This is a genomic window from Kocuria coralli (assembly GCF_008831305.1).
In the GTDB taxonomy this organism is placed as follows: Bacteria; Actinomycetota; Actinomycetes; order Actinomycetales; family Micrococcaceae; genus Kocuria; species Kocuria coralli.
Genome location: NZ_ML708618.1, coordinates 1 through 115343 on the forward strand (window position 1 = coordinate 1; position 115343 = coordinate 115343).

Annotated in this window: 99 protein-coding genes, 5 tRNA genes, 3 pseudogenes and 1 riboswitch (1 of these 108 running past the window's edge); of the genes and pseudogenes, 57 read left to right on the forward strand and 50 right to left on the reverse strand. The window is 68.6% G+C overall.

All coding sequences use genetic code 11. The annotated features are described in order from the left end of the window. The 3 genes from FCK90_RS08645 to focA all read left to right on the forward strand — a co-directional run. Positions 1–1439, forward strand: a 1439-nt coding sequence (locus tag FCK90_RS08645; RefSeq protein WP_246180104.1) for a molybdopterin-dependent oxidoreductase, incomplete at its 5' end; no start/stop codon positions are given. 11 nt (positions 1440–1450) lie between these two features. Further along, positions 1451–1669: a hypothetical protein gene (locus FCK90_RS08650; protein WP_158033920.1), complete on the forward strand. Its 219-nt coding sequence runs from the start codon at positions 1451–1453 to the stop codon at positions 1667–1669. A gap of 33 nt (positions 1670–1702) precedes the next feature. Then, positions 1703–2611, forward strand: a complete 909-nt coding sequence (gene focA / locus FCK90_RS08655) for a formate transporter FocA (RefSeq protein ID WP_181954250.1) — start codon at positions 1703–1705, stop codon at positions 2609–2611. 86 nt (positions 2612–2697) lie between these two features. On the opposite strand, the gene FCK90_RS08660 is transcribed toward focA, so the two are convergent. Continuing rightward, positions 2698–3384 carry a Crp/Fnr family transcriptional regulator gene (locus FCK90_RS08660; protein WP_158033921.1) on the reverse strand — a complete coding sequence of 229 codons (687 nt, stop codon included), beginning with the start codon at positions 3382–3384 and terminating at the stop codon, positions 2698–2700. 166 nt (positions 3385–3550) lie between these two features. Here FCK90_RS08660 and FCK90_RS08665 point away from each other — a divergent pair, with 166 nt between their 5' ends. From FCK90_RS08665 to FCK90_RS16025, 24 genes and pseudogenes are all read left to right on the forward strand, one after another. Next, positions 3551–3784: a heavy-metal-associated domain-containing protein gene (locus FCK90_RS08665; RefSeq protein ID WP_158033922.1), complete on the forward strand. Its 234-nt coding sequence runs from the start codon at positions 3551–3553 to the stop codon at positions 3782–3784. Between the two features lie 88 nt (positions 3785–3872). Further along, entirely contained in the window at positions 3873–5873 is a 2001-nt protein-coding gene (locus tag FCK90_RS08670) for a heavy metal translocating P-type ATPase (protein WP_158033923.1), read from the forward strand. Between the two features lie 118 nt (positions 5874–5991). Then, positions 5992–6417: a cupin domain-containing protein gene (locus FCK90_RS08675; protein WP_158033924.1), complete on the forward strand. Its 426-nt coding sequence runs from the start codon at positions 5992–5994 to the stop codon at positions 6415–6417. A gap of 66 nt (positions 6418–6483) precedes the next feature. Then, on the forward strand, positions 6484–7389 hold the full coding sequence (locus FCK90_RS08680; protein ID WP_158033925.1) for an NADP-dependent oxidoreductase: 906 nt from the start codon (positions 6484–6486) through the stop codon (positions 7387–7389). Between the two features lie 409 nt (positions 7390–7798). Then, positions 7799–8707, forward strand: a complete 909-nt coding sequence (locus FCK90_RS08685; protein ID WP_158033926.1) for a helix-turn-helix transcriptional regulator — start codon at positions 7799–7801, stop codon at positions 8705–8707. Between the two features lie 232 nt (positions 8708–8939). Beyond that, the gene (locus FCK90_RS08690; RefSeq protein ID WP_158033927.1) at positions 8940–10052 is read left to right on the forward strand and encodes an ArdC-like ssDNA-binding domain-containing protein; all 1113 of its coding nucleotides are present in this window, start codon (positions 8940–8942) and stop codon (positions 10050–10052) included. A 62-nt stretch (positions 10053–10114) separates the two neighbouring features. Further along, a pseudogene (locus FCK90_RS08695) lies at positions 10115–10858 on the forward strand (bifunctional DNA primase/polymerase); the annotation flags it as partial. A 130-nt stretch (positions 10859–10988) separates the two neighbouring features. Next, entirely contained in the window at positions 10989–11822 is an 834-nt protein-coding gene (locus FCK90_RS08700; protein WP_181954251.1) for a DUF2637 domain-containing protein, read from the forward strand. Continuing rightward, positions 11819–12235 carry a hypothetical protein gene (locus FCK90_RS08705; RefSeq protein WP_158033928.1) on the forward strand — a complete coding sequence of 139 codons (417 nt, stop codon included), beginning with the start codon at positions 11819–11821 and terminating at the stop codon, positions 12233–12235. The genes FCK90_RS08700 and FCK90_RS08705 overlap by 4 nt, the downstream gene beginning before the upstream one ends. Positions 12236–12321: 86 nt before the next feature. Further along, positions 12322–13230 carry a hypothetical protein gene (locus tag FCK90_RS08710; RefSeq protein ID WP_158033929.1) on the forward strand — a complete coding sequence of 303 codons (909 nt, stop codon included), beginning with the start codon at positions 12322–12324 and terminating at the stop codon, positions 13228–13230. Further along, positions 13227–14105: a ParB N-terminal domain-containing protein gene (locus tag FCK90_RS08715; RefSeq protein ID WP_246180105.1), complete on the forward strand. Its 879-nt coding sequence runs from the start codon at positions 13227–13229 to the stop codon at positions 14103–14105. Before FCK90_RS08710 ends, FCK90_RS08715 begins: the two co-directional genes overlap by 4 nt. Positions 14106–14219: 114 nt before the next feature. Continuing rightward, positions 14220–15650, forward strand: a complete 1431-nt coding sequence (gene merA, locus FCK90_RS08720; RefSeq protein ID WP_158033930.1) for a mercury(II) reductase — start codon at positions 14220–14222, stop codon at positions 15648–15650. 427 nt (positions 15651–16077) lie between these two features. Beyond that, a complete protein-coding gene (locus FCK90_RS08725) occupies positions 16078–16344 on the forward strand; it encodes a DUF6112 family protein (protein WP_158033931.1) in 267 nt (88 codons plus the stop codon). 121 nt (positions 16345–16465) lie between these two features. Then, complete coding sequence (locus FCK90_RS08730) at positions 16466–16777, forward strand: DUF6112 family protein (RefSeq protein WP_158033932.1); 312 nt, start codon at positions 16466–16468, stop codon at positions 16775–16777. 39 nt (positions 16778–16816) lie between these two features. After that, on the forward strand, positions 16817–18313 hold the full coding sequence (locus tag FCK90_RS08735) for a conjugal transfer protein TrbL (protein ID WP_158033933.1): 1497 nt from the start codon (positions 16817–16819) through the stop codon (positions 18311–18313). 7 nt (positions 18314–18320) lie between these two features. Next, the gene (locus FCK90_RS08740) at positions 18321–19784 is read left to right on the forward strand and encodes an SCO6880 family protein (protein WP_158033934.1); all 1464 of its coding nucleotides are present in this window, start codon (positions 18321–18323) and stop codon (positions 19782–19784) included. Positions 19785–19886: 102 nt separating this feature from the next. Beyond that, positions 19887–20753, forward strand: coding sequence for a hypothetical protein (locus tag FCK90_RS08745; protein ID WP_158033935.1), 867 nt, complete (start codon positions 19887–19889; stop codon positions 20751–20753). After that, a complete protein-coding gene (locus FCK90_RS08750) occupies positions 20750–22237 on the forward strand; it encodes an ATP-binding protein (RefSeq protein WP_158033936.1) in 1488 nt (495 codons plus the stop codon). The genes FCK90_RS08745 and FCK90_RS08750 overlap by 4 nt, the downstream gene beginning before the upstream one ends. Then, positions 22237–22815 carry a hypothetical protein gene (locus FCK90_RS08755; RefSeq protein WP_181954252.1) on the forward strand — a complete coding sequence of 193 codons (579 nt, stop codon included), beginning with the start codon at positions 22237–22239 and terminating at the stop codon, positions 22813–22815. Before FCK90_RS08750 ends, FCK90_RS08755 begins: the two co-directional genes overlap by 1 nt. Beyond that, a pseudogene (locus tag FCK90_RS08760) lies at positions 22812–24604 on the forward strand (type IV secretory system conjugative DNA transfer family protein). Before FCK90_RS08755 ends, FCK90_RS08760 begins: the two are co-directional and overlap by 4 nt. A gap of 83 nt (positions 24605–24687) precedes the next feature. Further along, positions 24688–25164: a single-stranded DNA-binding protein gene (locus tag FCK90_RS08765; protein WP_158033937.1), complete on the forward strand. Its 477-nt coding sequence runs from the start codon at positions 24688–24690 to the stop codon at positions 25162–25164. 15 nt (positions 25165–25179) lie between these two features. Next, positions 25180–25812: a hypothetical protein gene (locus FCK90_RS08770; RefSeq protein ID WP_158033938.1), complete on the forward strand. Its 633-nt coding sequence runs from the start codon at positions 25180–25182 to the stop codon at positions 25810–25812. Between the two features lie 6 nt (positions 25813–25818). After that, positions 25819–26019, forward strand: a complete 201-nt coding sequence (locus FCK90_RS08775; protein ID WP_158033939.1) for a hypothetical protein — start codon at positions 25819–25821, stop codon at positions 26017–26019. Between the two features lie 180 nt (positions 26020–26199). Then, positions 26200–27267: pseudogene (locus FCK90_RS16025) on the forward strand (recombinase family protein); the annotation flags it as partial. A gap of 601 nt (positions 27268–27868) precedes the next feature. Here FCK90_RS16025 and FCK90_RS08795 read toward each other — a convergent pair. The 14 genes from FCK90_RS08795 to FCK90_RS08860 all read right to left on the reverse strand — a co-directional run bounded on the left by FCK90_RS08795 (position 27869) and on the right by FCK90_RS08860 (position 42872). Then, positions 27869–27941: transfer RNA gene (locus FCK90_RS08795), tRNA-Ala, on the reverse strand. 142 nt (positions 27942–28083) lie between these two features. Continuing rightward, positions 28084–28485, reverse strand: a complete 402-nt coding sequence (rsfS, locus tag FCK90_RS08800) for a ribosome silencing factor (RefSeq protein ID WP_158033941.1) — start codon at positions 28483–28485, stop codon at positions 28084–28086. Between the two features lie 59 nt (positions 28486–28544). Continuing rightward, positions 28545–29381: a prolipoprotein diacylglyceryl transferase gene (locus tag FCK90_RS08805; protein WP_158033942.1), complete on the reverse strand. Its 837-nt coding sequence runs from the start codon at positions 29379–29381 to the stop codon at positions 28545–28547. Next, entirely contained in the window at positions 29378–30058 is a 681-nt protein-coding gene (gene nadD / locus FCK90_RS08810; protein WP_343029893.1) for a nicotinate-nucleotide adenylyltransferase, read from the reverse strand. Before nadD ends, FCK90_RS08805 begins: the two co-directional genes overlap by 4 nt. A gap of 38 nt (positions 30059–30096) precedes the next feature. Continuing rightward, positions 30097–30348, reverse strand: coding sequence for a hypothetical protein (locus FCK90_RS08815; protein WP_158033943.1), 252 nt, complete (start codon positions 30346–30348; stop codon positions 30097–30099). Positions 30349–30493: 145 nt separating this feature from the next. After that, complete coding sequence (locus FCK90_RS08820; RefSeq protein ID WP_158033944.1) at positions 30494–31810, reverse strand: glutamate-5-semialdehyde dehydrogenase; 1317 nt, start codon at positions 31808–31810, stop codon at positions 30494–30496. A gap of 66 nt (positions 31811–31876) precedes the next feature. Then, positions 31877–33211, reverse strand: coding sequence for a glutamate 5-kinase (proB, locus tag FCK90_RS08825; protein ID WP_158033945.1), 1335 nt, complete (start codon positions 33209–33211; stop codon positions 31877–31879). Between the two features lie 118 nt (positions 33212–33329). After that, positions 33330–34904 carry a GTPase ObgE gene (gene obgE / locus FCK90_RS08830; RefSeq protein WP_158033946.1) on the reverse strand — a complete coding sequence of 525 codons (1575 nt, stop codon included), beginning with the start codon at positions 34902–34904 and terminating at the stop codon, positions 33330–33332. Between the two features lie 210 nt (positions 34905–35114). Next, positions 35115–35378 carry a 50S ribosomal protein L27 gene (gene rpmA, locus FCK90_RS08835; RefSeq protein WP_158033947.1) on the reverse strand — a complete coding sequence of 88 codons (264 nt, stop codon included), beginning with the start codon at positions 35376–35378 and terminating at the stop codon, positions 35115–35117. Positions 35379–35476: 98 nt separating this feature from the next. After that, entirely contained in the window at positions 35477–35788 is a 312-nt protein-coding gene (rplU, locus tag FCK90_RS08840; protein ID WP_158033948.1) for a 50S ribosomal protein L21, read from the reverse strand. 294 nt (positions 35789–36082) lie between these two features. Then, positions 36083–37717, reverse strand: coding sequence for a bifunctional hydroxymethylpyrimidine kinase/phosphomethylpyrimidine kinase (locus tag FCK90_RS08845; RefSeq protein WP_246180107.1), 1635 nt, complete (start codon positions 37715–37717; stop codon positions 36083–36085). After that, positions 37714–38415, reverse strand: coding sequence for a thiamine phosphate synthase (gene thiE / locus FCK90_RS08850; protein WP_246180108.1), 702 nt, complete (start codon positions 38413–38415; stop codon positions 37714–37716). Before thiE ends, FCK90_RS08845 begins: the two co-directional genes overlap by 4 nt. Before the next feature lie 14 nt (positions 38416–38429). Further along, positions 38430–39269, reverse strand: coding sequence for a hydroxyethylthiazole kinase (gene thiM / locus FCK90_RS08855; protein ID WP_158033949.1), 840 nt, complete (start codon positions 39267–39269; stop codon positions 38430–38432). Next, positions 39260–39357: riboswitch (TPP riboswitch) on the reverse strand. It overlaps the preceding gene by 10 nt. Positions 39358–39446: 89 nt before the next feature. Continuing rightward, entirely contained in the window at positions 39447–42872 is a 3426-nt protein-coding gene (locus tag FCK90_RS08860) for an Rne/Rng family ribonuclease (protein WP_158033950.1), read from the reverse strand. 385 nt (positions 42873–43257) lie between these two features. On the opposite strand from FCK90_RS08860, the gene FCK90_RS08865 reads away from it, so the two are divergent. Further along, on the forward strand, positions 43258–43899 hold the full coding sequence (locus tag FCK90_RS08865; protein WP_158034030.1) for a vitamin K epoxide reductase family protein: 642 nt from the start codon (positions 43258–43260) through the stop codon (positions 43897–43899). A 95-nt stretch (positions 43900–43994) separates the two neighbouring features. Here the strand turns inward: FCK90_RS08865 and ndk are convergent, their stop codons facing one another. The 5 genes from ndk to ileS all read right to left on the reverse strand — a co-directional run bounded on the left by ndk (position 43995) and on the right by ileS (position 51591). After that, positions 43995–44408: a nucleoside-diphosphate kinase gene (gene ndk, locus FCK90_RS08870; RefSeq protein ID WP_158033951.1), complete on the reverse strand. Its 414-nt coding sequence runs from the start codon at positions 44406–44408 to the stop codon at positions 43995–43997. A gap of 87 nt (positions 44409–44495) precedes the next feature. Continuing rightward, positions 44496–46223 carry a choline/carnitine O-acyltransferase gene (locus FCK90_RS08875; protein WP_181954253.1) on the reverse strand — a complete coding sequence of 576 codons (1728 nt, stop codon included), beginning with the start codon at positions 46221–46223 and terminating at the stop codon, positions 44496–44498. Between the two features lie 119 nt (positions 46224–46342). Beyond that, positions 46343–46777, reverse strand: a complete 435-nt coding sequence (locus FCK90_RS08880; protein WP_158033953.1) for a DUF4233 domain-containing protein — start codon at positions 46775–46777, stop codon at positions 46343–46345. Between the two features lie 4 nt (positions 46778–46781). Next, the gene (locus tag FCK90_RS08885) at positions 46782–48161 is read right to left on the reverse strand and encodes a bifunctional folylpolyglutamate synthase/dihydrofolate synthase (protein WP_158033954.1); all 1380 of its coding nucleotides are present in this window, start codon (positions 48159–48161) and stop codon (positions 46782–46784) included. 1 nt (position 48162) lies between these two features. Further along, entirely contained in the window at positions 48163–51591 is a 3429-nt protein-coding gene (gene ileS, locus FCK90_RS08890; protein WP_158033955.1) for an isoleucine--tRNA ligase, read from the reverse strand. A gap of 368 nt (positions 51592–51959) precedes the next feature. Between ileS and purU the strand changes: the two genes are divergently transcribed. Further along, positions 51960–52865 (forward strand): formyltetrahydrofolate deformylase, encoded by a 906-nt coding sequence (purU, locus tag FCK90_RS08895; protein ID WP_181954254.1) that lies wholly within the window; start codon positions 51960–51962, stop codon positions 52863–52865. A gap of 115 nt (positions 52866–52980) precedes the next feature. Here purU and FCK90_RS08900 read toward each other — a convergent pair whose 3' ends face one another. Further along, complete coding sequence (locus FCK90_RS08900; protein WP_158033957.1) at positions 52981–53772, reverse strand: SDR family oxidoreductase; 792 nt, start codon at positions 53770–53772, stop codon at positions 52981–52983. Between the two features lie 44 nt (positions 53773–53816). Then, the gene (locus FCK90_RS08905) at positions 53817–55472 is read right to left on the reverse strand and encodes an SLC13 family permease (protein WP_158033958.1); all 1656 of its coding nucleotides are present in this window, start codon (positions 55470–55472) and stop codon (positions 53817–53819) included. Positions 55473–55588: 116 nt separating this feature from the next. Here FCK90_RS08905 and FCK90_RS08910 point away from each other — a divergent pair, with 116 nt between their 5' ends. From FCK90_RS08910 to FCK90_RS08925, 4 genes are all read left to right on the forward strand, one after another. Next, positions 55589–56482 (forward strand): LysR family transcriptional regulator, encoded by an 894-nt coding sequence (locus FCK90_RS08910; RefSeq protein ID WP_158033959.1) that lies wholly within the window; start codon positions 55589–55591, stop codon positions 56480–56482. Between the two features lie 109 nt (positions 56483–56591). Next, a complete protein-coding gene (locus FCK90_RS08915) occupies positions 56592–57698 on the forward strand; it encodes a tartrate dehydrogenase (protein ID WP_158033960.1) in 1107 nt (368 codons plus the stop codon). A 32-nt stretch (positions 57699–57730) separates the two neighbouring features. Further along, complete coding sequence (locus FCK90_RS08920) at positions 57731–58924, forward strand: glycerate kinase (RefSeq protein ID WP_246180110.1); 1194 nt, start codon at positions 57731–57733, stop codon at positions 58922–58924. 44 nt (positions 58925–58968) lie between these two features. Further along, on the forward strand, positions 58969–59772 hold the full coding sequence (locus tag FCK90_RS08925; protein ID WP_158033961.1) for a transglutaminase-like domain-containing protein: 804 nt from the start codon (positions 58969–58971) through the stop codon (positions 59770–59772). Between the two features lie 49 nt (positions 59773–59821). Here the strand turns inward: FCK90_RS08925 and FCK90_RS08930 are convergent, their stop codons facing one another. Beyond that, entirely contained in the window at positions 59822–60175 is a 354-nt protein-coding gene (locus tag FCK90_RS08930; protein WP_158033962.1) for a DUF488 domain-containing protein, read from the reverse strand. Between the two features lie 69 nt (positions 60176–60244). On the opposite strand from FCK90_RS08930, the gene FCK90_RS08935 reads away from it, so the two are divergent. Beyond that, positions 60245–61156 carry a DUF1648 domain-containing protein gene (locus tag FCK90_RS08935; RefSeq protein ID WP_158033963.1) on the forward strand — a complete coding sequence of 304 codons (912 nt, stop codon included), beginning with the start codon at positions 60245–60247 and terminating at the stop codon, positions 61154–61156. A gap of 138 nt (positions 61157–61294) precedes the next feature. Next, the gene (gene valS, locus FCK90_RS08940; RefSeq protein ID WP_158033964.1) at positions 61295–63925 is read left to right on the forward strand and encodes a valine--tRNA ligase; all 2631 of its coding nucleotides are present in this window, start codon (positions 61295–61297) and stop codon (positions 63923–63925) included. A gap of 344 nt (positions 63926–64269) precedes the next feature. Here valS and FCK90_RS08945 read toward each other — a convergent pair whose 3' ends face one another. From FCK90_RS08945 to FCK90_RS08980, 8 genes are all read right to left on the reverse strand, one after another. Continuing rightward, complete coding sequence (locus tag FCK90_RS08945) at positions 64270–64686, reverse strand: hypothetical protein (RefSeq protein ID WP_158033965.1); 417 nt, start codon at positions 64684–64686, stop codon at positions 64270–64272. 166 nt (positions 64687–64852) lie between these two features. Further along, the gene (locus FCK90_RS08950; RefSeq protein WP_158033966.1) at positions 64853–65458 is read right to left on the reverse strand and encodes a mycothiol-dependent nitroreductase Rv2466c family protein; all 606 of its coding nucleotides are present in this window, start codon (positions 65456–65458) and stop codon (positions 64853–64855) included. 119 nt (positions 65459–65577) lie between these two features. After that, positions 65578–66123, reverse strand: a complete 546-nt coding sequence (locus tag FCK90_RS08955) for a DUF1697 domain-containing protein (protein WP_158033967.1) — start codon at positions 66121–66123, stop codon at positions 65578–65580. A gap of 28 nt (positions 66124–66151) precedes the next feature. Further along, positions 66152–67441, reverse strand: coding sequence for an ATP-dependent Clp protease ATP-binding subunit ClpX (gene clpX / locus FCK90_RS08960; protein ID WP_158033968.1), 1290 nt, complete (start codon positions 67439–67441; stop codon positions 66152–66154). A gap of 243 nt (positions 67442–67684) precedes the next feature. Next, complete coding sequence (locus FCK90_RS08965) at positions 67685–68368, reverse strand: ATP-dependent Clp protease proteolytic subunit (RefSeq protein ID WP_281347449.1); 684 nt, start codon at positions 68366–68368, stop codon at positions 67685–67687. 64 nt (positions 68369–68432) lie between these two features. Continuing rightward, entirely contained in the window at positions 68433–69080 is a 648-nt protein-coding gene (locus FCK90_RS08970) for a ClpP family protease (protein ID WP_425481695.1), read from the reverse strand. A gap of 318 nt (positions 69081–69398) precedes the next feature. Then, positions 69399–70739, reverse strand: coding sequence for a trigger factor (tig, locus tag FCK90_RS08975; RefSeq protein WP_158033969.1), 1341 nt, complete (start codon positions 70737–70739; stop codon positions 69399–69401). Between the two features lie 139 nt (positions 70740–70878). After that, positions 70879–70951 (reverse strand) — tRNA-Pro (locus FCK90_RS08980). Between the two features lie 361 nt (positions 70952–71312). Between FCK90_RS08980 and FCK90_RS08985 the strand changes: the two genes are divergently transcribed. Beyond that, positions 71313–71383 (forward strand) — tRNA-Gly (locus FCK90_RS08985). Between the two features lie 201 nt (positions 71384–71584). Here the strand turns inward: FCK90_RS08985 and FCK90_RS08990 are convergent. Both FCK90_RS08990 and FCK90_RS08995 read right to left on the reverse strand, forming a co-directional pair. Next, positions 71585–72517, reverse strand: coding sequence for an Fpg/Nei family DNA glycosylase (locus tag FCK90_RS08990; RefSeq protein WP_158033970.1), 933 nt, complete (start codon positions 72515–72517; stop codon positions 71585–71587). 3 nt (positions 72518–72520) lie between these two features. Next, positions 72521–73036, reverse strand: coding sequence for a ribose-5-phosphate isomerase (locus FCK90_RS08995; protein ID WP_158033971.1), 516 nt, complete (start codon positions 73034–73036; stop codon positions 72521–72523). 239 nt (positions 73037–73275) lie between these two features. Here FCK90_RS08995 and pepN point away from each other — a divergent pair, with 239 nt between their 5' ends. Next, a complete protein-coding gene (gene pepN, locus FCK90_RS09000; RefSeq protein ID WP_158033972.1) occupies positions 73276–75834 on the forward strand; it encodes an aminopeptidase N in 2559 nt (852 codons plus the stop codon). Positions 75835–75998: 164 nt separating this feature from the next. Beyond that, the gene (locus FCK90_RS09005; RefSeq protein ID WP_158034034.1) at positions 75999–76451 is read left to right on the forward strand and encodes a globin; all 453 of its coding nucleotides are present in this window, start codon (positions 75999–76001) and stop codon (positions 76449–76451) included. A gap of 35 nt (positions 76452–76486) precedes the next feature. Here the strand turns inward: FCK90_RS09005 and FCK90_RS09010 are convergent, their stop codons facing one another. Then, positions 76487–77167 carry a DUF8185 domain-containing protein gene (locus FCK90_RS09010; protein WP_158033973.1) on the reverse strand — a complete coding sequence of 227 codons (681 nt, stop codon included), beginning with the start codon at positions 77165–77167 and terminating at the stop codon, positions 76487–76489. Position 77168: 1 nt separating this feature from the next. Continuing rightward, positions 77169–77657 (reverse strand): acyl-CoA thioesterase, encoded by a 489-nt coding sequence (locus tag FCK90_RS09015; RefSeq protein ID WP_158033974.1) that lies wholly within the window; start codon positions 77655–77657, stop codon positions 77169–77171. A gap of 96 nt (positions 77658–77753) precedes the next feature. On the opposite strand from FCK90_RS09015, the gene FCK90_RS09020 reads away from it, so the two are divergent. Beyond that, on the forward strand, positions 77754–78677 hold the full coding sequence (locus tag FCK90_RS09020; RefSeq protein ID WP_181954255.1) for an acyl-CoA thioesterase: 924 nt from the start codon (positions 77754–77756) through the stop codon (positions 78675–78677). 13 nt (positions 78678–78690) lie between these two features. Here FCK90_RS09020 and FCK90_RS09025 read toward each other — a convergent pair whose 3' ends face one another. Beyond that, positions 78691–79968: an MFS transporter gene (locus FCK90_RS09025; RefSeq protein ID WP_158033975.1), complete on the reverse strand. Its 1278-nt coding sequence runs from the start codon at positions 79966–79968 to the stop codon at positions 78691–78693. Between the two features lie 266 nt (positions 79969–80234). Here FCK90_RS09025 and FCK90_RS09030 point away from each other — a divergent pair, with 266 nt between their 5' ends. The 4 genes from FCK90_RS09030 (at position 80235) to FCK90_RS09045 (ending at position 88355) form a co-directional block, all read left to right on the forward strand. Next, on the forward strand, positions 80235–81776 hold the full coding sequence (locus tag FCK90_RS09030) for a pyridoxal phosphate-dependent decarboxylase family protein (RefSeq protein ID WP_158033976.1): 1542 nt from the start codon (positions 80235–80237) through the stop codon (positions 81774–81776). Further along, entirely contained in the window at positions 81773–83749 is a 1977-nt protein-coding gene (locus tag FCK90_RS09035; protein WP_158033977.1) for a GNAT family N-acetyltransferase, read from the forward strand. The genes FCK90_RS09030 and FCK90_RS09035 overlap by 4 nt, the downstream gene beginning before the upstream one ends. After that, positions 83746–85578: an IucA/IucC family protein gene (locus FCK90_RS09040; protein ID WP_158033978.1), complete on the forward strand. Its 1833-nt coding sequence runs from the start codon at positions 83746–83748 to the stop codon at positions 85576–85578. The genes FCK90_RS09035 and FCK90_RS09040 overlap by 4 nt, the downstream gene beginning before the upstream one ends. Before the next feature lie 95 nt (positions 85579–85673). Continuing rightward, positions 85674–88355, forward strand: a complete 2682-nt coding sequence (locus FCK90_RS09045; RefSeq protein WP_158034036.1) for a GNAT family N-acetyltransferase — start codon at positions 85674–85676, stop codon at positions 88353–88355. 84 nt (positions 88356–88439) lie between these two features. Here FCK90_RS09045 and ettA read toward each other — a convergent pair whose 3' ends face one another. Continuing rightward, on the reverse strand, positions 88440–90122 hold the full coding sequence (gene ettA, locus FCK90_RS09050; protein WP_158033979.1) for an energy-dependent translational throttle protein EttA: 1683 nt from the start codon (positions 90120–90122) through the stop codon (positions 88440–88442). Positions 90123–90205: 83 nt separating this feature from the next. Further along, on the reverse strand, positions 90206–90826 hold the full coding sequence (locus tag FCK90_RS09055) for a single-stranded DNA-binding protein (RefSeq protein ID WP_181954257.1): 621 nt from the start codon (positions 90824–90826) through the stop codon (positions 90206–90208). A 217-nt stretch (positions 90827–91043) separates the two neighbouring features. Here FCK90_RS09055 and FCK90_RS09060 point away from each other — a divergent pair. From FCK90_RS09060 to FCK90_RS09090, 7 genes are all read left to right on the forward strand, one after another. Next, positions 91044–91119, forward strand: a tRNA-Arg gene (locus FCK90_RS09060). A gap of 128 nt (positions 91120–91247) precedes the next feature. Next, positions 91248–91541 (forward strand): (2Fe-2S)-binding protein, encoded by a 294-nt coding sequence (locus FCK90_RS09065; protein WP_181954258.1) that lies wholly within the window; start codon positions 91248–91250, stop codon positions 91539–91541. After that, positions 91538–91837 carry a (2Fe-2S)-binding protein gene (locus FCK90_RS09070; RefSeq protein ID WP_158033982.1) on the forward strand — a complete coding sequence of 100 codons (300 nt, stop codon included), beginning with the start codon at positions 91538–91540 and terminating at the stop codon, positions 91835–91837. The genes FCK90_RS09065 and FCK90_RS09070 overlap by 4 nt, the downstream gene beginning before the upstream one ends. Then, a complete protein-coding gene (locus tag FCK90_RS09075) occupies positions 91837–93072 on the forward strand; it encodes an NAD(P)/FAD-dependent oxidoreductase (RefSeq protein WP_181954259.1) in 1236 nt (411 codons plus the stop codon). The genes FCK90_RS09070 and FCK90_RS09075 overlap by 1 nt, the downstream gene beginning before the upstream one ends. Continuing rightward, positions 93062–94264, forward strand: a complete 1203-nt coding sequence (locus tag FCK90_RS09080; protein WP_158033984.1) for an NAD(P)/FAD-dependent oxidoreductase — start codon at positions 93062–93064, stop codon at positions 94262–94264. Before FCK90_RS09075 ends, FCK90_RS09080 begins: the two co-directional genes overlap by 11 nt. Beyond that, positions 94252–95631 (forward strand): TRAP transporter large permease subunit, encoded by a 1380-nt coding sequence (locus FCK90_RS09085; RefSeq protein ID WP_158033985.1) that lies wholly within the window; start codon positions 94252–94254, stop codon positions 95629–95631. The genes FCK90_RS09080 and FCK90_RS09085 overlap by 13 nt, the downstream gene beginning before the upstream one ends. A 73-nt stretch (positions 95632–95704) precedes the next feature. Beyond that, positions 95705–96358: an aspartate/glutamate racemase family protein gene (locus tag FCK90_RS09090; RefSeq protein ID WP_158033986.1), complete on the forward strand. Its 654-nt coding sequence runs from the start codon at positions 95705–95707 to the stop codon at positions 96356–96358. A gap of 21 nt (positions 96359–96379) precedes the next feature. On the opposite strand, the gene FCK90_RS09095 is transcribed toward FCK90_RS09090, so the two are convergent. Together FCK90_RS09095 and FCK90_RS09100 are read right to left on the reverse strand one after the other, a co-directional pair. Next, positions 96380–97729, reverse strand: a complete 1350-nt coding sequence (locus tag FCK90_RS09095; RefSeq protein WP_158033987.1) for an RNA polymerase sigma factor — start codon at positions 97727–97729, stop codon at positions 96380–96382. A 4-nt stretch (positions 97730–97733) separates the two neighbouring features. Next, entirely contained in the window at positions 97734–98081 is a 348-nt protein-coding gene (locus FCK90_RS09100; RefSeq protein ID WP_158033988.1) for a YciI family protein, read from the reverse strand. 246 nt (positions 98082–98327) lie between these two features. On the opposite strand from FCK90_RS09100, the gene FCK90_RS09105 reads away from it, so the two are divergent. From FCK90_RS09105 to FCK90_RS09120, 4 genes are all read left to right on the forward strand, one after another. Next, on the forward strand, positions 98328–99659 hold the full coding sequence (locus FCK90_RS09105) for a hemolysin family protein (RefSeq protein ID WP_158033989.1): 1332 nt from the start codon (positions 98328–98330) through the stop codon (positions 99657–99659). A gap of 83 nt (positions 99660–99742) precedes the next feature. Next, on the forward strand, positions 99743–100030 hold the full coding sequence (locus FCK90_RS09110) for a DUF2277 domain-containing protein (protein ID WP_158033990.1): 288 nt from the start codon (positions 99743–99745) through the stop codon (positions 100028–100030). A 240-nt stretch (positions 100031–100270) separates the two neighbouring features. Further along, complete coding sequence (locus FCK90_RS09115) at positions 100271–100534, forward strand: DUF6504 family protein (RefSeq protein ID WP_158033991.1); 264 nt, start codon at positions 100271–100273, stop codon at positions 100532–100534. A 53-nt stretch (positions 100535–100587) separates the two neighbouring features. Continuing rightward, on the forward strand, positions 100588–103911 hold the full coding sequence (locus tag FCK90_RS09120; RefSeq protein ID WP_158033992.1) for a DNA polymerase III subunit alpha: 3324 nt from the start codon (positions 100588–100590) through the stop codon (positions 103909–103911). Here the strand turns inward: FCK90_RS09120 and mptB are convergent, their stop codons facing one another. Further along, a complete protein-coding gene (gene mptB, locus FCK90_RS09125) occupies positions 103912–105474 on the reverse strand; it encodes a polyprenol phosphomannose-dependent alpha 1,6 mannosyltransferase MptB (protein WP_246180112.1) in 1563 nt (520 codons plus the stop codon). A 184-nt stretch (positions 105475–105658) separates the two neighbouring features. Here mptB and orn point away from each other — a divergent pair, with 184 nt between their 5' ends. Both orn and FCK90_RS09135 read left to right on the forward strand, forming a co-directional pair. Continuing rightward, the gene (gene orn / locus FCK90_RS09130; protein WP_181954260.1) at positions 105659–106333 is read left to right on the forward strand and encodes an oligoribonuclease; all 675 of its coding nucleotides are present in this window, start codon (positions 105659–105661) and stop codon (positions 106331–106333) included. A gap of 99 nt (positions 106334–106432) precedes the next feature. After that, a tRNA-His gene (locus FCK90_RS09135) sits at positions 106433–106508 on the forward strand. Here FCK90_RS09135 and FCK90_RS09140 read toward each other — a convergent pair. From FCK90_RS09140 to FCK90_RS09175, 8 genes are all read right to left on the reverse strand, one after another. After that, entirely contained in the window at positions 106501–108180 is a 1680-nt protein-coding gene (locus tag FCK90_RS09140; protein ID WP_158033994.1) for a recombinase family protein, read from the reverse strand. The two genes, FCK90_RS09135 and FCK90_RS09140, sit on opposite strands and share 8 nt — an antisense overlap. 173 nt (positions 108181–108353) lie before the next feature. Next, positions 108354–108560, reverse strand: a complete 207-nt coding sequence (locus FCK90_RS09145) for a hypothetical protein (protein WP_158033995.1) — start codon at positions 108558–108560, stop codon at positions 108354–108356. A 3-nt stretch (positions 108561–108563) separates the two neighbouring features. Continuing rightward, a complete protein-coding gene (locus FCK90_RS09150) occupies positions 108564–109127 on the reverse strand; it encodes a hypothetical protein (protein WP_425481696.1) in 564 nt (187 codons plus the stop codon). 11 nt (positions 109128–109138) lie between these two features. Further along, positions 109139–109576: a single-stranded DNA-binding protein gene (locus FCK90_RS09155; protein ID WP_055345276.1), complete on the reverse strand. Its 438-nt coding sequence runs from the start codon at positions 109574–109576 to the stop codon at positions 109139–109141. An 82-nt stretch (positions 109577–109658) separates the two neighbouring features. After that, on the reverse strand, positions 109659–111437 hold the full coding sequence (locus tag FCK90_RS09160; RefSeq protein WP_158033996.1) for a type IV secretory system conjugative DNA transfer family protein: 1779 nt from the start codon (positions 111435–111437) through the stop codon (positions 109659–109661). Continuing rightward, entirely contained in the window at positions 111434–111982 is a 549-nt protein-coding gene (locus tag FCK90_RS09165; RefSeq protein ID WP_158033997.1) for a hypothetical protein, read from the reverse strand. Before FCK90_RS09165 ends, FCK90_RS09160 begins: the two co-directional genes overlap by 4 nt. Next, entirely contained in the window at positions 111979–113463 is a 1485-nt protein-coding gene (locus FCK90_RS09170; protein WP_158033998.1) for an ATP-binding protein, read from the reverse strand. The genes FCK90_RS09165 and FCK90_RS09170 overlap by 4 nt, the downstream gene beginning before the upstream one ends. Beyond that, a complete protein-coding gene (locus FCK90_RS09175) occupies positions 113460–114290 on the reverse strand; it encodes a hypothetical protein (RefSeq protein ID WP_158033999.1) in 831 nt (276 codons plus the stop codon). Before FCK90_RS09175 ends, FCK90_RS09170 begins: the two co-directional genes overlap by 4 nt. A gap of 88 nt (positions 114291–114378) precedes the next feature. Between FCK90_RS09175 and FCK90_RS09180 the strand changes: the two genes are divergently transcribed. Next, a complete protein-coding gene (locus tag FCK90_RS09180) occupies positions 114379–115158 on the forward strand; it encodes a hypothetical protein (protein ID WP_158034000.1) in 780 nt (259 codons plus the stop codon). A 23-nt stretch (positions 115159–115181) separates the two neighbouring features. On the opposite strand, the gene FCK90_RS09185 is transcribed toward FCK90_RS09180, so the two are convergent. Next, on the reverse strand, positions 115182–115343 hold the final stretch of the coding sequence (locus FCK90_RS09185) for a PrgI family protein (protein WP_158034001.1). 1308 nt of this gene lie beyond the right edge of the window; only the last 162 of its 1470 coding nucleotides appear in the window; its start codon lies off the right edge, out of view; it ends in the stop codon at positions 115182–115184.

A 115343-nucleotide genomic window follows, 5' to 3' on the forward strand; every position in this document is an offset into this window, starting at 1 on the left:
TTCAGGAACTAACGACACGCGACACTAGGTTGTGGTGGCGCAACGACAGCAAACCGGGCACTGAATGGCTGAAGTTTACGCGCCAGGAGCTCCCCCAGGAGGAGGGCGTCTACACCTCGCTCATGGACGAGCGGAGCGCGAGCCCGATCTTCACGTTGCCCGGCCGGAAGAACATCGGTCTCGGTCGTCACTTCCACGGGTTCGGCGTCACGCTCTGGCTGATCAACGGACTGGCCTACGTCGTCCTGCTGTTCGGCACCGGTCTGTGGCGGCGCATCGTCCCGACCTCGTGGGACATCTTCCCGGAGGCGTGGGAATCGATGAAGATCTACGCGGGTTTCGGGGTCCCCGACATCGAGTACTTCACCCTGTACGACGCCCTTCAGATGCTCACGTACACGGGTGTCATCTTCATCCTCGCGCCGTTCCTCATCCTCACGGGCCTGGCGATGTCGCCGGCCATCCGTTCGCGCTTCCCGCGCTACGTGAGGTTCTGGGGCGGTCACCAGGGCGCGCAGTCGCTGCACTTCATCGGCATGGTGCTGATGACGCTGTTCATTATCGGGCATGTCGGGCTGGTCTTTCTCGTGCACCCCGAGTACAACCTTCCGCACATGGTCTTCGGGGTCACCGACACCGCCCGGTACGCGCAGGCATTCACGATCGTCCTCATCACGATCGTCCTCGTGTTCGCGTTCTGGATCGGGCTCAGCTACGCCTCGCTGATTAACCGGCCACTCACCCAGAAGATCCTCGTCACCCTGACCGAGCCGGTCCGCAAGATCGGGCTCAACTGGATGAAGCCGCGGATGCACAAGCAGAACGCCTACACGGAGAAGGAGCTGTCCGAGTTCCACTGGACGAACGGCCTGCCACCGACCGAGGACGAGTCCACCGAGTGGCTCCACCACCGTGACACCGGATGGAAGGACTGGCGCCTCAAGGTGGGGAACGCACTTGACGACAGCTCGATCGAGCTCAGCCTCGACGAGCTCAAGGCGATGCCGAAGACCGAGTACATCGCCGTCCACACGTGCATGCAGGGCTGGTCGGCCACCTCGAAGTGGGCGGGCGTCAAGCTCACCGACGTCCTCGACCTGCTCGGCCCCCGGCCCGAGGGTGCCAACTATGTGATGATCACGTCCCACGGTCTGGCCCAGGAGATGTGGGACCACCGTCCCCGCGAGCCCTTCTATACGGTGCTCGACCTGAAGATGCTCGACGAGGACAACACGATCCTCGCCTACGAGCGCAACGACCGGCCCCTCGACATCCACCTCGGGGCGCCGCTCCGGCTGCGCGTGGAGTCCAACCACGGCTACAAGATGGTCAAGTGGATCAGGTCCATCGAGTGGATCCGGGACTACGCCGAGTACGGTGACGGCCGCGGGGGGACCCGCGAGGACGGCGCCATGCAGGCGTTCAACGGAGTGATCTGAGAGGGGACCAGTTGATCAGCACGACCTTCATCGTCAAGGGCATGCGGACCAGCGGCGATGCACGCACCGTGCAGGCCGCGATGTACCACGTGACCGGCGTCGGTGGCGCCGCGACCGAGATCGAAGACCAGGAGTCGCGCATCATCCTCAAGCACAAGGATGACATCGTGCTCGACCCCGTCGTCATCGACCAGGCCCTGCGACAGGCGGGCAACTACTCGATCGCCTGACACCGCCCGATCCCAGTCAGCGAAGGAGCCGAAATGGCCGACGACCACGAGTCCGCAGCCATGCCGACCCCGGCGCAGATGGCACAGACCGCGGAGGACGCCGCCTACGCGAAGGCGACCGGGTGGCCACTCAAGTCCTTCCTGCTCGGCCTGACCGCCGGCGGCTACATCGCGCTTGGGTTCGTCTTCTTCACGACGAGCCAGGTCGGCGCGGAGGGTCTCCCCCTCGGCGTGGCGAAGGTGCTCGGTGGCCTGGTCTTCTCCAGCGGCCTCGCCCTCGTGGTGCTCACCGGGGCCGAGCTGTTCACCTCGTCGACGTTGACCCTCACCGCTCGCGCGAGCGGCCGGATCACGTGGTTCCAGCTGCTGCGGAACTGGGGGATCGTCTACGTCGCCAACTTCTTCGGCGCCTTGACGATCGTCGTGCTCATCTACGCTGGCGGGACGTGGCGCACCGCCGAGGGCGGATGGGGCGCCGTCGTCCTCGACACCGCCTCGAGCAAGGTCTCGCACACGTTCCTCGAGGCCTTCGTGCTCGGCATCCTGTGCAACCTCTTGGTCTGCCTCGCGATCTGGGCCGCCTACTCGGGCCGCACCACGACGGACAAAATCCTCGCCGTGACGATGCCCATCGCCCTGTTCGTCGCCACAGGCTTCGAGCACTCTGTCGCCAACATGTTCATGATCCCCTTGGCGATCCTCATCAAGGACACCGCGGGGGCCGACTTCTTCGCCGGTGCGGGGATCGACGCGGCCGCGTACGGCGATCTAACGTGGAACGCGTTCTACGTGGACAACCTACTGCCCGTCACGCTCGGCAACATCGTCGGCGGTGGAGTGATGATCGGTGTCCTCTACTGGACGATCTTCCACTACGCCGAGCGACGGAAACAGGAGCCCGAGCGCGGCGGCAAGGGCATCGCCTCCGGTGCGGGGTCCTGACTTAAGACTCCGGCCAAACGGACGACGGCGCTCGGCTCATCACCAGCGCCGGAGACCCCGGCGTCAATCCGACACGGTACCCGGCTCTAACGAGGTGTGGCCACGCGTTCAAGTTCATCGGCGTCGAGGATCGAGACGTCACGGCGTCCGTGGAGGTCGATGACGCCGGAGGCGGAGAAAGCGGCGAGGCGTCGGCTCAGGGTTTCGGGCGTGGTGCCCAGGTAGGCGGCGATTTCCTGCTTCGCCATCGGCAGCCGCACCGTAGCGATTCCGTCTCGCATGCTGCTGCCGGGCAGATCCAGCAGGTAGGCGGCGACACGGGCGTTGACGTCGCTGGAGGTGATCGCGGCGAGCAGTCGCTCGACTGAGGAGAGTCGGTCGGAGAGTGTCCGCAGCATCCGCTGACTGATGTCGGGGTAGTCGCGTAGCAGGCCCGAGAGGTCAGCGTGGTCGAAGACGCACATCCGACTGTCTTCGAGCGCGACGACGAGGTCCACCGGGCGATGGCCCGTCAGGAAGGTCCGTTCCCCCACGACATCACCGTCGGTCACTGTTCGCAGGATCTGTTCCTGGCCATTGGGCGCCGTGGCGCTGACCTTGAGCTGTCCTTTGTGCATCACCAGCAGGCGCGACACGGACTGCCCTGGAGAACAAACAATCGTCCCCTTGTCGACGGACACCGGGCGGACGAAGTCGGCGACGTGCAGCTGCTCCTGGCGCGTCAGCCCTTGGAAGATCGGGACGCGCCCTACGCACAGCTCATCCTCAGGCATGCCTCAAGCCTACCGGAATCGGCGCTGGCGCTACGACGCCGGATGCCGTCAGGAGCGCCTGGTGCGGTGCCGCCCGAACTTGATCTGGATCAAGGAGTTCCCCGTGGCCCGAACCTATCGTGAAGGTGTCAATAAAAGGAACACCACCGTGAAAGGGATTCTCACAATGACTACCTCCACCGCCACCCACACCCTTCTGAGGGCTGAAGGGTTCTCCTGCCCGTCCTGTGTGGCCAAGATCGAGAAGCAGGTCGGCCGACTCAAGGGTGTCGAGAATGTGAAGGTCCATTTCGCCTCCTCCCGCATCGAGATCGACCACGACGCCGAGCGCGTCTCCGTAGACGACCTCGTGGCTGCCGTGGCCAAGGCCGGCTATAAGGCCACTCCCTCCGCATTCTAAGGCCGCGGCCCCTGCTAGCGGGCACATCCTTCCCACATTCCTATCCGCCGGGCCGCCGGCACTTATCGTAGAAAGGGCGTACCTGAAAGTGAACAGGTTCCAGAAATGGGTCTATGGGAACTGGTCGGTCCCCGTGGTCTCTGGCGTGCTCATCATCATCTCCTTCGCCGTTCAGCGGCTAGCCGGGGGTGCGGCCAACCTGACCATCAGTCCCCAGTGGTGGCTCGATGCCGGCACCCACGCCACCCATGCCAGCGCGGTCTTCACCCTCGCGGACGTGTTCATGGTCGCTGCCGCGGTGGTCGCCGGCTCCGGGATCGTGATCAAGGCGGTTCGCGCACTGATCGCCAGGGTCATCGGGATTGACCTGCTGGTGTCGGTTGCGGCGCTCGGCGCGGTCATCATCGGCAACTTCTGGGAGGCCGCGGCGGTCACGTTCCTGTTCGCGATCGGGCACGCTCTGGAAGCTGCGACCCTGAACAAGACGCGTTCGGCACTGGCCGAGCTTGTCGCCGTCGCCCCGGATTCCGCCGTCGTCGTGCGCGATGGTGAACAACAGGAGATCCCTGCCGGACAGGTGAGGATGGGCGAGATCGTCCTGGTCAAGAACGGCGCGAAGGTCCCCGTGGACGGTCAGGTCGTCTCCGGCACCGGCGCCATCGAAGAGGCCTCCATCACCGGCGAATCGATGCCGGTGGAGAAATCTAAAGGCGACCAGGTGTTCGCCGGTACCGTCTCGCGAGGCGGCTTCCTGCAAGTGTTGGCTACCGGCATCGGCGCGGACACCACCCTGGCCCGCATCATTCATCGGGTGGAGGAGGCCCAGGACGCCAAGGCCCGCACCCAGGCCTTCATGGACCGCTTCTCCCAGTGGTACACCCCCGCAGTGATGGTGCTGGCACTGGTGGCCGGACTGATCGCTGGCGACGTGGTCCTCGCGTTGACCCTGCTGGTCATCGGCTGCCCCGGCGCCCTGGTCATCTCCATTCCGGTCGCGATCGTGGCCGGCATCGGCAGGGCCGCCCGTAATGGCATCCTGATCAAGGGGGGCGAGTTCCTGGAGACCTCGGCGAAAATCTCAGCGGTCGCCGTGGACAAGACCGGCACCCTCACCGAGGGACAGCCTCGGCTGACCGACGTCGTGGTCCTGGATCCGACACGGGACCGTGCCGAGGTGCTGCGTTGGGCCGCTGCGGCCGAAGCCGGGTCGGAGCACCCGCTGGCCCGCCCCATCCTTGAGACAGCGCGCGAGGACGGGGTGGCCCCGGAAGGGATTCCCGGCACCGTCACCCCGGTTCCCGGTAAGGGCATCGTGTCCGATGTCGCCGGCCAACGGGTGCTCATCGGCAACCCGCCGCTACTGGACCAGTACGGCGTCCCCGACGACGGCAGCGCCGCCCAGGCGGCGGAAGCGCTAGCCTCTGACGGCAAAACGCCGATGATCGTGGCCGTCGACGACACGGTGATCGGCGTCGTCGCGGTGGCCGACCAGATCCGCCGGGATGCCCCCGAAATGGTCGCCCGGCTCCACCAAGCCGGCGTCGAGAAGGTCGTCATGCTCACCGGTGACACCCGGCTGGTAGCCGAGGCCGTCGGGAAGGCCACCGGGATCGACGAGATCCACGCCTCCCTCCTCCCCGAAGACAAGCTGGACGTGGTCGCGCAGATACAGCGCCAGGGCCACACCATCGCCATGGTCGGCGACGGCGTCAATGACGCCCCGGCCCTTGCCACCGCCAACATCGGCGTGGCAATGGGTGCGGCAGGCTCGGCCGTGGCCGTGGAGACCGCGGACATCGCTCTGATGGGTGACAACCTGCTCAAACTGCCGGAGGCTATTGGCCTGGCCAAGCGGACCGTGTCAGTGATGAGGCAGAACATCGCGATTGCCCTGATAACCGTGGTGCTGCTGCTGGCCGGTGTTTTCGCCGGTGGGGTGACCATGTCCGTCGGCATGCTCGTCCACGAAGCCTCCGTACTGGTGGTCATCATCAATGCGATGCGACTGCTGCGAAAGACCCGCGCTTCGACCGCGCCGCCAAAGAGCGAGAAGACCACCGAGAAAGGGGCGAAGCAGGTAACCGTCTGACATCGAATTCGCGTGGCGGTCCGGAGCACCTCGTCCCCGGCCGTCCGGACAGACACGAAAACTCAGACAGCGACACCACCCACACAGACAGCTGCACAGGAAGCAGAGGAGATCAGCCATGACCGAAAAGAACTTCACCCTTGGAGACAACGTCGAGCACTTCACTATCGCGGATGTCGCCCGGGACAATCCGGACTTTCGGAAGGTGCTGTGGACCGGCGAACACGCCCAGATCGTTGTCATGACGATTCCGCCCGGTGGTGAGATCGGCGACGAGGTCCACGGACACACCGACCAGATCCTGACCTTTGTCTCCGGGGCCGGCGAGGCCGACCTCAACGGCCACACCCACCCCATCGAGGCAGGCGACCAGTGCGCGATTCCTGCCGGCGCCCAGCACAACTTCCGCAACACCGGCGAGGAGTCGTTGGTGCTCTACACCGTCTACAGCCCGCCGGAACACGCTGTCGGTGCCGCCTTCGCTACCAAGGGCGAAGCCGACGCTGCCGAAGAGGCCGGCCGGGACGAACCGCCGCGGCGCTGAACATCGCCATCCTGGCGAACCAACTGCGACGCCGAGACCGAACTATTGAGAAGGAGATCCCATCCCATGTCCAAGGTCTACGTGTTCAACGACTACGGCGGGCCCGAGACCCAGCAGCTGGTCGACCGGCCTGTTCCAGGGCCCGGACCCGGCGAACTCGCCATCGTGGTGCGGGCCGCCGGAGTGAACCCGGCGGACTGGAAGATCCGCGAGGGCCAGCTGGGTCGCCATTGGAGCCTGCCGGCGCCGATGGGCCGTGAGGCGGCCGGTGTAATCACCCAGGTCGGCTACGGGATCGAGGACTTCACCGTGGGCGACGAGGTGCTCGGGCTGGTGGCACCCGGGCAAGGCGGGCTGGCCGAGCACACACTGTTGCGCGCCTCCACGACCGTGGCCAAGCCCGAGGAGGTCTCCTTTGCCGACGCTGCCACCATCCCGGTGGCCGGGGCCACCGCCTACGACGTCACCCATCAGCTCGAACTTGAACCTGGCCAGACCCTCCTGCTGCTCGGCGCGGGCGGCGGGGTGGGCCTGATGGCCGCCCAGATCGGACGGGTGCACGAGTTCACGGTCATCGGTGTGGCCAGCGCAGTCAAGCGGGGCTTGGTCGAGTCCACCGGTGCCATCTTCGTTGAATCCGGTTCGAACCTGCCCGAACGGGTGCGGGAGATCAGTCCCGACGGGCCAGATCTGATTGTCGACCTCGTCGGCGGGGATGCGCTGCGCGCCGTCGCGGACTTGGTGCCCGACAGGGCCCGGATCATCTCCGCGGCTGATCTGGACACTGCCGCCGAGCTGGGTGGTCTGGCCCTGGCACGCACGAGTGAGGCAATGGGGAAGATCACCGAGGTGATCCAATACGGACTGGTCGATCCCCACGTGGGCACCCAGTTCAGCCTTGATGAAGCAGGGCAGGCGATTGCCACAGTCGAGACCCGGCATGCCGCCGGCAAGATCGTCGTGGTGCCCTGAGGCGAGACCCCCGGTGCCGGGAGGGACATGATGAGCACGCGCTCTACTTTCGGCGACGGGACGCTCTGCTGCGGTTGCTCCTGGCATCGGCCTCAGCTCGACACGCTCAGGACGAGCCGAGAGGTGGGGAGGACCTCGATGTCGGTCGAATCGTCATATGCGATGGTGACACGCGCTGCGCAGTCGGGTACGGGGAACGTTTCCTGCACCCGTGCGGTGATCGGAGGCGGTACTGCTTCCATCACCCTTGCCGCGAATGTACTCGGTGCTGTAGCGCCATCCGGAGGCAGCCATCGAGACGCTCGTTTGCTGGTCCTGCATGGACCGGGCGACACCTCGGCCCCATGTCATCCACAAAGCGGCGTAACGAGGCGCGACGCTGACCCGGACGGTGCGGGCGCGTGATGGCATGGGGATCGGATGTTTCTCCCCGGTGCTTGCCCGCACACGCTCCATCCACGCTCCCATCTCTCCGGTCGCCTATGACTGCGTCAAGTTGATCTTTGTGCGCTCGGGCTCTGCGATCCTGCTCAGCGAGTTCGGTGAGAAGCCGGTCACCGTCGGCAATGCTGTGGTGTTGGGGGCAAACACTCTGTGCGGCAGTGAGCCCGAGGGCTGGGTCACGGTCACCACGCTGTACCTCGACCGTGACTACATCATCGACCAGGTGTTCTGGCAGCACGCCGCATTGCTGGCCGATCGGTTGGATGCCCAGGGCTTCGCCGACGAGCTGTACTCCGAGCCTGCACAGATACTGCTCCTGGGTGAGGACCGCGCCGGGATGCTGATGCCTTGGCTGGACGAGATGGTGGCGCTCTGCATCGATGGACCCTCACCGGAGAGCTTCTACCGGCTCCAGGCGCTGCTGTTCGCGGTGCTGGATGTGATCGCCCCCTTCGTCAAGACGACTCCGGTCCGGGGGACACCGTCCCAACGGCTGGCGACGTGGCCCGGCTTGCCCCACCACCGCCGGTTCGCGCCCTTGCGAGCCGAAGCACGCGAGGCCGCCGGACTCCTGCGCACCGCGACAGCACGGCGGTGGACAATCCACGAGCTTGCCGAGGCGGTACACCTTTCGCCGTCCCAGCTGGGCCGGGTCTTCGTCGACGCCTACGGGAAAACACCGATGACGTACCTGGCGACACTGCGCGCCCAAGAGTTGGCGCGTCTGCTGCGCGATACCAATCTGCCCATCAAGGTCGCGATGCGTGAAGTCGGCTGGCACAGCCGCGGGCATGCCGCGCGACTCTTCCGCCAGTGTGTCGGAGCAAGCCCGACCCGCTACCGCCAGCTCGTTTGGCAGAAGGCCGTCAGCTGACGACTCGGTACACATCGGAGCACCTGCGATACGGGATTTCGCATCATCACTCGATCCCGTGCTCTTGTCGCCTGACGGGCTGGTAGTCCGGTGAGTTACGTCGGGTTCACTGCCGCACCTGACGGTCACTTCGTTCTCCGTGGTCCGTCTTCGTGTTGGTGCTCCCGGCGCACCTGATGGTCACCGAGCCGATCGACTCGGTGCTCAGGGTATCCGGAGGGAGGCAGCGGCGATGGCGACGACACGGGAAGCATCCCAGGCCGCGCGGGAGGCGAAGCTCGACGAACTGCACGAGCGGCTGACCGGCGCGGTCGAACAGCTCGTCTCGGGCGAGGACTGGGCGCGGGCGCTCGCGTTCGCGGCACGGTTAAGGGCCAGATCGTTCTCGAACACGCTGCTGATCTGGGCCCAGCACCAGGGCGCCTATGAGGCGGGCCGGGTGCCGGAGCCGATGCCGACGTATGTGGCCGGGTACCGGCAGTGGCAGGCCCTGGGCAGGCAGGTCGAGAAGGGGCAGTCTGGATACCAGATTCTCGCCCCAGTCACCGGCCGGTTCGCGTCATCGAATCCAGCGGATGCGGAGACGTGGCGGCGCCTGGGCAAGAGTGAGAAGCCCCGGTCGGGCGAGGTGGTCCGGTCGAAGATGATCACCGTCAAGCCTGCCTACGTGTGGGACGCCTCCCAGACTTCCGGGCAGCCGATCCCGGAGCCGCCGGCGCCGACGCTCTTGGAAGGCGAATCCCCCACCGGTCTGTGGGATGGGCTGGCCGACCACGTGCGCGCTCAGGGGTTTGCGGTGCTGCGGGTGCCGCATGAGGGCATGATCCACGGCGCCAACGGCGTCACCGATTACACCGCGAAGACGGTGGCGGTCCGGGAGAACATGGACCCTGCCGCGCAGGTGAAGACGCTAGCCCACGAACTCGGCCACGTCCTGCTCCACGGCCCCGACAGCGACGAGGCGCGTCAACATCGTGGCATCGGAGAGGTGGAGGCGGAATCGGTCGCGCTGATGATCGGCGCCGCCCATGGCATGGACACTTCCGGCTACACGATCCCCTACGTCTCCACGTGGGCCGTCCGGGTGGACGGGAAAGAGCCCGGCGAGATCGTCAAGGCCACCGGAGAGCGGGTCCGCAAGACCGCATTGCTGATCCTGGACCGGCTCGACACCGCACAGGTGACCGACGGCGCCCCGCCCGGCCTGAACCGCGACGCACCACATCGCGAGGAGACTTCCCGCAAGCAGCCGAGCCACGAAGCCCCTGAGCGCCGGGTCACACCGCTGCCCGAGCCCGAAACCCGAACGGTCACTGCATCCGCGACACAGGCCAGGGCATTGTGACGCCCGCGGTGGACGCTGTCGCCAACGTGCTGAGACGCGCCAGCCCGCAGCCGGTCTCGGTAGTGGCGCGGGAACTGGCCGCCGCCGGGGTGCCGGTCTTCCCGTGCCTGCCCGGCGGCAAGCGTCCCCTGACGACGCATGGCTTCCACGACGCCACCCTCGACTTCGAACGGATCACGGCGTGGTGGCACGAGCATCCGGAAGCGAACCTCGCCGTCCCCACCGGCGCGGCGTCCGGGCTGGTGGTCGTCGATATCGACGTTCACGGGCCCGTCGACGGATACCGGGAGTTCGAGCGCGCCCACCGTGCCGGGTTGGTGTCAGGGTGGCAGCTTCTCGTGACGACGCCATCGGGTGGGATGCACGCCTACTATCCGGCCACACCAGGCCGGGAACAGCGCTCGTGGCAGACCGCGCGCGCCGGAATCGACTTCCGCGGGGACGGCGGGTACATCGTCGTCCCACCCTCGACGGTGCCCACGAACGGCAGCACCGGTCAATACCGCGTGCGTCGGGTGAACACCGGTGAGTCGTCGGTGCTCGACTCCGACCGGCTACGAGAGTTCCTCGATCCCCGTCCCACGCCGCACCGCAGGGCGGGCCAGGAGGTGGAACGGTCAGCGGATGTCTCGCGCCTGACAGCGTGGGTCGCCGCCCGCAGCGAAGGGGAACGGAACCGAGGCCTGTTCTGGGCCGCCTGCCGCCTCGCCGAGAACAGCATCCCGGCGCCGGAGGCACTGGATGTGCTCTCAGCCGCGGCCTCGGAGGCGGGCCTGGGTGAGCGAGAGATCACCGCGACCGTCCGCTCGGCCTACCGCACCGCCCAACCCCGACTCCAGATCTCCTCGCGGGTCCGGGACGGTTCGTCGCCGGCAACGGACGGGTGGTTCAGTCCGGAGGCGACGGTGCGGCCGTCGCCTCCGGTGCGGGGCTGTCATGACCCTCCATGCCAGCAGCACCGGGCAGAGGAGCCGGCGATGGGCGGTGGTCACCGCGGTGGCCGGGACCGTGTTCATCGCCGCCGGCGCGTTCTGGCTGTCGTTCACCGCGCTGGCCGATCTCGCCGCTCGGTCCGGCGTCGGCGGCTCGCAGGCGTGGGCATGGCCGCTGATCGTCGACGGCATCATCGTTGTCGCCACCGTCGCCGTTGTCGCACGGGCCGGACAGCGATCAGCGTGGTACCCGTGGGCACTGCTGATCGGCGGCGCTGCCGTCTCGGTGACCGCCAACGCCCTCCACGCCGTCGTCGCCGCGGATGCCGATGTCCCCGGGGTGCTGGCCGCATCCGTTGCCGCGGTGCCCCCGGTGGTGCTTCTGGCGATCACCCACCTGACCGTCATCCTCACCCGACCACAACCAGCTCCCGAAGATCCGACGTCCGGCGACGACGCCGTGTCCAGTGACATGTCCGTGTCCATCGAGGAATCCGACGTGGACGGGATGCCGGCGCCAACGCCGGGGTCGGGAGCTGGGCAATCAGAGGAGACCCAGGCGGTCGGCACGGTGCGGGCGCCGAGGCGGGACGAGATCGAACCGGCGTTGGCAACTGGCGCTACATCGGCACCGGCGGATGAGAGCGCTGAACCGACGGTCGACCCCCGGGCGGCGGCCTCCACCGCTCGGCGTGCTCGCGCGGCGGAACTGCGCGGACAGGGGTGGTCGAACAAGAAGATCGCCCGGGAACTAGGCGTGCATCCCTCCACCGTGGGCCGCTGGTTCACCAGCGCGCACCTTCTCGACAGCACCGATGTCGAGGAGGCGGCCCCATGAGTTCCGAACACGACCACGATCCGCGGCCGCCCGACGCCGCCGAGCAGACACCCGAGCCGGAGTCCGCGCGCATGGCGCCGGAGTCCGTCGAGAAGACCGAGGCACTGGACGTGGTCCGGGCCGCACGGGCCTCCCACCGGCGCGGAGCCGGATGGCAGAGCCCGGCAGCGGCGGAGGCGAGGCGCGCGCGGGGGGTGGAGTGGGTTCGGCCCACGGACCTGATCGCCCGCCACGGGGCGGCCCTCGCTGGCCGCGGTATCGACTTCGAGATCGAGCTGGCCCGCCGCACCCGCACCCCGATCACCACCAGTACCCGGCACCTGGGTGACCGGGCCCACCGACTGCCGCCACTGTCGGCATTCGGCCGCAGCACCGCCCAGGCTGCTCCGTCACGCCGGGTCGGGATGAGTTGAGCGGGTGGTGACGAGCGATGCGAATGCCAGCAGAAACGGCGCGTGGGGGCGGCGGGTGCACCTGCTTGTCAGGAGGTGCCCTGACCATGACCGCACACACCCAGCCCGTTCACGACACACTGCTCACCGGCATCGAGGATGTCACCACCGGTGAAGGCCTGCGCGCCCTGCTGCACCGGCTCCACCACGGCGGGCGTCACGCCTGGCAGCACGATCCGCAAGCAGCAGAGCTGATGCAGTTCGTCGCGGAGAAGTACGCGCCGCTGGCGCGCAAGCACGGGCTGGACCCGTGGGAGGCCGCCTCTGCGGCGTTCGACGTGATGCGCACCCGGGCAGCCCGCGAGGCGCACGATCCGTGGGCGGTGATCACGCACGCGGTACGGATCACCTGCATCTTCGAAGAACGCGCCCAAGGACTGCTCTGCTCGGTCCACCAAGCCCGCCGCCCCCACGTATCCGCCTTCCACGACCCGGAACGGTTCTCCGACCGCGAGAACCCTCTGACCGACTACCACCCCGCCTTCCACATCCCCGCCGCCGACGCACCGGACGCCACCGACGAGATACCGGCATCGGAGCGGGCCAGCACCTCAGCAGGCTCGGCAGTCGAAAACGCGATCGCGCTGTTCACACTCCTGGACTGGCCTGCCGACACGGCCCGGGCTGCGATCGAGCACGTCTGCGGAGCACTCACCCGGGCCGGCACCCGACAGACCGCCTACGAGTCGCTGCGACGCGACAAGCATGCCCGCGCCCTGCTCGACCTCCCCAGTCACTCCTGGACGGCGCTGTTGAAGGCCCTGCTGGGCCACCCGCACCCGGCCTACACCGCTACCGGCCTCGGCCGTGGGGTGCTGCTGCGCCTGCTGATCGGCGAAAGCCTGCCCGTGCTGCTGCGCGACGACGACCTCGTGCTCTCGGTCTCCCTCGCCGCCCCTGGCCGCCGTCGGAACCGCGGCGATGCCGATGAGCCCCGTGGGGGCGGGTCACGATGAGCGCGCCGGCGGGGTTTATCGAGCTGGAACGCACGGTCGCCTCGATCCAGGCCGGGCGCCGGCACCGCACCGAGCTGGGCGACATCGACGCACTCGCCGCCTCCATCGCCCGCGACGGCCTCCTCCAACCCATCACCATCACCCCCGACGGGGTCCTGGTCTGCGGAGCCCGACGGCTGGCCGCGATCCAGCAGCTCGGTTGGAAGACCGTCAACGTCTGGGTCCGCTCCGGCATCTCCGACCGCCTCGGCCACCTCCTGGCCGAACAGGACGACAACGTCCTGCACAAGCCCCTCACCCAGCTCGAAGGCGCCGCCCTGTACCGGGAGTTGAAACAGGTGATGGCCGAGGATGCCGCCCGCCGGCAGGCCGCGACCCAGTTCAGTGCACAGAGGCAGCCCGGTGACGACGGTGCGGGAAGATTTCCCGCACCGTCCGACCAGGGCCGGGCCAGCGAGCAGGCCGCCCGAATGATCCCCGGCAGCGCGTCCTACAAGACGCTGGACAAGATCAGCCACCTCCAGCACATCGCCGCCGACCCCGCCCAACCAGACGAACTACGCCAGCAGGCGACGACCGCCCTGGAACGCATCGACGCCGGCAACCCCGTCGACCCCCTCTACCGGCAGATCCGGGAACAGGCCGACACCGCACGAGGCGACCGCGACGCGGACCTGCACCAGCTCGCCGCCGACGCCCTGGCCCGGATCAAGACCACGACACCAAAGAGACACGCCCCACGGCTCACGCCCGCAGCGGGTCAGGGCGATGGTGAGCCGGTGCCGGTGCGGTATCCGGTGCGGGCGTTCGTGCTCACCTGGAGCGAACTGACCGACTGGTGGACCCACTACGACCTCGACCAGCTCGCCGCATGAGCCAGCTCCCCGATCCGCATGATGCCCTCCTCCGCCCACACTTGACCTTCCAGTGTAGTGGAAGGTTGAAACTGAAGGTCTGAGGCGAGTACCGACGTTAGGGAGGAACACATCATGGGCACGAAGGTCGATTTGGCGGTCATCGGATCAGGCGGTGCGGCATTCGCCGCAGCGATCCGGGCCACCGGCCTGGGCAAATCAGTGGTGATGATCGAGCGGTCAACGTTCGGGGGCACGTGCGTGAACACCGGTTGCATTCCCTCAAAGAGCCTGCTCGCGGCCGCCGAGGCGCGGCACACGGCAGCCGATGCCGCCCGGTTTCCCGGGATCGGGGCGACGAGCGACCCCGTGGACATGCCGGCCCTGGCCGGTGCCACACAGTCACTGGTGAAGTCCTTGCGCGGTGAGAAGTACGAGGACGTGGCCGCCGCCTATGGTTGGCGGGTCCTGCACGCCGACGCGTCCTTCGCTGGCACCCCGGACGCCCCGGTACTGCACACCGTCACCGGCGACGGCAAGGGCGAGACGATCGAGGCGGATCACTACCTGATCGCGACGGGATCAGCCCCCTGGGCGGCACCGATCCCGGGCCTGGCCACCGTGGACTATCTGACCTCGACCACCGCGATGGAACTCAGCCAGGTACCCAAGTCCCTGCTCGTGCTCGGTGGCGGCTACGTGGCGATGGAGCAAGCACAATTGTTCGCCCGACTCGGCGCCCGAGTCACCATGCTGGTCCGCTCCCGGCTGGCCTCGAAAGAAGAACCCGAAGCCTCCTGGGTCCTGGAGGACGTGTTCGCCGACGAAGGCATCCAGGTGATTCGACGCGCCGAGGTCACCTCCGTGGTCCACGACACGGCCAGCGGCCGGGTCGTCGCGACGACGAACGTCTCCGGCACCGAACAAGAGTTCCGAGCCGACCAGGTCCTGGTGGCCACCGGCCGTCGCCCGGTCACCGGGGGACTCAATCTCGACGCCGTCGGGGTCAAGACGGGCCAGACCGGAGAAGTCATGGTCACCGACCAGCTCCGGTCGACGAACCCCCGGGTCTGGGCGGCCGGGGACGTGACCGAGCACCACGAGTTCGTCTATGTCGCCGCACAACACGGGGCGATGATCGTCGACAACGCGTTCACCAGCGCCGACCGCACCGTGGACTACGCCCACCTGCCACGAGTGACGTTCACCAGTCCTGCACTGGCCGCCGTCGGCATGACCGAGGAACACGTCCTCACTGCCGGTATCCGTTGCGACTGCCGCGTCCTGCCCCTGAAATACGTGCCCCGCGCGCTGGTCAACCGGGACACCCGCGGCATGATCAAGATCGTCGCCGACGCCGACACCGGCCGCATCCTCGGACTCACCGCGGTCGCCAAAGACGCCGGCGAACTCGCCGCCGCCGGTGTCTACATCCTCGAAGCCAGGATGACACTCGAACAGGTCACCCGAAGCTGGGCGCCGTATCTGACCATGGCCGAAGGCATCAAGATCGCGGCCCAATCATTCACCACCGACGTCACCAAACTCTCCTGCTGCGCGGTATGACGCTCCGGGACAGACCCGATGTGATGAACAAGCGGCACCACGAGAACACCGACCGTGCCGGCCTCTCTGGAGAGAGTCGAAACCGCAATCATGGTGACCGCCTGCTGACGCCGCGCCCGCCTTCTCTGCTACTGGAGTCCTGACCGGTTCCGCTGGCGTCATACGCAACCCGTGGGTCTTCACCGCCGGCGTCACCGCTGTCTTCGGGTCGCCGTGACCAGCACTGACGCGCCGACACCCGACCGATGACACCCGCGCACCAAGGCCCTCACCCAGGACACCTTCCCATCGAGACCGCGACGATTAACCCTCGATAGCGGTTCACCGGGGCGACCCCGACGCACCTGAGTGACATGCACCTGCCACGTACTCACCCCGTACTCGGGCACTTCGATCATCCGACCCTGCCGGTGGGGAGTTGAGCGGCATGGACGTCTTCCCCGACTTCGACGGGATCGGTGGGATCGGCGATCTGCGCGCGGTGGTCGGCGCGCTGCTGACATTCGTGCTCATCACCGCCGTCCTGATGCTGATCGTCTCGGCGATCATCTGGGCCGTCGCCGCCGCGAACGGCAACTACAGCGCAGCCGGGAAGGGTCGCACCGGCGTTCTCGTCGCTCTCGGCACCGCGATCCTGGCCGGTGCCGGTGTGGCGTGGATGAACTGGCTCATCGACCTCGGCCAGCAAATCTGACCCCTCTACGCGGTCGGAACTGCTGCCTCGGACGGCCCGTGGGGATGGTGGCGCACCTGATCTGCGAACCCATCCGTGTTCCCCGCCCCTCAGTGCGGGTTCCGTTCGTCAGGAGACTCACGTGTTGGATCTCATCACCGCTCTGCCGGCTCTGCTGCCGATGGATGTCGACATCACTCCCAACGATGACGGCCTGCCCGGCATCGCGCAGCTGCGCACCATCGTCGGCGCAGTCATGACCATCGGCCTGATCCTGTCCGTTCTCGCGCTGATCATCTCCGCCATCGTTTGGGGATTCGGTGCCAACTCCTCCAACCCCCACCTTGCCGGCCGCGGCAAGGTCGGCGTCCTCGTCTCCTGCGGTGCCGCGGTGATCTGCGGCGCCAGCGTGACGTTGATCAACTTCTTCTGGGACGTCGGCCAGCAGGTCTGACACCAACCGCCGTCTCGACCCCCTGAAGGAGTGATTGCGGTGGGTGTATGCGATATTCCCGTCATCTCAACCGTGTGCGACACCGCCGGCGAAGCCGCCGCGAGCTTGGTGGCCGCACCGTTCGACTGGCTCGCCCAAGCCATGGGCGCCGCCGCCGGCTGGCTGTTCGAGGCCGTGTGGTCCGTGTTCGACACCACCACCCTCGTCGATGTCACCCGGCCCGAGTACGTGGCGGTCTACAACCTGCTGTTCGGCATCGCCGTGTTCGTGATGCTGATCTTCTTCTGCCTCCAACTCATCACCGGCCTGATCCGCCGTGACCCCACCGCCCTGTCTCGGGCCGCCCTGGGGTTGGCGAAGTCCGTGCTCGGCTCGTTCGTGGTGATCACGCTGACGGCGTTGCTGCTGGAGATCGTCGACCAACTCTGTGTCGGGATCATCCAGGCCGCTGGGGAGACGACGGAGTCCATGGGTGACAAGATCACCCTCCTCGCCGCGGGCCTGGTCGGGATCAACATCGCCGCCCCCGGGGTGGGCGCGATCATCACGATCTTCCTCGCCGGCCTGGCGATCGCCGCAGCAGCGATCGTGTGGCTGTCCCTGCTCGTGCGCAAGGCGCTGTTGTTGGTGGCGATCGTGTTCGCACCCCTGGCGTTCTCCGGCGCCTCTTGGGACGCGAGTAGGGGGTGGATCGGGAAGTGGGCGATGTTCGTCATCGCGCTGATCTGCTCCACGCTCGTCCTGGTCGTGATGTTCCTCGTCGCCATCACCCAGGTGTCGGCACCGATCGATGCGGACCTGTCCTCGATCAGCGACCCGCTGGCGGGGATCGTGCTGATGGCGATGGCCGCGTTCGCCCCCTACCTGACGTACAAGTTCATCAGCTTCATCGGCTTCGACATGTACCACGCGATCGGCTCCGAGCAAGACGCCAAACAGGCCCTCAACCGACCCGTCCCCACACCTACGCAGTCAGCCGGTGATGCCCCGAAGAAGGTCCTCAACGGCGGCAGCAGCGGCAGCGAGAGCGGTGGCGGGGGTGGCAGTAGTGGAAGCGGTGGAAGCGGTGGGAAGACGTCGCCTCAGGCCAAGACCTCCGCACCTCAGGCATCCGGAAGCGGTGCCGCGGGAGGCGCGACAACCGCGGGTGGGTCCGCCGGAGCCGGCGCCGGCGCCAGCGGCGGCGCAGGAGCTGGTGCGGCCGGTGCAGGTGCTGCGGCGGCGGGGCCGGCCGCGGCAGCGGTGATCGCAGGGAAGGTCGCCAAGGATGCGGCGACCGCCGGGCCGAAGGCCGGCACGGCCCTTGGCAACCAGGGCGAGACCGCCGCCGACAACGCCGGGCAGACCGGCGCGACACCGCCTCCTGGGGCGGCCTCGACATCGTCCGCCCCGACCCCGAAGGCTCCGCCGTCGGCCGAGCCGAAGACACCGTCGGCGGGTCCCTCGCAACCGACGTCGCCTGCGCCGAAGCCGACCCCGCCGCCGACACCGAAGTCGCCCGGCCCGCCCGCACCGAAGCCGACCGGGAAGGAGTGACCTCGTCATGACCTCGAAGCATAAGGAGTCCTCGACGGAGCTGGTGCCGGTCAAGTTCTCCCGGCTCACCCGCCGCGGCATCCTCCTCGGACTGTCGCTTTCCCAGCTCCCTACGCTTGCCACCGGCGTCCTCGCGGTCGTCGGCGCGCTCTATGCCGGCGGTGGCATCCTGCTGGCCTACACCGCCCCCGTCTGGGTGCTCGCCGCCACGCTGACCTGGATACCCGTCGCTGGGCGTCCTGCCGTGGAGTGGCTGCCGGTGGCGTGCTGGTGGCTGTGGCGCAGCACCGCAGGTCAACTCCTCTACCGCCGCCGCATCGTGGCACCCCGCCCGGCCGGCACACTGGCGCTGCCCGGTGACATGGCGCGCCTGCGCGAATACACCGACCCCGAGACCGGGGCCGGGATGATCCACGACCCCCACGCTGCCACCCTCACCGTGGTCTGCGAGGTGACCCATCCGGCGTTCGTGCTGCTGGACCCCGGCGAGCAGGAACGCCGCGTCACCTCATGGGGGCGCGTGCTGGCCACCGTGTGCCGCTCCGGGCGGATCGCCACCCTCCAAGTGCTGGAACGGACGCTGCCGGACTCCGGCACCGGGCTCGCCGAATGGTGGGCCTCCCACGGCACCGCCGACGACACCTGGGCAGCGACCACCTACGCCGAACTCATCGAGCGCGCCGGACCGGCCGGGGAACGACACGCCACCACCCTGTCCCTCTCGCTGGACATGAAAACCGCCGCCCGGCAGATCAGGACCGCCGGTGGCGGCATCCGCGGCGCCGCTGCCGTCCTGCGTCAGGAGATGTCCACCCTGGTCGCGGCGCTGCGCTCAGCCGACCTGAAACCCTCGGGATGGCTGAGCCCGGGACAGATCGCGGTGATCCTGCGCAGCGCGTATGACCCAGCGATCGCCGCGACCCTGGAACGCCACGGCGAACTCGGCCAGCACCTCGCCACCGCCGGTCCCGTCGCCGTCAACGAGTCCTGGACCCGGTTGCGCACCGACTCCGCCCACCACGCGGTGCTGTGGATCAGCGAGTGGCCGCGCTCGATGGTCTACCCGGGCTTCTTGTCGCCGGTACTGCTGTCCACCGGCATCCAACGCTCGTTCTCGCTGCTGTGCACCCCGATGCGCTCGGACCAAGCCGCCCGCGACATCCGCAAGAAGAAGGTCGAGCACCTCTCCGACCAAGCCCAGCGGGCGAAGATCGGGCAGATCGAAGACGCCACCCAAACTGCCGAGTACCACGACGTCCTCCAGCAGGAGGCCGACCTGACCGCCGGCCACGGGGTGCTGCGGTTCACCGGCCTCATCAGCGTCTCCGCACCCACCGTCGAAGAACTAGACGCCGGTGTCGCCGCGATCGAGCAGGCCGCGATCCAAGCCTCCTGCGAGACGCGGCTACTTGTGGGGCAGCAGGCCGCCGCATTCACCGCCGCCGCGCTACCGCTGTGCCGCCGCATCTGACGCCCGGCACACACTGCGGTCGTCGCGCCGTGGGGGCGCGCGTGCACCTGGCAGTCAACCCCGGATGACCGGGGCTTTCGTGCTCGTCACAGGAGGCCGCTCATGCCCACGTATCACGACCCACTCCAGGATGCTGCCGAAGCATCCGACGCGCTGCGCGGGCTCGCGCACGCCAGCCGCGTCTTCGACAACCCCGCCGACACCTACAGCGTGCTCGGCGACCTCCTCTCCGGCGTCCGATCGCTGCGCCAGGTGCTCGACCAGGTCGGCTCCGCACATCTCGGCCATCGCGGCCGCGCGCACGACGATGACGGTGACCAAGCGATCGGTGCCTCCGAAGCCCTCGCCGCCGCCGACGACCTGCACCACGCCGGAACGCTCCTCGATAGTGTCGAGGAGCGAGTCAATGCCGCGATGACCCACTCTGGACGCATCGCCTGGCACGCCCCAGCCCAAGAACTCGACCGGGAAGCAGTGTCCACGGAAGCACCGCACCGGTGGCTCAGCGTCGTCTTCCTCCAAGGCTCAGAAGCCGATGACGTGCTCGACCTCATCGACCGCGACGTCCCCGACGCGGCCATCGCGCACCTGAGGAACTGGGACTACGGGGACGAGACCACCGACGCGGCACTGGAGAACGGGTACGTCTACGACGAACCACCCACCGGCCAGCTGGACAGGGTGGCCATCGACGGTGACTACACCCTCACCTACAACCCGTTCATGGGGCACATCAATCTCCTGCGGGCACACCCCGCCGCCATGCCGGACCCGGACCTGGTCGAGACCGACGTGGTGCCCGGGCGTGAGGCCATCAGCGGCGTCGGACCGCTCGATTCGAACACGCCGCGGTCAGCGGGGACGCCAGCGTCCGCGCGGATGCAGCAGGCTTCGGCGGTTGCGGACCGGGATTGGTTCGCCGGTCCGGCCCGCTCCTCTGGGTCGGTTGAGCGGGGGTTGTCGCTGTGAGCGCGCGGGAGAGCGAGCGGCTGCACGCGTCGGTCCTGGTGGCTCCGGCCGCTGATCGTCGCCGACTGCGCATACAACGCCAGCGGGCCGCCGCAGCACTTCGGGCCGAGCAGCACCGCGCCGATCAAGCTGCGGCGCGAGCGAAGGCCGACGCGGAACGCGCCGAACGCAAAGCCACCAGATACCTGCCTGCTGCCGGTGAGCCCGGGCCTGCCGCGCTGCGCACCCCGGGCAGGTTCCGCCTCCCACGCCATCAGGACACGTCGGCGACGTTGGCGGGGGCGTACCCGTTCGTCGCCGAAGGCGGCCTCGGCGCTGACGGCGTCTTCGTCGGCCAAGACCTCTACTCCGGCGGCTCCTTCGTCTACGACCCCTGGGTGCTCTACGCCCGCGGGATCATCACCGCCCCCAACCTCGTCCTCGCCGGGATCGTGGGCTCGGGCAAATCCTCCCTGGCGAACTCGCTCTACACCCGCTCGCTGCCATTCGGACGCCGCGTCTACGTGCCCGGCGATCCGAAGGGCGAGCACACCGCCGTCGCCAACGCAGTTGGCGGGAAGGCAATCGTTCTCGGCCACGGCCTGAACACACGCCTCAACCCCCTCGACGAAGGCCACCGCCCCACCGGACTGTCGGACCGGGAGTGGGCCATCACGGTCGCCTCCCGCCGCCGCGACCTCATCGGCGCTCTCGCCGAGACCGTCCTGGCCCGCGGGTTGACGCCGCTGGAGCACACGGCAATCGACCTCGCCCTCACCGCAGTCGTCGCAGAAAACACCGTGCCGATCCTGCCGATGGTCGTCGACCGCATCCTCAACCCAGACGAGACCGCCGACGGCAGGCTCGCCGAGGACGGGCGGCTCGTCGGCCATGCCCTGCGGCGCCTGGTCGCCGGTGACCTCGCCGGCCTGTTCGACGGCCCCAGCACCGTCCGGTTCGACCCAAGCCTGCCGATGATCAGCCTCGACCTGTCCCGCGTCACCGAGAACAGCACATTGATCTCAGTGTTGATGACGTGCTCGTCGGCGTGGATGGAGTCCGCCCTGCTGGACCCCAACGGTGGGCAACGGTGGGTGATCTACGACGAAGCCTGGCGGCTGATGTCCCACCCCGCCCTGTTGAAGCGGATGGACGCCCACTGGCGCCTCGCCCGGCATTACGGGATCGCGAACATGCTGATCTTCCACAAACTCTCCGACCTGGACAACGTCGGCGACGCTGGCTCCGCCATGCGCTCCCTCGCCAACTCGCTGCTGGCGAACGCCGAGACCCGAATCGTCTACCGGCAGGAATCCGACCAGCTCGGCCCCACCGCCCAGGCACTCGGCCTCACCGGCACCGAGCAGAAACTGCTGCCGAGCCTGGGCGTCGGGCAGGGGCTGTGGCGCATCAAGGACCGGGCCTTCGTCACCCAGCACCAGCTCCATCCCGCCGAGCTGGCACTGTTCGACACCAGCTCGCGGCTCACCTCGGGGGTGAAGTGATGACCCGCGAACCCCGCCGTGCCACCGGGCCGGAACCAGAGGAGACGCCGGTCGTGCTGCCGCACGCGGTCATCACCGTCACCGAGACCGGCGCCCTGAACGTCACCCTCGACGGCACCGACGTCCCACCACCAGAGGGCGAAGCGTGGACGCGCGGCACCTTCGGGCCACTGCTGGACGCCCTCACCCGGGACCGGACCATCACGGTGCGCATCGAGGTGCACGAGAGCGACGGGAGCGTGTTCACCGACGTCATCCGCGCCCGCCGCCGCACCAGACCCGAACCACCAGACACCCAGGCCGAGACCGAGAACAAGACTGAGGACGACCGGGAAACACGGGTCAAGAGCAGGAGCAAGCGGCGTCCGGACCTGGTCGAAGTGACCGGCGAGGGGTTCGTGCCCGGTGAGGACGTCGCCGCCGCGGTCATCGTCTCGCACACCGATGCCACCAGCACCGGTCATGCCCGCGCGCTCCTGGACCGACGTCGGCTCCGGTCACTGCTGTCCGACGGCGGCGGTGAGGTGATTCTGTTCGGCCGCATCTCGGGCACGATCCACGTCCGGCGACTGTCGTGAGCACCCCATCCGGACGGCAGGCCGGCTCGTTCGGTGACGAGCTGACCAACGCCGCCCTGATCGCCCTGGTGGGGATGTTCGGGATCGCGCTCATCCTCCGCGCCTCCGGGTCCGTGGCCGCGTTCCTCACCGGCACACCGCAACCCGAGGCCGGCCCCGCCGCCGGTCTCGGACTGCTGTTCAACCCCAGCGACCCCGCGGCTGCGCTCGACGCCGACGGGCTCAACCCGACCATGTACTGGATCATCACTGCGGCGTTGCTAGCCGGGCTCGTCACGGCCGGGGCGTGGGTGTGGGTGCGGCTGCGCCGCCATTCCCGCCGGGTCGAGACCGACCCACGCCGGCTCGCCGGCGCCGCTACAGCCCATGAGGTCACCCAGAGCGCCTCGGCGAAGGCACTGCTCCGCCGAGCCGAGACACTGCGCCCCTCGCTCGATAAACCCGCACCCGGCGATGTCGGTTATCGGATCGGCGCGTCCAAGGGGCGCGACGTGTGGGCGAGCGTGGAGGACTCGATCCTGCTCATCGGCCCGCCCCGCTCAGGCAAGGGCCTCCACATCGTGATCCCGGCGATCCTCGACGCGCCCGGCGCCGTCGTCACCACCTCGACGCGGCCGGACAACCTCACCGCCACCCTCCGCGCCCTGGCAAAGTGGCGGCCGGCCGGTGGCGGTGTTCGACCCTCAGCACCTCGCCGAAGGCATCCCGGCCGGGATGCGCTGGTCACCGATCCGCGGATGCGAGGACCCGCTCACGGCGATGATCCGCGCGACCGGCCTGTCGGCCGCGACCGGTCTGTCTGCTGGCAGGGTCGAATCCGGCGGCTTCTGGGAAGGCAAGACCCGCACCGCCCTCCAAGCCCTCCTACACGCCGCGGCGCTCGACCACCGGCCCCCAGCAGAGCTGTTCCGCTGGGCCCTCGACCCCTCCGCCGCCGCCGAAGCCGTCGCGATCCTCACCAACAACACCCAGGCAGCCACCGGGTGGGCGGACTCCCTCGGGGCAATGATCGACGCCGATCCCAAAACCAGGGATTCGATCTGGCAGGGCGTCGCCCTGGCCCTCGGCGCACTGGCCGACCCGCGCGTCCTCGATGCCGTCTCACCGGGCCCGGGTGAGGACTTCGACCCCGAAACGTTCATCCGCGACCGCGGCACGCTCTATCTCCTCGCTACCGGCGCGGGCGCCGGCGCATCCGCTGCCCTGGTCGCCGCATTCGTCGAAGACCTGATCGAGACCGCCCGCCGTATCGCCGCGCGCTCACCCGGCGCCCGCCTCGACCCGCCCCTGTTGCTCGCACTGGATGAGATCGGCAACCTCGCCCCCCCTGCCCAGCCTCCCCACTCTGATGGCTGAGGGCGGGGGTACCGGTATCACCACCCTGCCCGTGCTCCAGTCCCTCGCCCAAGCGCGCGACAAATGGAACGACAACGCCGCCGGAGCGATCTGGGACGCCTCCATCGTCAAGGTCATCCTCGGCGGCGCCTCGAACTCTCGCGACCTCCAAGACCTGAGCACCTTGATCGGCGAACGCGATGAGTACACCGACTCCGTGACCCTCGGAGACCACGGCACCCGCTCGAACCAACGCTCCATCCGCCGCGTCGCGATCCTGCCGCCCGACCGGATCAGGATCCTCCCCTTCGGCACCGGCGTCACGCTCCTGCGCGCCGCTCCGCCGATCATCACCGACCTCCACCCGTGGCCCAAGCGGCCCGACGCTGACCGGCTGAAAAAGGAGCGTCGCGAGCTGGAGGCACTGCTGCACCGACCCACTAGCGACGAGTAGTCCCGGCCGTGGATGCGGGCGTGCACCTGCCTGACACCAGCAACCCCGGCCTGGGGTTGCGTGTCTGGAAAGGGATCAGTCCGATGGCTATCCGTACCCAGGAATCCCTCTCGGGGTTCATCGCCACCGACCCGCAGCTGACCTACACAGAGCGCGGGGAAGCACGCTTTTACGCCAGGTTCGGGCAGGAGAACTACCGCCGTGAGGAGACCGGGGAGTTCACCAAGCTCGACCCGTCGTTCGGCAACCTCGTCCTCTATCGGGCGACAGCAGACCGCGCCCACGAGCGGTTCACCAAGGGCGACCAGTTCGTCGCCGAGGGCTACAGCCACGACTACTCCTACGAGCGCGACGGACAGCAGATTGAGGGCACTGAATTCGTGGCGAAGAAGATTGGCCACGACACCGCCCGCACCCGCTACGACGTCGACCGCACACCCCGCCGCACCCTCGATCGCTACGCCGCGGACCGCAAAGCCCCGGCCCGAGAGCAAGGCCGCGCGTTCGACCAACCCGAGCGCGGCCAGCAGGCCACCAACGCGCCGGTGCTCGGGCACTGACCGGGAGGCGACACGATGAGCGAGCACACCCCTGGCCATGGTGACGAGGTCGATCCCGACGAGATCGACCTCGACGACCTGGACTCCTTCCACGACGATCCCATAGGCGGCAGCGATGTATCGGCCGGGCCGCCGCACCCGGTGAACTGGAACCTGCTCTCGGCCCACGACCTGGAACAGGAATGGTTGGAGCTGAACCGGTGGGTCGACTGGCTCCGCCACACCTACGGTCTCCCCGCATCGGTGGTCCCGCCGTTCTGGCACCACCACCCCGAACTCGTCTGGGAACTCTCCGCCCTGCACCTGCACTGGCTGTGCGCCTACGACCCCGACCAGAACGGCTCCGCACCCATCGGTTGGCACCGCGACTTTGCCGACGTCCGCCAGCGACTGCGGGACTGGGTCGCCGCCTCCGGTACCCGATTGGACCGCGATCGACCAACGCGGCAGACCACTTGGCCCGGCGAAGATCCGGCCCCCGCGGTCGAAGACAGGATCATTACCGACCGAGACGGCGAGTTCGTGCAGTTCGTCCAAGACCAAGTGCGTGAACGTCAGGAGGAAGAGGACGCGTTCTACGCCACCTTCGATGAGGCCACCGGCGAACTCCACCACCCCGACGACCAGCACCACAATCAAGGTCGGTGAGCGGATGTGGTTCGGAAGTATCAGCGGAAGACGGACCGGCCGGCAGCGACCCGGCCGGTCCGCGTGCGCTACCAACGACGAGAAGAGATCGATGCAGAGAAGGTCGCCGAAGTCCTCATCCGCATCGCGCTGCGCCACGCCGACGACGACAGCGACACCGGTCGCACCGGCGACTATCTCCGCGACCTGCTCACCACCAGCCGGTAGAATCGATCTTGCACTACGACGATTCGGCGTCGCTGGCACCCGACTCCTAAGCCCCGCATCTGGGGTGTTCTTTCCGCACTCTCACGTGACCGCCATTCGGCGCCCCTAGCCGCCTATCCCTGCGGCGTTGGGCTTCTGAAAGGCGGTCACACCATGACACTGCTCGACCTCTCCAACGGGATGGACCTTCAAGCCCTGCGTACGCTTGCCGCCGGCACCAGCCGCGCGGCGAAGCAGACCATCGACCGCGGCGCGGCGGAGGGGCTGGTGCCGGCGATCTCCTATCTGCGGGTCACCACCAAGGACCAAGCCACCCGCTACGGGCAAGAAGAGGGCCTGTCGATCCCGGCGCAGCGTGAAGCCGCGCAGCGCAAAGCCGAACAACTCGGCGCGGTCATCGTCAAGGAGTTCATCGAGCCTGGCGAGTCCGCGAAGTCCGCGCGCCGGCGCGCGTTGCAGGAAATGCTCGACTACATCGCCGCGAATCCGGTCCGATACTGCATCATCAACAAGGTCGATCGAATCGCCCGCAACCGCCTCGACGACGCGACCATCCACGCTGCCCTGCGCGGTGCGAACACCACCCTCGTGTCGGTGACCGAGAACATCGACGAGACTCCCTCGGGGATGCTCATGCACGGCATCCTCGCCTCGATGGCCGAGTTCTACTCCCTCAACCTCGCCCAAGAAGTCATCAAAGGCATGACGCAGAAGGCCACCATCGGCGGCACCCCCACCAAAGCGCCCCTCGGGTACCTGAACGTGCGCACCACCGACGCCAAGGGCCGCGAGATCCGCGACGTCGAGGTCGACCCCGACCGGGCCGATCTGATCCGGTTCGCGTTCACCGCCTACGCCACCGGCGACTGGTCCCTGTCCTTACTGGCCCGCGAGCTGAACGTCCGCGGTCTGACCACCCGACCTACGCCGTCGCAGCCCGCCCGACCCATCGCGACCACGGCACTACACAAGGTCCTGACCAACCCTTACTACCAGGGCACCGTCACCTTCCGCGGCATCACCTACGACGGCGCCCACTCGCCGCTCGTCGACTCCGAGACCTGGCTGCGTGTCCAGACCCAGCTCGATGCGAAGAACGCCCGTGGGGAACGCCCACAGAAGTACGACCACTATCTTAAGGGCTCGCTGTACTGCTCCTGCGGCGCCAAGCTCATGATCGAACGACCCCGCGACAGGGCCGGGGATCGGTATGAGTACTTCACCTGCTCCGGCCGGCGCCGCAAGCGCACCACCTGCACCCGCTCCGCGATCCTCGCCGAGCGGATCGAGGAGCGCATCGAAGCGACCTACGACACCAACAGTCTCATTCCGGCCGAAGCTGATCGGGTGCGAGAGGTGCTGCACCGGGTGTTCGATCAGCTCGAAGCCTCCAGCGACGACGAACGCAAACTCCTTGAGGCCCAGAAGGAGAAGCTCGAAGCTGAACGGCTCAAGCTCGTCCAGGCCCACTATGCCGACGCGATCCCGCTCGACCTGCTCAAGAGCGAGCAGGAACGCATCCGTGCCAGCCTCGACAAGATCACTGCACGGCTCGACACGATGGCCACCACCTACGCCAGCGCCCGAGAGGGTCTCGACGCGATCGTCGACCTGCTCACCGGCCTTGGTGACCTCTACGACCGCTGCGAACCTGCTGAACGGCGGATGCTCAATCGCGCCCTGTTCGACCGCATCATCATCGACGAAGGCGAGAACGTGACGCCGGTGCCGGCCGAACCCGCAGCCAGCGTCCTTGCCCACGTCACCAGCGACGTCCCGGCTCAGGTGACCGCGGAAACGAACCTGCCCCGCCATCAGGCGGGGCAGGTTTCGATTTTCTCAACTTACGTGGAGCTGAGGGGACTCGAACCCCTGACCCTTTGCATGCCATGCAAATGCGCTACCAGCTGCGCCACAGCCCCTTGTCGTTGACCCAAGAACCCTACCACGTCGGATCACTCCACCGCAGTCGGCCGGACACTTCCCGTTTCCGTTCCGTGTTCGCGTCCCGTTCGGACAACGCTGTAAATCTTAGGCCGGAAGCCGGCCCGCCGCAAATCGTGGTCACTCCCCCGAGGCGGCAGGGTTCTCCTCCGGCGACTTCGGCTGCAGGCCCAGATCCACCACGGGAGACTCGTTCCACAGGCGTTCCAGGGCGTAGTAGGCACGGTCCTCGTCATGCTGGACGTGCACGATCACATCGCCGTAGTCGAGCAGCACCCAGCGGCCCTCGCCCTTGCCTTCACGGCGGACGGGACGCAGGTCGTACTCCTCGATCAGCGCCTCCTCGATGGCATCAACGATCGCGCCGACCAGCCGCTCGTTGGATGCGGAAGCCACCAGGAACGAGTCCACGATGCCCAGCGCCTCGCTGACGTCCAGGGCCACGATGTTCTCGGCCTGTTTCTCGTCTGCAGCCTTGGCCGCGGTGCGCAGGTAGGCCAGTGATGTTTCGGGGAGGGTCATGACGTAGGTGATGTCCTTTCTCGGAGCCAGATTTCTCGGAGCCAGTTTCAAAACAAGATTCAGAGCAAGATGATGAGTGCGACCACGAGCGCCACGACGACCAGAGACACCAGCAACAAGATGATGTTCCTGGTGCCGGAGGACTCGCGGTACTGCTTGTCGTCCAGCAGTTCGAGGCCTTCGGCGTCCAGCGCCCTGACGGGTTTGCCGGGCTCCTCGTGCTGTTCGACCTCCACCGCCGGTTCCTCAGCGTCCTCCGGGCCGTCGGCGGCGGTCTCTTCGACGGCGGTCGCCGGATTCTCCAGAGCCGGTTCGGCGTCGTCATCCTGGCTGGCGTCAGGTGCCTCGGGGCCGGCGTCGGGGACCTCGGGCTCCGGTTCGTGAGCACCGGGCTCAGGCTCCTGAGCGGCGTCGGGTGAGGGTGCTGCTGCCTCGGCGTCCTCGTCCTCCGTGGCAGCCCGCTGAGCGCGCAAGGCCCGGCGCCGCACCTGATCCGCCGGGATGGAGGTGGTCTCGACCGGGGAGTCGTCGTCCGCGCGCTCCTGGTCGATGGCCATGGCACGCTCGGCCGTCTGGCGGTCCTCGTCGGAGGAGCGCGCCGCCCGGGAGGACAGTTCGGCCATGCGGCGCTGCTTCTGCGCCAGGTCCTCGTCCACATGCTCGGGATCGTCGCTCTGCTTCTCCGCGAGCTCCCTGGCGTGCTGCTCCATCTGCTCGCGCAGCAGGGCGAGTCGACGGGGGCCCAGCGGCTTGTCCGAGGTCTCCACCTCTCCCCCGCCCAGATCGATCTCCGGTGCGGGCAGATCCAGTCCCCTGGTGTCCAGGTCGTTGAGGTCAGGGACCTGGATGTCGTCCGGCGAGGGCTCGCCGCTTTCCAGGAACCGGTCCTGGCTCATACTCTTGCCTCTTTCGCATCCGGCACCGGGGAGGTCACGACCTGGCCGGCGTGCTGCTGCCGCAGCTGCTCGTCCCTGGCGTCCCGGTAGAGCCCGTATTTGCCGATGTACTGCACCACGCCGTCGGGGACGAGGTACCACACGGGCTTCCCGTCGACCACGCGGTCGCGGCAGTCGGTCGAGGAGATCGCCATGGCCGGGACCTCCATGAGGGTCACGCCGCGAACGCCGTCGGGCGCTGCGAGCTCATGACCCGGCCGGGTGACCCCCACGAAATGCGCCAGGTCCCACAGCTCGTCCGCGCCGTGCCAGCCCAGGATCTCGTTCATGGCATCCGCGCCGGTGATGAAGAACAGGTCCGAGTCCGGACGCTGCTCATGGAGATCGCGCAGGGTGTCGATGGTATAGGTCGGTCCACCGCGGTCGATGTCCACGCGGGAGACGCTGAAACGCGGGTTGGACGCCGTGGCGATCACCGTCATCAGATACCGGTGCTCGGGGTGGGAAACCGTCTTCCCGGCCTTCTGCCAGGGCTGGCCGGTGGGGACGAAGACCACTTCGTCCAGGTCGAAGACCGCCGCGACCTCGGAGGCCGCGACCAGGTGACCGTGGTGGATGGGGTCGAACGTGCCGCCCATCACGCCCACGCGGGCGCGACCGGCAACCCGCGGGGGCACCTCAAGATCGTGAGCCGGATTCACGTGCGTGGGTGACCTCAGTGACCACGCTTGGCTTCGTAGGCGGCGACGGCGTGGGCCTCGTCCGCCGGCAGAGCGGCCGGGTCGGCGTGGTGGTGGTCGGTGGCCTCGGGCATGGTGCTGCGCGGGCTGAACGCCCAGGTCGCCAGGAACATCGCGATGAACAGCAGGAACGCGCCGATACCGAACCAGGCCGGGTGGACCGGGAGTTCGTTGACGATGTGCGCGCCCTCTTCGGCCGCCTGGATGAGCGGGGTCGACTGCAGCATGTGGGTCCCTTCGCGAGCCGTGTGGTGCCCTGTTCCCGTCTACCCGGGTCTGGGCGAGTTGATGTGGTGCTATCCAACTAGACACCCATGGTAACCGCACGCGCGCCCCGGCCGGGGCGCGCGCAGCCGGTCACTCATGATGTCGTCACTTCCGGATGTGGCCGTCTCCCTGCACGATCCACTTGGTCGTGGTCAGCTCCTCCAGGCCCATGGGACCGCGGGCGTGCATCTTCTGGGTGGAGATCCCGATCTCGGCGCCCAGCCCGAGCTGCCCGCCGTCGGTGAACCGCGTCGAGGCGTTGACCATGACGGCGGCGGCGTCGATGGAGGCGATGAACTCCTCCGCATTGGCCAGGTCGTTGGTCACGATCGCCTCGGTGTGACGCGTGGTCCAGCGCTCGATGTGCTCGAGCGCCTCATTCATATTGTCGACCACCTTCACGGCCATGTGCAGATCGAGGTACTCGGTCGCCCAGTCCTCATCCGTGGCGGCGGGCTCATCGGCACCGGCGGGCAGCATCGCCGCTGCCCTGTCGTCGACATGCAGGGTCACGCCGGCCTTGATCAGCCCCGCGAGCACGGCGGGGCCTGCGGCCGCGTCCTTGTGCAGGATCAGCGTCTCGGCCGTGTTGCAGGTCGACAGACGCTGGGTCTTCGCATTGACGACGACGTCGACCGCCATCCGCTCGGGGGCCGAGGCGTCCACGAAGACGTGCACGTTGCCCTCACCCGTCTCGATGACGGGCACCGAGGCGTTCTGCACGACGGATTGGATGAGCCCGTGCCCGCCGCGCGGGATCAGCACGTCGACCTGGCCGCGGGCGCCCATCAGCGCGGTGGCGCCGTCGCGGCCGTAGTCGTCGATGGACTGGACGATGTCGACCGGCAGCTTCTGGTCGGCCAGGGCATCGCGGATGATGCCGACCAGCGCCCTGTTCGATTCCAGGGCCGCCGAGCCGCCGCGCAGCAGGACGGCGTTGCCGGACTTCAGCGCGATCCCGGCGATGTCGACGGTGACGTTCGGGCGCGCCTCGTAGATCGCGCCGACGACGCCCATGGGCACGCGGACCTGGCGCATGCGCAGGCCGTTGGCCAGGGTCTGCCCGCGGACCATGCTGCCGACGGGGTCCGGCAGGGCGGCGAGTTCGCGCAGGGCGTCGGCCAGGCCGGTGATCCGCGCGCGGTCGAGCTTCAGTCGGTCCAGGAGGGAAGCGGCCGTGCCGTTCTCCTCACCACGGGCCAGATCCTTGCGATTGGCCTCGATCACGGTGCCCGCCTGGGCTTCGATCTGCTCGGCGATGTGCAAGAGGGCCGCATCCTTGCGGGCGCGGGTGGCCTTGGCCAGTTTCCGTGCGGCCACCCGGGCGTCGTCGGCCATCAGCCCGACGCCGGTGACGGCGTCCTCACCGAAGGTGGCTTTGATGGATGCTCCCGTGGTAGCTGCGGTAGTGGTCTCAGACATGAATCCTGCTCCTGATTCTTCAGGTCGTTCGGATGGTCAGTGTGCCGTCGGCACCGAGTCAGAGGTTCAGCCGGCCGGCTGCGGGTCGTCCTTGGGCTGGGGTACCTGGGGGATCGCCCGGGTCGCGAAGTCCCGCTGAGCGGCCTTGCCCTTGCGGACCCTGGTCTTGGCCGACTTGGCCCGCATGGTGACCAGGTTGTCCACGTGCACGAGCTCGCGCTCGAAGCGCGGCCCCAGTTCCTCGCCGAGTTCGTTCGTGCTCTTGCCGAGCATCTCGGGGATCTCGTCGGCGGCGTAGTTGCAGATGCCGTGGGCGACCTCGCGGCCGTCCGAATCCAGTAGGGAAACCGGATCGCCCGCGTCGAAGTCGCCCTTGACGGCCGTGACGCCGGCGGCCAGGAGGGAGTTGCGCTGGCCGACGGCGCGTACGGCGCCCTCGTCGAGGACCAGCGAGCCCTTGATATCAGCCAGGTGAGCGAGCCAGAGGAGACGGGCGTTGCGGCGCCCGCCGGTGGTGGCGAACCAGGTGCCCACGTCCTCGCCGGCCAGTGCCGGCTCGATGCTCTGCGCGGAGGTCACCATCGCCGGGATACCGGACGATGCGGCGATCCGGGCCGCCTGGACCTTGGTGACCATGCCGCCGGAGCCGACGCCAGCGCGCCCCACGGTGCCGATCTGGACGCCGTCGAGGTCCTTGAGGGGATCCTTGACCACGCTGATCCGCTCGCCGCCGTGCTGGGGCGGCTTGGTGTAGAGCGCGTCCACGTCCGAGAGCAGCAGCAGCACGTCGGCCTTGACCAGGTGCGCGGTCAGCGCCGCGATGCGGTCGTTGTCGCCGAACTTGATCTCCTGGGTGGCCACGGCGTCGTTCTCGTTGACGATCGGCATGACGCCCAGGTCCAGCAGGCGCTCGATCTGCCGGTGGGTGTTCTTGTAGTGGTGGCGTTGCATCAGGTCCTCGGCGGTGACCAGCACCTGACCGACCGTGACCCCGTACCGGGCCAGGGAATCGATGTAACGGCCCATCAGCAGCCCCTGCCCGACCGAGGCCGCGGCCTGCTGCGAGGCCAGGTCCTTGGGTCGCTTGGCGAAGCCCAGGGGGGCCAGGCCCGCGGAGATCGCGCCGGAGGACACGAAGACGACCTCCTTGCCCGCGTTCTTGAGCTTCCCCAGTGCGGCGACGATGCGCTGCACGGCAGCCTCGTCGATCGAGTTCTCGATGCTCGTCAGGGACGATGAACCCACCTTGACCACGATGCGCTTGGCCAGCGGGATCTGGCCCGGCTCCTCGATCGGTGAGCGGCGGTTCTTGCCCCGGTTCTCCGAACTGAGCTGGGAGGTGGATTTGGCAGCGATGCCTTCCAGGGTTTCGACGTCGATGTTCTGCAGCCGTGCGGGCATGCTCCTCAGATGTCCTTCCTCATGGATTCGTCGTGCAGGTCGATCAAAACAGTGCGATGAAAACAGTGCAGTCAAAAAGTTCGGTCACAAGGGATGAGATGTATCTAACACGAAACTACTACTGGCCGTCGTCCGCCGTGTCCTCCGCGGCCCGGCGCGCCTTGCGCTCGCTCACGGATTCGGTCCAGACGCCGGCGACGCGTTCGGCCTCGAGTTCGTCGCGGGCGGCGGCCTTGGCGTCCATGCGTTCGTAGTACTCACGACGGCGTTGCTCACGGGTGGGCCGGTGGTCCTCGGACAGGCGCGGATCCGTGCCGCGGGGCGAGGCCAGCAGCTCGGCACCGCCGAGCATGGTGGGCTCCCAGTCGAAGACCACGCCGTTCTCCTCGGGACCGATCAGGACGGCGTCGCCGGGACGGGCGTTCATCTTGAACAGCTCCTCCTCGATCCCGAGCTTCGCGAAACGGTCGGCCAGGTAGCCGATCGCCTCCTCGTTCTTGAAGTCGGTCTGCAGCACCCACTTCTCGGGCTTCTCCCCGCGGACGTGCCAGATGGGCTCCAGTGAGCGTTCCTCGCGGGTGATGGTGAACTCCTTGGCACCACCGCGCACGGCCTTGGGCCGCAGCACCACTCGGGCCGGTTCCGCGGCGGGCTCCTGCTCGCGGCCCTCATGCACGATCTGGCCCATGGCGTAGGTCAGCTGCTTGAGGCCCTCGTGGGAGGCGGTGGAGACCTCGAAGACCCGGTAGCCCTTCTCCTCCAGCATGGGGCGGACGAACTCGGCCAGCTCGCGCGCCTCGGGCACGTCGATCTTGTTGAGCACCACCAGGCGCGGCCGCTCCAGCAGGGGAACGGACCGGCCGCCGTCGAGCCTGCCGTCGACCGCGTAGGCCGCCAGCTCGGACTCGATGATCTCGAGGTCGGAAAGGGGATCGCGGTTGGGTTCCAACGTGGCGCAGTCCAGGACGTGCACGAGCGCCGCGCAGCGCTCGACGTGCCGGAGGAACTCGAGCCCGAGTCCCCTGCCCTCGGAGGCGCCTTCGATCAGCCCCGGCACATCGGCGACCGTGTAGCGGTACTCCCCCGCCTCCACCACGCCCAGGTTCGGCACCAGGGTGGTGAAGGGGTAGTCGGCGATCTTGGGCCGCGCCTTGGAGATCGCCGCGATCAGCGAGGACTTGCCCGCCGAGGGATAGCCCACCAGGGCGATGTCCGCCAGGGACTTGAGTTCCAGGACGACGTCGTTGCTCTTGCCGGGCAGGCCGAGCAGCGCGAAACCGGGGGCCTTGCGCTTGGGCGAGGCCAGGGACGAGTTGCCCAGGCCTCCCTGGCCGCCGGAGGCCGCCACGTACTCGGCGCCGATGCCCACCAGGTCGGCCAGGACGTTGCCCTCGCGGTCCTTGACCACCGTGCCGTCGGGGACGGAGAGGATCAGGTCCTCTCCCTTGAAGCCTTCACGGTGGTCGCCCATGCCCGGGCCCCCATTGGGCGCGGCGCGATGCGGCGAGCGGTGGTAGTTCAGCAGCGTGGTGGTCTGCCCGTCCACGCGCAGGATCACAGAACCCCCGTCACCGCCGCTGGCACCGTCGGGGCCGCCCAAGGGCTTGAACTTCTCGCGCTTGACGGAGACGCAGCCGTGGCCGCCGCTACCGCCGGAGGCGTGCAGCACTACTCGGTCCACGAACTCTGCCATGGTCACTCCTGGGGACTGGTGGGCTGAATCCGCCCGTCGGGCCGGGCGTTGAAGGGCTTTAAAGGCCGGAAAGGCTTGAAAACAAGAGTAGAGGGCGGGCGCACTGGGCACCCACCCTCTACTACACACGGTGAGCGTGACGCGCGGGATTAGCGCGCGTCCCGGGACCGGACGAGCCTCACCGGAGCAAGGCTCGCGACCGGTCGGAGATCATTCGGCGGCCACGGCCTCGACGACGTTGACGACCTTGCGGCCGCGCTTCGTGCCGAACGCGACCTCGCCGGTGGCCAGGGCGTACAGGGTGTCGTCCTTGCCACGGCCGACGTTGGCACCCGGGTGGAACTTGGTGCCGCGCTGGCGGATGATGATGGAACCGGCGTTGACGAACTCGCCACCGAAGCGCTTGACGCCCAGGTACTGCGGGTTGGAGTCACGGCCGTTGCGGGTGGAGCTGGCGCCCTTCTTATGTGCCATGTCTGATGCCTGCTTTCGCTAGGTGACCCGTTGGATCCGGATCCCGCATCTGCGGGTCACGGCGGGCCGAGCTGGTTGGGATGAGAACCGGATGCCTGTCAGGCGTTGATGCCAGTGACCTTCACGGTGGTCAGCTCGGCGCGGAAGCCCTGACGCTTCTTGTACCCGGTCTTGTTCTTGTACTTCTGAATGCGGATCTTGGGACCACGCAGATCCTCGACGACCTCGGCGGTGACCTTCACACCGGACAGCGCCTTGGCATCGGAGGTGACCTTGTCACCGTCAACCAGCAAGACCGCCGGAAGCTCGATGGTGCTGCCTTCATCACCAGCGACACGGTCGATGGTTACGAGGTCTCCAACTGCAACCTTCTCCTGGCGGCCGCCAGCGCGGACAATCGCGTACACCACTTGGAACTCACTTCTCTCGACTGAAACAAATATTGTCTTCGGCGAGCGCGTTCCCATACGGACCAAGGAGTCGTGCACAAGAACTCGGGACCGGCCAGTGGGATGGAGACGCTGGTCACGACCGCTCGTACAAAAGGTCAGGAACTACACCCGGAGGCGCTGCCGGGCTCCGCGCTCGAACTATGGACGGTAGTCGAGGGGCTCACCGGCTGACGCACCAAGAGTCGAGAATACGTCATGGCTGCAAGCCCCGGCAAGCATCGGCCGCCCCGCGAGTCGCCCATGCGAGCAGTCTCACGTTTCCCGCCCGTCCCCGGAGCCGTTCCGGGCCCGGCCGCGCAGGCACGGATCCTCGAAGAAGCGGAACTCGAGCTCGCAGGCGCGGTGGAAGGCCCGGCGCATGTGGTCCACGGTCGCGGGATCCGCCGTCCGGGCCAGGTCGTCCACCACGGCGCGGACCCGCTCGCCGGCCTCCGCGAAAGCCGGGTCGGAGTACGAGTCCAGCCAGGCGGCGTAGGGGTGCGCCCCGCCGGATCCGTCATGCCCGTCCTGGACTTGGGCGGCACGACGCTGCCGGTCCAGCTCGGTCCCGATCCAGGCGTAGAGCCAGTAGCACGGCAGCACCGCGGCCACGCCGACGGCCCAGTCCCGCGATTGGGTGGTGGCCAGCAGGAAGTCGGTGTATTCGTCGGTCACCTCGGTGCTCTGCACCGGGGCGTCCGCCTCCACCAGCGTCTTGTGAAGGGTCGCCGTCTCCTCCGCGCAGCCCGCCGAGCCCGCGGCGAACAGGGCCCGCCAGGATTCCCTGGGGGCTCGTACCGCCAGCTGGGCCAGGGCCCTCGAGTAGTCCTGGAGGTAGATCAGGTCCTGAGCCAGGTAGTCCAGGAAGACCTCCCGGGGCAGCGATCCGTCGGCAAGGCCGGGAACGAAACTGCCACCGCGGATCCGCTCCCGGAGGTCCCCGGACTCGTTCCACAGTTGCCGGGTGAAGGAGGTGCCCGTGTCCTCCGCCTCATCCTCCGTCTCTGGACGGGACCATTCTGCGACGGCCTGTTCGAGGAGATCGTCCAGGTGATGGCCGTGGTGCACCGGACCGTTGCCGTGGCCGACCTCCAGCCGGTCGGCTGCCAGCAGGGCACCCCGCAGCCACTGGCGTCCCGCCCGCACTGCGGCCGGCCATTCACCGGTCCTGGCGGCCAGTACCGCGACCGCCGAGGACAGCGAGCACCCCGTGCCGTGGGTATTCCTGGTCTCCACCCGCGGGGCGTGCACCTCGACGGCCGGTTCCGGTCTTCCGGGTTCGATCAGGGCGTCCGGGGTGTCCTCCCCCGGCAGGTGCCCGCCCTTCACGAGCACCCGGACCCGATGGGCCTCTGCCAGCCGATGGCCCTGGTCCAGCGCCGTCGCCCAGTCCGCGGCGACCTCCTCTCCGAGCAGCACGGCGAGCTCCGGGAGGTTCGGGGTCACCAGGTCCGCCAGCTCCAAGAGCTTGCGGATGGCGTCCTCCGCGTCGTCGTCGAGCAGCCGACCGCCCGCCGTGGCGACCATCACCGGGTCCAGGACCACCACCGGGGGCCGGTGATCGCCGAGCCACTGGGAAACGGCCTCGATCACGGGGACGGAGCCGAGCATCCCGATCTTGACCGCGTCCACGGTCACGTCCCGGGAGACGGCTTCCAGCTGCTCGGACAGGACCGACACGGGCACCGGATGCACCGCCTCGACCCCTTGGGTGTTCTGGACGACGATCGCCGTGATCGCGCTCATGCCGTATCCGCCCAGCACGGCGACGGTCTTGAGGTCGGCGTGCTGGCCGGCTCCACCGGTGGGGTCGGTGCCGGCGATGGAGAGCACCCGGGGTGTGCGCCGCGGCTCGATGGCACGGCCCTGGTCTTCGCCCGCCCGGTCTGCTTCAACGGTGTGTTTCACTGGCCCATCGCCTCCCGGTAGTTCGCTGCGGCGCGTTGCGGGTCCTCCGCAGCGCAGATTCCCGAGACGACGGCCAGGCCCCGGGCACCGGCCTTCATGAGAGAGCGCGCGTCGGTCACCTCGACTCCCCCGATGGCCACGGCCGGCACGGGACACCGTTCGAGCGCCTCCCTGAAGCCCTCCACGCCCAGCGGCTGGGCGTGGTCGGGTTTGGTCCCGGTCGCATGCACGGGGCCGATGCCCGCGTAGTCGACGGTCCCGGCGGGCAAGGCCGCTATCGCCGCGGACTCCTCGGCGGAGGCCGACGACAGGCCCACGATGGCCCCCGGGCCGCACAGAGCGCGTACGTCGGCGACCGGGATATCGGACTGGCCGACGTGCACGCCGGCCACCTGCGCCCCGCGTTCCCGTGCGGCCAGATAGACATCGACGCGGTCGTTGACCAGGATCGGAACGCGGTCGCCCACCCGGCGCGCCACCTCGCACACCAGCTCCAGGACCTGCCTGCCGGTCATCGTCTTGCCGCGCACCTGGATCATGGTCGTCCCGCCCGCCACCGCGGCCTCGACGACCTCGGGGACGGTGCGCGGAAGGCTCAGCTGAGAGTCCGTGACGTGATAGAGCAACAGGTCCCGCGGGTCGAAGGAGGGACCTCCCGCCCGGCTCATCACCGCGTTGCTCATGGCTGCGTTGCTCATGGCTGCTCCCTTCATCACGAGGCCACCGACTCGCAGGTCACGGCGCTGCGCTGCCGCAGGCTCTCCGGGTCCATCGCGTAGACGGCATCGATGAGCGCGACGGCGAAGCTGCCCGGTCCGGCCGCCTCCGCGGCGGCGATCTCGGCGGCGACCTCCCACACCACGCTGCCGGCCACGGCAGCCTCGACGGGGTCGTCCGTCACGGCGCAGAAAGCCGCGATCACCGCCCCGAGGGCGCAGCCGCCACCCGTCACGCGGGTGAGGGACACGTCGCCGTGCGGGACCCGCCAGGTGCCCTCGGCACCCGTCACCAGGTCGACCTCGCCGCTGATCGCCACCGCCTTCACACCGTGGTCCGCGATCAGGCTCTGCGCGGCGTCCCGGGCATCGGCCGGCTGGACCGTGGAGTCGGTTCCGCGGCCGCCGGTGCCACCGCACAGCGCCAGGACCTCCGAGGGGTTGCCACGCACCACGGTGGGCTCGAACTCCAGCAGCTGCCGGGCGAGTTCGGACCGGACCGGCAGGGCCCCCACGGCGACGGGATCGAGCACCCAAGGAGTCCCCATGTCCGCGCAGCTCCGGGCGGCCTCCAGCATGGCCTCGCGCTGCTCCGGGTGAGGTGTGCCCAGATTGATCAGGACGCCGTCGGCGATCCCGGCGAACAGCCCGGACTCCCCCACGATGTCCGTCATCGCCGGCGAGGCCCCCAGAGCGAGGAGCGAGTTAGCGGTGAAGTTGGTGACCACCGCGTTGGTCAGGCATTGGACCAGGGGGCGCCGAGCGCGGACGTCGTCGAACAGCGCCGTCAGACGGTCGGATGGAAAAGGTGAGGCGGGCGCATAGCCGAGCGGCATGGCGACAATCCCTTCGCTAGTACGAGCTAGATCAGGTTCGACGGGTCTTCTCTCAGCCGGATATCGTCCGGCACCCCGTGTCACTGCCCCCAGTGTATCGCCCGGCACTAGCGTGCAATGCCGACACGGTGAGGGCGGATCCCTCACCGGGATCCGCCCTCACCGTGTCGGACTCGCCTATTCCCCGGCCTCGGCGCGGCCTGCGGGGGTCTCCGCCGTGCCGGGAGCCGCTGTCGGGGCGGAGGCCCGGCGCGACCGGCGCTTACGCCGGGGCGCGGATTCCCCCGGGGTGCGTTCTCCCAGCGAGTCGGCCAGGGAGTCCAACGACGGGACGCCCTCCCCGGCGCCATGCGCTCCCGCGGCGGCCTTGCGATGCGGCAGCTCGATGACCTCGCCGTTGATGGTGACCCGCGAACCGTCCTCGGCGGTCCCGGCACCCCCCGCCACCACGGAGGCGGTACCGGCCGTCACCTTGACGGGCTGGCCCTGTGCGGGCTGAGCCGGGACATCCGGCGTGCCCACGGGCGCTGCTGCGCGCCGCGCCCCGCGGGTGCGGCGTTTCGCGCCCTGACCCGCCGGTTCGCCCTGCTGCTGGGCGCCCTGCTCAGGAACGCCCTCTCCGACGGCGCGGCTCTCCCGGCCGGACGGCTCCCGGGTTTCGCGCTGCGCTCCCGTATCGGGCCCTTGCCCCTTGCCCGGTGACTTCTTGCGCTTCCGCTCGGGTGCGGCAGCACCCTCGCCGGCACCGCTCCGGGCGCCGTCGCCGGCACCACGGTCCGAGTCCTCGCTGGGGCCCTCACCCGTGCTCTTCCCGCCGTCGCCCTCCGCAGTCTCACCGAGCTGCTCGCCCTGGCCCCGGTTGCGCGAGCGCTTGCCCCGGCGCTTACGACGACGCTTGCCTCCGTCGCGGGAGTCTCCCTGATCACCGGAGTCGTCCGGTCCCTGGGCCTTCTCTCCCCCGGTCGAGGACGTACCGTCCGGGGCCCCGCCCTGCTCGCTGCCCGAGTCCGATGCGGACTGCCCGCTCCCGGCCTTGCCGTTCCTGGCGGCTCCGGACGGCTTGTCGCCGTCGTGCTGGTCACCGGGCCGGTCGTCGTGGCCGTGGTGCTCCTGCTCGTCGTGCTGCGACGCCGAGGCGATGGCCGCGAACGCGTTGCGGGTGGCTTCGGCCCGCTTGGCCTGCTCCGGATCCTCCGAGGTCTGCCCGCTGCCGTTCCCGCCGCCGTTGCCCTGGCCGGACGAGGAGTTGCCCGACCCGCCGGACCGACGACTGCGCTTGCGCTCGTTGCGGTGCTGACGGTTGGACTCGCTGGGCGCCCCGCCCTTGCTCTTGAGGGGGTGGTCGTGGATGACGACACCGCGGGCGTCGCAGGCCTCGCAGGGCTCGGAGAAGATCTCCAGCAGCCCGGTGCCCATGCGCTTGCGGGTCATCTGGACCAGTCCGAGGGAGGTCACCTCGGCGACCTGGTGCTTGGTGCGGTCGCGGCCCAGGCACTCGACCAGCCGGCGCAGCACGAGCTCACGGTTGGCCTCGAGGACCATGTCGATGAAGTCGATCACGATGATGCCGCCGATATCGCGCAGCCGCAGCTGACGCACGATCTCCTCGGCGGCCTCGAGGTTGTTCTTGGTGACGGTCTCCTCGAGATTGCCGCCGGAGCCGGTGAACTTGCCCGTGTTCACGTCCACCACGGTCATCGCCTCGGTGCGGTCGATCACCAGGGAGCCGCCGGAGGGCAGCATGACCTTGCGGTCCAGTGCCTTGTAGATCTGCTCGTCCACCTTGTAGTGCTCGAACAGGTCCTCGTCCTCGGTCCACTGCGAGATACGGTCCAGCAGGTCCGGGGCCACGTAGGTCACGTAGGCCTCGATGTTGTCCCAGGCCTGCTGGCCCTGGACCGTCATGGAGACGAAGTCCTCGTTGAAGACGTCGCGCACGGTCTTGATGGTCAGGTCCGGTTCGGCGTAGAGCATCTCCGGGGCCAGGGTCTTGCCCTGCCCAGCCTTCTCCTGGATCTGCTCCCACTGCGAGCGCAGCCGGTTGATGTCATTGGCCAGCTCCTGCTCGGAGGCGCCCTCGGCGGCGGTGCGCACGATCACGCCTGCGCCGTCGGGCAACCGGTCCTTGAGGATCTTCTTGAGCCGCTGCCGCTCGACGTCCGGCAGTTTGCGGGAGATGCCCGTCATCGAGCCGCCCGGCACGTAGACCAGGTAACGGCCGGGAAGGGAGATCTGGCTGGTCAGGCGCGCACCCTTGTGCCCCACCGGGTCCTTGGTGACCTGGACGAGCACGGCGTCGCCGGGCTTGAGCGCGTTCTCGATCCGCTTGGCGCTCCCGCCCAGCTCGGCGTCGTCCCAGTTGACCTCGCCCGCATAGAGCACGGCGTTGCGGCCGCGGCCGATGTCCACGAAGGCCGCCTCCATGGACGGCAGCACGTTCTGCACCTTGCCCAGGTAGACGTTGCCGATCAGGGAGTCCTGCTGGGTGTGGGAGACGAAGTGCTCGGCGAGCACGCCGTCCTCGAGGACGCCGATCTGGATCCGGTCGTCCTTCTCCCGCACCACCATCTTGCGCTCGACAGACTCGCGGCGGGCCAGGAACTCGGCCTCCGTGATCACCTGGCGCCGGCGTCCCGACTGACGCGACTCCCTCCGGCGCTGCTTCTTGGCCTCCAGTCGCGTGGAGCCCTTCACGGACTGCACCGTGGTGGGGGTCGAGCCGTCGATCACCCGTCCCGTCCGGATGCGGGTGACGGTATTGGGCGGATCGTCGTCGTTGCCGCCCTCCACCTCCATGTCGACGGAACCGCGACGACGGCGGCGCCGCCTCTTGCTGGTCACGCCCGCCCCCGGCTCGGGGTCGTCGAACTCCGCTTCCTCAGCCGCTTCGGCTTCTTCGATGGCGGCCTGGCGGGCGTCCTCGCGTGCTGCCGCGGCCTGCTCGGCGGCGGCCTTGATGGCATCCGGATCGGGGGCGTGGAACATCAACGAGGTGGCCGAGGCCATGCTGAAGGCTGCGAACGGATCGGCGCCCCCGGGCACGTCCTCCGCCTCCTCCGGGTCCTCAGCGTTCCCGGCATCATCTGTGTTCCCGGCGTCCTCAGCGTCGCCGGCGGGCTCCTCAGCCGCTGCCGGTTCGCCCGCTGATTCGTCGGTCGGTTCGTCGACGGGGGCTTCGCCGTCCTGGGTCTCGTCGCCGGCTTCCGACGGGGTCTCCGAGGTCTCCGGGGTCTCGGGAGCCTTCGTGACAGCGGCGTCTTCCACGGCATCGGCGTCCGAAGAATCGGACTCCGCATCGGATGCCGGATCGGACCCCGCGGAAGCGGCCGACTCGGAGGGGGTGGCCGACTCGGTGGGCTGCTGCGCACCGTGCTCGCCGTCGTCGGGTTCGGGCGCTGTCTCCGGCGCGTTCTGCTCCGGCGCGGCATCCTCTGCGCCCTCGGTTCCCGACGTCAGGGGCAGCTCGGGCTGGGCGGGCCGGTCCTTCTGCGCCTCGGCGGACTGGAGCGCCTGGTAGGCGGTCTCGGCCGGGGTCTCCGGAGTGTTCCCTGCTCCGGAGGATTCCGAGCTTCCGCTCGCAGAATTCACCTGATCGGTAGACATGTATTCGCCATTTTTCTGCGGATACCACCGTCTGCACCCGGTGGTCCGCCGGTCGGTGGCGCCGTGCGGAACCCGCGAGGGGTCGCGCGGCTGCCAAAAGTCGTCGTGTGCTCCGTGCGCGGCGCGGTATGACCGGCTTGCCGCACGGGCCGTCCGGGAGTCCGAGCCACCGGGCCTACTTCATGGAAGCGGCGCACGGGCGGTCTTGCTGTCAGCGGACGCGCTCAATCTTTCTGAGAGCTGCGGTCCGCCGACCAGATGATCGGAACCGGTACGGATCACGCACTAGGTGCAGCCAATGCATGACCGGATTCATTCTGGCACAGATACGTCCCATGACCGTGTTCAGGAGCTACCCAAACACACTGCCTATGATCACGATGTGATGAAGAATGCCGCCCCCTCCCCCGTGCGCGACCCCCGGGAAGACTCCGCGCCGACCGCCCCGTTGCCGCGCGGCGATCTCTCCTGGGCGGCCGTGGCGATCGTCACCGCCGCGCTGGGCCTCTTCGCCTCGATCTCCCTGGTGGTCGAGAAGTGGGCCATCCTGGAGGATCCCCTCCACGTGACCTCGTGTGACTTCAACGCGGCCCTGTCCTGCGGCACCGTGATCCGTTCGGCGCAGGCCAACCTGTTCGCGTTCCCCAACCCGTTCATCGGCCTGGTGGGCTACACCCTGGTGATCGTCCTGGCCGTCGGGGTCCTCGCCGGGGCACGGTACAGGGCCTGGTTCTGGCAGGGCCTGCTGGCCGGCCTGGCCCTCGGCGAGGTCTTCCTGATCTGGCTGTGGACCCAGGCGACCTTCGAGATCAACGCCCTGTGCCTGTACTGCATGCTCGTGTGGCTGATGCACCCGATCCTGCTGCTGGCCACGGCGGCCCGCTGCGTCCGGACCGGCGCCTTGCCCGCCCCGCCCGGTCTGCGGGCGACGACACGGCTGTGGGCGCCCGCCGTCGTCGTGCTGATCTGGCTGGTGGTCTTCGGCTCCGTGCTGGTCCGCTTCTCCGGAAGCCTGTTCGGGGCCTGAATCCGGTCAGGACAAGACCGAACCCTCGCTGCGGTCCCGCATCGAGCATCGATGCGGGACCGCAGCGAGGGTTCGCCGTCGATCAGGAGGCGGGTTCAGCCGAACCAGATGCCGATCTCGCGCTCGGCGGACTCCGGTGAATCCGAGCCGTGGACGATGTTCTTCTGGACCTTCTCGCCCCAGTCGCGGGCGAGGTCCCCGCGGATGGTGCCCGCCGCCGCCTTGACGGGGTCCGAGACGCCGGCCATGGCGCGGAAGGACTCGATCACGGAATCGCCCTCGAACACGGCGGCGACGACCGGGCCGGACATCATGAACTCGACCAGCGGCTCGAAGAACGGCTTGCCCTGGTGCTCCGCGTAGTGCTGCTCCAGGATCTCGCGGGTGGCATCCAGCTTCTTCAGCTCGACCAGGGTGAAACCGCGCGCCTCGACACGTGCGAGGACCTGGCCGGTCAGATTGCGTTCGACGCCGTCGGGCTTGACCAGGACAAGGGTGCGTTCGGCCATGAAAAACTCTCCTTTGGGCTGGGCGCGATCACGCGCTCGCTGCTGTAGTCCGCGGACCAGCCTACTGGGACCGGCGCACGCTCGCCGTCAGCGGCCGCCCCTGAGCCCGTCCATGAAGGCCCCCAGCGCACGGCCGCCGTCCTCGATGCCCCGGAGCAGTCCTTGCGGGTTCTCCGCGCTGCTGCCCCAGTAGCTGACCGTGAACTCGTAGCTGTCCGGATGGTTCACGTAGCCCACGCCGAACCCCTCGGGGGTCGTGGGCGCGAAGGCGTAGCGGGACATCGCATCCGGGTTGCCCAGCGAGGTCGTCGACAGGAAGTCATGCCTCAGGGTGCGCAGGGCGTCGCCGTCGAAGAATGCGGGGCGCGTCCCCGTACGCCGCGCGGTCAGTTCGAGGCCCAGCAGGTGCCGGTCGATCCCCTGACCGGACTTACAGGCCTTGACCCATTCCCGGTGCTTGTCCAGGGCGGCCGTGAACTGGCCGGCTCCGGCCGCGCCGGCCACCAGGCTCGCGATGAACTCCACGGCCTCGGCCGTGACGGGACGCAGGCACTCCGTGCGTCCGGCCTGGTACTCGCGCATGTCCACGGCCTCGTAGACACTGCGCGCCTTGCCGTAGACGGCCAGCTGGGCGTAGAGCAGGATGAACTGCTGGAGGGCGTCGTCGCTGACCTTGAAGTCCAGGCCCGCGGTGGAGATGCGGGGCACCTTGATCCGTTGCAGGTGCAGGTTCTCGGCCTGCCTGCGGTAGTCCTCGAGCTCTTCTTCCACCCGGTGACGCAGCTCCTCCCCCGTTTCCCAGGCGAGTTCCTCGTACACCAGCTCCGCGGCCGGCCCTGCGGAGGGGACCTCCAGCTCCTGCATCCGGCTGATGGCGGCCCGTACCGTGGCGCCGTCAGCCGTGCTGTGCTCGAAGTGGATGCCCATCCAGTCATCGGCCAGGCACACGTCGTAGGTGACGGGCTTGTAGATCCAGGTCTGGTCCGGCTCGAAGGCCATGCGGTGCAGGTGGTCCAGGTTGTCAGCGGGCTCGTCCATGAGGCTCACGACGAACAGCAGGCGGGTGAGCCGCTCGTAGACCTGCGCGTTGCGCGGTGAAGCGGTCAGCTCCTCCAGCAGGCCCGCGGCCGTGCCGCTGCCGAGATAGGAGACCGCCGTGAACGGCAGCACGGGTCCTCCGGCGCCTTCCCCGCTGTCGCTCTCCGCGATGAGACGCTGCAGGGCGTCGCGCAGGGAATCGACGGAGACGGGCTGCCCCTCCTCATCGGCGATCCCGACGGCGAACATCCTCCCCCGGTGGACGATGCCGATCTCGCTGCCGGCGGCAGCGGTCTCGGGGAAGCGGACCTCGTCCCGGTCCGCCTGCGGATGCCGGGTCCCCCCGCGGAGGCATTCCCACTGACGCATGTCGACCTCCGTGCCCCGCCCGTCCACCTCCTGCGGCGTCTCGCCCCGCACCTCGGCCAGGTGGATCGCGGCGACGCGGTAGATCAGCTGGGCGGCACGCCCGCTTCCCGGTGCGCCGAAGTCGCCGACGATCTGGAAGCCGACATTGCTCGTGAGCGCCAGGGGGGTCCTGGCTTCCAAGTACCCGTCCGTCCAGGCCTCGGACAGGTAGCTCTGCCCCCGTTCCGCCTCCGAGTCGGCGAACTCCCGCAGTTTCTCCTGCAGCAGCGGGCCGTCGGTCCGGGAGAAGTCCTCGACCGAGGCCTCGATCCCAGCACGTGCGGGCTCCGACGTGAGCGGGCCCGTGGCCTCCAGGAAACGCCTGAGCGTCGTGTCCAGGTCAGGGACGGGTAGCGATGTGGCGTTCATGGGCAGTCCTTCACTGGGCACCGGGGTGATCTTCCCCACCATTGTGGCCTTGAACGTCCCCGTTGTCCGTACCTGCCGGCCCACGCCCTTCCGCATGTCTCCGCCGGCCCCGGCGCGGACTACTTCCCGTGCTGGGCCCGCCACTCCAGCTCTGCCCGGTACCGCTCAGCGTTCTCCCGGTCCATCTGGGCGCCCTTGCGCACGGCGTACCACCACAGCAGCACGAACAGGGCCCCCAGGGCGAACATCGCCGGCAGGAGGAACCCGGTCAGCACCATCACGACCTGCAGCACCCACCCGGCCGGGTACCCCCACGGTTTGCGCAGCACGGCGCAGCACAGGATGAACAGCAGCGCCAGCACGCCGCTGCCGACGAGCACCCACAGCCGGTGGGGATGCTCGGGCCCCCACAGGCCGAAGACCGCGAGCCCGCCGAAAAAGACCACGAAGGCCTCCATGGTCAGCACCGTCGAGCTGAACATCATCTTGATCGAGCGTGGTTTCTTGGGCTGGCCCGGTCGCCATTCGCGCTGGGCTTTCGTCATCCGTGCCATGCCGTCACTGCCTCAGGGTTCGTCGAGCGGCACCGGCCACGGTCACGGAGCCGGTGATCAGTACGGTGGACTCGCCCTTCTCGGCATCCTCGGTCCGTGCGGCTTCGAGGGCCTCGGCCACGGCGTCGTCGACCGTCTCCGCCACGTGCACGGAGCCTTCGGCGAAACCCAGCTCCACGGCCACCCGGGTCAGGGTCTCCGGGGCCAGGGCGCGGGGGGAGTCCGAGGCCGTGAACCACCACTGCGCGTCCAGGTGCGCGTAGCCGTCCAGCAGTGCCTGCAGGATCCCGTCCACGTCCTTGTCGCCGAGCACTCCGAGGACGCCGTAGAGCCGCTCCGGGTGGAAAGTCTCCACGAGCGCTGCGGCCGAGGCCGCGATGCCGTGGGGGTTGTGCGCGGCGTCGACCACCACGGGGGGCGAGGGCTGCATCAGCTCCAGGCGGCCCGGGGAGGTCACCGCCCCCAGGCCGTCGGTCACGATCCCCTGCCCCAGGGGTTTCTCCCCGCCGCCCACGAAGGCTTCGACGGCGGCGATCGCCAGCGCGGCGTTCGACGCCTGGTGCTCGCCCAGGACCGGCAGCAGGAGGTCCTCGTAGGTTCCGGCCAGGCCCCGCACGGTGATCTGCTGACCGCCCACGCCGGGCAGACGCTGCTCCACGCCGAACTCGACGCCCTCGAACCGGAACTGCGCCCCGAGCTCCCGGGCCCGCTCCAGGAGCACCTGCGCGGCATCCGGATCCTGGGCGGCGGAGATCAGGAAACCGCCCGGCTTGATGATCCCGGCCTTCTCCTGGGCGATGTCCTCGACCGTGTCGCCGAGCAGGTCCGTGTGGTCCAGGTCGATCGGGGTCACCACGGACACGGCGGCGTCGGCCACGTTGGTCGCATCCCATGAACCGCCCAGGCCCACCTCGAGCACCATGACGTCGACCGGCGCGTCCGCGAACACCGCGAAGGCCAGCACGGTCATCAGCTCGAAGTAGGTCAGCCGCGGCGCCCCGGCTTCGGTGAGCCGGGCGTCGACGACGGCCACGTACGGCGCGATCTCGTTGAAGACGCGGACGAAGGTCTCCTCGGTCACCTCCTCACCGTCCACCGTGATCCGCTCGGTGACCCGTTCCAGGTGCGGTGAGGTGTAGCGCCCGACCCGCAGGTCGTGGGCCAGCAGCAGCGCCTCGATCATGCGCGCGGTCGAGGTCTTGCCGTTGGTCCCGGTGATGTGGATGACCGGCGCGGACCGATGGGGGTCGCCCAGGATCTCGACGGCCTGCTGCATCGCGTCGAGCCGCGGTGCCATCTTGTTCTCCGGCGCCCGGTCCAGCAGCAGCTGATAGACGTCCTCGACCGTGGCGGCCTCGGGCAGTTCACGTGGATCGATGCTCATGTCAGTTCACCTCCGGGGCTGCGGCACCGGCGGCGACGCCGGCGCGGTCGCCGGTGGAGCGCTGCACCGTCACCCCCGCCTGGCCGTCCACCGCGGGCTCGAGAACCAGGTCCACGGTCAGGGTCTCGTTCGTCACCAGGTCGCGGTTGGCCTCGAGGGCGTCGAGTACCGTCCGGGTGTCGGTGACCACGGTGCGGATCCGGTCGGACACATTGAGCCCGGCGTCCTTACGCGCCTGCTGGATGGTGCGGACCATGTCGCGGGCGACGCCCTCGGCCTCGAGCTCGGGGGTGAGCTCGGTGTCCAGCATCAGGAAACCGCCGCCGGGCAGCACGGAGACCGCCCCGGAGCCGGCGTCGTCGGAGACCACGGTCTGCAGCTCGAACTCGCCTTCGGCCAGCTCGACGCCCCCGGCGGTGACGGTGCCGTCGTCGGCGATGCTCCAGTCCCCGGATTTCGTGGCCTTGATGACCGCCTGGACCCCCTTGCCCAGCCGCGGACCGGCGGCACGGGCATTGACCTTGAGCTGCTGGGAGATCCCGAAGTCGGCAGGGCTCGCGTCGTCGGCGTCCAGCAGGGTCACGGACTTGAGATTGAGCTCGTCGGCGATGATCTGCTCGAAGGTCCCCGCGAGTTCCCGCCCGCCGCCGACGGCGACGGTGAGCCCCGCCAGCGGCTGGCGGACCCGCAGCTTGTGGGCCTTGCGCAGGGCCGAACCCGCCGAGGCGACCACCCGTGTGGTCTCCATGAGCTCGACCAGGCGCAGGTCGTCCTCGGCATGGGGGAACCGGTTGGCGTCCGGCCAGTCGGTCAGGTGCACCGAGCGGCCGCCGGTGAGTCCCCGCCATACCTCCTCGGTGATCAGCGGCAGCAGCGGCGCCGCGATCCGGGCGGTGGTCTCCAGCACGGTGTAGAGCACGTCGAAGGCCTCGGCGTCCTCGTCGAAGAACCGGTCGCGGGAACGGCGCACGTACCAGTTGGTCACGAGCTCCATGTGGTTGCGCAGGGCCTCCGCGGCCCCCCAGATGTCGTAGTCGTCGAACTTCTGCCCGACCTCGCGGACGGCGGCGCCGGTGCGGGTGAGCACGTACCGGTCCATGACGTTCTCGGACTCGAAGCGCTGCGAGGCCTGGTACCCCGCGCCGCCGTGAGCCGCGTTGGCGTAGAGGCTGAAGAAGTACCACGTGCTCCACAGGGGCAGCAGCATCTGCCGGGTGGCCTCCCGGATGCCCTCCTCCGTGACGATCAGGTTCCCGCCGCGCAGGATCGCGCTCGAGAGCAGGAACCAGCGCATGGCGTCGGCTCCGTCGCGGTCCAGGACCTCGTACACGTCCGGGTAGTTGCGCAGCGACTTGGACATCTTCTGCCCGTCCGAGCCCAGCACGATCCCGTGGGAGATCACGTTGCGGAACGCCGGACGGTCGAACAGGGCCGTGGCCAGGATGTGCAGCGTGTAGAACCAGCCGCGGGTCTGGCCGATGTACTCCACGATGAAGTCACCCGGGTTGTGGGTCTCGAACCACTGGTCGTTCTCCATCGGGTAGTGCACCTGGGCGTAGGGCATCGACCCGGAGTCGAACCACACATCCAGCACCTCGGGCACGCGGCGCATGACGGCCCCGGCGGCAGCGGCCTCCGGGTCCGGGTGCGGGCGGGTGAGGTCATCGATCCACGGCCGGTGCAGATCCACCTCGCAGTCGGCGTTCACCGGGAGCCGGCCGAAGTCGGCCTCCAGGTCCGCGAGCGAGCCGTAGACGTCACGACGCGGGAACCGCGGATCGTCCGACTCCCACACGGGGATCGGCGAGCCCCAGTAGCGGTTGCGGGAGATCGACCAGTCGCGGGCGTTCTCCAACCACTTGCCGAACTGCCCGTGCTTGACGTTGCCGGGGATCCAGTTGATCTGCTCGTTGAGCTCCAGCATCCGGTCCTTGAACCGGGAGACCTCCACGAACCACGAGTCCACGGCGCGGTAGATCAGCGGGTTGCGGCAGCGCCAGCAGTGCGGATAGGAGTGCAGGTAGGAGTCCTGCTTGACCAGCAGCCCGCGCTCGCGCAGGTCGCGGATGACGGTGCGCGAGACCTCGGGGTCGAACACGTTCAGCCCGGCGATCGGCCCCAGCGGAGCACCCTCGGCCAGGGCGGGATCGCCGAGCCACGGAAGGAACTGCCCCGAGTCGTCGACCGAGAGCACGACGGGGATGCCGTATCCGGCAGCGGCCTTCTGATCGTCCTCGCCGTATGCGGGGGCCTGGTGCACCAGGCCCGTGCCGTCGGTGGTGGTCACGTAGTCGGCCACGATGATCTGCCACGAGTTCGCCACGTCCTGCCCGGGAGCCGGGTCCACGAGCGCCGTGGGCAGGTTGCCCAGGTAGTCCCACAGCGGTTCGTACCGCAACCCCTCCAGGTCCGCGCCCGTATACCGGGCGGCGACGGCGGCCTCGGCAGCCTCCGCGTCCTCGTAGCCCAGGGCTTTCGCGTGCGCCGCCAGCAGGGCCTCCGCCAAGAGGAAACGACGCCCCTCCAGCTCTCCCGCGCCGGGGACGAGGACGTAGCCGATCTCGGGGCCTACGGCCAGGGCCTGGTTGGTCGGCAGCGTCCACGGCGTGGTGGTCCAGGCCAGCGCCTCGGACCCGGCCAGTTCACCGGCCAGCTCGGGGGTGGCCGCCGCTGCGGCGTCGTCGTCGACCTTTCCCCCGCCCGCGATCTCGCCGGTCAGCCGGAAGGCGACCGTGACGGTCTGGTCGGTCCGGTCCTGGTAGACGTCGTCGTCCATCCGCAGCTCGTGGTTGGACAGGGGCGTCTCGTCCTTCCAGCAGTACGGCAGGACCCGGTAGCCCTTGTAGACCAGCCCCTTCGCGTCCAGCTCGGCGAAGGCGTGCATGACCGACTCCATGTACTCGACGTTGAGCGTCTTGTAGTCGTTGTCGAAATCCACCCAGCGCGCCTGGCGGGTGACGTAGTCCTGCCATTCGGTGGCGTACTTCATCACGGATTCCCGGCAGGCGTCGTTGAAGCGGTCGATGCCCATGGCCTCGATCTGCTTCTTGTCGTTCATGCCCAGCTGCTTCATGGCCTCCAGCTCGGCCGGCAGCCCGTGGGTGTCCCAGCCGAAGCGGCGCTCCACACGGCGGCCCTTCTGGGTCTGATACCGGGCCACCAGATCCTTGGCGTAGCCGGTCAGCAGATGCCCGTAGTGGGGCAGGCCGTTGGCGAAGGGAGGGCCGTCGTAGAAGACGAACTCGTTGGAACCGTTCTCCCCGGCCTCGCGCTGGTCGATGCTGGCCTGAAAGGTCTGGTCCTGGTTCCAGTACTCCAGCACGCGCTCTTCGATCTCCGGGAAACGCGGGGATGCGGGCACGGCGTGCGCTTCGGTATTCGTGCTCGCCTTGGGATACAGCGGCTGGTTCACGGCTTGCGGTCCTTGCATCGGCTCATCGTCTGGCTGCAAGGACGCCGTCCGCCGGGTAGCGGACCACGCGGTACCACCTCGCTTGCACCGGTTCCCCCGGCCACGACGGCGATGCCGCTGAGGGGCCGGAGCAGCAGATGCCGCTTCATGGGGGCTGTCACGGGCCCTTCCCGTCCGGTTCTACTGAGGACCGCGGTCCCGTTCTTCCGGAGAGCTCCCCGGTGATGGCCGGATCGGTGCTCAAGTCAGGGCCAAGTGTACGTGCTCGGTGAGCCGTCCGCACACGCTGCCGCATGTACCGTCCACGGGCCGTCCGTGAAGCATCCCAGAGCTGTGGGAGCATAGACGCCTGTTCCCGTCCCTACGTCTTGGGAGGCCGCAGCCTCATGGCCCAGCGCATCGTCCGCGTCACCTGTCCCGATCGCCCCGGTCTGGTCGGCACCATCACCACCGCGTTCGCCGACCGGGGGATGAACATCCTGCAGCTGGACCAGTTCACCGATGCCGACGCCCTCCCCCAGACCGCCGCACCCGTTCACGGATCCTCCGGCGGATCGTTCTTCTTCCGCGCCGTCGTCGACTCCCCCGCCGACCGCACCCCCGACGACGAGGCCGCCGACGCCGAGTTCCGCCGCCTGCGCGAGCGCCTCATGAACTCGGTGGACGAGTCCACCGTCGAGATCCAGCCCTATCCGTCCACGCTGCGGGTGGCCGTGCTGGCCTCGAAGACCGATCACTGCGTGGTGGAGATGATCCGCCGCGCCCAGACGGGCCAGCTCTCCGGGGAGGTGGTCAAGGTCGTGGCCAACCACGATGTCCACGGTGCGCTGTGCGACTTCTACGGTATCGAGCACGTGGTGGTCCCCAACGCGGACCTGTCCAAGGAGGAGCACGAGGCACGGGTGCTGGAGGCCGTGGGCGACGACGTCGATGTGATCGTGCTGGCCCGGTACATGCGGATCCTCAGCGAGAGCTTCCTGGTCAAGGCCCCCTGCCCGATCATCAATATCCACCACTCGTTCCTGCCGTCGTTCATCGGCGCCAACCCGTACCAGCGGGCCCACGACCGCGGGGTGAAGATGATCGGCGCCACCGCCCACTACGTCACGGCGGATCTGGACGAGGGCCCGATCATCGAACAGGACGTGGTGCGCGTGGATCACCGCCATACCAAGGACGAACTGGTCAAGTCGGGTGCCGACGTCGAGCGCAGCGTGCTCTACCGGGCGGTCAAGGCCCACTGCGAGGGCAGGATCTTCCTGGACGGGGACCGCACGGTCGTCTTCGGCTGAGCCGCCCGGGGCAGACATCGAAACATCGGCGCTGAACCCTCGCGGTTGTCCCGCATCAAACGTTGATGCGGGACAACCGCGAGGGTTCAGCGTGTAGAGGGGACCACGACGGCGTTCAGCTCTCGCGGATCACCTTGTGCTGAGCGGCCTGCGCCACGGGGCGCATGGTGATCAGGTCCAGGTCCACGTGGTGCGGGAGGTTGACGGCGTAGGCGCACACCCCGGCCACATCCTCCGCGGTCAGGGGCTTGCTGACCCCGGCGTACACCTTGTCCGCCGCGCCCTGGTCCCCCAGGCGCCGGAGGGAGAACTCCGGGGTCCGCACCATGCCCGGGGCCACCTCGATCACGCGGATATTGTGCTCGGCCTCCTCGAGGCGCAGGGCCTGGGTCAGGGCGCGCTGCGCCGACTTGGCGGCGTTGTACCCGCCGCCGCCCTCGTAGGCGTGCTCGGCGGCGGTCGAGGTCAGGTTGAGGATCGTCCCCTCGCCGTTCTCGCTCAGGGCGGGCAGGAAAGCCCTGGTCAGGCGCATGGTGCCCATGACGTTGACCTCGAACATGAACTCCCAGTCCTGGTCCTTGGCCTGGCCCACGGAGTCCGTGCCGCGGGCGCCCCCGGAGACGTTGACCAGCGCGTCCACCGTCCCCCGTTCCTGGAGGACCCGGTCCCGCAGCGCCTCGACCTGGGCGGGGTCGGTGATATCGGTGGCTGCCGGGATCGCCCCGGTCTCCTGCGCCAGCGCCTCGAGTCGCTCGGCCCGCCGCGCCACGGCGTAGACGATCCAGCCGTCGGCGCGCAGCCGCCTCGCGGTGGCCTCGCCGATGCCGGTCGAGGCGCCGGTCACCACGGCAATCAGCTGGCGTCCGTCGTCGTTGGTCTTGATCACTTCAGCAGCAGTCCCAGTCATGTCCTCAACGCTACCTTCGCCGTGCCGGCCGGCCCAGGCGGACCTCACAAACCGACACCGACAACCCCCGCCATCACGGGCAGAAGGAGGACGATCAAAGCGCCGCCCAGGATGTCGAAGCCGAACCCCGTGCGGATCATCCGCGCGATCGACACGCACCCGGAGCCGTAGACGATGGCGTTCTGCGGGGTGGAGATCGGGAGCATGAAGCCGAATGAGGCACCGAAGATCGCCGCCACCGCCGGAACCACAGGGTCCACCCCGGCGGCCAAGGCCAGCGGCACCACGATGGGTACGATCACGGCGGCGGCCGCCGTATTGCTGGTGGTCTCGGAGATCAGGATCGCCAGGCCCACCGCCAGGATGGTGATCACGAACGCGCTGCTGACGCCGAACTGGGCGAAGATCCCCTGGCCGATGGTCTCGGCCAGGCCACTGGAGCCCAGGACCGCGCCGAAGATCATGCCTGCGCCGAAGAGCAGGATCGTGCCCCAGTCGATCTTGGCGGCATCCGACCACTCCAGCGTGGCTTTCCGCTGCTTCCAGTCCGTCGGCAGGATGAACAGCAGGGAGGCGCCGAGCACGGCCACGATGCCCTCGTTGAGTCGCTCGTCGACCACCTCGTAGAGGGGCGAGTCCATCCCGACAACGAAGCTGAGCAGCGACGGCAGCAGCCACAGGAAGACCGTGAGGCAGAAGGCGAACACGGTGTTCCGCTCGGCCCGGGACATCCGGCCCTGGGCCCGCCTGCGGTCGGCGATGAATTCCGCCACGCCTTCGATCTTGCGGGTCTCCGGCCGGTTGAGCAGCAACAGCAACGTCATCAGGACCACCAGCATGGAGGCCGAGACGGGAGCGGCCATCGCTACCCACTGGCCGAAGGAGATGGTCGTGCCCGTCGCCTCCTCCAGCAGGGCACGCCCGATCAGATTCGGGGGCGCGCCCACGGGAGTCAGCAGGCCGCCGATGCTCGCGGAATAGGCCAGCATGAGCATGAGAGCCGCACCGACCCGCAAGCGCATGGGGTCGAAGTCGCTCTTGACGATGCCCTGATCCTGCATGAGCTGGGCGATTACCGTCAGGATCCCCAGCGCGGTCGGCAGCAGCATGGCCACGGTGGCCGTGTTGGACACGAAGGCGGAGAGCACGCACGTGATGCAGCCGAACGCCAGGATGATCCGCACCACGGACTTTCCGACGCCCGGCAGTCCCAGTACGAAGAAGGCCAGCCGCTGGGCCACGCCGTGTTTGAGCATGGCCTGGGCGAGGATGAACGCTCCGATGAACGTGAAGATCGTAGGCGAGCCGAACGGCTGCAGGATCTCGTTCACCGACCCCGCGCCCGTGAGCACGAGAACGACGACGCCGATCAGCCCCGTGACCGGGATGGGCACCGTCTCGCACAGCCAGAGGACGATCACCCCGGCCAGGACCGCGGCCACTCTCTGCTGCTGAGAGTCCATACCCTGGGGCAGGAACCACACGCACAGGAAAGCCAGCGGGGCCAGCACGTACCCGGAGGTCCGGCGGATCTTCTCCACCCGCTCCTCCGCGGGGGTGAGTTTCTGCTCGGCCAGACCGCGGTAGGTCCCTCCACCCAGCAGGGCCCGCGTGACGTCCGTCCTGGGCCCCGGCGAGGAGCCGCCGCCCGGTGCGGCGGATCCTGCCGGTACGGGCTCTCTGGTGACTTCGCTGGACATAGTGCCTCCTCCACGATGTGATGCCACTCACTGTGGCGACTGGGCTTACCATTCGTCCAAGACATAATCGGACTGACTCCTATAGGCAGGACCTATAGCGCGAGAGGAGAGCGGCCATGGACGCCAGACAGCTGAGGTACTTCCTGGGCGTGGTCGACCACCGCACTTTCGCCCGCGCGGCCCAGGAACTGCACATCTCCCAGCCATCCCTGTCCCAGAGCATCCGGCAGCTCGAACGCAGCCTGAGGGTCGACCTCTTCATCAGGACCGGGCGGGGCACCGAGCTCACCGAGGCCGGGCGCCAGCTGCTGGGGCCGGCCCGGCAGGTGCTGCGCGATCTGGAGACCGCCCAGGCCGCGGTGGCCTCCGCCCGCGATCTCGAACGGGGCACGGTCGATATCGTCACGATGCCGTCGGCCGGCATCGAACCGCTGACCACCTTGATCCGCCGGTTCCGGGACCTGCACCCAGGGATGTCCATCAATGCCGCGGCGGCCTTCACCTCCGACGAGGTGGTCTCCGCGGTCTCCTCCGGCGTCAGCGAGGTGGGCCTGCTCGGCGCCTCCTCCCATCCGCCCACGGCCGATCTCCCGGTGATCCCCCTGGGTTCCCAGCCGCTGATCCTGGTCTCCCCTCCGGGGAGCGTCCTGGAGACGGCCAGCCCGGACGGGGCAACGGGACTGGACGGCCTGGAGGTGGTGATCACCCCGCGCGGTTCGATCATGCGCCAGGTGGTCGACGACTTCACGGCGGAGGGGGCCGACGTCGTCGTCGCGGCCGAGGTCGCCCACCGCACCTCGTTGCTCCCCCTGGTCCTGGCCGGCGTGGGGCACACCGTGCTGCCGAAATCCTGGGAGGAGCTGGCCAAGGCCAGCGGATGCCGGGTCACCGGGATCACCCCGCCGACGACGTTGCACATGTTCGCCGTGCACCGGGCGCAGGGACTCACACCCGGCGCCCGCGCTGTCGTCGAGCTGCTCCACGGGATGAGCCATCCGACCCATCAATAGGCAAAGCCTATGGCGTCAATCCGACTTACATCTTGGACTTATAACTCGGGGGCGCGGTTAACTGGCAAGGCCAACCGGCATCATGCACAGGCCATACCAGGAGGTAGCCATGACTCCCCAGAACTTCACGATCGCCGCCATTCCGGGCGATGGCGTCGGCAGCGAGGTCGTCGACGCCGGCCGTACCGTCCTCGACGCCATGGCCGAGCACAACGGCGCCTACTCCTTCACCTGGGAGGAGTACGACTGGGGCAGCGACTACTACTCCCGCACCGGCCTGATGATGCCCGAGGACGGCCTGGAGCGGTTGCGTCCCGTCGATGCGATCTATTTCGGCGCGGTGGGCTGGCCCACGATTCCCGATCACATCACGCTGTGGGGGCTGCGCATCGCCATCTGCCAGGGACTGGATCAATGGGCCAACATCCGGCCCGTGAATTTCCTGCCGAACGTGCCGTCCCCGTTGCGCGATGCCGAGAAACGCGATCTCGACTGGATCGTGGTCCGCGAGAACTCCGAGGGCGAGTACTCGGGCTTCGGCGGCCGCAATTTCCACGGCAGGGAAGGCCTCGGCCAGGTGGCCACTCAGAACGCGGTCTTCACCGAGGTGGGCTGCGAGCGCATCATGCGCTACGCCTTCGACCTGGCCCGCTCACGTCCCCGCAAGAAGCTCTCCTGCGTGACCAAGTCCAACGCGCAGCAGCACGGGATGGTGCTGTGGGACGACGTGTTCAAGCGCGTGGCGGCGGAGTACCCGGACGTGGAGTCGGACTCCGTGCTGGTCGACGCCATGGCCGCGCGGTTCGTCCTGAACCCGGAGAGCCTGGATGTGGTGGTCGCCTCCAACCTGCACGCCGATATCCTCTCGGACCTGGGCAGCGCCCTGGCGGGCTCCCTGGGCCTGGCCGCCTCGGCGAACCTGAATCCGGAGAAGCGCACGCCATCGATGTTCGAGCCGGTCCACGGCTCCGCCCCGGACATCGCCGGAAAAGGCATCAGCAACCCGGTCGGCGCCGTCGCCTCCGCCGCGCTGATGCTGGACACCTTCGGCCTGGCCGGCGAGGGCGACGCATTGCGCGCCTCGATCGCGGAGACGTGCCGCCAGGGCATCCTCACCCGCGATGTGGGCGGCACGGCCACCACCCACGAGGTCACCCAGGCCTTGATCGACAACCTGGCAGTCGCGGCCCCCGCCCCGTCCGCCCATCTGGTCTGAACACGGCACACCCGAACCGACGGAGGTACACCGTGCTCCGGATTCTGATCGCCTCCGACAAGTTCAAGGGCTCAGCCACCTCTCAGGCCATAGCGCAGGCCCTGGCCCGGGGCCTGTCCTCCACCCGGGCCGGGATCGCCACCGCTGCCGTCGCCGACGGCGGTGACGGCAGCCTCGAGGTCTGCGAGTCCCTGGGATTCCGGCGGGTTCACCACGAGGTCGAGGGCCCTGACGGCGCGCCCGTTCGAGCCGCCTTCGCCGTGGACGATGCAGGTGGACGTGCCTTCATCGAGGTGGCTCAGGCCTGTGGGCTGGCGCTGCTGGATCCGTCGGCACTGGGGTCCCCGGGCTACGACGCCGCACGGGCCAGCTCCTTCGGCCTCGGCCAGCTGATCTGGGCGGCGCTGGACCAGGGCGCGGTTCGGGTCATCGTCGGGCTCGGCGGCAGCGCGACCAGCGACGCGGGAGTCGGCGCTGCCCGTGCCCTCGGGGCCCGCTTCCTCGATGCCGACGGGCTGGAGCTTGAGGTCCCGCAGGCCGGTATGGAGAGGATCAGCCGGGTGGATCTCTCCGGTCTCGATCCCCGGATCGCGGCAACGGAGTTCGTGCTCGCGGCGGACGTCACCAATCCCCTCAACGGCCCGGAGGGCGCCGTCCGCGTCTACGGGCCGCAGAAGGGTCTCCGGCAGGAGCAGCTGGAAGCCCATGACGCGCTGCTCCGGCACTGCTCGGAGCTGGTGGAGAGCGAGCTGGCGGACACCGGATGGGCAGGGGCGGGGCACGGCCTCCGGACCGGCGCGATCGCCGGGCGCCCGGGGGCCGGCGCAGCGGGCGGACTCGGGTTCTTCGGCATGGCGATCCTGCGGGCCGGCTACCGGTCCGGCGTAGACCTGCTCATGGAGATGGGAGACCTGCGCCACCAGATGGCACGAGCCGATGTGGTGATCACCGGCGAAGGAAGGATCGACAGCCAGACCATGACCGGCAAAGCGGCGGCGGGTGTCGCCCGGATGGCCCGGGAACTCGGCAAACCCGTGGTGGCGGTCTGCGGACGTAACGACCTGGAGGAGCACCAGGTCCGGCAACTGGGCTTCGAACGCGTCTTCGCCATGACGGAGGTGGAGCCCGACGTGTCCCGATGCATCACTGAGCCGTTCCCGATTCTCGAACGGATCGGCGCCGGCATCGGCCAGTACCTCCTGGAGCGGCAGGATCGGCTAACGTAAGGCAGCTGCTATCACATTCCGCTACCGCGTTCGGAGGGGGACATATGTCCGCTCAAGGCACCGAAGTCACCGCATACATCACCGGCAAGGCTGCAGAACGGGCCGAACTGGTCTTCTCCGTGGCGGTCGCGGAAGGGCCCGAGCTGCTGGAGGAGGAGATCAGCTGCACGCTCGACGGCGAACCGGTCGAGCTGTCAGAGATCCCTTCCGTTCATGGCACCCGCCTGCACAAGGCCGTGATCCAGCCCGGTGAGGTCGTTTTCAACTATCACGCCGTGGTCGGTGAGCGCGGCGACTCCGCCGTCTTCGATGCCGGCCAGGACGTCGTGTTCCGCAGGCCCTCCCGCTACTGCGAGTCCGACAAGCTGGCCGCGATCGGAGCCGAGCTGTTCGCCGGTCTCAGCGGACAGGAACTCGTCACCGCCGTCGGCGACTGGGTGCACGAGAAACTGGCCTACGTCCCCGGCTCCTCGGGCCCCACGGACGGCGCCGTGGACACCTACTTCGCGCGCAACGGGGTCTGCCGTGACTTCGCGCATCTGGTGGTCGCCCTGCTGCGGGCCTGCCAGCTGCCCGCCCGGCTCGTGTCGGTATACGCCCCGGGATTGAGCCCCATGGATTTTCACGCCGTGGCGGAGGTCGCCGTGGACGGAGCATGGCAGATCGTGGACGGCACCAGACTGGCTCCGCGCGAGTCCATGGTGCGCATCGCCACCGGCCGCGACGCCTCCGACACCGCGTTCCTGACCTCCATCCAGAGTGATTTCGATCTGGCTGTCATGAAGGTCACGGCCGTCCAGCTGGAGGGGCTGCCCCAGGAGGATCCGTCGGCCGCCGTGAGCATCTGAGACGTCCCCGCGACGTTCCCGCCCCGGGTGCTCCCGCGAGGGCGCTCGGTTACAGGCGCTCTTCCAACCACTTCCGCAGCACGATCGCGTGGTTGTGCTCCTCGTCCTTGGCACCGAAGAGCAGGGTCACCTTGGCGGACCCGCGGATCTGCTCCACGAACTCCTCGGCCGCAGGATTGTCATCGAGTTCGGCGCGGTACCGGTCGGTGAACTCCTCCCACTTCCCGGGATCGTGCCCGAACCACGTGCGCAGCTCGTTGGACGGCGCGACCTCCTTGGGATGCCCGTCCAGGTCCGCATCCTGTTTGGAGACTCCCCGCGGCCACAGGCGGTCGACCAGGATCCGCTGGCCGTCCTCTGGACTCGTTTCCTCTCGTACCCGCTTGATCGCGATCTCAGTCATCCCTCCACGCTACGCCCCGCCTGGCGAACCGTCCCGGCCGCCCGCCTAAAATAGACGGTGACACCGGCGATGACGACGGTTGCCGACGACGACTGGGGGTACCCCTTGACGAGCACGAGCACCCGCGCCTCCGTTGAGCTGCCCGCCCCGCGGGACCGCCCGGCGGATTCGGACGGTCTGCCCACCGGCGCCTGGCTCAAGGACCTCGAGGAGGACGGTTACCGCGGTTACACCTGGTCCGGCCGGCCGATGCTGGTGCCCCTCCTCCTGACCGTCGTCGTCATGTTGAGCACCCTGGCCCTCGCCTGGCTGTGGTGGGACCGCATCCCGGACCAGGTGGCCTTGCACACCGGCGCCGACGGCACGGTCGACCGGTGGGGGGACAAGACGATCGGCAATGTCCTCATGGCGCCCCTGCTGGGCGGCGGCGGGATGCTGCTGGCCATGGCCGTGATCATGGCCGTGGGAGCGTTCTTCCGTCCCCGTCCTCCGGTGGGACTCGCGCAGGGTGCGCACAGCCTCGGTTCCATGGTCCGCCAATCCGCGACCATGGACATCGTCCTCCGCAGCACGGGCTGGAGCCTGCTGATCTTCTCGATCGCCATCTCGCTCCTCGAGGTGCCGCGCTGGCGCACCGGGTACGAGAACAGCTCGCCCATCTGGCTGATCGGTGTGGCCGTCCTGGCGATGTTCGTCATCCCCTACCTCCTGGGGCGGCGGGTACGGGAGATGGTCGACCGGGAACTGGACGCCCTGGGGGTTCCGGTAGGGCCCGAGACCGAACGGGAGCTGCACGCCTGGCGCTACGTCGCCGTCGTCGACGATCCAGGAGCCGGGCTGTGGGTGCCCACCGGCACGCCCAGCACCAACTGGACCGTGAACATCGCCAGGCCGGCCGGCAAGGTCCTCGCCTTCGGCTTCCTGGCGGTCATGGCGGCCCTGGGCATGTTCCTGCTGCTCAGCCCGCTCATCTTCGGCTGACACGCCCTCTGGACCGTGAACCCTCGCAGTTTTCACCCATCAGCCGGTGATGGGTGAAAACTGCGAGGGTTCACGGCATATCCGGCACGCCAGGACCACCGGAGTCGCGGGCAGGCCCGGCGTGAGAGACTGGAAGGTATGGCTGACAACACGCAGGGCACAGACACGCCCACCACCGTGAACTACCCGGACAAGCCCGCCCTGGAGGGTCTCGAGGAGAAGTACTCCCGGCAGTGGCGCGAGCAAGGCACCTTCGCCTTCGACGAGGACACCACCCGCGAGCAGGTCTACTCGATCGACACTCCCCCGCCCACGGCCTCGGGATCGCTGCACGTGGGGCACATGTTCTCCTACACGCAGACCGACGTCATCGCCCGCTATCAGCGGATGACCGGCAAGAACGTGTTCTACCCGCTCGGGTGGGACGACAACGGGCTGCCCACCGAACGCCGCGTGCAGAACTACTACGGGGTGCGCTGCGACCCCGCCTACGCCTACGTCGAGGGCTACCGGCCCCCGGAGAAGCCCGCCCGGAACCAGCGGGACTGGGACGTGGTCTCCCGCCGCAACTTCATCGAGCTCTGCGAGGAACTGGCGGTCGAGGACGAGAAGGTCTTCGAGCACCTCTTCGCGACCCTGGGCCTGTCCGTGGACTGGAAGCGGACCTATCGCACCATCGACGACCGCTCCCGCAAGGTCTCCCAGCTCGGCTTCCTCAGGGACTACCGGGCCGGCAACGCCTACATGGCCGAAGCGCCCACCATGTGGGACGTCACCTTCCGCACCGCCGTGGCCCAGGCCGAGATCGAGGACAAGGAACGCGAGGGCGCCTACCACCGCGTTGCCTTCCACCGGCCCGACGGGGAGAAGGTGTTCATCGAGACCACCCGTCCGGAGCTCCTGGCCTCGTGCGTCGCCCTGGTGGCCCACCCCGACGACGACCGCTACAAGGCGCTGTTCGGCTCCACCGTGCGCTCTCCCCTGTTCGACGTCGAGGTCGAGGTCAAGGCGCATCACCTGGCCCAGCCCGACAAGGGCTCGGGCATCGCGATGATCTGCACCTTCGGCGACCTCACCGACGTCACCTGGTGGCGGGAGCTCGAGCTGCCCACGCGTGCGCTGATCGGCCGCGACGGCCGGTTCGCCTCCGAGACCCCCGAGTGGATCGCCGCAGGTGCCCCCGCCGAGCGTTATGCCAACGTGGCGAGCAAGACCGTGTTCTCCGCCCAGCAGGCCGTGGTCGAGATGCTGCGGGAGTCCGGTGATCTGGAAGGCGAGCCCAAGAAGATCACCCACCCCGTGAACTTCTACGAGAAGGGCGACAAGCCCCTCGAGGTCGTGACCTCCCGCCAGTGGTACTTCCGCAACGGCGGCCGCGACACCGACCTGCGCGATGCCCTGATCCGGCGCGGCCGCGAGATGGACTGGCACCCGCCGTTCATGCGCTCGCGCTACGAGAACTGGATCGAAGGCCTCAACGGGGACTGGCTGGTCTCACGTCAGCGCTTCTTCGGCGTGCCGATCCCCGTGTGGTACCCGGTCGAGGCCGACGGCGAGCTCGACTACGACCACCCGATCCTGCCCGCCGAGGAGCAGCTCCCCGTGGACCCCGCCGCCGAGGCGGCTCCCGGGTACACCGAGGATCAGCGCGACCAGCCCGGCGGCTTCACGGGCGATCCCGACATCCTGGACACCTGGGCGACGTCGTCGCTGACCCCGCAGATCGCGACCGGCTGGGCCGTGGACGAGAAGCTGCACTCCGTGACCTTCCCCATGGACCTCCGTCCCCAGGGCCACGACATCATCCGGACCTGGCTGTTCTCGACCGCGGTGCGGTCGCACTCCCTGGCGGACACCATCCCCTGGACCAACACCGCGCTGTCCGGGTGGATCCTCGACCCGGACCGCAAGAAGATGTCCAAGTCCAAGGGCAACGTGGTGGTCCCCCACGAGGTGCTGGAGAAGTACGGCTCGGACGCCGTGCGCTACTGGGCCGCCTCCGCGAAGCTCGGCGCCGACACCGCCTACGACGAAGGCCAGATGAAGATCGGCCGCCGTCTGGCGATCAAGCTGCTCAACGCCTCCAAGTTCGTGCTGGGGCAAGGTGTCACTGAGGCTTCCGTGATCGGTCCTGGTGCCGATGCCTCGGTGCTGACCAACGGCCTGGACCGCGCTCTGCTGGCCCGTCTACGCGATGTGGTGACCCAGTCCTCGGAGGCGTTCGCCCGCTACGAGTACGCACGCGCCCTGCAGCTGACCGAGTCCTTCTTCTGGACCTTCACCGACGACTACGTGGAGCTGGTCAAGGACCGCGCCTACGGTGCCCGGGGTGAGGCCGAGCAGGCCTCCGTGCACGCGGCCCTGGCCACCACGCTGGATACGCTGCTGCGGCTCTTCGCCCCGGTCATCCCGTTCGCCACCGAAGAGGTCTGGTCCTGGTGGCGGTCCGGTTCCGTGCACCGCGCGCAGTGGCCGACGGCGGACTCCTTCGCCCCGGCCGTCGCCGACGCGGATCCCGAGGTGCTCGCCGCCGTGGGCCAGGCGCTCTCCGGGCTGCGCAAGTCCAAGTCGGAGGCCAAGGTCAAGCAGCGCACCGAGGTGCTCTCCGCCACCGTGACCGGCTCCGCCGCCCAGGTGGACCAGGTGCAGGTCGGGCTGGAGGACCTGAAGGCGGCGGGCAATGCCCGTGAGCTGGCCTTGTCCGAGGGCACGGTGGACGACGGCGGCCTGCTGGTGACCGACGTCGTGCTGGCCGAGGCCCCGGCCTGAGGACCGACTGAAGCCCGCTGCTGACGCAGTAATGGGGCCCGGCTACTCATGCGAGTAGCCGGGCCCCATTACTGCGAAACCATATGAAGAGCCTGCGGCTTCAGTTGATGGAAACAAGCCGATCTCACCCACGTATCCGCTAAGTTCCGCGACTCCCACCACCTCTGTACGCACTATGCCCATATGTACTTGCCGCCCCTACTAGGAAAGCGCCAATGACCCATAGTAGCAATACGAAAAAGGAGATCTTGAATTCGAACACGATGATGATCAAAAAGTACGAGGCTATGCACGCACCAGTTACCACACTGAATCGTAGCAGCTCTTTCATTTATCTCACCCGATTAGTCGCATGCGTCGTCAAAATTAGGGAGCATTCCTGCAGCAAAAAATATTCCGTTGTACACAACCCCAGCCACGCCACCGCTAATTACACCGGCAGGAATACAAATCATCTCGCTAGCTGCAAAGTAAGCGGCAGCAGCAGTGATAGCCTTCCAGCACTGGCAGCAGCTATAGGACCCGGCATCACCATCCACAGAGTCTCTGTCTACCAACTCAACAGAGTCGCCGATTTCGACGCCTTCAGGAACAACAAAACGCTTCCCCTCAGTCTTTTCAGCAAACTTGTCTACCTGCTCGCGGGTACTAGACGCAGCAAAAAAATCAACATACTCCGTAACGACCTCTTCATTCGGGGCACCGGTGAAAAGCTCCATTAAAGCTTCGCTCTCACGAATTTTTTGAGATTTATACTGCATACTTCCTGATCTGCTTGCCGTGCTGCCTATCGCACGGGACGCAAAGACGTCGCGCTCGTCGTCCGTGAGGTACCCGCCCGGAAGGCACTCCGCCCATACCGGTCCGTATCCATGAGTGAACCGATAGGCGGAGTACCTCTGCAGCTGCGAGGGAAGCCCTCGACCGTCAGCTGAAGTCCGGGCCCTTCTCCCGCCCGCGCTTGAGTTCGTAGAAGCCCGGGTAGGAGGACAGGGTCAGGGCGGCATCCCAGATCCTGCCGGCCTCCTCGCCCTTGGGCGCGGGGGTGAACACGGGGCCGAAGAATCCCACGCCGTTGACCGCGATGCAGGGGGTGCCGATGTCTTTGCCGGCGACCTTCTGGGCGGCTTCCGTGGAGGCGCGGAGGGCGTCGTCGTACTGATCGGAGTCCTTGGCCGCTGCCAGCTCCGCGGGCAGGCCGACTTCCTCCAGGGACTGCTCGATGATAGGCAGCAGGCTCTCGTCGCCGCCCATGCCGCCCGGATGACGCCGGGTGCCCATCGCGTCGTAGAGCTTCTTGCGGTACTCGTCACCGTGCTGCTGCGCGGCGGCCTCGACCACGCGCACGAGCCACATGGACTCCTCGTGCCCCATGTGCTGGTTGTCGGGGTTGTCCTCGTTGAGGATGCCCAGCGAGATGATGCGCCAGTTGACCTCAACGTCGCGGATCTCCTCGACCTCGTTCATCCAGCGGGAGGTCATCCAGGCCCAGGGGCACAGGGGGTCAAACCAGAAATCGACGGTATCGCTCATCGGGCTCTCCTCACGCGGCGCAGGCGCCGCTTCATGATCTGCTTCGTGATCCTCGTGCCGCACACGGCACGTCTGGCACAACGCTACGACGACGGCCGTCCCAGCACACCCTCGACGCTCTACAACCGGGCCGTGATCTCCCGCAGCGAACGGAGGTTCCGGGCCGTTCCGCGTCTGCCGTCCGGAAGCTTGAGCCGGGTCAGGGGCTCGGCCACGCGGGATGCGGAGAGCCCCGCCGGGGTGTGCAGCCACAGGACCTCACGATCGAAGGCGACAGCGTCAAGGACATCCGGCGTCATCAACGCCCGTGCCGCGGAGCGCAGCTCTTCGGGCAGCGGGGCGGGGTAGAAGATCCCATGCACGAATCGCGGGTCCTCGACGTCGGGCCAGGGGCATCCTTCGAGGATCTCGGTCAGCCGGGCTCCCGGGAGCACCACCGCGGGAACCTCGAAGCCGAACTCGGTCGCGATCGCCCCGGACAGCTCCTCGGCCAGGACGGAGGGCTCGCGTCCGGCCGGATCGTCCGCGATCAGATTGCCGGATTGGATGTAGGTGGCCGGCTCCGTCAGGCCCGCCGAGAGCGCCAGGTCGCGCAACCGTGCCATGGGCACCTTGTGGTGACCGCCCACGTTGATCCCGCGCAGGAGGACGACGACGCGGCCCATGGTCTGTCTGTCCCCCGGTCTCAGTGCCTCAGGCCGACTTGGACTCGTCGGCCGGCTCCTCGGTGATCACCCGCGGGGCCACACCATCGGTCACGCATTCGGCGTCGACGACGACCTCCACCGCGTCCTCCACGGTGGGCAGATCGAACATGACCGGGAGCAGGACCTCTTCCAGGATGGCTCGCAGGCCTCGGGCGCCGGTGCCCCGTTCGATCGCCTTCTCGGCGATCGCCTGCAGGGCATCGGGGGCGAAGCTCAGTTCCACGCCGTCGAGGTCGAACATCTTCTGGTACTGCTTGGTCAGGGCGTTCTTGGGCTCGACCAGGATGCGCTTGAGATCCTCGTCGGTCAGCTCGTTGAGCGCGGTGATGATCGGCAGACGGCCGATGAACTCGGGGATGAGCCCGAACTTCAGCAGGTCCTCCGGCATCACCTTGCCCATGAGCTCGGAGACCGGCCCGTGGGCGATCTGCTCCACCGGGGCGCCGAAGCCGATCGAGGTCTTGCCGGCACGCGACTCCACGATGTCCTCGAGACCCGCGAAGGCGCCGGCCACGATGAACAGTACGTTCGTGGTGTCGATCTGGATGAACTCCTGCTGCGGGTGCTTGCGCCCTCCCTGGGGCGGCACGGAGGCCACGGTGCCCTCGAGGATCTTCAGCAGCGCCTGCTGGACGCCCTCACCGGAGACGTCGCGGGTGATCGAGGGGTTCTCGGACTTGCGCGAGATCTTGTCGATCTCGTCGATGTAGATGATCCCCGACTCCGCGCGCTTGACGTCGAAGTCGGCGGCCTGGATGAGCTTGAGGAGGATGTTCTCGACGTCCTCCCCCACGTAGCCGGCCTCGGTCAGGGAGGTGGCGTCGGCCACCGCGAACGGCACGTTCAGCTTGCGGGCCAGCGATTGGGCCAGATACGTCTTGCCCGAGCCGGTGGGGCCCACGAGCAGGATGTTGGACTTGGCGATCTCCACGTCCTCGTCGCCGGCGGCGGTGGCCAGCTGCAGCGGCTTCCCGGACTGGGAGGCCCGCACGCGCTTGTAGTGGTTGTAGACCGCCACGGACAGTGCGCGCTTGGCCGTCTCCTGCCCGACGACGTACTGCTGCAGGTGCTCGAAGATCTCGCGCGGTGTGGGGAGGCCCGTGTCCTCGGCGGCCTCGACTTCCGTCAGCTCTTCCTCGATGATCTCGTTGCACAGCTCGATGCACTCATCGCAGATGTACACGCCCGGCCCGGCGATGAGCTTGCGGACCTGCTTCTGGCTCTTCCCGCAGAATGAGCACTTCAGCAGATCGGCGCTTTCGCCAATGCGGGCCATGTGCACTCCTTAGAGCTGATCGGAAATAGCTGTACGACGTTCCCGGGCACCGTCAGGAGACGGTGAACGCACCGGAATGCCCACGATACGCGAGGGGTCCGACAGCGACCAACGCGACGCCGCCTCCCCGCGGTAACTTCTCCGCCGGGTGAACGCTTTTCACCGGTGCTGAGACGACAACGGCGGTCATCCGACCGCCGTCGTCGTCAGGTCACGCTGTGCCGGAGCCGTCCGGCACCCGGGTCACGGGGTGACGGTCTTGGGCTTGACCGCCTTGCGGGAGTCCAGGACGTGGTCCACGATGCCGTAGTCCTTGGCCTCGGTCGCGGTGAGGATCTTGTCGCGCTCGATGTCGCGGTTAATCTCCTCGGAGGTCTTGCCCGTGTGCAGCGCCATGGTGTCCTCCAGCCAGGTCCGCATGCGCACGATCTCGTTGGCCTGGATCTCGATGTCCGAGGCCTGCCCGCCGCCCTGGCCCTGCATCGCGGGCTGGTGGATGAGCACGCGGGCGTTCGGCAGGGCCAGGCGCTTGCCCGGGGTGCCGGCCGCCAGCAGGACGGAAGCTGCCGAGGCCGCCTGGCCCAGGCACACCGTCTGGATCTCGGGCCGGATGAACTGCATGGTGTCGTAGATGGCGGTCATCGCGGTGAAGGAGCCACCGGGCGAGTTGATGTACATGGTGATGTCGCGGTCCGAGTCCTGGGCCTCGAGCACCAGGAGCTGGGCCATGACGTCGTCGGCGGAGGCGTCGTCCACCTGCACGCCGAGGAACACGATGCGGTCCTCGAACAGCTTGGTGTACGGGTTCTGGCGCCGGTAGCCGTAGGGCGTGCGCTCCTCGAAGTCCGGCAACACGTACCGGTTGGTGGGCATGTGGCCTGCGGTCGAGCCCGGCATGTACGGCGCTCCGCCCGCCTGTCCAAACATTGAGTTCATGGAAGTCATCCTCTTGTTCGTGAAGCCGAAATGTGCGGTGAAAGCGGGGCCGGCCTCAGGAGTCCTGGTCCTTCATGGTCCCGCCGCCACCGGAGACGCCGGAGGCGTTCTGGGCGATGTGGTCGAAGAAGCCGTACTCGAGCCCGCGCTCGGCGGTGAACCAGTTGTCGCGGTCGTTGTCCTCGAGGATCTTCTCGATCGACTGGCCCGTCTGCTCTGCGGTCAGCTCCGCCAGGCGGCGCTTCATGTCCATGATCAGCTCAGCCTGAACGCGGACGTCGGAGGCGGTGCCGCCCATGCCGCCCGAGGGCTGGTGCATCAGGATGCGGGTGTTCGGGGTCGCGTAGCGCTTGCCCCGGGTACCGGAGGACAGCAGGAACTGGCCCATCGAGGCGGCCAGGCCGGTGGCCACGGTCACCACGTCGTTCGGGATCAGCTGCATGGTGTCGTAGATCGCCATGCCGGCGGTCACCGATCCACCCGGCGAGTTGATGTAGAGGTAGATATCGGCTTCAGGGTCCTCGGCCGAGAGCAACAGCATCTGCGAGCAGATCAGGTTGGCGTTGCGATCCTCGACCTGGGAGCCGAGCCAGATGATGCGTTCCTTGAGCAGGCGGTTGTAGACGTAGTCGTCCTGGCCCGCCACGGGCTGGCTGTCCATACGCGGCTGCGAATGCTGCGCAGGGGTGATCGGGGAGGTCATCAGTGCATCCCTCTTTCGCGTGTCTCGCGGTCCGGCGCGTCGCCGGGCCTCCCCCGTCCACGGCGGAACGTGACGGGTCTGGTCGGTCGGCTCCGAGCCTAGTGGACCGTCTCGCGCTGCGATCGGTTGCCCGCGCATTGTTCGCTGGCGGCGTGCGCGGCGCCGCATCCCGGCATTCCGCGCCGCGTCGGTCCCGGCGATGGCATGACCGGTGACACGACGACGGCGCCCGTTTCCGCGGATCATCTCCTGCGGGAACGGGCGCCGTCGTCGTCAGTGGATCTCAGCGCACCCGGGAGGGCTCGCCGAGAACCGGGCTCACTTGTCCTCGGACTCCTCGGAGGCCTCGGCGTCCTCGCCCTGCTCGGCTGCACCGGCCGGAGTCACGAAGGCGGTCAGGTCGACCTCGTTGCCTTCGCTGTCGACGACCTCGGCGTGCTCCAGGACCTTGGCCAGGGCCTTGCGACGGCGGACCTCGCCGACCATCATGCCCGCCTGGCCGGAGCCCTCGAGCATCTGGGCGAACTGGTTGGGATCCATGCCGTACTGCTGCGAGGTGGAGACGATGTAGTCGATCAGCTCGGACTGCTCGACGCCCAGCTCCTCCCGGTCCGCCACGGCGTCCAGGATGACCTCGTTGCGGAAGGCGGTCTTGGCGTTCTCCTCGACCTCCTCGCGGTGCTCCGCGGTGTCGTGGTCGGCCTCGGCGTTCGGGTTGTTGAAGTGCTGGTCGATCTGCTCCTTGATGACCACCTCGGGAACCTCGACCTCGACCAGGCCGACGAGCTTCTCCAGGACCTTGTCCCGGGCCTCGACGCCCTGCTCCACGACCACGGAGTCCGCGGCCTGCTTCTTCAGGTCGGCGCGCAGCTCCTCGATGGTGTCGAACTCAGAGGCCATCTGGGCGAAGTCGTCGTCGGCCTCGGGCAGCTCCCGCTCCTTGACGGCGGTGACCTGGACCTTGACGGTGGCGGTCTCGCCCGAGTGCTCGCCGCCGGCCAGCTTGGTCTCGAAGGTGGCGTCCTCCTCGGCGGACAGGCCGGTCACGGCCTCGTCCATACCCTCGAGCATGGTGCCCGAGCCGACCTCGTAGGACAGGTCGTTGGCGGCGTCCACCTCTTCGCCGTCGATCAGGGCCTGCAGGTCCAGGGAGACGAAGTCGCCCTCGGCCGCGGGGCGGTCGACGGTCTTGAGGGTGCCGAAGCGACCGCGCAGTTCGTCGAGGGCCTTCTGCTCCTCTTCCTCACCGGCGGTGCGAGCCTCGATCTCGACCTTGAGGCCCTTGTAGTCGGGCAGCTCGATCTGCGGACGCACGGTGACATCGATGGTGGCCTTCGTGGCGGCCTCGCGGTCCTCGGCCGTGGGCTGCTGGGCGACCTCGAGCTGCGGCTGGGCGATCGGGGTCAGCTCGTGCTCGGCGATGGCCTGCTGGAAGAAGGTGTCCATGGCTTCGTTGAGGGCGTTCTCGACCACGAACTCATAGCCCACGCGCTGCTCGATCAGCTTGGCGGGAACCTTGCCCGCACGGAAGCCGGGGACCTGGATCTGCTTGGCCAGGGACTTGAAGGTCTGGTCGACAAACGGCTTGAGGTCCTCGAACGGGATCTCAAGGTCGATCTTCGCCTGAGTGGGGCTGACGTTCTCGACGGTGCTCTGCACTGGGGCTGCGCTCCTGATAGGTGGGTGATTCTTGAGTTCTCAGCCGGCGTCCCAGCGCTGCGGCAACCGCTCGGGTTGCGCGGCGAGGGGCCGCGGGCACGGTATGCGACCGGTCAGGAGGCCCTGAACCGGCCGGGTGTCGGGGTGACAGGACTCGAACCTGCGATCTCCTGCTCCCAAAGCAGGCGCGCTAGCCACTGCGCTACACCCCGCGGGCGTCTACGTGCATCTTGCTTCTTGCATGCAAGGCGCAACTCCGGACGCGACCTGCCTACCTGCAGACCTGCTTACCTGCATGCAAGAAGCAATTCCGGCCACAGACATCGCAAGAGTCTAGCGCGCCGGGGCCGTGAAGCGCACTTCCTGCGGTGCTGCTGTGTCCGCCGTCGTGCTGCGGTCGCATACGTCCGGGCGCGGGCGGGGCCGACACGCTCGCCCGCGTTTGCCCCGAGGTTTGTCTCAAACCCCCGGACTCGGGTAACGTGGCATCGCTCGCGAGAGGTTCCGGCCCAGCGCTGACGGCATGGCCGATACTGGCCGATGTTTCCGTGCAGGACCGATTGCTCCGCGTGCGGGGATGTAGCTCAATGGTAGAGCCCCAGTCTTCCAAACTGGCTACGCGGGTTCGATTCCCGTCATCCCCTCCGCGTGCAAGCCGCGGCACAGCCTCCGGGCCGTGCCGCGGCTTTTTCCTTGGCTCTTCCCTTGTCCTGGATCTCTGCTGTGGCTGCCACGGTTGAGTGGTCGATCCGGTCGCGGATGAACGCCGACTGGGCATTTTGATCGCCCGTCGGCGCTGATGGGCGATCAGAACGACCACTCGCGCGTTTTCGGCTGCCTCGGGGTCAGGGCGACGACGGCGGCTGGCAGCCCGGGCACCAGAACAGATTCCGCCCGGCCAGCTCCATCTCCCTGACGGGAGTCCCGCAGTGAAGGCACGGCTCGCCCGTGCGCTTGTACACGTAGTTGGCGTGCTCGGGCCAGGCGGCGGTCTCGGGGATGCCGGGGCGGTCCTCCGGATCGGTCGTGACGATCCGGCCCAAGCGCACGCCGATCTCCATCAGCTCCCGGTTCTCCTGCCACAGCCCGAGCAGCGTCTCCTCCCCCGCGGCCCTGCTCGGCAGGAAGGGGTCCACTCCCTGCCGGAAGAGCGATTCCGCACGGAAGATATTGCCGACTCCGGCGATCACCTGCTGCTCCAGCAGCAGAGCCGCGATCGGCCGAGCCGACCGCGAGGCCCGGGCCACGAACAGGTCAGGGCTCGCCGCGGGGTTCAGCGGATCCGGACCCAGGCGTTTCAGGGCCATGGCGGCCTCGGACACGGTCTCCACGCGGCACTCCGCGGGGCCACGCAGATCAGCCCAGCCGTGCCGACCGGCCAGCCGGGCGCGCACCGCACCCACGGGCGGGTCCGGAATCACGCGGCCGTCGTCGTAGCGCAGCGCGTGAGTCCGGGACGAGCCGCTCTCGCGCTCGCCCATCTTGCGGGGCGCGCCGATGCTGGATGAGGCCGCGAACCGGTCGTCCCCGGCGAAGCTCCAGGCACCGTAGAGCCCGAGGTGGGAGCGCATGACCAGGCGATCGTCCGGGTCGGCGGGCAGCGCGAAGGTCAGGTGCAACTGCTTGCCGTAGGCGCGCGCGGAGACCAGGCGCCGCCCGTCCAGCAGCCTCGCGCCGCGTGCGAAGCGGCCCTGCGGACTGGAGACCGCGAGCTCCTCGCCCTCGAAGACCTCGCTCAGCCGCCGGGCCAGGCGGTGGATGGTGTGCCCCTCCGGCATGGTTCAGGCTCCGGTGGAGTAAGCGCGTCCCGTCAGGCCGGTCAGGAAGCCCGCGATATCGGCCGTCTCCTCGAACTCCGCGATCTGCCCGATCCGGCGCACGTGACGCTCATCGCCGCTGAACGGCGTGGCCAGGAACGCCTTGACGATCTCCAGCCCCTCTTCCCGCGAGTGCTGGCGGCCGCCCAGGGCCACCACCTGGGCATCGTTGTGCTCCCGGGCCAGCTGGGCGGTGGCGATGCTCCACGCGAGTGCGGCACGGATGCCGCGGACCTTGTTGGCCGCCATCTGCTCGCCGTTACCGGAGCCGCCCAGCACGATGCCCAGTGAATCCAGGCCCTGTTCGCGGTCGGCCAAGACGGCCTGAGCGGCGTGGATGCAGAAGGCCGGGTAGTCGTCGACGGGGTCGTAGCTCTCGGGCCCGTGGTCGATCAGCTCGTAACCCAGGGCCGAGAGCTGCTCGACCAGGTACCGGGAGAGCTCCATGCCTGCGTGGTCAGTTGCGATGTGAACGCGCATCCGCGCAACTCCTTCAGCCCTCCAACGGGGGCAGACGATGCAAATGATGACGGAAAGCTGCGACGCCGGATCGTAGGCTTCCGCGCCGCCAGGTCCGAGCGCATTGACCGGGGCAATGGCTCGGGCAGGTGCCAGCCTAATCCAGTCCCCGCCAGCCATGGCATCATGGATCGATATTCAAGCTCGTCCAATCCCCGCTCGGGTCCTCGCCCGGGGTCGCTCTGAAAGGACCGCACCTAGTGCCCGGAAAGAACCTCACCCGCGCCGAGGCCGCCGATCGCGCCGCCCTGATCTCCGTCGCCTCCTACGACGTCGTCCTGGACCTCACCACTGGGGACACGACCTTCCGCACGACGACCACCGTGACGTTCGAGGCCGAGGCCGGGGCCTCGACCTTCATCGACGCCTTCACCGCGGAGGTGCATCAGGTCACGCTCAACGGTCAGGACCTGGATCCCGCCCTCGTGGCCGACGGCGCGCGCATCCAGCTGCCGGAGCTCGCCGAGCAGAACGTGCTCGTGGTGGAGGCGGACATGTTCTACACCAACACGGGTGAGGGACTGCACCGCTTCGTGGACCCCGTGGACCGGGAGGTCTACCTCTACTCCCAGTTCGAGGTGGCCGACACCCGCCGGATGTTCCCGGTGTTCGAGCAGCCGGACCTGAAGTCCCGGTTCGCCTTCACGGTCACCGCCCCGGATCACTGGCAAGTGATCTCCAACCAGCCGACCCCCGAGCCCGCAGCGGCCGGGGACGGCAAGGCGACCTGGGCCTTCAGCGCTACGCCCCTGCTGCCCCCGTACATCACGGCACTCGTGGCCGGCCCGTACGACGTCGTCCGGGACGAGCTGACCTCCTCGGACGGCCGCACCATCCCCCTCGGCGTCTTCGCGCGGAAATCCCTGATGGAATACGTCGACGCCGAGGAGATCTTCGAGATCACCAAGCAGGGCTTCGAGTTCTACGAGGCCCAGTTCGACACCCCGTACCCCTTCGAGAAGTACGACCAGCTCTTCGTACCCCAGTTCAACGCCGGGGCGATGGAGAACGCGGGCTGCGTGACGTTCGTGGAGGCCTATGTCTTCCGCTCGCGCCCCACCCAGGCCCGGGTGGAACGCCGGGTGATCACCGTGCTGCACGAACTCGCCCACATGTGGTTCGGCAACCTGGTGACCATGCGGTGGTGGAACGACCTGTGGCTCAACGAGTCCTTCGCCGAGTACGCCTCGACCCTGGCCTCCGCGCAGGCCACCCGGTACGACAACGCGTGGACCACGTTCGCCGCCATGGAGAAGTCCTGGGCCTTCGAGCAGGACCAGCTGCCCACCACCCACCCCGTCAAGGCCGAGATCAGCGACCTGGAGGACGTGCTCGTCAACTTCGACGGCATCACCTACGCCAAGGGTGCCTCCGTCCTCAAGCAGCTGGTCGCCTGGGTGGGCCAGGAGCAGTTCATGCAGGGCCTGCGCACCTACTTCGCCAAGCACGGCTGGGCCAACGCCGAGCTCAAGGACCTCATGGCCGAGCTCGAGAGCGCCTCCGGCCGGGACCTGAAGGACTGGACCTCCCGCTGGCTCGAGGACTCGGGGGTCAACACCCTGCGCCCCGACTGCGTACGCGACGACGACAACATCATGACCTCGTTCGCCATCGTCCAGACGGCGCCCGATGAGTACCCCGTTCTGCGCCCGCACCGCCTGGCCATCGGGTTCTACGACGTCGACGACTCCACCGGGCAGCTGGTGCGCAACCACAGGGTGGAGATCGACGTGGAGGGCTCCCGCACCGAGGTGCCCGAGCTGGTGGGCGTGGAGGCCCCCGATCTGGTCCTGGTCAACGACGACGATCTGGCCTACGCCAAGATCCGCCTGGACGAGTACTCCCAGGACACCGTGACCGAGCACCTCAAGGACTTCGCCGAATCCCTGCCGCGCGCCCTGGTGTGGCAGGCGGCCTGGGATGGGGTGCACGACGCCGTCGCCCCGGCCCGCGGTTATGTGGAGACGGTCCTGAACAACATCGGCGCCGAGACCGACTCGACCACCGTGCAGGTGCAGCTGCGCCAGCTCGACACTGTGCTGGACGGCTATATCGCCGAGGAGGACCGGGAGGCCTTCGCCGTCGACGCCGCGGAGCGCCTGTGGCATCTGGTCGTCTCCGCCGAACCCGGCTCCGACAACCAGCTCCAGTTCGTCAGGGCCTACGCCCGCCGCGCCCGCACCGCGCAGCAGCTGGACCGGATCGACGGCCTGGACTCGGGCGAGCTGCTGCTGGACGGCCTGGAGATCGACACCGACCTGCGCTGGGCCCTCCTGACCTCCCTGACCGCCGGCGGCCGGGTGGGCGCCGACGCCGTGGACGCGGCTCTGAGCCGCGACGACACCGAGCACGGCGCCATCGCCGCGGCACAGGCCCGTGCCGCCATCCCCACCGCCGAGGCCAAGGCCTCCGTGTGGGATTCCGTGGTCGAGGTGGGCTCCATGCCCAACTCCCTGCAGGAGGCCGCGATCGCCGGCTTCCGGCAGGCACCCGACGACGATCTCCTCTCCCCCTACGTCGCCAAGTACTTCGAGACGGTGACCGAGATCTACCGGGAGCGCTCCCACGAGATCGCCGAGCAGATCGCGGTGGGGATGTTCCCCCGGATCCCCCGGCAGTCCACGGTGGATGCCGCCGACGCGTTCCTGGCAGGCTTGCCCGAGAACCTCAACGGCCTGCGCCGGCTGGTCCTGGAGGGCCGGGACCGGGTGGCCAGGGCCGTCGCGGCCCAGGAAGTCGATACGAGAGCCCAAGCATGACGGAGACACCAGAACACCGGAACGACCGCACCGGGCAGCCACAGTCCGGCTCCATCCCTGCCCCTGCGGAGAGCCCGGAGCCTCCGACCAACCCCCAGGCCGCGGCCGCCCCGGATGCCCGGATCATCCCCGTCGGCCGCCCCCTCTCGGCCATGCGCAGGCCCATGAAGCAGGTGGGAGACCGCCGCGCAGAAGCCGGCACTGCGGGTGGTGGGTCCGCGACGCCTCAGGCGAACCCGGCATCGGCGTCGTTCTACGACCAGATCGGGGGTCATGAGACCTTCGAGAAGCTCGTGCACGAGTTCTACCGGCGCGTGGCGGCCGATCCCGAGTTCCGCGCCATGTACCCCGAGCAGGATCTGGGACCGGCCGAGCGCCGGTTGCGGATGTTCCTGGAGCAGTACTGGGGCGGGCCGACCACCTACTCCGAGGAACGGGGGCACCCGCGGCTGCGGATGCGGCACATGCCGTTCAGGATCGACTCGCACGCCCGGGACACGTGGCTCGAGCACATGCGCGCCGCCGTCGACACCCTGGACCTCTCGCCCCTGCACGAGGGCATCCTGTGGGACTACCTGGAACGGGCGGCCCATTCCCTAGTCAACGCGCCCGGATGATCCGCCCCTGAGCGGAGGCGGAGACCGGCCATCGGTCAGGACCGGGTCAGCACGAAGCCCCCGGGGCAGGACAGCCGCGTCCAGGAGCCGTTGACGGCCACCGCGATCCGGGAGTCGTCGTCGGACCGGATGAAACCCAGGGCCCAGGCCGCGAAGGCGGCACCATCGGGAACCTCCCACGCCCCGGGGCCGTCTGCGGCGGGAATCCGGCCCCAGTCCGAGACCCGGCTCCAGATCGCGGACCGGACCCGCTGCACGATCTCGCGTCCGGAGTCGGTGGGCACCGTGCGGGCGACCTCCTCCGTGCCGGCCTTGGCGGTGTGCACCAGCTCCTGAGCGGGGATTGCCCCTACCGACTCCCATCCCGCCAGCGACGGCGAGATCCCGGCCCATGCGGCCTTCTCGTCATAGGGCGGCAGGCGCAGGGTGGAATCACCGGTGCCCTGGGTCCGCGGCAGCCGGTCGAGCACGGGTCCCAGCCCGACGACGGCGTCGAGGGCGGACGGTTCCGCCAGCCCGGCGGTGCGCAGCCCCAGGACCGTGGGGGTGGTGTCCAGCAGGCCGGAGCGGGCCAGCACGCAGGTCCAGATGCCGATCGCTCCTCCCACCCCCTGGAAGCGGACGGCGCCGTCGGCGTCGATGGACCGGGCTCGGGTGAGGTAGGCGCGGATGTCCTCGACCGAGGCGGTGTCGACCAGCTGGAAGAACCGCGCCATCTCACTCCCCTCCCGGCCGGCGGCCGAAGGCCACCGGCTCGGCCTGGTAGAAGGCCAGGAAACGGCGCTGCTCGTCAGTGAGGGGCTGCGGCTCTCCCGTCCCGCGGTCGATCTGCACGGTGGTGGACTGGGCGACCGCGAATACCGTGCCGCCGTCGCCGCGCTCGCTGTCGCGCTCCTGGAGGCGGTAGTTGAGGACGTAGGAGGTCCTGCCGACGTGCGAGACCCACACCTGGGCCACGATGGGATCCAGGCGATAGTGCAGCTGGGCGGTGTACTCGACCTCCTGACGGCCCACCACGGTCAGGTGCCCGCCGGTGAGCTTGCGGAAGGTCGTGCCGTCGGGCACCCCCTCGATGCCCTCGATCCGCATCTCGCTCAGGCGCACGCGAGCGTCCTCCAGATACTGGAGCTGGACCACGTTGTTCACGTGGCCGAAGGAGTCGATGTCGCCGAAGCGCATGTGGACGGGCACGCCGAGGGAAGTCATGTCCTCCATGGAAACACACCCCGTCGCGAGCCGCCGCCCAGCCGCGGGCGAAGAAGACGTGCGGTGACATCGGACCGGCATCGTAGAGTGATCGTCATGAGCACCGAGCAGAATCGAGATCCGGTCAGCGACCCCTCCCTGGATCCCACCCAGGCACTGGTGGAGATGCTTGAGCTGAGCAGTGAGGGCGGGGTCCGCACTCACGAGGACATCTTCGTGGGACGCACGATCACCTCTCCTCGGGGGTCCGTCTTCGGGGGTCAGGTGATGGCGCAGGCCGCCACCGCGGCGATGCGCACGGTGGACGAGGAACGCGTGATCCACTCGATGCACGGCTATTTCCTGCGGGCGGGCAACACCCACGAGCCCATCACCTTCGGGGTCGAGCGCATGCGCGACGGCCGCTCGTTCTCCACCCGGCGGGTGCACGCCTACCAGTTCGGGACCCCGATCCTGTCGGGGATCTTCTCCTTCCAGACCCCGTCCCAGGGTCTCGAGCACCAGGACGAGTGCCCCAAGGGCATGCCGGATCCCGAGTCGCTGCCGACGGCGCAGGACATGCTGGGGCACATCGACCTGCCGCAGGCCCGCGCGGTGGCGTATGAACGTCCGTTCGACATCCGCTACATCACCCCGGCGATCTTCCTGGAGCCCGACGAGCGCCGGGATCCGTTCAACGCCGTGTGGGTGCGCACGCACAAGCGCCTGCCCGACGACCCCCGCCTGCACCAGGCCGCCCTGGCCTATGTCTCGGACTACGTCATGCTGGAACCCGCCCTGCGCCGGCACGGCAAGTCGTGGATCGATCCGGGCATGAACCTCGCCTCGCTCGATCACGCGATGTGGTGGCACCGGCCGGCCCGCGCGGACGAGTGGCTGCTCTACGTGCAGGCCTCGCCCTCGGCTTCGGGCGCCCGTGCGCTGGGCGAGGGCCGGATGTTCGACCGGGAGGGCAACCTGGTGGCCACGACCATGCAGGAGGGCATGGTCAGGCTCCCCGAGTTCAGGGACGCCGACTAGCTCCTCTCCCCGGCTAGCTCCTCTCCCGGACGGCCCGCCCCCACCGGGCCTGGTGGTGACGGCACACGGCGATGCCGACGGCGACCGCTGCGAGGCCGCTTGCGGCCGCCATCCCGTAGCCGGTCACGGAGGCCGTCAGCAGCCCGGCCCAGGCGCCGATGGTTCCCGCGAGCATGCTGATCGAGGTCAGGAGCGTGAAATCGGCTCCCGCGTGAGAGGGCCTGGAGAGATTCAGGTTGACCGCGTAGATCCCCGTGTTCATCACGGTGTAGCCCGACAGCACCAGGCAGGCGCCGACCGCCGCCAGGATCGAGGCGGCGGGTGCCGGGACCGCCGGATGCGCCGTGATCGCCGGCATCAGGCTCAGTCCCCCGGTCAGCTGGATCGCCGCGCCGAGCACCATGGTGGGCGCCTTGCCCCACCGGCCGCACAGCACGCCGCCGAGCAGCCCCGCCCCCAGCGCCGGGACGGAGGCGACGACCGAGGTGACCACGCCGATGCGGGTCAGGCTCCAGCCAGCGTCCACCAGGGCTGGGGTGACCAGCGACCACATGGCGGCTGAGCCCAAGGACACCAGCGGAACCGCGATCAGCCCCCAGGTTCTAGCGCCGGGCTGCGCGAGGACGCCGAACATGTCGGAGAGCCGCAGCCGCCCGGACGCGGCCGCCTCGCGCTGCGGCTCCTCGTACCGCAGCACCGGGATCATGGCCGCCGCCGTGAACAGCACGAGCAGCAAGACCGCGGCCCGCCACCCCCACAGGTCGTAGACCCACAGGGCCAGTCCGCCGCCGATCACGGTCCCGATGTAGCTCGCGGCCACCTGCACGCCCGCGCCCGCATCGTGCCGGGAGGCCGGGAGCCCCCGGACGGACAGCGCGTCCGCGGCGACGTCCTGCGTGGCCGAGAACAGGACGAACGCGGCTGCCAGGGCCACCACAGCGGTCAGTCCTCCCATCGGGTCGCCGATCAGCGCCAGGCCCAGCAGGCTGAGCACCATGAGGGTCTGGAGCAGGATCACCCAGGAACGATGGTGCCCCGACCGTGCGCGCAGCGGCCACCGGTCCAGGAGGGGAGCCCACAGGAACTTCAGCGGCCAGGCCAGCCCGAGCAGCTGCAGCGCGGACAGCGTGCTCAGCTGAGCTCCGCCGTCGCGCAGGATGCCGGTGAGGCCGGTCTGCAGGAACGATGCCCCGATGAACTGGGTGGTGTACAGCGCCCACAGCAGCAGCCACAACGACGTCGCCGTGCCGCCGCTCGCACGGCGGGGCGCGGTGGCGACGGGGGTCTTCACGCGGCTTCCTCCCGCCCGGCTCTCGCGCTCGAATGTCAAAAGGGCCTCCTCGTAGCCGGCGCCCCGGCCCGCGTGACGGGACGACGGGCGCCTCGGAATCGCCGACGCCGCAGGTCACCAGGATGTGTGCGTCCGCTCAGAATTCTCCGGGAAGGACTGGACGTCCCACCTCTCATCTGTATTGTTAGGTAAACCTAACCTGCATTGGCGCATATATCCATGCGCTATTTGTCGTGTCCGAGATGAGCCGAAAGGTGTCCTTCTGCATGAACTCCCCCGCAGATCCGCTGCTGCACAGCGGAACCGTGCCAGACCTGATGCGTGCGGTGACGACTGCCGCCGCAGCCGGGGCCGCACGTCTGGCCGAGTCCACCACCTCCCACTCGATCGCCACCCATGACGAGCTGGCCGGCCTGGTGCGCTCCGTGGACCTCAACCATCCGGCGGCCGATTTCGACCAGGCCCTGGACGAACTCGACGCCCTGTGGCTGCGCCACGCCGTCTGGTTCCACCTGCCGCGTACGACGGCGCATCTCAACTGCCCTGTTGCCGTCCCGGCCGTGGCCGCCGAGGCCCTTGCCGCGACCGTGAACACCTCCGTGGACACGTGGGACCAGTCCACGACGGCGACGCTGATCGAACGCCGGCTGCTGGCCTGGACCGCCGAGCAGATCGGCTTCCCCGCCGGCGCCGACGGGATGTTCACCCCCGGTGGCACCATGTCCACGCTGCAGGCGCTCCTGCTGGCCCGCGACGAGGCGCTCGAAGCCCCGTCCACCTCCCCCGCCTCTCTCGGCGCGGATGCCTCCTCCGGCACGGAATCGCGCCCCGTCCGGGCGGCTCGCCTCCGGATCCTGGCCAGCGCCGAGAGCCATTTCTCCGTGAGGACCGCCGCCCGCATCCTGGGCCTGGACGAGGACGCGGTGCTCACGGTGCCCGTCGACGACGGCGGTCGTATGCGGCCCCGTCAGCTGCGCGCCCTCCTGGAGGAGGTCCGGGCGCAGAACCTCATCCCCATGGCCGTCGTGGCGACCGCCGGAACCACCGATCGCGGGGCGATAGATCCGCTGAGCACGATCGCCTTCGCCTGCCAGGAGCACGGCACCTGGCTGCACGTCGATGCCGCCTACGGCGGCGGCCTGCTGACCTCCCGTGAGCACCGCCATCTGCTGACCGGCATCGAACTGGCCGATTCCGTGACCATCGACTTCCACAAGACCTGGTTCCAGCCGGTCAGCTGCTCGGCCGTGATCGTGCGCGATGCCCGTACCCTGCGGCATTGCACGCATCACGCGGCGTATCTCAACCCCGCGGACACCCCCGAGCCCAATCAGATCGACCGCTCCCTGCAGACCACCCGCCGGTTCGACGCGCTCAAGCTCTGGCTGACCCTGCGCACCGTCGGGGCGGAGCGCATCGGCGAGATGCTCGACGAGGTGATCGCCCTGGCCGGTGAGGTCGCGGAGGCCATCGAGCGGGACTCCCGGTTCGAGCTCGTGTGCGATCCCGCCCTGAGCACCGTCCTGTTCCGCTGGCTCCCGGCGGACGGTTCCGCACCGGATGCGATGGTGCGCGCCATCCGCCGCCGGATCTGGGAGTCGGGCAGGGCGACCGTCGCCGAGACCGTCGTCGGGGACCGGCCGTGCCTGAAATTCACCCTGCTCAACCCGAACGCCACCCGCAGCGATCTCCTGGCGGTCCTCGAATACGTCCACGAGGCCGGCCTGGACCTGCTGTCGTCCTCGTCGGCCGCATCGTCGGCTGCCTCATCAGCCCCCGCTTCCGAGATCACGGAGGTCACCGTATGAACCCGCAGTACCCGGCGTCACCTGACGTCTCCTCCGCCGAGCATCCCCTGGACCTGCTGTGCGTGGGCATCGGTCCTTTCGGCCTGGGACTGGCCTGCCTGGCCGACCCCGTCCCCGGGCTGAGGGCCGCGTTCCTGGACCGCGCACCGGAGTTCGCCTGGCACCCCGGCCTGCTCTTCGACGACGCCACGCTGCAGGTGCCGTTCCTGGCCGATCTGGTCACCATGGCCGACCCCACGTCCCGGTTCTCCTACCTGGCCTGGCTCAAGCGGACCGGGCGGCTCTACCCGTTCTACGTCCGCGAGTCCTTCTATCCGCTGCGCCGGGAGTACAACGACTACTGCCGCTGGGCGGCCGGCGAGGCACGGGGCCTGCACTGGGGCCAGGACGTGGTCGCGGTATCGCGCCCCGGCGGCGACGGACCGTGGCGGATCGTCTCCCGCTGCGACGACGGCGAGCGCATCTGGTGGGCGCATCACCTCGTGATCGGGACCGGCACCTCACCGACGCTGCCCGCGGCGCTGGCCGGAGCGGGAGAGGCCGCCGTCCACGCCGGGCAGTACCTGCTGCACCGCGACGAGCTGCTGTCCAGGGAGCATGTGACCGTGCTCGGTTCCGGGCAGTCGGCCGCCGAGGTGATCGTGGACCTTCTGGAGGCCCCGAACGGCCCCGCGGTGGACTGGATCACCCGGTCGCCCCGCTTCTACCCCATGGAGTACTCCAAGCTCAGCCTGGAGCTGACCTCCCCGGACTACCTGGACCATTTCCGGTCCCTGCCCGAGGACGACAGGGAGCTGCTCAACGCGAGCCAGCCCCAGCTGCACCGGGGGATCTCGGAGGAGACCATCGACCGGCTCTACGAGGCTCTCTACGTCCGCCGTCATGCCGGAGGCCGGCCACCCGTCCGGATGATCGCGGCCACCTCGCTGGAGACCACGACCGCCCACCGGGGCCGGACCCTGCTGTCCTGGCGCAACACCGAGAACGGTGCGGTGCGGGAGACGGTCACGGACGCCGTCGTCGCCGGAAGCGGCTACGAGCCCTCGCCGCTGCCGTGGCTGGACGAGGTCAGGGATCAGCTCTCCCTGGACGCCCAGGGGCGCCTGGCCCCCGACCGGCTGCATCGGGCCAGCCCCGACGGAAGCGTGCACGTGCTCAACTGGGGCGAGCACACCCATGCGCTGACGGCGCCCGACCTCGGCATGGGTCCCCTGCGGAACGCCCACGTCCTGGCCCATGTCACCGGGAGGAGCGTGTACCCCACGGAATCGCACACGACCTTCCAGAGCTTCGGCCGCCTCCCCCAGACCTCCGGTTTCCTCGCGCTGACCGCACCCGCCGGTACTACGCGGGCCACGACGGTCGCCGGCAGATCGCTGACCCTGCGTCCCATCGATCTGGACCGGGACCTGGACGTACTGCACGACTGGCTGGCCGATCCTCGGGCGGAGGCCTGGGGCCTCGTCGGGGCGGAGCGCCAGGCGGTCCTCGCCGAGTACCAGCGGATGGAGGCGGAGCCCTCCGAGCGCGCCTGGCTGGTGGAGGAGGCGGGACGGCCCCTCGCGATGGTCGAGGTCTACGACCCCGCGTGCTCCCCGCTGGCGGCGGCCTACCCCGTGCGCGACGGCGACGCCGGCCTGCATCTGTTCCTGGCCCCCGCGGACCGGCCCGTCACGGGAACCAGCCGCGTGGTCATGGCCGCCGCCCTGGACCTGGTCCTCGCCGACCGGGCCGTCCAGCGGGTGGTGGTCGAACCCGATACGGCGAACGCGGCCATCCGGCGGATCAATCGCTGGGCCGGTTTCCGGGAGCTCGGCGATATCGAGCTGCCGGACAAGACCGCGTGCCTGTCCATCGCCGACCGTGCGGAGGCCGTGCAAGCCGGGTCCGTCGCACCGTCCGACCTCGAGCGCCGAGAGCGCGAACCCGAGCAGCACCTCAACCGCAGCGAAACCCAGGAGGTCTCCGCATGAACACGGCCCCCACCGGACTCCCCCCGCTCAGCCCCGCCGTCGTGGACAGCCTGCAACGGGCCATGCTCGCCAAGCTCTTCGGCGAGTTCGCCCACGAGCGCATCCTGACCCCGCGCCCCGACCGCCACTCCGGCCGGGACGGGTGGGTGGTGGACGACGACGGCGGACAGCCCCGCTGGTTCTTCACCGCCACGGTGCACCCCCTGGAGCACTGGCGGGTGGATCCGGCGTCCATCCGGCGCCTGACGGAGGACGGATCCTACGGCATCGATCCCCAGCAGGCGGTCCTGGACCTGCGGGAGACCCTGGGGCTGACCGACCGCGTGCTGCCCCTGTACCTGGAGGACCTTTCGGCCACCCTGCTCACGGCGGTCCGGCGCAGGGAATGGGACGCTCCGTCGTCGCGGGAACTGACCGCGCTCCCCCTGGAGGAGGTCGAACGCCACCTGGACGGCGGGCATCCGGGGTTCGTGGCGAGTTCCGGACGGGTGGGGATGGGCGCCGCCCAGCAGAGGATCTGGGCCCCCGAGGCTCATGAGCCCGCCCGCCTGGTGTGGGTGGCCGCCCGGCGGTCCCTGTGCGCCGTGGCGGTGAGCGCCGAGATGACCGAGGCCGACCACCACCGGCTCCACCTGCTGCCGGAGGAGCGCGAGGCCTTCACGCGGGCGGTGCGGGAAGCCGGGGAGGACCCGGAGCACTACACCCCCATCCCGGTGCACCCCTGGCAGTGGGAGCACCGTCTCCTGCCCGGGCTGCTGCCCGATATCCTGCGCCGGGACCTGATCCTGGTGGGACCGAGCTCCCATACGTGGCGCGCGCAGCAGTCAGTGCGCACCTTCCTGGACGTGGAGGACACCACACGGGACTACGCCAAGACCGCGCTGGGCGTGCACAGCATGGGCTTCCTCCGCGGCCTCTCGCCGGCCTACATGAAGGCCATGCCCGCGATCAGCGACTGGCTGGAGGAGTTCGTGGACGGCGACGAGTTCCTGCGCGAATGCGGAGTCGAGGTGCTGCGCGAACGGTCCTCCGTGGGTTACCTGGGTGACGCCCACCATCGCTCCGGGGTGAAGTCCGATCACACCAAGCAGCTGGCGGCCCTGTGGAGGGAGTCCCCCACGGCCAGGCTGGCTCCCGGCGAGCAGGCCGCCAGCCTGGCCGGCGTACTGCACGTGGATCGTGAGGGAGTGCCCCTGATCCAGGAATGGATACAGTTCTCCGGGCGTGCCCCCGCAGAGTGGGCCGAGGCGCTTCTGCGGGTCTACCTGGCCCCCGTGGCGCACCTGCTGCTGGCCCGCAATACCGCGCTGATGCCGCACGGCGAGAACGTGATCCTGAGACTGCGCGACGGCTTCCCCGTCGGCGCCTTCTGGAAGGACCTGGGCGAGGAGGTCGGGGTACTCGACGACCAGCCCCTTCCCGAAGGCCTGGAGCGGCTGCGCTCGATGATCGACCCGGAGGAACGGGAACTGGCCGTGCACACGGATGTGGTGGACGGCGTGCTGCGGCATCTGGCGGCGCTGCTGCACGCACAGGGCATCCTGGACGAAGCGGAGTTCTGGACGCTGGCGGCCGAGGTCCTCGACGAGCATCGCGCACGCTACCCCCGGCTGTGGCAGGAACTGGACCTCTTCCGTCCGTCGTTCGTGCACTCGTGCCTCAACCGCCTCCAGCTGCGGGACCCCCAGGCGATGGTGGACCGCACCGACCCCTCGGGCTCGCTGATCACGGCCGGGCGGCTGGAGAACCCGCTGTCCGCATATCGGCGTCTCCCCGCAGGAACCGGCGTCGGAGCCAGTGCCGACGTCAGCACCGGGGCCGGCGCGTGAATCCCGGTCGCGAGGCGTCCGGCGGTGGGGACCGGGGCGAAAGCCGGGATGTCCCCTCTGCGGGGCAGCCGGACCCCTCCACGAGTCGGCCGGAGCTGGACGGCTCGCGATGGCGGGTCTTCCGCGATCCGGCGGGAGTGCCGCACGTGCAGGCCGAAGATATCGAGGCCCTCGCCGAGGGGCACGGGGCCGTCACCGCCCATGACCGGCCCTGGCATCTCGAGGTGCTGCGCTGCCGGGCCGAGGCCCGCAGTGCAGCGCTTCTGGGCGACGAACACCTGGATGCCGACCATCTGTCGGCCGCGATGCGGGTCGAGGAGACCGCCAGGAGGTGGTGGGCTGCCGCTCCAGCCGAGGACCGGGCGTTCATGGCGGCCTATTCCCGCGGCGTCAACCAGGCCCTCGCAGGGGCCTGGGAGTCCGCCGAGGAGGTCCGCACCTTGGGTCTCGAGCACCGGACGCCCCGGATGTGGGAGCCATGGACCCCCGCCGCGGTGCACATCGACACGCATCTGCTCACGGGAAGCCTGCCCGAGCAGCTGTGGCGACGGCGGGTGCGCGACGCCCTGGGAGAGGCCTGGGTCCGGGTCCTGGACGCGGAGGCGCCCCGATCGGCCGGGTCCAACGCGTGGCTGGTGCCCGGTCACCTCTCGGTCTCGGGCGCGCCCCTGATCGCGGCGGACCCTCACCGGATCGTGGAGGAGTCCGGTCCCTATCAACCGGTATGCCTGTCCGCTCCCGGGCTGCGGGTCCGGGGCATGGCCCTGCTGGGTCTGCCCGGTGTCCCGCACTTCGGGCGCACCGAATCGGCGGCATGGGCCATCACGGCGGCCATGATCACCACGGAGCGGTTGCGCGAGATCACGGTGACCCGGCGCGGTGGTGAGTTGATCGAGTTCGCCTCCGGGTCCGCCGTCGCCGAGACGCAGGTGAAGCTGGCCTCGTCCGCGCAACGCCCCAGCAGACGGTGGCTCCGCACCTTCGACGGCCTGCCGGTGCTGCCCGGGGACGAACGGTTCGAGGCGCGGGTCGCGGATCTCCCCGAGGGGGCGCGGATGGTCCTCACCCTCGTCTGCTCGCCCCACCCCGCTGAACCGCCGCGCGCCCTGCACTCGTGCAGGGGGTTGCTCACGGCCACGACGGCGGAGGAGGTCGTCGAGGCGTTCGATGGCTGGGTGCTGCCCGCCAATGACCTGGTGGCAGCCGATCGCCACGGACGATGCCTCAACACGGTGGCCGGCATCTACGTGGACGCCCAGGGCGCCGCAGCGACCGCGAGCACGAAGGAGGCCGACACCCTGACCGTACGGGCCAATCAGCGGCCGGAGGATCCCGTGGACTCCTCGTATCGTCTGGGCTGCGCCCCGCCCCACCGCGCCCGGCGGGCGGAGCACCTGCTCTCGGAGGCGGCCGGCCGCCAGGGGCGCATCACCCATGACGATCTCATCGCGGCCCAGCTCGACACCCGGCTCGAGGCCTGGCCGGGACTGGTGGCGCGCCTGCTGACAGGCGATTCACCGGACGGGCCGATGGACGCCGGCACGCAGGAAATGCGGAACCAGCTGCTGTCCTGGGACGGGTCGATGGACGCCGGCTCCCGCGATGCCGTGCTCTTCGTCCGCTGGCGCGACGCGCTCGCCCGCCAGTTCCTCCACGACCCGGCGCTCGACCCCCTCAGGGCGGCGAGCGGACTTCCGGCCTTGTGGGCTCCGTTCATCGAGCTCCAGCCCCGGGTCGGCCTGGCCTTGGAGAGCCTGATCGAGCATGGCGCCGCGGTCGGACTGGACCCGGCGGGAGCGGCGCACCGGGCGTTGAGGGAGCTCGTCGTCCAGGAAGCGGTGGAGACGGCCACCCGCGGTCGCCCAGAGAACGGCGCGGCGTCCCCCACCTGGGGAGAGCGGCATTCCTTCCAGCCCCTGCGGGTCCATCCGGGCCTGACCCCATTTCCGTCGGTGGCCGTCGGCGGGGATACCGACTGCCTCCTGGCCGCCGGGACGATCCCGGGATGCGGGTCGGCGTGCTTGCGGGTCCCGGCGGCCCGTCTCGTCTGGGATCTCTCGGATCCCGCGGCGTCGTTGTGGATCACGCCCGATCCGGTCGACCGGGGCCGCCTGGGCAGCAGCCCGATGCAGCGGTGGGCACGCGGAGAACTCGACCAGGCGCTGCCGTGGGTACCGGCAGGAGGACTGGCGTCCACGGCAGGTTCTGGGGGCGTGATCGACCTGGGCGATCTCGCCCCCTCGACGCATGCCAGGCTGTGCCCGGTCCGGCGAGCGCACCTCCCGGTGATCCACGAGTGGGTGAGTGCGGCCCGCGCACGGTTCTGGGGCATGAACGGGCTCAGCATCGAACAGGTCGGGGCCGTGTACGAGCTCCTGGACAGCTCCCTCACGCATTTCGCCTGGATCGTGGAGATCGACGGCGAACCCGCCGGGATCTTCCAGACCTACGAACCGCATGCCGATCCGGCGGGTGCCGCGTATCGCGTGGAGCCCGGCGATCTGGGCATCCACCTGCTCCTGGCCCCGGCGTCGGTGCGGTCTCCGTGGCTGACCCCGGTCCTGGGCGCGGCGCTGATGCGGGCCGTCGCCGCCGGCGGTACCCGCCGGCTGGTGGCGGAGCCGGATACCGGCAATACCAAGGCGATCAAACGCATGGAGTCCATGGGCTTCGTCCTGGGCCCGGAGATCACCCTGCCGGGCAAGACCGGACGGCTGGCCTTCCGCACGGTGGACTCGTCGGGCGCTTCCGTCCAGCCGAGTCGACGGGGTGGGTGATACGCAGCGATCCGCCCCCGGCAGGTGCCGGGGGCGGATCGCTGCTCCTGCACGACGGATCCCGGGCGGGATCCCGGCCGCGCCTCAGTCGCGGGTCAGGCGCCGGTGGGTGACCCGCTTGGGGCGGGCTGCATCCGGGCCCAGCCGCTGCACCTTGTTCTCCTCGTAGGCTTCGAAGTTGCCCTCGAACCAGTACCAGTTGTCGGGATCCTCCTCGGTGCCCTCCCACGCGAGGATGTGGGTGGCCACCCGGTCCAGGAACCAGCGGTCGTGGGAGATCACGACGGCGCAGCCCGGGAACTCGAGCAGGGCGTTCTCCAGCGAGCCCAGGGTCTCGACGTCGAGGTCGTTGGTGGGCTCGTCCAGCAGCAGCAGGTTGCCGCCCTGCTTGAGGGTCAGGGCCAGGTTCAGGCGGTTGCGCTCACCACCGGAGAGCACGCCGGCCTTCTTCTGCTGGTCCGGGCCCTTGAATCCGAAGGCCGAGACGTAGGCACGGGAGGGCATCTCCACGTTGCCGACGTTGATGTAGTCCAGGCCGTCGGAGACGACCTCCCACAGCGACTTCTCGGAGTCGATGTTCTCGCGGTTCTGATCGACGTAGGAGATCTTGACGGATTCACCGACCTTGAGCTCACCGCCGTCCTTCTCCTCGAGACCCACGATGGTCTTGAACAACGTGGTCTTGCCCACGCCGTTGGGGCCGATGACCCCGACGATGCCGTTGCGCGGCAGGGTGAATGAGAGCCCGTCGATCAGCGAGCGGTCTCCGAAGCCCTTCTGCAGGTTGCTGGCCTCGATGACCTGGTTGCCCAGACGGGGTCCCGGCGGGATCTGGATCTCCTCGAAGTCCAGCTTCCGGGTCTTCTCCGCCGCGGTGGCCATCTCCTCGTAGCGGGCCAGACGGGCCTTGGACTTGGCCTGGCGGCCCTTGGCGTTGGAGCGGACCCATTCGAGTTCGTCCTTGAGCCGCTTGGCCTGCTTGGCGTCCTTCTTGCCCTGGACCTCCATGCGCTTGGCCTTGGAGTCCAGGTAGGTCGAGTAGTTGCCCTCGTAAGGATAGAGACGACCGCGGTCGACCTCGCAGATCCACTCCGCCACGTGGTCCAGGAAGTACCGGTCGTGGGTCACGGCCAGGACGGCGCCGGGGTAGCTGGCCAGGTGCTGCTCGAGCCACAGCACGGATTCGGCGTCCAGGTGGTTGGTGGGCTCGTCCAGCAGCAGCAGGTCGGGCTTTTCCAGCAGCAGCTTGCACAGCGCCACGCGGCGGCGCTCACCACCGGAGAGCTTGGTCACCGGGGCGTCGCCGGGCGGGCAGCGCAGGGCCTCCATCGCCTGTTCGAGCTGGGAGTCCAGGTCCCAGGCGTTGGCGGCGTCGATATCCGTCTGCAGCGAGCCCATCTCTTCCATCAGGGCGTCGAAATCGGCGTCGGGCTGGGCCATCTCCTCGGAGATCTGGTTGAAACGGTCCAGCTTGGCCTTGATCTCGCCCACGCCCTCTTCGACGTTGCCGCGGACCGTCTTCTCCTCGTTCAACGGCGGCTCCTGCAGCAGGATGCCCACGGAGTATCCGGGGGACAGCCGGGCCTCGCCGTTGGAGGGCTCGTCCAGTCCCGCCATGATCTTCAGGATGGTTGACTTACCAGCACCGTTGGGACCGACGACGCCGATCTTGGCGCCCGGATAGAACGACATCGAGACGTCGTCGAGAATGACTTTGTCGCCCACTTTTTTGCGGGCCTTGTTCATGGTGTAGATAAATTCCGCCATGACCACCAGGCTACCCGGGGGCGCTGGTGCCCGGACAATCCGCGCCGCCGGGCACCAGGCATTTCCTCGTCGTGAGGCAGACCCTAGACACCGGCCGTGTCCCGCCCCGGGTTCAGCACCGAGTCCAGGTCCGGTGCACTGACCTCCAGTTCGGACTCCTCATCCAGGTCCGCGGGTTCACCGCCGGGATGCCCGTCGCCTCCCGTCAAGGGGCTCGGCTGCTGGCTGCCGGTCATGGCCTCCGCTGCGTCGTCCAGGACCTCGCCCGTGTCCGGATCGTACGGCGGCGTCCGCTGATCGGGCTCGCCTGCCGGATCGCGGTCGTTGCCGGCCGAGCGGTGCGCGCCCACCCGGGTGTACGAGGCACTGCCCATGGCCAGATCGGGGCCCAGGGCGGAAGCCTCGATCTCGACGTTCTGCCGCTTGTGGCCGGCGTCGCTGGTCCATTCCCGGATCTTCAGCCGTCCCTGGACCAGCACGGGATCACCGACGTTCAGCGAAGCCGCCACGTTGTCCGCCATGTACCGGAAGCAGTTGACCGTGTACCAGTTGGTGCCGCCGGCATCCACCCACTCGCCCCGCTCGGCGTCGAACCTGCGGGAGGTGGAGGCCAGCCGGAAATCGGTCACGTGCGTGTTGGCGGCCGTCTGGCGCAAGAGGGGTTTGGTGGCGACGAAACCGCGCACCGTGATCGTGTCAGTCATGGGAACTCCTGATCGGACGGGCCGTACCCTCGCGGCAGGCCGGGTGTCGCCCTGACCCGGGTCGATTCCCGGAGGGCTCTTTCCACTCTGGTCCGTGCTCGGGTCTCGACGCTGGGCGCTGGGGGCCGGATTGGGCATAACCACCGGTCCTCGTTACCGCCACCAGGAGTGTGGAGGAACAACGGCGGGTGCCGGGTTCGTTAGACTGGACCGGCTGGCCTCGGTAGCTCAGTGGATAGAGCAGGAGCCTTCTAATCTCTTGGTCGGGGGTTCGACTCCCTCCCGGGGCGCCATGCGCACGAGGCCCGGATCCCTCCCCTTCGGAACACGGGCAAGGGATCCGGGCCTCGTCATCGTCCTCGGCCCGTATCCCGTATCGGGTCACGCCCCCCCGAATCCGGCCCACGAGCAGGAGGTCGCATTGCCCGCTGCCGAGGAGAACCTCAGGCCCGCCGCCGAGGACCACGTCATCTGCCGCTGCGAGGACGTCACCCTCGCCGAGATCACGGCGGTCCTCGACCAGATCGGCGACGACGCCTCCCCCACGGAGCTGAAACGCCGGCTGCGGGCCGGGATGGGCTGGTGTCAGGGCAGGGTCTGCGGCCCGGCCCTGGCCCGGATCACCGGTACGGCACAACCGCTGATGCGCAGCAGAGTCGTCCGGCCCGTGCTGATCTCCCAGGTCGCCGAGGCCGAGGACGGTGCCGCCTCATGACGGACAAGCGCATCACCGATCATCCCGTGCTGGGGCCGGCACCGGGCGAGAGGCTCACGCTCTGGGTCGATGACCAGGAGATCGAGGCGCGGTCCACGGACACCGTCGCCGGAGCGCTGTGGGCCAACGGGACGACCACCTTGCGCCGGAGTCGCTCGGGCCAGCCACGCGGCCTGTACTGCGGCATCGGCCACTGCTTCGAATGCCGTGTCACCATCGACGGCGAGCCGGGCAAACGCGCGTGCCTGATGACCGTCCGGCAGGGTATGCGCGTGGAGACGGGGACCGAGGCCTGATGGATGCGGACGTGATCGTCATCGGCGCGGGCCCGGCCGGTCTCACCGCCGCGACCACGGCAGCCAGGGATGCCGGCGCCCGGGTGGTCCTGGTGGATGAGAACGAACGGATCGGCGGCCGGCTGCCCGGCCAGCTCTACCGGCACAAGGACACCTGGGTCATCGGCGCCAGGACGGCCGAGCGCCTGGCGGAGGAAGCCGCCGAGGCCGGCGTCGAGATCCTCAGCGGTCATCAGGTCTGGTCCTGCGAACCGGGCTGGCGGGTCCGCTTGGAGAGTTCCAGGACGCTCACCGCGCCCAAGGTGGTGGTGGCCACCGGAGCGGCGGAGCGACCGCTGCCGATGCCCGGATGGACCCTGCCGGGAACCCTGGCGATCGGTGCGGTCCAGCAGCTCGTCCAGGTCCAGCGCATCCTCCCCGGGAGACGGGTGGCCGTGGTGGGGACGGACCCGCTGGCCATGACCGCCGCCGAGGAGATCACCCTGGCGGGCGGCGAGGTCGTGGGGATCTTCATGCCCAGTGGCGAACCCGGCCAGCATGCCGAGAGCTCCCCGCGGAAGGTGCTCCACTCATTGAGCGGTTTCGCCTCGGCGGCACCCGCCGCCTGGCAGCGGCTCGGGGCCCGCATGCTGCGCAACCGGGCCATTGCAGCCGCTGCCGCCCGGCTGATGCCACCGTCGGGGATTCCGATCGGCGAGGCGAAGCTGAAGGTCCGTCATCGCGCTGAGGCGATCCTGGGAGCCGGGAAGGTCGAGGCGCTGCGTATCCGCAAGGTCAGCGCCCAGGGCGTCCCCGTCGGCGACTCCCGGGAGATCCCGGTGGACGCCGTCTGCCTCTCCGGCGGTCTCTATCCGCTCCAGGAGCTCACGACCGGCAACTGCTCTCTGGTGGAGGTCCCGGAGGTCGGCGGTCTGGTTCCCCTGCATTCCCCCGAACTGCGCACCACCGCCCCCGGGCTGTACGTAGCGGGCAACGTCACCGGCATCGAAGGAGCCGCGGTCGCGGAACGCCAAGGGGCACTGGCCGGGACCGCCCTCGCCGCGGATCTGGGGGCCTACCGCGACCCCGGAGCCAGGCTGCGCGAAGCCGCCGCGCAGGTGGAGCTCGCCCGCGCTGAGGCGGTGCTGACCTTCCTGCCCGGTATATTCTCTGGTCGTCGTCGCCTTTCGGAGCTCTGGGAGGCCCACGCTGCCCCCGGCAGCCAGAGCGAGGGGAAGGCATCGGATGACGCATAGCGACGTCGTCGTCATCGGGGCGGGGGTGATCGGCGCCTCGATCGCCTTCCGGCTGACCCGAGCGGGCTATTCGGTCACGATCATCGATCGTGGAGTCCCCGGGGCGGGCGCCTCCGGCTCCTGCGACCAGGCCATCTTCCTCCAGTCCAAGCGGCCGGGCCTGCACATGCGCCTGGCGCTGGAGAGCCGCGGCATGTTCGATTCGCTGGCCGACGAGCTCGGGGCGAATCTCGACTTCAGGCCCGACGGCGGGATGGTGGTGATCGAGAACGAGGCGCAGTGGGAGTTCATGAGCGGTTTCGTACCGCGGCAGCGCGAGGCCGGAATCGACATCACGCTGCTCCCGGCGGAAGAGGCCAGGCAGTTGGAGCCCCGGCTCTCCCCTCATATCCGCGGGGCCGCCGTCAGCCCTGATGACGCCGAGGTCAACCCGCTGCTGTTGAACACGGCGTTCCTGGACGCGGCGCAGCGCGGCGGGGCCAGGGTGCTCAGGAACACCGAGATGCTCTCCACCATCGAGAACGACGACGGCGTGGTGCGCGGTGTCCGGACCAGCTCCGGCCCCCTCCAGGCCGGTCTGGTGGTCAACGCGGCCGGCCCTCATGCCGCGGCCGTGGGGCAGCGGGCCGGCGTCCAGACCCCGGTGAGACCGCGGCGCGGGGTGATCCTGATCACCGAGCCGGTACCCCGGTTCATCAACGGGATCCTGCTCTGCGCGCAGTATGTCGCGGCCAAGCACCTGCAGCACACGGCCGGTGAGATACCGCCGCACGGCATCGGGCTCTCCCTCGGCCAGACCGCTGGAGGGAGCTTGCTGATCGGCGGCAGCAGGGAGTTCGCCGGCTTCTCCCGCCAGGTCGATTCCTCCCTGATCACCCAGATCGCCAAGCACTCCTCGCGGATCCTGCCTGACCTGGGCAAGCTCCGGCTGGTCCGCGTGATGACGGGCTTCCGCCCCTACACCGGGGACGGCCTGCCGATCATCGAGGAGTCCCGTCCCGGGTGGATCACGGCCGCCGGGCATGAGGGCGACGGTATCGCCCTGGCCCCGATCACCGGTCAGCTGGTGCTCGACCTGATCCGCGGCGAGGGCCCCGGCTATCACTACCTGCCGGCTCTATCCAGTGACAGGCCTTCACTGGGGTCCCCAGAACCATCGCACCCGAGTGAGGCAGTTCCATGTGGGCAGTAGTCGTCCCCCTCATCCTTCTCTTCGCCATCATTCTCGTCAGGAGAATCCCCTGGATCGGCGGCAACATCGAAGCCGCCCTGCTGATCAGCGGGCTCAGCATGGCTCTTCTGGCGGGCCTGCAGCCCTGGCAGTATGTGGAGGCCACGGTCGACGGGCTGGACCGCATGGCCTGGGTGATCGCGCTGAGCTTCTTCGGCGCCCTCTACGCGGAGACCCAGGTACGGCTGGGCAGCATCAACACCACGATGGACTTCCTGAGGAAGATCTTCGGGAACTCGCCCCGGGGGCTGATCGCGGCCACCTTCATCACGCTGGTGATCGGCGGTTCCCTGCTCGGCGACGCCATCGCAGCGGCCACGGTCATCGGCTTCCTGGTCATCCACTCGCTGGCCGCGATGAACATCAAACCCGTCCAGATCGGCATGATCATCCTGGTCGGGGCCTCACTGGGGTCGATCATGCCACCGGTCAGCCAGGCGATCGTGATGTCCACGTCCCTGGTCGGGACGGACCCGATACCGGTGATCCGGATCGCCTTCCTGACCGTCGGCTTCGGCGTCGTGCTGGCGATCCTGGAGTCCTTCCGCTTCGTCAGGAGGCGGCGTGCGGCGGAAGCGGAGTCGGACAAGCCCTCGGGCGGGGCACTGGCTCCCACCCCTGCCCTGGGCACCCTCGTGCGCACCAGGGGGTACACCCTGCTCCCCATGCTGGTCCTGCTGAGCATCGTGGTCCTCAACGCCGCCTGGGAGATCGACGTCTTCGCCCTCGTCCCCGGTATCTCGCATGCGGTGGCGGCGCTCGCCGAGGTGCCGGTGCTGAGCGGACTGTCCAACAACATCGTGCTGGCCATCGTGGTGGCCACCATTGTTGCCTTCTGCTTCCCCTCGGTCCACGCCAAGCCGCTCGACACGGCCGCGGAGGGCACCAGGAAGGTCGCCCAGACCATCCGTCTCCAGGTCTGCGCCGGTGTGCTGATCGGCATGGTCTACGCCTCGGGCGTCGTCGGCACGATCGCCGAGGTCGCTCAGGGCATGCAGGGCGAGGCGATCACCATCGGCGGCATCGTGGCGCTGATCGTCATCGGGATGCTGACCGGTTCGCAGACTGCCGCCCAGACCATCGTGGTCCCGTTCCTGGCGCCCCTTCTGGAGCAGCTGGGCATACCGCCGTTCAATATCGCCCTGGGAGTCAGCCACATCGCAGCCGGCGGCCAGAACTTCCCGCCGGTAGGCCTCACCGCCTTCGTGGTCTCGGGTCTGGTGGGAGGGACGTTGAACACCAAGGTGGACCCCGTCAAGGTGATGCTCCTTGCCCTGCCGAACTCCCTGTACATGTGCCTGGTCGGCGCCGTTGCCCTGTTCATCTGAGGCGTCCCCCGAAATACTCCCCGGAGGATTCGCCGGGGATCGGATGCCATGTGCGGAAAGCCCGCTGGGCGTCTTGATGCTCGACACCGCCTTCGAGCGGATTCCCGGGGACATCGGGAATCCGGAGAGCTTCGACTACCCGGTCGTTCTCCAGGTGGTGCCCGGAGCCTCCGTCGAGCGCGCTCTGGGCGGCCAGGACGACGTCCTGGCCGATCTCTTCGCCGAACACGCTCAGCGGCTGGTCGATTCCGGCGTCAGGGCCATCACCACGAGCTGCGGATTCCTGGCCAGGTACCAGAAAGCCCTGGCGTCGCGCATCGCGGTGAATTTCGCCTCCTCGGCATTGTGCCTTCTCCCCGACGTAGGGAGGCACTACGGCGCGGTGGGGGTCATCACCGCGGATCGCTCGCGCCTGGGCGAGGCGCATTTCCTCGGATGCGGCGCGGCACCGCCCGAGGCGATCATCGGCATGGAGGACCGCCCGCACTTCCGGTCGTCGATCCTCCGGCAGGAGACCCGCCTGTCGGCCGACCGCATACGCGAGGAGACGGTGGCGGCCGCCCTCCAGCTGCAGAAGGAGCACCCTCAGCTGGACGTCATCCTGCTGGAGTGCACCAACCTGCCGCCCTATCGCCGGGACGTCGAGCACGCCACCGGCCTTCCGGTGGTGGATGCCCTGACCCTCTCCGACGCATTGGCCGGTCACCGTTCGCCGCCCTGGCGATAGGTGCGGGGCGCCGACACCGTCTCATCCGGTCAGGTCCTCGTCCAGCCCCGCGAGCGCGGCTGCCAGGAAACCGTCCTCCGACTCGTTGCCGGGCAGCTCGAGCGCGCGACGGTAAGCCAGAGCGGCCTCCGCGGTGTCGCCCAGCTGCTGGAGCGTGACGGCCCGCGCGATGTGGAACGGCCGGAATCTCGCCAGTGCGGGGTCGTCCGCGAGCGCATCGAGGTGCCGCAGCCCCTCGGCCGGACCGCGCATCCGTCCCAGGGCGACGGCGCGGCCGAGGCTGACCACCGGCCCCGGCTGGCGCAGCTCCAGCAGGCGGTAGAGCACCGCGATCTGCGCCCAGTCGGTCTCCTCGAAGGCCTCGGCTTCGGCGTGCACGGCCGCGATCGCAGCCTGGATCGCGTACTCCCCCGTCGCCGGTCGTTCCTCTCCCCGGGACACCGCCGCACCCGACCTGCGCGCAGCCTCCTCCGCGAGCGCGATGCCCTCCGCGATCAGGCCCCGGTCCCACCGGCTCCGGTCCTGCTCGGCGAGCGGAACCGGCCTGCCGTCCTCGGTCGTCCGCGCAGGCCGGCGAGCCTCCGTCAGCAGGAGCAGGCCGAGCAGGCCCGCGACCTCTGCGGAGTCCGGCATCAGGGCACGCAGGACCCGGGCCAGCCGGATCGCCTCGGCCGTGAGGTCGTCGCGAGTATGCGAGACGCCCGTCGAGCGGGCGAAGCCCTCCGCGTAGAGCAGATACACCACACGCTGCACCCCGGCCAGCCTCGCGGGAAGCTCCTCACGGCGCGGTGCCGCGAAGGGCACGCCGAGCGTCCGGATGCGCTTCTTCGCCCGCACGATCCGCTGCTGCATCGTGGGCACCGGGACGAGCAGCGCATGCGCGACCTCGGGGGTCTCGAGCCCGGCTACGAAGCGCAGCATGAGCGCGATCCGGTCCTCCGGTTTCAGGACGGGATGGGCGCACGCGAAGAACAGGCCGAGCCGGTCGTCGGGGACGGCGTCGTGGTCCTCGGCCGTCTGCTGCGCGGGATCGGCGAAATGAGCCGCGACGGGTTCGCGTTCCTGCTCGATCCGCAGCCGGGCGAGCTTCTGCGCCAGGGTGCTCTCACGACGCACTACGTCCAGCGCCTTCCGTTTCGCCGTCGTCTTGAGCCATGCCTCCGGGACGGAGGGCACCCCGGTCTCGGGCCAGGTGCGCAGCGCCTGCGCGAGGGCCTCCTGGGTCATGTCCTCTGCGAGGTCCAGGTCGCCGAACCTGTGCGCGAGCGAGGCCAGGATGCGCGTCCGGGCCCCGCGGTCGATCGCCGCGAGGGCCCGGCGCACCTCCTCGGCGGACGCTCCGCCCCCGTGAGCGACCGGTTCGGGGTTCATCGGATCAGTAGGGGGCGACGGGACGGATCTCGACGTGGCCGCCGGGACCGGAGGCCGGGCTCTTGCGCGCCCATTCGATGGCCTCGTCGATGTTCGCCACCTCGATGATGTAGCCCCCGCCCACGAACTCCTGCACCTCGGCGAAGGGCCCGGATGACACGATCCGCTCGCCCTGCGCGTCGCTGCTCACGGTCACCCCGTGCTCCGGGTCCTCGAGGGCGAACGAGGTCACCACCACCCCCGCGTCCGTGATCGTCTGGTCGAAAGCGAAGAACTCCTCGGGGCTCGGGCCGCCGTCCTCCCCGCATGCCGGGTCGTCGACGTGGCCCATGAGCATGAGTGCGTACTTCATGATTCCTCCTCAGGTTTCCCGTCACGGGCGCCTCGGGCGGCTCCGGGACGGGGTGCGAATGCCGAACTGAGTGGCTCGACACCATGATGACGTACGGGATCGTCCGGTATCGACAGCCCCGGCACGATCAATCATCATCGTCATCGGCTTGGTTTACGCTAGGTGCATGCAGCCTTCCTCTGACGGAGACAGTCCCAGCGCCCGGGTGACCCCGGGCGCTTCCCGCACATCGAGGAAATCCGGCCGGTGAACGGCGACTTAATCCTGAACATCGTCCTGGTCGTTGTCTTCGTGCTCGTCGGCGGAGTCTTCGCCGCGACCGAGATGGCACTCGTCACGCTGCGCGAGAGTCAGATCAACACCATCGCGCAGCGCGGTAGACGCGGCCAGAAAGTGGCCGACCTCGCCCGCAGCCCCAATACATTCCTGTCGGCGGTACAGATCGGCGTGACCGTGGCGGGCTTCGCCTCGGCCGCATACGGCGCGACGTCGATCGCCCCCTCGGTCGCGCCCTGGTTCGTCTCGCTCGGCCTGTCGGATCAGCTCGCCATGACCGTCGCGACGATCGCGCTCACCCTCATCATCGCCTACCTCTCGCTCGTACTGGGCGAGCTGGTGCCCAAGCGCCTCGCGATCCAGCGCAACGCCCAGTTCGCCTACATGGTCGCCCCGGTCCTGGGCGGCTTCACCCGTCTCATGCTCCCGGTCATCTGGCTGCTGTCGGTCTCGACGAACTTCCTCGTCCGGCTGCTCGGCGGCGACCCGAACCAGACGGCCGAGGAACTCAGCGACGAGGAACTGCGCGATATCGTCTCGACCCACGAGGGACTGCCCGAGGACGAACGGCGCATCCTCGACGACGTGCTCTCGTTGCGCGACCGGCAGCTCAGCAAGGTGATGCGGCCGCGCCCCGAGGTGGTCGCGCTCAACGGATCCGGCGCCATCGCGGAGGCGGCCGAACGCGTGCACGACCTTCCGTTCTCCCGCTACCCCGTGGTGGACCAGTCGATCGACGACATCGTCGGCTTCGTGCATGTCCGCGACCTGTTCGACGCCGCCTCCGAAGACCCGGCCCAGGTGCTGAACAACGTCGTACGACCGATCCCGTACCTGCCGGCGACGGCGCGCCTGCTGCCGACGCTCACCGCTCTGCGGGCGCAGGGCAACCACATCGCCGTCGTCGTCGACGAATACGGCGGGACCGACGGCATCGTCACCCTGGAGGACCTCGTCGAAGAGGTCGTGGGCGAGATCTTCGACGAATACGACGCCGCCCCCGCCATCGATGCGCTGGCCGGGCAAGGCGGGCTCGTGGACGGCCGGCTCAACCTGCAGGACTTCGAGGAGGCCACGGGCCTCCAGCTCCCCCGCGGTACATGGGACACGGTGGCGGGTTTCGTCATCGGCTGCCTGGGCCGCCTGGGCATGGTCGGCGACACGATCGAGGTCGAGGGGGCGAAGATCCAGGTCACCGCGATCGATCGGCGGCGCATCGCGGAGGTGCGCGTGATCCCCGACGATGCTGCGCATCTCGATCCGCCCGTATCGGAGGATTCCCTCCGCACCCCGGATCAGTAACGCACGGCGCACGCGCAGCCTGCCCGGTGGCAACGGGGCGAGGGACCTGTCGGCCCGGTCCCGGCAGGCGTAGTGTCCGGAACATGTGCCGAAGCATCCATACCCTCCACAATTTCGAGCCGCCCGCGACCTCCGACGAGGTCCACGCGGCGGCCCTGCAGTACGTGCGCAAGATCGCGGGGACGACGAAACCCTCCAAGGCCAACCAGGAGGTCTTCGACCAGGCCGTCGACGAGATCGAACAGGCCACCCGCCGCCTGCTCGACGGGCTCGTGACCTCCGCTCCGCCCAAGAACCGCGAGGAAGAGGCGGCGAAGAAACGCGCCCGCGCCGAGGCCTCGGGCCGCTACGCGACGGACGGCGCTGCCTGACCGATCCGAGTCTGACTGTCTGTTCCCGCTGAGTAGCGAGTTCAGCCGCCGGTTCCCGCCGAGATACGAGTTGGACCGCCCATCGGCGCCGATGGGCGGTCCAACTCGCATCTCGGCCTCGCATCTCGGCCCAACTCCCATCTCAGCAGCGGGGAACGTCTCATCCTCTTGTGCTGTCCGAACCGATCCATACACTCGAACATACGTTCGAATAAATGGGAGGTCGTGACCATGCCAACGATGATCGATCAGCCGATCGCGGTGACCGTCGCCGACGACGGCGAACCGAGATCCTTCACCTGGGGGCCCTACGAGTACGAAGTGGTGGGCGTCCCGCAGAACTTCTTCCGGCGCCGGAAATGGTGGCAGGAGGCGGGTGACCTGACCACCGTCGACCAGAAACTGTGGCGCGTGGAAGCCTCGTGCGACAGCTCGGAGTTCCGGCTCTACGACCTGCTGTGCCGCCCGAGCGGGCAGTGGTTCCTCTACGTCCAGTGGGAATAGCAGCACACGGACCGGCGCAACGGAGGAGTCAGTAGAGACCACCGCATACATCCATGACCTTCACGCACTTGCACGTCCATTCCGGATACTCCGCCCACTACGGCACGACTTCCCCGGAGCGTCTGGTGCAGCTGACGGTGAAACACAAAGCATCCGCACTCGCCCTGACCGACCGGGACGGGCTCTACGGCGCGGTGAAGCACGTCGCGGCCTGCCGGCAAGCCAAGATCGGCGCCATCCTGGGCGCCGACCTGGCGGTCCACCACGACGGCGACGACGGCACCCCCACGTCCCGTCTTTCCCTGGGCCGCGTGGTCATCCTGGCGCACGGCCATCTGAACGGGGCGGGATACGCCGCACTGTGCCGGGTGGTCTCGGCCGCCCACGCGGCGGGCGGCAAGAACCCCTCGATCGACCGCAAGACCCTCGCCGCGTACGTGGTTCCGGACGGGACGGCCTCCTCCCAGCCCGTGCTGAGCATCCTCCTGGGACCGGGGTCCGACGTGGGCAGGCTGGTGGAACGCAGGCAGTTCGGCGCCGCCCGGGCAGCGCTCGACGACTGGGTCAACGCCCTGCCCCCGGGGTGCCTGAACATCGAGGTGGTCTCCCGGCTGTCCGAGCCCGGCCGACCGGGCAGCGTCACGCCGGCCACCCGGATGCTGGGACTGGCCGAGGCGTCGTCGTTGCCCGCGGTGCTGACCAATGCCGTGCGCTACGGGCAGGAGGACGAGGCCGTGACCGCCGACCTCGCGGATTCCACCCGCGCGCTGCTGCCGCTGGACGAGGTCGCGGAGCTGGATCCCACCGGCCAGGCCTGGCTGAAGCCGGAGTGTTCCATGCGCCATATCGCGCGCATGGTGGTCACGGTGGGCGCTCACGAACGCAGTGCCGCCGAGCTTCTGGAGGCCACGGAACGCCTGGCCGGCCGCTGTCTCCTGGACCCGGTCACGGATCTGGGATGGGACGTGCACAAGATGCCGGAGGCTTCCGTGATCGGCATCGCAGGCGATCCCATGACCGCGCTGTGGGAACGGGCCAGGGCCGGGATCGGCCGCTATTACCCCGCTGCCAGGCCACGGATGCTCCGGGAGGTCGAGGAACGCCTCGCCCACGAGATGGCGACCGTGGAGCGCCTGAAGTTCCCGTCCTACTTCTTGACCGTGGCGCGGGTGGCGGAGATCATCCGGTCCATGGGCATCCGGATCCAGGCCAGGGGGTCGGGGGTGGGCTCCGTGCTGAACTTCCTGCTGGGCATTTCCGGGGTGGAGCCGTTGTCCAACGGACTGCTGTGGGAGCGGTTCCTCTCCCCCCAGCGCCTGAGTCTCCCGGACATCGACCTCGACGTGGAATCGGCGCGCAGGCATGAGGTCTACCACCGGCTGTTCGAGGAATTCGGTGCGGACCGGGTTTCGCTGATGTCGATGACCAACACCTACCGTTCCCGCGGTGCGGTGCGCGACGCCGGGCTGGCCCTCGGCCTGCCCGATGAGCAGATCGACCGGATCGCCAAGGAGCTGTGGCGCTTCGACGCCAAGCACTTCCGCAGGGCCCTGGCCGAGAAACCCGAGCTGGGCGACATCGCCCGGGAGGTCCGAGGATCCGAGCAGCTGGACCTCCTGGTGGAGCTGACCGAGCGCCTGGACTCCCTGCCCCGGCACGTCTCCCTGCATCCCTGCGGAGTGATCGTCTCGGACGCCTCCCTGCTCGATCACACCCCCGTGCAGCCCAGCGGGCTGGGGCTGCCCATGTCCCAGTTCGACAAGCACGACATGGACCCCATGGGGCTGATCAAGCTCGACATCCTGGGGGTGCGCATGCAGTCCAGCATGGCCTTCGCGGTGGATGAGATCCAGCGCAATACCGGCCAACGCATCGATCTGGACCGTATCCCCCTGAACGACGAGCCCACGTTCGAGACCATCCGCACCACGCACACGCTGGGGATCTTCCAGGTGGAGTCCCCGGGGCAGATGGAGCTGGTGGGCAAGCTGCAGCCGGAGCGGTTCAACGATCTGACCGTGGACATCAGCCTGTTCCGTCCCGGTCCCATGAAGAACAACATGCCGCAGCGCTATCTGGCCGCCCGCCACGGCTACGCCCGCCCGGATTACATCGATCGCCGGCTCAAGCAGTACCTGTGGGAGACCAAGGGAGTGGTGGTCTTCCACGAGCAGGTCATGCAGATCATCGACGAGCTCACCGGCTGCGGGCTGGGCACGGCCGATGTCTACCGGCGCTGGCTGAGCAATCCGGAGAAGGTGACCGAGGTCGAGGACGAGATCAGGCTCCTCGCTCCCGAGCGCGGTTTCGCACCGCAGGTGATCGACAAGGTCTGGAAGATCCTGGAGGGCTTCGGCTCCTTCGGATTCGCCAAATCCCACGCCGCGGCCTTCGCCCTGCCCACCTATCAGAGCGCATGGCTCAAGACCCACTACCCCGCCGAGTTCCTGGCGGGTCTGCTCACCCACGATCCCGGCATGTGGCCCAAGGACCTCCTGGTGGCCGAGACCCGGCGCCTCGGCATCCCCCTGCTCCCCCTGGACGTGCAGTACTCGGGGCTCGAATATGCCACCCAGCCCCTGCCGGACGGCCGCACCGGCATCCGCATGGCCCTGGGCGAGCTCCAGGGCAGTTCGGAGGCCGAACGGACGCGGATCGCCGAGTCCCAGCCGTTCAGGACCCTGCACGATTTCCGGGATCAGGTCCGCCCCCGTCGGTCCACCTTCGAGAACCTCGCGCGGGTGGGCGCCCTGGACGCTTTCGTCGGCTATGAACGACGGCGGCGCCACGACCTGCTGACCTATGTCCGCTCCATGGCCGCGCACGCCGAACGGGTCCCGCGTCATCAGCTGTCCTTCGACTTCGCCGTGCCCGTCCCCCGTCTGGACGGCGTCACGGCCATGGACCTCCACGGGCAGCGGCAGGTGGATCTGGAGCTGCAGCAGCTCGGGCTGGGCGTGGCCGAGCATCAGATGCAGCGTTTCTATCCCCTGTTCCGCCGGCTCGGCGTCACCCCCGCCAACGCCCTGGTGGAGCTGCCCGACAACACGGAGGTCCTCATCGCCGGAGTCCGCCGGGCCACGAACACCCCGCCCATGCGCAGCGGCAGGCGCGTGGTCTTCGTGAGCCTGGACGACGGAACGGGAGTATCGAACACCGTGTTCTTCCCCGATGCCCAGGAGCGGATCAAGAACAAGGTGTTCCGCACCGACTACATGCTGGTCCGCGGCGTCACCCGGCGCACCGGGGCACGCGGTATCAGCGTGGTCGGCTCGATGGCCTGGGACCTGCTGGCCTTGCCTCCCCTTCCCGGCGAGCGCAGGGTGCCGGCCGGGGAACAGCGGCCCGCCAGGGAGGTCGTGCGGCTGGCGGTCTGATCAGATGACCGCGGTCTGGGGCACGCCGCGGTACTTGCCCCTGAACAATCGTCTGGTGGCGGGATCCAGGAACCACAGATAAGCGCCGTAGGCGATGGCGATGACGGCGGCTATGGTCCGCCCCGAGCTCAGGTCGATGTCCAGGTACGGGAAGACGTCCAGCTGGTCGGAGACGGCGTAGATCATGAAGAACGCGGTGAGGAAGAAGAGGACGTCCGTCTGCCAGTCCGATCTGATGCCGGTCACCGCGAAGAAGGGGATCAACCAGACCACGTACCAGGCCTGGATCATGGGCGCGAAGACCACGATGGCCGCGAAGGCCAGGGTGAGGCGCCGGATGATCCGTTCGTCGCGGCCCACGAACATCAGGTAGAGGATCACGGGAAGCGCCATCATCTGGCCCACGCTGTGCACCACGTCCATGGCGTGGCCGCCGTTGCCGCCCAGCAGGCCCACCAGGGCGTTGGCCATGAGCCCCAGCATGCCGATCGGGGCGTACCAGATGAACACCGAACCCGGCGTCGACATCGCCGAGACCCACCCGAAGCCGAAGTCCGAGACGAAGCCCATGACCCCCAGGATCACGATGGACCACAGCAGGGTCAGGAACCAGATCACGAACCGCCTCGTCCACGAGGCGCCCCGGCCCGCCCACAGCAGGCCGATGAACGGCAGGAACACCAGGGTGATCGGCTTGATCGCCACCGACATGGTCACCAGGAACGCGCCGAGCAGGCCACCGCGCCAGTCCCGCCACACGGCCGCGGCCAGCGTGCCGCCCAACGCGAGGGCGATCATGATCGCGTCGTTGTGGGCGGCCAGGATGAAGTTGACCAGGAACAGCGGGTTGGCGACGGACAGCCACAGGGCACGGGTCTCGTTGATGCCGTGCATCCGCGCCAGCCTGGGCACCATCCACACCATGGCGGCAACGGAGATGATGCACAGGATCCGGAAGAGGATCACCGACTGATCCGGCTGGGCGTCGGTGATGGCCACCACGCCCTGCTCCATCCACAGGAACAGCGGGCCGTAGGGCGGCGGGGACTCGCTCCACAGCTGGTCCGCCCCCAGCTGGAAGAAGTTCTCGATCGTCGAGACGCCGTACTCGTACGGGTTGAGCCCGGACTGCATCACGCGGCCCTGCCCGATGTAGGAGTAGATGTCCCGGCTGAACATGGGGATCGCGAACATCATGGGAACCGACCACGCGATCATCGCCGCGTTGATCCATTTCCGGGTGTCGGGACCCCAGTGGTTGAGCTTCTGCCCCAGCCGCAGCCATTCGCGCACCAGCAGCATGCCGCCCAGCGCCACCAGGATGATCGAGACGATCGCACCCGGCGTCGTGAAACGCAGCGCGATCACCACGGGGTTCTGGCGGATGTCCGAGACCGCCGCCAGCCATCCCACTCCCAGCGAGCCGATGAACAGCAGGATGGATCCGATGGTCCCGGCGACGATGGTTCGCATCACCGAGCCCCTCAGACGCTCGTCGGCGCCTTTCCCGGCCTCGTCCGTCGTCGTGCTGAGCTCAGCGGGCTCGGCGTTGGGTGCTGACACTGGTCCCCTTGAAGGTTAGAGCTCTGGCCATGGCGTGGCGCATCGAATGTGCCGCTCGAAGAGGGGGGTGATGCCCGACGGCGGAGGCCGTGTACCTGCGGTCGATCGTCAGGACATCCTACCGGGGACCCGCTGGCATCACCCTGAAAGCCGCGATAGTCGACAGCGGTATTACAGTTGCCGGGTGGCTATTTCGAATGAACGCATCGTGTGGATCGACTGCGAGATGACCGGACTGTCCCTCGAAGACGATGCTCTGATCGAGGTCGCGGTGCTCGTGACGGACGATCAGCTCAACGTGCTCGGCGACGGCGTCGACGTGGTGATCAAGCCGGCCGACGCCGCCCTTGAGCAGATGAACGCCTTCGTGCGCAACATGCACACCTCTTCCGGACTGCTCGAGGAGCTGCCCGGCGGGACCACCATGGAGGACGCGCAGAAGCAGGTCCTCGACTACATCAAGCGGTGGGTGCCCGAACCCGGCAAGGCCCCGCTGGCAGGCAATTCGGTGGGCACGGACCGCACCTTCCTGGTCCGGGACATGCCGGAGCTGGTCGAGCACCTGCACTACCGGGTGGTGGACGTCTCCACCATCAAGGAGCTGGCCCGCCGCTGGTACCCGCGCGCCTACTTCCAGGCCCCGCCCAAGACCGGCAACCACCGGGCACTCGGTGACATCCAGGACTCGATCGACGAGCTGCGGTACTACCGCGGCGCGGTGTTCGTCAGCGGGTCGGGTCCGACCTCGGACGAGGCCCGTCAGGTGGCGACCGCCATCGTCGAGAATCGTACGGGTGCCGGGCCCTCCTCCCCCGCGACATCTGCGGCCTCCCCCGCTGCCGACGACGGCGAAAGCTAGCCACCTCACACGAGGCGCGGAGCACCCCGCACATGGGTTATAGTGGTCCGCGTTGCTTTCGCGGCTCACGGATCATTCCGTGACCGTTGGCAGCACATGGTGGGCGTAGCTCAGTCGGCAGAGCGCCTGGTTGTGGTCCAGGAGGTCGCGGGTTCAACCCCCGTCGCTCACCCCAAATGGGTCAGGTGTGAACTTGCGACCAAGGGTCCGCCCTTGGTCGCGGTTCGCGCCTGGCCCATCTTCTTTGCCTCGGCGGCCCAGCTCAGGGCGTCGGCATGGAGGCCGGACAGGCTCAGCCCGTCGTACGGGTTGCGGTAGCCGACGCGCACGTCGTTGTCCTCGTCGATGTAGATCGTCTTGAACAGCGCCTGATTGATGAGCCGACGGTTCGCGTCGTCGGCGTGCTCGTAAATGTCGGCGGCGTTGGACAGCAGTTTCAGGGAGTCGTCGAGGTTCTCTCGCGCAGCCGCGTAGTGGCCGTGGTGCGCGCTGATCCTGTGTTCGATGGTCTCCAACGAGGCGGTGATCCGGTCCTGCTCCCTCTTGAGGAGGTCGAGTGGGATGGCTCCGGCGTAGTGGGCTTGGAGCAGCTTCTGCTGCTCGCCTTCGAGCTGGGTTCTCCGGGACGCGAGGTCGGCGAGTTCGGCGGCGCCTTCGGCCATCATCTCGTCGAACCGGGCGTGAATCATCGCCGAGACCGCCTCGATCGTTTCCGGGTCGAGCTGCACCTTGGCGTAGAAGCGCTCGATGAGCCGTTCGACCTGCTCGATCAGCATCGCTTGCCGGGTGCAGTCGCCTCGTCCTGCATGCCGGCTCGCGCACACGAAGTACGGGTAGATCGTGCCCTGACTGCTCTTGGCGTTGCACACCAGTAGCCGCGAGCCGCACTGCCCACAGAACACCGTCCCTTTCAGGTAGTGCTCGTGCACTTGGGTGGCATCGGCTGCCGAGCGGTGCGTGCCGAGCACGGTCTGCACCTGATCCCACACCTCGTTGGGGACGATCGCCTCATGCGCTCCCGCGTACGTCACTCCCTGGTAGCGGACGCTGCCCTTGTAGTACGGGTTCGTCAGCATCCGATGCACCGACGACTTCCCGATGGGCCGAGAAGGCCGCCGCGGCGACGCTGCCGTCGTGAGCCCGCGCGCCACCAGCTCATGGTGGAGCTGGCTGGTCGTCCAGTCACCGGATGCGAACACCTGGAACGCCCACCGGACCAGTCGGGCTCGTTCCTCGTCGATCTCGACGGTGCGTACCTCCCGCCCGAAGTCGTCGCGCACGCCGATGTTGCGGTAGCCGATGGGTGCCTTCGTCACTGTGCCGCCCTGCGCGGCCTTCTGCGACAAGCCTTTGACGACCTCAGTGGCGAGGTTGCGGGAGTAGAACTCGGCAATCGAGGACATGATGCCGTGCAGCAGCATCCCCGATGGAGTCTCGTCGATGTTCTCCGTCGCAGACACGAGCGTGACGCCGGCGTCCTTGAGTGCGAGGTGGATGGTCACGTCGTCGGCGCGGTTGCGGGCGAGCCGGTCGACCTTGTGGACGATGCAGTAGTTCGTCTTGTGCTTCGCGACGTACTGAATCATCCGCATCAGTTCGGGCCGGTCGGCCTTCCGCGCGGACTCGCCAGCGTCGACGAACTCCTCGATGATCGTTGCGCCGAGCTGGTCGGCCTTGCGCTGGTTCGCCTCGCGCTGCGCCGGGATCGAGAAGCCCTCCGCCTGGCCGCCCTTCTCCGCCTGCTCCTTCGTGGAGACCCGCAGGTACGAGACGGCGAACGATCCGGGGAACGGGGTTGGCGCTACGAGGCTGTCTATCGCGGTGCGGTCCGCGTCGATGATCGTCATGGCTCTTCTCCACAGTCACTGGTCCTGCCGACGCGGACTTGTGAGAGCGGATGTTGATCGTGAGAAGAGCCCGAAGGCTGTAGGACTAGGCCGAATCGGCCACGTTTACTTTGCCCCGCCGAGGCGAAGCGCTAGGACCACAACATCCGCCATCCGCGACGGATGCCTACATTCTACGACGACGCGCTCGTCGCGGCACGAGGGCGCTTCGGTCGCGTCGCATCTCCCGAGCGGCACGAGCCCGATTGCTGGAGTGCCAGGCGGATCAGCAGCTCGCAGAGCTTGTCCAGGTCGGGCGGGTCGTGGAACTCGGCGCGGATCGTCAGCTCGCGCTCGCTCTGCTGACGCTGCCCGGTCTTCCGTTCATAGCGGCGCGCCACGACTCACACCTCGCCGGTCTCCGGGTCGACGCCCGCGAAGAAGGCATCCTCTGCCTCCTGGCGCGCGTCCACCATGTCGATCACGAACCGAACGAAGTCCTCATCGCGATCCGTGATCGGTGAGTCCTCGATGGGTTGCGCGGGGTCTTCACCGGGCCAGCTCGTCTGGCGAGTCGGGCGGTCCCTGTCGAGCCGAGTGCCGCACGCCGCCACCCAGTCGCGAAGGCGGGCGCGGCTATCGGCGAAGTCGCGGTGCCAGCCGAGCGGTGCGGACCCGTTCTGCTCCGGGTCGTACGCGCACAGCCAGTGCAGGTGTAGCGCCGACAGCTCCCAGAGGAGTTCGGGGTGGCGGTGCCAGTACGGCGGTACGACGCTTGCGGGAAGTCCGTAGGTGTGGCGGAGCCAGTCCACCCAGCGGTTCAGTTCGAGCAACTCGGCTTCGAGATCGTTGGCGGTCAGCAGGTTCCAGTTGACCGGGTGCGGCGGCTCGGGCACGTCGAATCGAGGTGATGCCGGGCCTGCCTCGGGCGGCGTGTCGTCGTGCTCTGGGAAGAACTGATCGGTCATGGCGAAGTCGCTCACATTCCGATGGCGGTCGCGTTGGACGGCGCAGCCTGCTGCGGAGCGGCGAAAGCCGTTGCGTCCCGGCCGGAAGTGCGTTCGCTGCGGTCCACCTCGTAGCGGGTTCGGGCCAGGTCGTGACCGATGCGCGTTGCGATGAACTCCTCGCCTTCGTACCGCTGGCCGCCTCGCTCGTAGGAGTAGTCGCGCACCCGTCCGTCGGCGATGATGTTGTCGCCCTTGGCGAGCCGCTCGGCTCCCTGCTCAGCAGCACCGCGATACGCGATGAGATCGTGGAAGGTCGTCTCCAACTGCGTGAAGGTGTTGTCGGGCTCCTTGCGGTAGTGCTCGATCCCGACCTTCATGTACAGACGCGCGTCACCGCGCTCGGTGTAACTGAGCTGCGGGTCCGAGGCGACGAAACCGGAAATGGACTGGTGGGTGCGAATGGCCATGATGGCGTCCTCCTGGACTCGGGCGACCAGCCGTGCGTGGCCGCTGTGTCAGGCAGGTGCGCTTCCGCGCCCAGGTCCGCGCTCAGGAGGCGGGACGGCGACGCAGCAATGCTTCGAGTTCGTCGCGGTCCCTGCCGAGTTGCGCGGCATCGGCCCGGGTCGGCCAGGCGCGCAGATCGGTGACGATGGGCGGCGCGGAGCGCAGCATCGTGATGCCGGTGCCGAATGGCAGGGTGCGGATGCGGTCTGGAGGCAGGATCGGGACGCGGCGGATCGAGCGTTGGTTCGAGCGGGTGCCGTGGTCGCCGAGGGTCACGCTGTCGGTGTACTCGTCACGCTCACCGATGAGGGTGGAGAGGTCTTGAAGGTCGCGGCTGTTCGACGCGCCGCCGAGGATGATCTTGACGATGCTGGCGTCCCAGATCGCGCCGGCCTGGTGTTCACTCCACCTGTCGCGCGCTTGGGCGAGGGACTGCAAGACCGGCATGGTCGTGATTCCAGTGCCGCCGCCTTCGGCCATGAGCGTCGGCAGCGACGGCAGTGGTGCGAGGTTCCCGATCTCGTCGAGCGCGAGCAGCAATGGCGGATCGAGTCGCGCTCCGGGTGAGCGTGCGGCGAGCCGCCGGGCGGTTTCGATGAGGTCTTCGACGAACGCCGCGACCAGCGATGCGGACGCTCCTGCTCCGGCACCGGTGGCGAGCAGGTAGAGGGTGCCTTGCTCGGTGAGGAAGGTCTCGGGATCGAAGTGTTCGTGAGGGCTTGGTGTGACGGCATCGAGTACGCGCGGGTCGGCCAGTGCGGCGAGTGCAAGGGAGACGCCTTGCCAGATGCTGTCGCGGGTCTTGGGGTCGGCGTCGATCATCGCGGCCAATGAGTCGTCCCAGCCCATCGCCGCGTTCGGGTGGGAGTTGAGGATGGCGACGGCTTCGGATGCGGCGCTGGGGTCGAGGGTCCACCGGAAGAGCTCGGCCGGTGGGCGGCCGTCGAGCGCGGCAGCGTGCAGCAGCGATTGGAGTGCGGTGCGGGTCTTGCCTTCCCAGAACCCGCCAGACTCGACCCCTCCGGCAGACAGTCCGGTGGCTGCGGCGAGTCCGTTGGCGCGGATCATCGCGGTCAGTGGATCGTCGCAGCCGCGAATGGGTGACCAGCGCAGCCCGGCGGGGATGCCTTCGGCGAGGTGTTGGGGGTCGAATACGGCGACCGGTCCGCCTTTGCGGCGTCGGGCGCGGAGGGTCGCGGTGAGGTTGTCGGGCCTGGTGCTGGTGGTGACGACCGCGCCGGGTGCGTCGAGGATCGCGTTGATGACGACGTGCAGGCCCTTGCCGGATCGTGGTGGGCCGATCAGCAGGATCGAGTCTTCGACCGATGCCCAGACCTTCGTGCCGCGACTGGCACCGAGTAGGTAGCCGACATCCTGCAGTTCGGGCGACTCCAAGGAGGGCCGCAGTGTGGCCGCGCGGTGAAGCAGTGCCTTGGCGGAGGCTGCGGTCTTGACCTCGTGGCTGGTCGCGATCCCCGCGAGTCGGTGCGGGTCGGTCTCGGTCTTCCGTGTGTGGCGGCGCAGCACGATCCACACCCAGACGATCACGGCGGCGAGTCCGCCGAGCAGTGCCGCGCTGATGAGCCAGTAGACGACCGGGTTGAGCCCGTCGGCATCGAGCGCGGTCGCCGGATCACCGGGGTTGAACAGCACGGCGAGCCCCGCCGCTGCGCCAGCGTCGGGCTGCGGTGCGCCGGTGAGGAACGCGGCGACGCTCCCAGCGGCACGGAGGACGAGAGCGATCCCGAACATGCCGATCAGGCCAATGAGGGCGGCGTTGGTGAGTTCGTCGCCCATGCCTCCGGCCTGCCGCTGGTTCATGTCAGCCGCCGCACCGCGATCGAACCCGAGATGCGCCCAAGGAGGATCACCTCGTGTGTGCCGTCGGGTAGGTCGTCGAGGTCGATGAGTGCGCGAGCTTCGCCGGTTCCGGTGGCGTCGGTGTGGGAGACGATCGTCGCGACGGCGATATCCTCGCCGGGCACGAACACCTCGGCGGTGACCTCAGCCAAGCGCGGCACTCGCCGGGCGTGGCGACTCCGACGAGTCTCCGGCACCGGATTCTCGGACGGGGCCGCTGCGCGTCGGGGCTTGTGGGTGCGGAGGATGTCGGTGAAGACACTCCCGTCGGATTCGCGCACCTCGACCCGAACCGCGATCGTGCGGTCCTTGGTGATGGCATCCATGAGCGGCCCGAACGTCGCCCGCGTCCACGCGCCCGCGTTCGGCGATGGGAACGGTGTTCCATCGACCGTTGCGGTGAGGGCGCCGTCTTCGGCGACAGTCACGAGAACGTGCGGCAACTCCACGGGAGCCGTGGCATCTTCGTCGTTCGGGCCTGTTCGGCGCGGGCTGGTGAGGTTCATCGGTGGCCTCCGGCTGCGCGGCTGCTGGTGTCGAAGAGGGCGAGTTCGTCGGGGTGGAGTTGGTGTTGGCAGACGAAGCTCCTGGCCTTGATCCGCCACAGGCCTTGGCCGACGCCGAGGTTCGGCAAGAGCTGCTGCTCGGTGCCGGTCAGACCGAGAGCAGTGGCCGTCGGCCCGAGCTGGTCGGACTCCTGCCGGTACACGATCCGCGTCTCCGCATTCGCCAGCAATGAGTTGGCCAGGGACCGCATGGCGGAGCCTTGGTCGCCCACGTTGTCGAGGTCGGTGAGCTTGTGGAAGATCAGCATGTTCGCGATCCCGTAGTGCCGTGCGAGCCGCCAGTGCGCGTCCATCCGCCGCAACAACGCCGGATGGCTCATCAATCTCCATGCCTCGTCGTAGATCACCCACCGCTGCCCGCCGTTCGGGTCGAGCAGCGCGGATTCCATCCATGCCGACGAGCACGTCATCAGCACCGAGATCAGCGTCGAGTTTTCGGTGACCCGTGAGAGGTCGAGAGAGATCATCGGCAACGACGGATCGAACGTGACCGTCGAAGGCCCGTCGAACAGACCGGCCAGGTCGCCGGCGACGAGACGGCGTAGCGCGTGGCCGACGAGTCTGCCGTCCTCGGCCAACCGGCCGTCGGCATCCGTGCTCGGGGCGAGGATGCGATCGACGACCATCGGCAGGATCGGCACGTCGTTCTCCCGCACTGTCTGGGTCAGGGCGATGTCGATCGCGGTGTGCTCCAACGGCGACAAACCCCGCGCGAGCACGGTCTCGGCCAGTGCACCGATCAGATCACGACGCCGGGCCGCGACGGTCGAGGCCCACTGCACGTCTGACAGGCCGCTCGGGCGGTGGCCTTCGTCGAGCGGGTTCAGGCGAGTGTTGAGTCCGTGCCCGAGGACGATGGCTCTGCCGCCGACGGCGTTCGCGACGGCGGTGTGCTCGCCTTTCGGGTCTCCGGGCACATACACGCGTCGTCCGAATGGCAGCGACCGCGTGTAGAGCGACTTGGCCAGCGAGGACTTGCCGGAGCCGACGATCCCGGCCAGCACCACATTGGGTGCCGTGATGATCCCGCGTGCATAGAGCACCCACGGGTCGTAGACGAAGCTCCCGCCCGAGTACAGGTCTTGGCCGATGAACACACCATCGGCACCGAGCCCGCCCTCGGCGACGAACGGGTACGCGCCCGCCAGCGTCGCCGATGTGTCCTGATGTCGCGTCAGATGGAAGCGGCCCGGAGTGCGTAGTCGCGCCGCGCCAGGCTCGCCGGCCTTCGGCAGGTAGATCGTGGCGCGGCCCTCGGCACGCTCCTCTTCGGCCTTCGCCTTCGCGGCGGCGAGCGCGGTCCGCCGCTGCTCGGCGTGGAGCCTGGCCTCTGCCTTGCGGCGCTGCTTGCGGAGCTTCCGTCGCTCTTTCGACGGTGCCACCAGGACAGCGGTGTGCAGCCGCGCGCGATCCTCGGTCACAACACCAGCCCCCGCGCCTGCTTGACCGCCGTGATCTTGGCCGGCTCGAACCACGACCCATCCCGCTTCGCCGTCGGCAGGTCGGCCCGCTCCGGGGCGCCCGGAGACGAGTACGACACCAGCAGCTCCGGCTCGGCCTGCGCCGGAGGTGGCTCGATCTGTTCGGCGTCCTGCGGCGCGGCCTCCGGGTCGGTGTAGCGGCGCAGCAGCGAGACGTAGCCGACGTGCGGGTTCATGACCAGCGCGTAGTCGCCCGAGATCGCCACGCGGTCGTTGGTGCCCTCGCCGGGTTCGTCGTAGACGTACCCGTTCTCCAACGCGGCCTGTGTGGTCTCGTCGCCGTAGTCCCACTGCGCGAGGTAGTCCACCGCATCGGCATGCCCCAGCTCGCCGAGGATGCGCAACGGCCGGTCGGCCTCCTCGCCTTGGAGGAAGACCACGCTGACCCACCGCGACGGCGCGGCCTCCTCGACGGCGGGCTCGGGGCGCCAGGCGATCCGCCCCGCAGCGATGAACCCTTCCGCGAGCCGGTCGTAGGCCCGGTCGACGAGATTCGCGGCCTGGTGTAACTCTTGCGCAGCAGCAAGCGCGTCTCGCACTCCTGGCTCGTGGCTTCCGTCGTCGTCGAATGCGTGGGCGGCCTTGCGCTCGTGAGCATCGGCGATTTGGTCGAGTGCCTGCCGCAGCGAGCGCATCCCCGAGGACAGATCACCGATCACCCCGTACATCTCGGCGGGCTGATCGAAGCCCTGGCTCGCATGGGCGAGTCCGCGCAAGGCTTCGGATGCCTCAGCAGCGTCGGCAGTCGAATCGAAGAACGTGGGCATGGTGACCTCCTGGTGCCGTGTGATGGAGAGGTGCGCACCGGTCCCCGGTTCCCCGGTTGCTCGCGAGCTCGCTCGATACGATGGACTCGTGGGACGCATTCCGGGGTACTACGAGTGGGACGACGATGGCTTGACGCCCGGACGCAAGAAGGAGGGCGGGCTTCACCAGAACCTGTTCGATGCTGACGGCAGCTTGAAGGGAAGCGCTCGGTTCGTCCCTGCGGATGAGGTTGACCCCGATCCCGTCTATGTCACGGAGTACATCACAGAGCGCGTCTACGTCCCGGCCGAGGAGAGGCGCCTGACGCCAGAACAGCAGGAACTCGCTGATCTCATCAGCGAGGTACTCCTCGCGTTCATGGCCAAGGGAATCGAGCGGGCCAAGCCACACGTCAAGAAGTGGTGGATGGAGTCAGTTCGTCCATTCGTAGGCGAGCAGCGCGCCCGGTTGTCACAGCGGCGTCCAAGACGCCCGCTGAAGGCAGACCGCGCTCTACTCGAATCTGACCACCTCCCCGATAGCTCCGATCAAGTCCCCGCTGAGAGCGCCGTGGCCGTCTCTCGCCCGAAGATGTCGAGCGCTGAAGCCCAAGCGCGGTATCTCGCAGCAATGGCCGCGCGTGCATTCAGTGAGGAACAGCTGAGGATGGTTCGGGGCGCGGACATCATCGACGCGCAGAACGTCGCCGAGGTCGAAGCGAGGATTGCCGAACTGCCGCCCAGCGAGGTTCGGGAGTTGATGTCCAGGATGGTCACCGATCCTTCAATGCTCGGCGAAGAGACCCTGGCCGAGTTGGCTAGCGTGCTTGCGAGAGTCAGTCGCCCTGCCCAGGAAGAGCTCAGCCAGCTACCCCGAGAACGCGACTGAGTATCTCCGACGCCCTTTGGGCTCTACACCCGTCGGCAGAGCGGGAGCGCGGCGGCAGTGAACGCGGCGGCTTGCTGGCCGACGAGGAGCCGGGTTTCGCAGGATGCCTGGATTGCGGCCTGCTCAATCGCGGCGACAGCGGCGTCGAGTTCCTCGACGGTGGGCGCGGAGACTGCGATGAGGCC

Coding starts and splice junctions, on each gene's coding strand:
- focA (WP_181954250.1), top strand. CDS start 1,703: ATGGCCGACGACCACGAGTCCGCAGCCATGCCGACCCCGGCGCAGATG.
- FCK90_RS08660 (WP_158033921.1), bottom strand. CDS start 3,384: ATGCCTGAGGATGAGCTGTGCGTAGGGCGCGTCCCGATCTTCCAAGGG.
- FCK90_RS08665 (WP_158033922.1), top strand. CDS start 3,551: ATGACTACCTCCACCGCCACCCACACCCTTCTGAGGGCTGAAGGGTTC.
- FCK90_RS08675 (WP_158033924.1), top strand. CDS start 5,992: ATGACCGAAAAGAACTTCACCCTTGGAGACAACGTCGAGCACTTCACT.
- FCK90_RS08680 (WP_158033925.1), top strand. CDS start 6,484: ATGTCCAAGGTCTACGTGTTCAACGACTACGGCGGGCCCGAGACCCAG.
- FCK90_RS08685 (WP_158033926.1), top strand. CDS start 7,799: ATGGGGATCGGATGTTTCTCCCCGGTGCTTGCCCGCACACGCTCCATC.
- FCK90_RS08690 (WP_158033927.1), top strand. CDS start 8,940: ATGGCGACGACACGGGAAGCATCCCAGGCCGCGCGGGAGGCGAAGCTC.
- FCK90_RS08700 (WP_181954251.1), top strand. CDS start 10,989: ATGACCCTCCATGCCAGCAGCACCGGGCAGAGGAGCCGGCGATGGGCG.
- FCK90_RS08705 (WP_158033928.1), top strand. CDS start 11,819: ATGAGTTCCGAACACGACCACGATCCGCGGCCGCCCGACGCCGCCGAG.
- FCK90_RS08710 (WP_158033929.1), top strand. CDS start 12,322: ATGACCGCACACACCCAGCCCGTTCACGACACACTGCTCACCGGCATC.
- FCK90_RS08715 (WP_246180105.1), top strand. CDS start 13,227: ATGAGCGCGCCGGCGGGGTTTATCGAGCTGGAACGCACGGTCGCCTCG.
- merA (WP_158033930.1), top strand. CDS start 14,220: ATGGGCACGAAGGTCGATTTGGCGGTCATCGGATCAGGCGGTGCGGCA.
- FCK90_RS08725 (WP_158033931.1), top strand. CDS start 16,078: ATGGACGTCTTCCCCGACTTCGACGGGATCGGTGGGATCGGCGATCTG.
- FCK90_RS08740 (WP_158033934.1), top strand. CDS start 18,321: ATGACCTCGAAGCATAAGGAGTCCTCGACGGAGCTGGTGCCGGTCAAG.
- FCK90_RS08745 (WP_158033935.1), top strand. CDS start 19,887: ATGCCCACGTATCACGACCCACTCCAGGATGCTGCCGAAGCATCCGAC.
- FCK90_RS08755 (WP_181954252.1), top strand. CDS start 22,237: ATGACCCGCGAACCCCGCCGTGCCACCGGGCCGGAACCAGAGGAGACG.
- FCK90_RS08765 (WP_158033937.1), top strand. CDS start 24,688: ATGGCTATCCGTACCCAGGAATCCCTCTCGGGGTTCATCGCCACCGAC.
- FCK90_RS08770 (WP_158033938.1), top strand. CDS start 25,180: ATGAGCGAGCACACCCCTGGCCATGGTGACGAGGTCGATCCCGACGAG.
- rsfS (WP_158033941.1), bottom strand. CDS start 28,485: ATGACCCTCCCCGAAACATCACTGGCCTACCTGCGCACCGCGGCCAAG.
- FCK90_RS08805 (WP_158033942.1), bottom strand. CDS start 29,381: ATGAGCCAGGACCGGTTCCTGGAAAGCGGCGAGCCCTCGCCGGACGAC.
- FCK90_RS08815 (WP_158033943.1), bottom strand. CDS start 30,348: ATGCTGCAGTCGACCCCGCTCATCCAGGCGGCCGAAGAGGGCGCGCAC.
- FCK90_RS08820 (WP_158033944.1), bottom strand. CDS start 31,810: ATGTCTGAGACCACTACCGCAGCTACCACGGGAGCATCCATCAAAGCC.
- proB (WP_158033945.1), bottom strand. CDS start 33,211: ATGCCCGCACGGCTGCAGAACATCGACGTCGAAACCCTGGAAGGCATC.
- obgE (WP_158033946.1), bottom strand. CDS start 34,904: ATGGCAGAGTTCGTGGACCGAGTAGTGCTGCACGCCTCCGGCGGTAGC.
- rpmA (WP_158033947.1), bottom strand. CDS start 35,378: ATGGCACATAAGAAGGGCGCCAGCTCCACCCGCAACGGCCGTGACTCC.
- thiE (WP_246180108.1), bottom strand. CDS start 38,415: ATGAGCAACGCAGCCATGAGCAACGCGGTGATGAGCCGGGCGGGAGGT.
- thiM (WP_158033949.1), bottom strand. CDS start 39,269: ATGCCGCTCGGCTATGCGCCCGCCTCACCTTTTCCATCCGACCGTCTG.
- FCK90_RS08860 (WP_158033950.1), bottom strand. CDS start 42,872: ATGTCTACCGATCAGGTGAATTCTGCGAGCGGAAGCTCGGAATCCTCC.
- FCK90_RS08865 (WP_158034030.1), top strand. CDS start 43,258: ATGAAGAATGCCGCCCCCTCCCCCGTGCGCGACCCCCGGGAAGACTCC.
- ndk (WP_158033951.1), bottom strand. CDS start 44,408: ATGGCCGAACGCACCCTTGTCCTGGTCAAGCCCGACGGCGTCGAACGC.
- FCK90_RS08875 (WP_181954253.1), bottom strand. CDS start 46,223: ATGAACGCCACATCGCTACCCGTCCCTGACCTGGACACGACGCTCAGG.
- FCK90_RS08880 (WP_158033953.1), bottom strand. CDS start 46,777: ATGGCACGGATGACGAAAGCCCAGCGCGAATGGCGACCGGGCCAGCCC.
- FCK90_RS08885 (WP_158033954.1), bottom strand. CDS start 48,161: ATGAGCATCGATCCACGTGAACTGCCCGAGGCCGCCACGGTCGAGGAC.
- ileS (WP_158033955.1), bottom strand. CDS start 51,591: ATGCAAGGACCGCAAGCCGTGAACCAGCCGCTGTATCCCAAGGCGAGC.
- purU (WP_181954254.1), top strand. CDS start 51,960: ATGGCCCAGCGCATCGTCCGCGTCACCTGTCCCGATCGCCCCGGTCTG.
- FCK90_RS08900 (WP_158033957.1), bottom strand. CDS start 53,772: ATGACTGGGACTGCTGCTGAAGTGATCAAGACCAACGACGACGGACGC.
- FCK90_RS08905 (WP_158033958.1), bottom strand. CDS start 55,472: ATGTCCAGCGAAGTCACCAGAGAGCCCGTACCGGCAGGATCCGCCGCA.
- FCK90_RS08910 (WP_158033959.1), top strand. CDS start 55,589: ATGGACGCCAGACAGCTGAGGTACTTCCTGGGCGTGGTCGACCACCGC.
- FCK90_RS08915 (WP_158033960.1), top strand. CDS start 56,592: ATGACTCCCCAGAACTTCACGATCGCCGCCATTCCGGGCGATGGCGTC.
- FCK90_RS08925 (WP_158033961.1), top strand. CDS start 58,969: ATGTCCGCTCAAGGCACCGAAGTCACCGCATACATCACCGGCAAGGCT.
- FCK90_RS08930 (WP_158033962.1), bottom strand. CDS start 60,175: ATGACTGAGATCGCGATCAAGCGGGTACGAGAGGAAACGAGTCCAGAG.
- FCK90_RS08935 (WP_158033963.1), top strand. CDS start 60,245: ATGACGACGGTTGCCGACGACGACTGGGGGTACCCCTTGACGAGCACG.
- valS (WP_158033964.1), top strand. CDS start 61,295: ATGGCTGACAACACGCAGGGCACAGACACGCCCACCACCGTGAACTAC.
- FCK90_RS08945 (WP_158033965.1), bottom strand. CDS start 64,686: ATGCAGTATAAATCTCAAAAAATTCGTGAGAGCGAAGCTTTAATGGAG.
- FCK90_RS08950 (WP_158033966.1), bottom strand. CDS start 65,458: ATGAGCGATACCGTCGATTTCTGGTTTGACCCCCTGTGCCCCTGGGCC.
- FCK90_RS08955 (WP_158033967.1), bottom strand. CDS start 66,123: ATGGGCCGCGTCGTCGTCCTCCTGCGCGGGATCAACGTGGGCGGTCAC.
- clpX (WP_158033968.1), bottom strand. CDS start 67,441: ATGGCCCGCATTGGCGAAAGCGCCGATCTGCTGAAGTGCTCATTCTGC.
- FCK90_RS08965 (WP_281347449.1), bottom strand. CDS start 68,368: ATGTTTGGACAGGCGGGCGGAGCGCCGTACATGCCGGGCTCGACCGCA.
- FCK90_RS08970 (WP_425481695.1), bottom strand. CDS start 69,080: ATGACCTCCCCGATCACCCCTGCGCAGCATTCGCAGCCGCGTATGGAC.
- FCK90_RS08990 (WP_158033970.1), bottom strand. CDS start 72,517: ATGCCGGAGGGGCACACCATCCACCGCCTGGCCCGGCGGCTGAGCGAG.
- FCK90_RS08995 (WP_158033971.1), bottom strand. CDS start 73,036: ATGCGCGTTCACATCGCAACTGACCACGCAGGCATGGAGCTCTCCCGG.
- FCK90_RS09005 (WP_158034034.1), top strand. CDS start 75,999: ATGAAGCAGGTGGGAGACCGCCGCGCAGAAGCCGGCACTGCGGGTGGT.
- FCK90_RS09010 (WP_158033973.1), bottom strand. CDS start 77,167: ATGGCGCGGTTCTTCCAGCTGGTCGACACCGCCTCGGTCGAGGACATC.
- FCK90_RS09015 (WP_158033974.1), bottom strand. CDS start 77,657: ATGACTTCCCTCGGCGTGCCCGTCCACATGCGCTTCGGCGACATCGAC.
- FCK90_RS09020 (WP_181954255.1), top strand. CDS start 77,754: ATGAGCACCGAGCAGAATCGAGATCCGGTCAGCGACCCCTCCCTGGAT.
- FCK90_RS09030 (WP_158033976.1), top strand. CDS start 80,235: ATGAACTCCCCCGCAGATCCGCTGCTGCACAGCGGAACCGTGCCAGAC.
- FCK90_RS09035 (WP_158033977.1), top strand. CDS start 81,773: ATGAACCCGCAGTACCCGGCGTCACCTGACGTCTCCTCCGCCGAGCAT.
- FCK90_RS09040 (WP_158033978.1), top strand. CDS start 83,746: ATGAACACGGCCCCCACCGGACTCCCCCCGCTCAGCCCCGCCGTCGTG.
- ettA (WP_158033979.1), bottom strand. CDS start 90,122: ATGGCGGAATTTATCTACACCATGAACAAGGCCCGCAAAAAAGTGGGC.
- FCK90_RS09055 (WP_181954257.1), bottom strand. CDS start 90,826: ATGACTGACACGATCACGGTGCGCGGTTTCGTCGCCACCAAACCCCTC.
- FCK90_RS09070 (WP_158033982.1), top strand. CDS start 91,538: ATGACGGACAAGCGCATCACCGATCATCCCGTGCTGGGGCCGGCACCG.
- FCK90_RS09075 (WP_181954259.1), top strand. CDS start 91,837: ATGGATGCGGACGTGATCGTCATCGGCGCGGGCCCGGCCGGTCTCACC.
- FCK90_RS09080 (WP_158033984.1), top strand. CDS start 93,062: ATGACGCATAGCGACGTCGTCGTCATCGGGGCGGGGGTGATCGGCGCC.
- FCK90_RS09085 (WP_158033985.1), top strand. CDS start 94,252: ATGTGGGCAGTAGTCGTCCCCCTCATCCTTCTCTTCGCCATCATTCTC.
- FCK90_RS09095 (WP_158033987.1), bottom strand. CDS start 97,729: ATGAACCCCGAACCGGTCGCTCACGGGGGCGGAGCGTCCGCCGAGGAG.
- FCK90_RS09100 (WP_158033988.1), bottom strand. CDS start 98,081: ATGAAGTACGCACTCATGCTCATGGGCCACGTCGACGACCCGGCATGC.
- FCK90_RS09110 (WP_158033990.1), top strand. CDS start 99,743: ATGTGCCGAAGCATCCATACCCTCCACAATTTCGAGCCGCCCGCGACC.
- FCK90_RS09115 (WP_158033991.1), top strand. CDS start 100,271: ATGATCGATCAGCCGATCGCGGTGACCGTCGCCGACGACGGCGAACCG.
- FCK90_RS09120 (WP_158033992.1), top strand. CDS start 100,588: ATGACCTTCACGCACTTGCACGTCCATTCCGGATACTCCGCCCACTAC.
- FCK90_RS09140 (WP_158033994.1), bottom strand. CDS start 108,180: ATGACGATCATCGACGCGGACCGCACCGCGATAGACAGCCTCGTAGCG.
- FCK90_RS09150 (WP_425481696.1), bottom strand. CDS start 109,127: ATGACCGATCAGTTCTTCCCAGAGCACGACGACACGCCGCCCGAGGCA.
- FCK90_RS09155 (WP_055345276.1), bottom strand. CDS start 109,576: ATGGCCATTCGCACCCACCAGTCCATTTCCGGTTTCGTCGCCTCGGAC.
- FCK90_RS09160 (WP_158033996.1), bottom strand. CDS start 111,437: ATGAACCAGCGGCAGGCCGGAGGCATGGGCGACGAACTCACCAACGCC.
- FCK90_RS09165 (WP_158033997.1), bottom strand. CDS start 111,982: ATGAACCTCACCAGCCCGCGCCGAACAGGCCCGAACGACGAAGATGCC.
- FCK90_RS09175 (WP_158033999.1), bottom strand. CDS start 114,290: ATGCCCACGTTCTTCGATTCGACTGCCGACGCTGCTGAGGCATCCGAA.